The 115,343-nt window shown below is 74.1% G+C and carries 72 protein-coding genes and 2 pseudogenes (2 of these 74 cut by a window edge); 41 read left to right on the top strand and 33 right to left on the bottom strand.

The annotated features are described in order from the left end of the window. The 4 genes in view from V6U82_RS02715 to V6U82_RS02700 are tightly spaced (at most 6 nt apart) and all read left to right on the top strand, a layout consistent with a single transcriptional unit that may run on beyond the window. Window positions 1–778: the final stretch of an ABC transporter substrate-binding protein gene (locus V6U82_RS02715; RefSeq protein WP_334458976.1), read on the top strand. 866 nt of this gene lie to the left of the window's left edge; the window shows 778 of its 1,644 coding nt (coding positions 867–1,644); the start codon falls outside the window, past its left edge; the stop codon is at window positions 776–778. A gap of 6 nt (window positions 779–784) precedes the next feature. Next, window positions 785–2,308: a GH39 family glycosyl hydrolase gene (locus tag V6U82_RS02710; protein WP_334458975.1), complete on the top strand. Its 1,524-nt coding sequence runs from the start codon at window positions 785–787 to the stop codon at window positions 2,306–2,308. After that, window positions 2,305–2,994 carry a hypothetical protein gene (locus V6U82_RS02705; RefSeq protein ID WP_334458974.1) on the top strand — a complete coding sequence of 230 codons (690 nt, stop codon included), beginning with the start codon at window positions 2,305–2,307 and terminating at the stop codon, window positions 2,992–2,994. The genes V6U82_RS02710 and V6U82_RS02705 overlap by 4 nt, the downstream gene beginning before the upstream one ends. Continuing rightward, a complete protein-coding gene (locus tag V6U82_RS02700) occupies window positions 2,991–5,102 on the top strand; it encodes an alpha-glucuronidase (RefSeq protein WP_334458973.1) in 2,112 nt (703 codons plus the stop codon). The genes V6U82_RS02705 and V6U82_RS02700 overlap by 4 nt, the downstream gene beginning before the upstream one ends. Window positions 5,103–5,112: 10 nt before the next feature. Here V6U82_RS02700 and manD read toward each other — a convergent pair whose 3' ends face one another. From manD to V6U82_RS02680, 4 genes and pseudogenes are all read right to left on the bottom strand, one after another. Beyond that, window positions 5,113–6,321 (bottom strand): D-mannonate dehydratase ManD, encoded by a 1,209-nt coding sequence (manD, locus tag V6U82_RS02695; protein WP_334458972.1) that lies wholly within the window; start codon window positions 6,319–6,321, stop codon window positions 5,113–5,115. An 88-nt stretch (window positions 6,322–6,409) separates the two neighbouring features. Next, entirely contained in the window at window positions 6,410–6,580 is a 171-nt protein-coding gene (locus V6U82_RS02690; RefSeq protein ID WP_181726501.1) for a hypothetical protein, read from the bottom strand. Between the two features lie 117 nt (window positions 6,581–6,697). After that, entirely contained in the window at window positions 6,698–7,090 is a 393-nt protein-coding gene (locus V6U82_RS02685) for a hypothetical protein (protein WP_334458970.1), read from the bottom strand. Between the two features lie 126 nt (window positions 7,091–7,216). Next, window positions 7,217–7,726: pseudogene (locus V6U82_RS02680) on the bottom strand (alkaline phosphatase PhoX); the annotation flags it as partial. Between V6U82_RS02680 and V6U82_RS02675 the strand changes: the two are divergent. Then, window positions 7,680–8,033: pseudogene (locus V6U82_RS02675) on the top strand (M23 family metallopeptidase); the annotation flags it as partial. The pseudogenes V6U82_RS02680 and V6U82_RS02675 overlap by 47 nt on opposite strands. A 9-nt stretch (window positions 8,034–8,042) precedes the next feature. Here the strand turns inward: V6U82_RS02675 and V6U82_RS02670 are convergent. The 3 genes from V6U82_RS02670 to V6U82_RS02660 form a co-directional block, all read right to left on the bottom strand. Continuing rightward, window positions 8,043–8,456 (bottom strand): DUF4260 domain-containing protein, encoded by a 414-nt coding sequence (locus V6U82_RS02670; RefSeq protein WP_334458968.1) that lies wholly within the window; start codon window positions 8,454–8,456, stop codon window positions 8,043–8,045. Window positions 8,457–8,600: 144 nt separating this feature from the next. Further along, window positions 8,601–10,085 (bottom strand): class I adenylate-forming enzyme family protein, encoded by a 1,485-nt coding sequence (locus tag V6U82_RS02665; protein WP_334458967.1) that lies wholly within the window; start codon window positions 10,083–10,085, stop codon window positions 8,601–8,603. 22 nt (window positions 10,086–10,107) lie between these two features. Then, complete coding sequence (locus tag V6U82_RS02660; protein WP_334458966.1) at window positions 10,108–11,349, bottom strand: hydroxymethylglutaryl-CoA synthase family protein; 1,242 nt, start codon at window positions 11,347–11,349, stop codon at window positions 10,108–10,110. Window positions 11,350–11,475: 126 nt separating this feature from the next. Here V6U82_RS02660 and V6U82_RS02655 point away from each other — a divergent pair, with 126 nt between their 5' ends. Further along, on the top strand, window positions 11,476–12,015 hold the full coding sequence (locus V6U82_RS02655; RefSeq protein WP_334458965.1) for a DUF1697 domain-containing protein: 540 nt from the start codon (window positions 11,476–11,478) through the stop codon (window positions 12,013–12,015). 11 nt (window positions 12,016–12,026) lie between these two features. Here V6U82_RS02655 and V6U82_RS02650 read toward each other — a convergent pair whose 3' ends face one another. The 5 genes from V6U82_RS02650 to V6U82_RS02630 form a co-directional block, all read right to left on the bottom strand. After that, the gene (locus V6U82_RS02650) at window positions 12,027–13,307 is read right to left on the bottom strand and encodes a cation:proton antiporter (protein WP_334458964.1); all 1,281 of its coding nucleotides are present in this window, start codon (window positions 13,305–13,307) and stop codon (window positions 12,027–12,029) included. Beyond that, on the bottom strand, window positions 13,304–14,122 hold the full coding sequence (locus V6U82_RS02645) for a Crp/Fnr family transcriptional regulator (RefSeq protein WP_258544631.1): 819 nt from the start codon (window positions 14,120–14,122) through the stop codon (window positions 13,304–13,306). The genes V6U82_RS02650 and V6U82_RS02645 overlap by 4 nt, the downstream gene beginning before the upstream one ends. 499 nt (window positions 14,123–14,621) lie before the next feature. Further along, window positions 14,622–16,835, bottom strand: a complete 2,214-nt coding sequence (locus V6U82_RS02640; protein ID WP_334458961.1) for an acyltransferase domain-containing protein — start codon at window positions 16,833–16,835, stop codon at window positions 14,622–14,624. A gap of 5 nt (window positions 16,836–16,840) precedes the next feature. Further along, entirely contained in the window at window positions 16,841–17,599 is a 759-nt protein-coding gene (locus V6U82_RS02635; RefSeq protein WP_334458958.1) for an enoyl-CoA hydratase-related protein, read from the bottom strand. 6 nt (window positions 17,600–17,605) lie between these two features. After that, entirely contained in the window at window positions 17,606–18,487 is an 882-nt protein-coding gene (locus V6U82_RS02630; protein WP_128139033.1) for a DUF6039 family protein, read from the bottom strand. Window positions 18,488–18,685: 198 nt separating this feature from the next. On the opposite strand from V6U82_RS02630, the gene V6U82_RS02625 reads away from it, so the two are divergent. From V6U82_RS02625 to V6U82_RS02595, 7 genes are all read left to right on the top strand, one after another. Continuing rightward, window positions 18,686–24,667, top strand: a complete 5,982-nt coding sequence (locus tag V6U82_RS02625; protein WP_334458955.1) for an SDR family NAD(P)-dependent oxidoreductase — start codon at window positions 18,686–18,688, stop codon at window positions 24,665–24,667. A gap of 25 nt (window positions 24,668–24,692) precedes the next feature. Then, window positions 24,693–45,092, top strand: a complete 20,400-nt coding sequence (locus V6U82_RS02620) for an SDR family NAD(P)-dependent oxidoreductase (RefSeq protein ID WP_334458953.1) — start codon at window positions 24,693–24,695, stop codon at window positions 45,090–45,092. Continuing rightward, window positions 45,089–46,024: an LnmK family bifunctional acyltransferase/decarboxylase gene (locus V6U82_RS02615; protein WP_334458952.1), complete on the top strand. Its 936-nt coding sequence runs from the start codon at window positions 45,089–45,091 to the stop codon at window positions 46,022–46,024. The genes V6U82_RS02620 and V6U82_RS02615 overlap by 4 nt, the downstream gene beginning before the upstream one ends. Then, the gene (locus V6U82_RS02610) at window positions 46,021–46,269 is read left to right on the top strand and encodes an acyl carrier protein (protein ID WP_013476299.1); all 249 of its coding nucleotides are present in this window, start codon (window positions 46,021–46,023) and stop codon (window positions 46,267–46,269) included. The genes V6U82_RS02615 and V6U82_RS02610 overlap by 4 nt, the downstream gene beginning before the upstream one ends. Next, the gene (locus V6U82_RS02605; protein WP_334458951.1) at window positions 46,266–47,501 is read left to right on the top strand and encodes a hydroxymethylglutaryl-CoA synthase family protein; all 1,236 of its coding nucleotides are present in this window, start codon (window positions 46,266–46,268) and stop codon (window positions 47,499–47,501) included. The genes V6U82_RS02610 and V6U82_RS02605 overlap by 4 nt, the downstream gene beginning before the upstream one ends. After that, entirely contained in the window at window positions 47,498–48,691 is a 1,194-nt protein-coding gene (locus V6U82_RS02600) for an alpha/beta fold hydrolase (protein ID WP_334458948.1), read from the top strand. The genes V6U82_RS02605 and V6U82_RS02600 overlap by 4 nt, the downstream gene beginning before the upstream one ends. A gap of 179 nt (window positions 48,692–48,870) precedes the next feature. Further along, window positions 48,871–50,127 carry a hypothetical protein gene (locus tag V6U82_RS02595; RefSeq protein WP_128137461.1) on the top strand — a complete coding sequence of 419 codons (1,257 nt, stop codon included), beginning with the start codon at window positions 48,871–48,873 and terminating at the stop codon, window positions 50,125–50,127. 63 nt (window positions 50,128–50,190) lie between these two features. Here V6U82_RS02595 and V6U82_RS02590 read toward each other — a convergent pair whose 3' ends face one another. The 3 genes from V6U82_RS02590 to V6U82_RS02580 all read right to left on the bottom strand — a co-directional run bounded on the left by V6U82_RS02590 (window position 50,191) and on the right by V6U82_RS02580 (window position 53,293). Next, entirely contained in the window at window positions 50,191–50,991 is an 801-nt protein-coding gene (locus tag V6U82_RS02590; RefSeq protein ID WP_128137460.1) for an ABC transporter permease, read from the bottom strand. Further along, window positions 50,988–51,971: an ATP-binding cassette domain-containing protein gene (locus V6U82_RS02585; protein ID WP_334458947.1), complete on the bottom strand. Its 984-nt coding sequence runs from the start codon at window positions 51,969–51,971 to the stop codon at window positions 50,988–50,990. Before V6U82_RS02585 ends, V6U82_RS02590 begins: the two co-directional genes overlap by 4 nt. Window positions 51,972–52,054: 83 nt before the next feature. After that, window positions 52,055–53,293: a cytochrome P450 family protein gene (locus V6U82_RS02580; RefSeq protein WP_334458945.1), complete on the bottom strand. Its 1,239-nt coding sequence runs from the start codon at window positions 53,291–53,293 to the stop codon at window positions 52,055–52,057. A gap of 195 nt (window positions 53,294–53,488) precedes the next feature. On the opposite strand from V6U82_RS02580, the gene bioA reads away from it, so the two are divergent. Further along, a complete protein-coding gene (gene bioA / locus V6U82_RS02575; RefSeq protein WP_120569405.1) occupies window positions 53,489–54,850 on the top strand; it encodes an adenosylmethionine--8-amino-7-oxononanoate transaminase in 1,362 nt (453 codons plus the stop codon). Between the two features lie 63 nt (window positions 54,851–54,913). On the opposite strand, the gene V6U82_RS02570 is transcribed toward bioA, so the two are convergent. Continuing rightward, entirely contained in the window at window positions 54,914–55,651 is a 738-nt protein-coding gene (locus V6U82_RS02570) for a thioesterase II family protein (RefSeq protein WP_334458944.1), read from the bottom strand. Beyond that, on the bottom strand, window positions 55,648–62,175 hold the full coding sequence (locus V6U82_RS02565; RefSeq protein WP_334458943.1) for an amino acid adenylation domain-containing protein: 6,528 nt from the start codon (window positions 62,173–62,175) through the stop codon (window positions 55,648–55,650). Before V6U82_RS02565 ends, V6U82_RS02570 begins: the two co-directional genes overlap by 4 nt. A 113-nt stretch (window positions 62,176–62,288) precedes the next feature. Between V6U82_RS02565 and fabD the strand changes: the two genes are divergently transcribed. The 11 genes from fabD to V6U82_RS02510 all read left to right on the top strand — a co-directional run bounded on the left by fabD (window position 62,289) and on the right by V6U82_RS02510 (window position 75,958). After that, the gene (gene fabD / locus V6U82_RS02560) at window positions 62,289–64,538 is read left to right on the top strand and encodes an ACP S-malonyltransferase (protein ID WP_334458941.1); all 2,250 of its coding nucleotides are present in this window, start codon (window positions 62,289–62,291) and stop codon (window positions 64,536–64,538) included. Window positions 64,539–64,583: 45 nt separating this feature from the next. After that, window positions 64,584–65,525, top strand: coding sequence for a DUF6039 family protein (locus V6U82_RS02555; RefSeq protein ID WP_120569409.1), 942 nt, complete (start codon window positions 64,584–64,586; stop codon window positions 65,523–65,525). Window positions 65,526–65,528: 3 nt separating this feature from the next. Continuing rightward, a complete protein-coding gene (locus V6U82_RS02550; RefSeq protein ID WP_334458938.1) occupies window positions 65,529–67,382 on the top strand; it encodes an amino acid adenylation domain-containing protein in 1,854 nt (617 codons plus the stop codon). 1 nt (window position 67,383) lies between these two features. Beyond that, entirely contained in the window at window positions 67,384–68,349 is a 966-nt protein-coding gene (locus V6U82_RS02545) for a chlorinating enzyme (protein WP_128138445.1), read from the top strand. Further along, entirely contained in the window at window positions 68,346–68,576 is a 231-nt protein-coding gene (locus tag V6U82_RS02540; protein ID WP_334458937.1) for a phosphopantetheine-binding protein, read from the top strand. Before V6U82_RS02545 ends, V6U82_RS02540 begins: the two co-directional genes overlap by 4 nt. Beyond that, a complete protein-coding gene (locus V6U82_RS02535; RefSeq protein WP_334458936.1) occupies window positions 68,573–69,811 on the top strand; it encodes a beta-ketoacyl synthase N-terminal-like domain-containing protein in 1,239 nt (412 codons plus the stop codon). Before V6U82_RS02540 ends, V6U82_RS02535 begins: the two co-directional genes overlap by 4 nt. Before the next feature lie 6 nt (window positions 69,812–69,817). Then, on the top strand, window positions 69,818–71,002 hold the full coding sequence (locus V6U82_RS02530; RefSeq protein WP_334458935.1) for an NAD(P)/FAD-dependent oxidoreductase: 1,185 nt from the start codon (window positions 69,818–69,820) through the stop codon (window positions 71,000–71,002). Between the two features lie 105 nt (window positions 71,003–71,107). Beyond that, on the top strand, window positions 71,108–72,664 hold the full coding sequence (locus V6U82_RS02525; RefSeq protein ID WP_128138615.1) for an ABC transporter substrate-binding protein: 1,557 nt from the start codon (window positions 71,108–71,110) through the stop codon (window positions 72,662–72,664). Next, window positions 72,661–73,617: an ABC transporter permease gene (locus V6U82_RS02520; protein ID WP_334458933.1), complete on the top strand. Its 957-nt coding sequence runs from the start codon at window positions 72,661–72,663 to the stop codon at window positions 73,615–73,617. The genes V6U82_RS02525 and V6U82_RS02520 overlap by 4 nt, the downstream gene beginning before the upstream one ends. After that, on the top strand, window positions 73,614–74,405 hold the full coding sequence (locus tag V6U82_RS02515; RefSeq protein WP_128139157.1) for an ABC transporter permease: 792 nt from the start codon (window positions 73,614–73,616) through the stop codon (window positions 74,403–74,405). The genes V6U82_RS02520 and V6U82_RS02515 overlap by 4 nt, the downstream gene beginning before the upstream one ends. Next, window positions 74,402–75,958 carry an ABC transporter ATP-binding protein gene (locus tag V6U82_RS02510; protein ID WP_334458931.1) on the top strand — a complete coding sequence of 519 codons (1,557 nt, stop codon included), beginning with the start codon at window positions 74,402–74,404 and terminating at the stop codon, window positions 75,956–75,958. The genes V6U82_RS02515 and V6U82_RS02510 overlap by 4 nt, the downstream gene beginning before the upstream one ends. A 63-nt stretch (window positions 75,959–76,021) precedes the next feature. On the opposite strand, the gene V6U82_RS02505 is transcribed toward V6U82_RS02510, so the two are convergent. Then, a complete protein-coding gene (locus V6U82_RS02505) occupies window positions 76,022–76,432 on the bottom strand; it encodes a DUF3224 domain-containing protein (RefSeq protein ID WP_013287019.1) in 411 nt (136 codons plus the stop codon). Window positions 76,433–76,460: 28 nt separating this feature from the next. Next, window positions 76,461–76,826: a VOC family protein gene (locus V6U82_RS02500; protein WP_114920719.1), complete on the bottom strand. Its 366-nt coding sequence runs from the start codon at window positions 76,824–76,826 to the stop codon at window positions 76,461–76,463. 265 nt (window positions 76,827–77,091) lie between these two features. Here V6U82_RS02500 and V6U82_RS02495 point away from each other — a divergent pair, with 265 nt between their 5' ends. The 5 genes from V6U82_RS02495 (at window position 77,092) to V6U82_RS02475 (ending at window position 86,804) form a co-directional block, all read left to right on the top strand. Beyond that, window positions 77,092–77,853, top strand: coding sequence for a class I SAM-dependent DNA methyltransferase (locus tag V6U82_RS02495; protein ID WP_233585713.1), 762 nt, complete (start codon window positions 77,092–77,094; stop codon window positions 77,851–77,853). Window positions 77,854–77,865: 12 nt separating this feature from the next. After that, on the top strand, window positions 77,866–79,800 hold the full coding sequence (locus V6U82_RS02490) for a KedN5 family methylcobalamin-dependent radical SAM C-methyltransferase (protein ID WP_334458923.1): 1,935 nt from the start codon (window positions 77,866–77,868) through the stop codon (window positions 79,798–79,800). Between the two features lie 65 nt (window positions 79,801–79,865). After that, window positions 79,866–82,970 carry a BTAD domain-containing putative transcriptional regulator gene (locus V6U82_RS02485; RefSeq protein WP_334458922.1) on the top strand — a complete coding sequence of 1,035 codons (3,105 nt, stop codon included), beginning with the start codon at window positions 79,866–79,868 and terminating at the stop codon, window positions 82,968–82,970. A 117-nt stretch (window positions 82,971–83,087) separates the two neighbouring features. Beyond that, window positions 83,088–84,734, top strand: a complete 1,647-nt coding sequence (mhpA, locus tag V6U82_RS02480) for a bifunctional 3-(3-hydroxy-phenyl)propionate/3-hydroxycinnamic acid hydroxylase MhpA (RefSeq protein WP_334458919.1) — start codon at window positions 83,088–83,090, stop codon at window positions 84,732–84,734. Between the two features lie 36 nt (window positions 84,735–84,770). Next, a complete protein-coding gene (locus V6U82_RS02475; protein WP_334458917.1) occupies window positions 84,771–86,804 on the top strand; it encodes a hypothetical protein in 2,034 nt (677 codons plus the stop codon). On the opposite strand, the gene V6U82_RS02470 is transcribed toward V6U82_RS02475, so the two are convergent. Next, window positions 86,758–87,072 carry a hypothetical protein gene (locus V6U82_RS02470; protein WP_334458916.1) on the bottom strand — a complete coding sequence of 105 codons (315 nt, stop codon included), beginning with the start codon at window positions 87,070–87,072 and terminating at the stop codon, window positions 86,758–86,760. The two genes, V6U82_RS02475 and V6U82_RS02470, sit on opposite strands and share 47 nt — an antisense overlap. 430 nt (window positions 87,073–87,502) lie before the next feature. Here V6U82_RS02470 and V6U82_RS02465 point away from each other — a divergent pair, with 430 nt between their 5' ends. Next, window positions 87,503–87,982: a hypothetical protein gene (locus V6U82_RS02465; RefSeq protein WP_334458915.1), complete on the top strand. Its 480-nt coding sequence runs from the start codon at window positions 87,503–87,505 to the stop codon at window positions 87,980–87,982. 8 nt (window positions 87,983–87,990) lie between these two features. Here V6U82_RS02465 and V6U82_RS02460 read toward each other — a convergent pair whose 3' ends face one another. Further along, entirely contained in the window at window positions 87,991–88,599 is a 609-nt protein-coding gene (locus tag V6U82_RS02460; RefSeq protein ID WP_334458914.1) for a TetR/AcrR family transcriptional regulator, read from the bottom strand. A gap of 243 nt (window positions 88,600–88,842) precedes the next feature. Here V6U82_RS02460 and V6U82_RS02455 point away from each other — a divergent pair, with 243 nt between their 5' ends. After that, on the top strand, window positions 88,843–89,583 hold the full coding sequence (locus tag V6U82_RS02455; RefSeq protein ID WP_258545235.1) for an alpha/beta fold hydrolase: 741 nt from the start codon (window positions 88,843–88,845) through the stop codon (window positions 89,581–89,583). A 376-nt stretch (window positions 89,584–89,959) separates the two neighbouring features. Here the strand turns inward: V6U82_RS02455 and V6U82_RS02450 are convergent, their stop codons facing one another. Beyond that, window positions 89,960–91,174, bottom strand: coding sequence for a cellulose binding domain-containing protein (locus tag V6U82_RS02450; RefSeq protein WP_334458912.1), 1,215 nt, complete (start codon window positions 91,172–91,174; stop codon window positions 89,960–89,962). A gap of 291 nt (window positions 91,175–91,465) precedes the next feature. Here V6U82_RS02450 and V6U82_RS02445 point away from each other — a divergent pair, with 291 nt between their 5' ends. Next, on the top strand, window positions 91,466–91,810 hold the full coding sequence (locus tag V6U82_RS02445) for a hypothetical protein (RefSeq protein WP_334458911.1): 345 nt from the start codon (window positions 91,466–91,468) through the stop codon (window positions 91,808–91,810). Window positions 91,811–91,859: 49 nt separating this feature from the next. Here V6U82_RS02445 and V6U82_RS02440 read toward each other — a convergent pair whose 3' ends face one another. Beyond that, entirely contained in the window at window positions 91,860–93,890 is a 2,031-nt protein-coding gene (locus V6U82_RS02440; RefSeq protein WP_334458910.1) for an acyl-CoA dehydrogenase family protein, read from the bottom strand. 167 nt (window positions 93,891–94,057) lie between these two features. Between V6U82_RS02440 and V6U82_RS02435 the strand changes: the two genes are divergently transcribed. The 3 genes from V6U82_RS02435 to V6U82_RS02425 are packed head-to-tail and all read left to right on the top strand — an operon-like array spanning window position 94,058 to window position 99,124. Next, window positions 94,058–95,779 carry an ABC transporter ATP-binding protein gene (locus V6U82_RS02435; RefSeq protein WP_334458909.1) on the top strand — a complete coding sequence of 574 codons (1,722 nt, stop codon included), beginning with the start codon at window positions 94,058–94,060 and terminating at the stop codon, window positions 95,777–95,779. Next, window positions 95,776–97,566: an ABC transporter ATP-binding protein gene (locus tag V6U82_RS02430; protein ID WP_334458908.1), complete on the top strand. Its 1,791-nt coding sequence runs from the start codon at window positions 95,776–95,778 to the stop codon at window positions 97,564–97,566. The genes V6U82_RS02435 and V6U82_RS02430 overlap by 4 nt, the downstream gene beginning before the upstream one ends. 34 nt (window positions 97,567–97,600) lie before the next feature. Continuing rightward, window positions 97,601–99,124: a class I SAM-dependent methyltransferase gene (locus V6U82_RS02425; RefSeq protein WP_334458907.1), complete on the top strand. Its 1,524-nt coding sequence runs from the start codon at window positions 97,601–97,603 to the stop codon at window positions 99,122–99,124. A gap of 62 nt (window positions 99,125–99,186) precedes the next feature. On the opposite strand, the gene V6U82_RS02420 is transcribed toward V6U82_RS02425, so the two are convergent. The 6 genes from V6U82_RS02420 to V6U82_RS02395 are packed head-to-tail and all read right to left on the bottom strand — an operon-like array spanning window position 99,187 to window position 104,311. Continuing rightward, complete coding sequence (locus V6U82_RS02420) at window positions 99,187–99,882, bottom strand: LysE family translocator (RefSeq protein ID WP_334458906.1); 696 nt, start codon at window positions 99,880–99,882, stop codon at window positions 99,187–99,189. After that, on the bottom strand, window positions 99,875–100,264 hold the full coding sequence (locus V6U82_RS02415; protein WP_334458905.1) for a hypothetical protein: 390 nt from the start codon (window positions 100,262–100,264) through the stop codon (window positions 99,875–99,877). Before V6U82_RS02415 ends, V6U82_RS02420 begins: the two co-directional genes overlap by 8 nt. Beyond that, on the bottom strand, window positions 100,255–101,514 hold the full coding sequence (locus V6U82_RS02410; protein WP_334458904.1) for a lysine N(6)-hydroxylase/L-ornithine N(5)-oxygenase family protein: 1,260 nt from the start codon (window positions 101,512–101,514) through the stop codon (window positions 100,255–100,257). Before V6U82_RS02410 ends, V6U82_RS02415 begins: the two co-directional genes overlap by 10 nt. Next, a complete protein-coding gene (locus tag V6U82_RS02405; RefSeq protein WP_334458903.1) occupies window positions 101,514–102,557 on the bottom strand; it encodes an NAD(P)/FAD-dependent oxidoreductase in 1,044 nt (347 codons plus the stop codon). Before V6U82_RS02405 ends, V6U82_RS02410 begins: the two co-directional genes overlap by 1 nt. Beyond that, window positions 102,550–103,908 carry a class I tRNA ligase family protein gene (locus tag V6U82_RS02400; protein ID WP_334458902.1) on the bottom strand — a complete coding sequence of 453 codons (1,359 nt, stop codon included), beginning with the start codon at window positions 103,906–103,908 and terminating at the stop codon, window positions 102,550–102,552. The genes V6U82_RS02405 and V6U82_RS02400 overlap by 8 nt, the downstream gene beginning before the upstream one ends. Further along, window positions 103,901–104,311: a cupin domain-containing protein gene (locus V6U82_RS02395; RefSeq protein ID WP_334458899.1), complete on the bottom strand. Its 411-nt coding sequence runs from the start codon at window positions 104,309–104,311 to the stop codon at window positions 103,901–103,903. Before V6U82_RS02395 ends, V6U82_RS02400 begins: the two co-directional genes overlap by 8 nt. A 315-nt stretch (window positions 104,312–104,626) precedes the next feature. Between V6U82_RS02395 and V6U82_RS02390 the strand changes: the two genes are divergently transcribed. Continuing rightward, window positions 104,627–105,535 (top strand): NB-ARC domain-containing protein, encoded by a 909-nt coding sequence (locus V6U82_RS02390; RefSeq protein ID WP_334458898.1) that lies wholly within the window; start codon window positions 104,627–104,629, stop codon window positions 105,533–105,535. Window positions 105,536–105,559: 24 nt separating this feature from the next. On the opposite strand, the gene V6U82_RS02385 is transcribed toward V6U82_RS02390, so the two are convergent. From V6U82_RS02385 to V6U82_RS02375, 3 genes are all read right to left on the bottom strand, one after another. Then, window positions 105,560–106,234, bottom strand: coding sequence for a pyridoxamine 5'-phosphate oxidase family protein (locus V6U82_RS02385; protein WP_334458897.1), 675 nt, complete (start codon window positions 106,232–106,234; stop codon window positions 105,560–105,562). Between the two features lie 65 nt (window positions 106,235–106,299). Continuing rightward, window positions 106,300–107,082, bottom strand: a complete 783-nt coding sequence (locus V6U82_RS02380; RefSeq protein WP_128136510.1) for a DUF2470 domain-containing protein — start codon at window positions 107,080–107,082, stop codon at window positions 106,300–106,302. A gap of 152 nt (window positions 107,083–107,234) precedes the next feature. Next, a complete protein-coding gene (locus V6U82_RS02375; protein WP_128136511.1) occupies window positions 107,235–107,531 on the bottom strand; it encodes a DUF1540 domain-containing protein in 297 nt (98 codons plus the stop codon). A 593-nt stretch (window positions 107,532–108,124) separates the two neighbouring features. Between V6U82_RS02375 and V6U82_RS02370 the strand changes: the two genes are divergently transcribed. Beyond that, a complete protein-coding gene (locus tag V6U82_RS02370) occupies window positions 108,125–108,703 on the top strand; it encodes a VanZ family protein (RefSeq protein WP_334458893.1) in 579 nt (192 codons plus the stop codon). 94 nt (window positions 108,704–108,797) lie between these two features. Here V6U82_RS02370 and V6U82_RS02365 read toward each other — a convergent pair whose 3' ends face one another. Beyond that, entirely contained in the window at window positions 108,798–111,512 is a 2,715-nt protein-coding gene (locus tag V6U82_RS02365; RefSeq protein ID WP_334458891.1) for a sugar-binding protein, read from the bottom strand. Window positions 111,513–112,036: 524 nt separating this feature from the next. On the opposite strand from V6U82_RS02365, the gene V6U82_RS02360 reads away from it, so the two are divergent. From V6U82_RS02360 to V6U82_RS02350, 3 genes are all read left to right on the top strand, one after another. Beyond that, entirely contained in the window at window positions 112,037–113,185 is a 1,149-nt protein-coding gene (locus tag V6U82_RS02360; protein ID WP_334458889.1) for an ROK family transcriptional regulator, read from the top strand. A gap of 196 nt (window positions 113,186–113,381) precedes the next feature. Continuing rightward, the gene (locus V6U82_RS02355; RefSeq protein ID WP_128136513.1) at window positions 113,382–114,434 is read left to right on the top strand and encodes an extracellular solute-binding protein; all 1,053 of its coding nucleotides are present in this window, start codon (window positions 113,382–113,384) and stop codon (window positions 114,432–114,434) included. A gap of 61 nt (window positions 114,435–114,495) precedes the next feature. Then, window positions 114,496–115,343, top strand: the 5' portion of a protein-coding gene (locus V6U82_RS02350) for an ABC transporter ATP-binding protein (protein WP_334458888.1). Its footprint extends 226 nt past the window's final position; only the first 848 of its 1,074 coding nucleotides appear in the window; its start codon is at window positions 114,496–114,498; its stop codon lies beyond the right edge, outside the window.

The following is a 115,343-nucleotide window of genomic DNA, read 5'->3' as shown; positions in this document are numbered from 1 at the left end:
GCTCGACCCGGAGACGTTCACCCAGACCGACGACCAGGCCCGGCAGAAGCTCGCCAGCGGCAAGTCCTTCGTGATCAGCACGAACGCGCAGACGCTGGTGAACGACTACCGCCCGGACATCGCGAAGATCAACCCGAACGCCCGGCTCGGCAAGATCCTCTTCCCGGTCGGGCCGACCGGCCCGGTCAACGCGGCGAGCCGGCTGGAGAACGGCGTGATGATCTCCAGCAAGGCCCGCGACGGCAAGAACTTCGTGGCCATGATGCAGTTCGTCGACTGGCTCTGGTACTCCGACGCCGGCCAGGAGTTCGCCAAGTGGGGCGTCGAGGGCACCACGTACACCAAGGACGCCTCGGGCAAGCGCACCCTCGCCCCGGACGTCAACGTCATCGGGCTCAACCCCAAGGGCAGCAAGCACCTGCAGAAGGACTTCGGCTTCTACAACGGCGTCTTCGCGTACGGCGGCAAGCTCGACCTGGTGCAGTCGTTCTTCTCGCCCGAGGAACTGGAGTTCCAGAAGGAGATGAACGCCCGCAAGGCCGCGCCCTGGGTGACTCCGCCACCCGCGCCGCTCAGTGACGAGGAGCGGGAGCAGACGACGCTGTGGGCGACCGCGCTGAAGGACCACGTCACCCAGAACACGCTGAAGTTCGCCCTCGGCCAGCGGCCGCTGAGCGAGTGGGACGCCTACGTCTCGGAGTTGAAGGGCAAGAATGCGCAGGCCTACACCGACCTGGTCAACAAGGCGTACGAGCGGTACCGCAAGAGCCACGGCTGACCGGCGATGCGCGGCACCGTTCCCGAGCGGCCCGTCGGCCGGCTGACCGACGCCTGGCGTACCTGCGTGGGCACCGGCCGGTTCGACCTGGCGCTGCGACGCGACTATCAGGACTCGCTGGCGCTGGTGCAGCGGGACATCGGCTTCCGGCACATCCGCGGGCACGGGCTGCTCAGCGACGGCGTCGGGGTGCACCGCCCCTACGACCACCGGGGCGAGCGCCGGGTGCGGCACGTCTTCACCTACGTCGACCAGGTCGTCGACGCCTACCTCGAAATGGGCATCCGGCCCTTCGTGGAGCTGGGGTTCATGCCCTCGGCGCTCGCCTCCGGCGACCAGACGGTGTTCTGGTGGCGGGGCAACGTGACGCCTCCCCGGTCGTACACCGAATGGGGTGACCTGGTCCGTGCCACGGTGGCCCACCTGGTCGACCGGTACGGCCTGGACGAGGTGCGCGGCTGGCCCGTCGAGGTGTGGAACGAGCCCAACCTGACGGCGTTCTGGGCGCGCGCCGACCAGAACGCCTACCACCGCCTCTACGAGGTGTCGGCGCACGCCGTCAAGGACGTCGACGCGGCGCTCCAGGTCGGCGGCCCGGCCCTCTCACCCGGGGCCGACGAGTGGCTCAAGCCGTTCGCCGAGTTCGTCACCGACCGCGACGTGCCGGTCGACTTCGTCAGCCGGCACGCCTACACCTCCGGCCCCGCCCGGCACGTGCCGTTCGGCACCCGGCAGACCCTGGCCCCGGCCACGGAACTGCTGGAGCAGTTCGCCGCGCCCCGCCGGCACCTGGCCGGCACCGCGCTGGCCGGCCGCCCGGTGCACATCACCGAGTTCAACTCCTCCTACCGGCCGGACAACCCGATCCACGACACGGCCTTCCACGCCGCCTACCTCGCGCCGGTGCTGGCCGGCGGCGGGGACCTGGTCGACTCCTTCTCCTACTGGACCTTCAGCGACGTGTTCGAGGAGGAGGGGGTGCCGACCGCGCCGCTGCACGGCGGCTTCGGCCTGCTCACCCACCGGCAGATCAAGAAACCCACCTACCACCTGTACGCGTTCATGGCCCGGCTCGGCGACGAGGTGCTCGCGCGCGGGCCGGACCATCTCGTCACCCGGCACCCCGACGGCCGGGTCGCGGTGCTGGCCTGGGCCCCGGTGGACGTCACCGGCCGGGAACCGGCACCCGAGCGGCACAGCGTGTCGCTGTCGGTTCCGATCGGCCCGCCGGGTACCGCGTCGGCGTTCCTGCTCCGCTCGTCGGTGAGCGAGGACGCCGGCAACGCCTTCGCGGCCTGGCGGGAGATGGGCAGCCCGCACTCGCCCCGCCCTCGGCAGCTCGACGCGTTGCGGGAGGCCGCCGAGCCGGCCCGTACCCACCGGGCCCTGCCGGTCGCGGGCGGGCGGGCCGACCTCGACCTCGACCTCGCCCGGCACGAGGTGACCCTCGCCGAGCTGACCCCGGTGGTGGACGAGACCCCGCCGTGGTGGGACGACAGGCTGCTCGACCCGCCCGGGGACCGACGGTGACCGGCGCGACCGGCGGGCTGCGGGAGTTCGGCGACGGGCCCTTGTCGCGGGCCGCCGCGACGGTCCACACCCTGCTCGTGGTCGAACTGCTGCTCCTGGCGAGCATGCTGCCCGGCCTGGCCGTGCTCGTGCTGCTCGAACGCGACAGCAGCAACCTTCCACTCGTCGCCGCCGCCGCGCTGCCGGTCGGTCCGGCGGTCTCGGCCGCCCTGTACACGCTGCGGCACCAACGCCCCGACCTGACCGATCTCCGTCCGGCGGCCGTGTTCCGCCGGGCCTACCGGGCCAACCTGCCGGGCGTGCTGCGCGTCTGGGCGCCGACGCTGCTGTGGCTCGCAGTCATCGCGGTCAACCTGGCGAACCTGCCCGCCGCCGCGGTCCCCGGCTGGTGGGCGGTGCCGCTGGTGGCGGTCGGTGCGGGGGTGGTCCTGGTCGGCCTCAACGCGCTGGTGATCGTCTCGCTGTTCACCTTCCGCACCCGCGACGTGCTCCGGCTCGCCGTCTACTTCGTGGCGCGCAGGCCCGGCGTCACAGTCGGCAACGTCGTGCTGCTGGCCGCCGCCGCCGGTGTCACAGCGGTGTTCTCCGAGGCGGTGCTCGCCCTGGCGGCCGCGCTCATGGTGCTGGCGCTGCTGCGGATCGGCGATCCGATGATCGACGACATCCGGGCGGAGTTCACCGCATGAGCGTTCCGGTCACCGGCCGGGCGTCCGCCGACGCCGGCGAGTCGACCTGGCACGCCGCCTGGCTGCCGCCCGCCGCGTTCCGCGACCTCGGCTCCCGCGGGGTGCTGGTGCACGGCGACGGCCTCCTGGTCGACACCGTCCTCGACGAGGTGAGCCGGGCCTGCGCCCGGTACGGCGGACGGGTCTGGCACGGTCCACCGTGGCAGGTGGACGCCGACCTGGTGCTGGCCCTGCGCGAGGCCGGTCCGGTGCCGAACGCGGCGGCGGAGGCGGCCCGGCTCGGTGCGACACCGGCGGTGAACGGCACTGGTGACGGCGCCCTCGGCGACGAGGGGTACCTGCTGGCGCGGGTGAACGGCGTGACGGTGGTCCTGGCCGACGCGCCGGCCGGCCTGCTGTACGGGATGTTCCACGTGGTCCGGCTCGGCGCGGCGGCCTTCGACGACGACCTTCCGGCGCGCCGGCACCGGCCGGTGCTGGACCGGCGCATGCTCGACCATTGGGACAACGTGGCCGTACACCCGGTGTCGGGCCAGGTCGAGCGCGGCTACGCCGGCGGCTCCCTGTTCTGGCGCGACGGCGCCGCCCGGCGCGAGCCCGCCCGGCTCCGGGACTACGGGCGCCTGCTCGCCGCCTGCGGCGTCAACGCGATCTCGGTGAACAACGTCAACGTGCACGACACCGAGGCGCGGCTGCTGACCGACCGGCTCGGCGACGTCGCGGAGATCGCCGAGGTGCTCCGCCCGTACGGCATCCGGGTGCATCTGTCGGTGACCTTCGCCGCGCCGGTGGTCCTCGGCGGCCTGCCCACCGCCGACCCCCTGGACGAGCGGGTACGGGCCTGGTGGGCCGCCGCCACCCGGCGGGTCTACCAGCGGATCCCCGACTTCGGCGGCTACCTGGTGAAGGCCGACTCCGAGGGCCGGCCCGGCCCGTTCGCGTACGGGCGCGACCACGCCGACGGCGCGAACCTGCTCGCCGAGGCGCTCGCCCCCCACGGCGGCGTGGTGCACTGGCGGGCGTTCGTCTACGACCACCGCCAGGACTGGCGGGACCGGTCGACCGACCGGGCCCGGGCCGCGTACGACCACTTCGCGCCGCTGGACGGGCGATTCGCCGGCAACGTGATCCTCCAGGTGAAGTTCGGCCCGATGGACTTCCAGCCACGCGAACCGGTGTCCCCGGTGCTGGCCGCGATGCCGGCCACCCGGCTGGCGGTGGAGGTGCAGGCGACGCAGGAGTACACCGGCCAGCAGCGGCACGTCTGCTACCTCGGACCATGGTGGAGCGAGGTGCTGCGGTTCCGGCCCCGGGGCGAGGCCGGCGGCACGATCGCCGACGTGGCGGCCGGCCGGGCGGGCACCGGCGGCGGCCTGGTCGCCGTGGCCAACGTGGGCGACGACCCGTTCTGGACCGGGCACCCCCTGGCCCAGGCGAACCTGTACGCCTTCGGTCGGCTCGCCTGGGATCCGCTGCTGGATCCCGCCGCGATCCTCGACGAGTGGATCGACCTGACCTGGCTGCCGGTCACCACAGGCGATCCGGAACCGGTGCGGCGAACGATGCACGCGATCATGGACGACTCCTGGCGCACCTACGAGCGCTACACCGCCCCGCTCGGCGTCGGCTTCATGGTGCGGCCCGGCCACCACTACGGCCCGGACGTGGACGGCTACGAGTACACCCCGTGGGGGACCTACCACTTCGCCGACCGCGACGGCGTCGGGGTGGACCGGACCCGGGCGACCGGGACCGGCTTCACCGGCCAGTACCCGCCGCCGTGGTCGGAGGTGTACGAGTCAGTCGAGCGCTGCCCCGACGAACTGCTGTTGTTCTTCCACCACGTCCCCTACCGGCACGTGCTGCACGGCGGCCGTACCGTGATCCAGCACATCTACGACACGCACTTCGCCGGGGTCGAGGAGGTGGCGGCGATGCGGGAGCGGTGGCGGCTCGTCGCCGGGGCGGTCGACCCGGCCGTCCACGACCGGGTCGCCGAGCGCCTCGACGAACAGCTCCGCAGCGCCGTCGAGTGGCGGGACCAGATCAACACCTACTTCTTCCGCAAGTCCGGGGTGCCGGACGCGCACGGTCGCCGCATCCACTGAACCGGCGCGCTCACCAGGGGTGCACGGTACCGTCCGCCAGCCGGTTCACCGGCAGGTAGGCCGGTGCGTACGGGTAGCGGGCCGCGGCCTGCTCGTCGATGTCCACCCCGAGCCCCGGGGTCTCGGCCGGATGCAGGTAGCCGCCGTCGAAGTGGTAGCCGTGCGGGAACACCTCGTCCGTCTGTTCGGTGTGCCGCATGTACTCCTGGAGGCCGAAGTTGGGGATGGCGATGTCCAGGTGCAGCGCGGCGGCCATGCAGACCGGGGAGAGGTCGGTGGCGCCGTGCGAGCCGCTGCGGACGTGGTGCAGCGCGGCGAGGTCGAAGATGCGTCGCAGATGGGTGATCCCGCCGGCGTGGACCACAGTGGTGCGAATGTAGTCGATGAGCTGTTCCCGGATGAGCTGGGCGGCGTCCCAGATGCTGCTGAAGACCTCGCCGACCGCGATCGGCGTGGTGGTGTGCGAGCGGATGAGCCGGAAACCCTCCTGGAGGTCCGCCGGGACGGGATCCTCCATCCAGGTCAACGCGTACGGCTCCAGGCTCCTGCCGAGCCGCGCCGCCTCGATCGGGGTGAGCCGGTGGTGCACGTCGTGCAGCAGGCGGAGGGTGGGGCCGAACTCCTCACGGACCCGGGCGAACACACCCGGCACGTGGGCCAGATATGCCTCCGTCGACCAGGTCGTCTCGGTCGGCAGCGCGGCGTCGGCGGGCTCGTAGAACATCTTGTCGGCGCTGACGCCGTACGTCCGGGGCAGGCCGGGCACGCCGCACTGCACCCGCACCGCGCGGTAGCCGAGGTCGACGAAGCGGGCGACCTCGGTGAGCACCTCGTCGACGGTCTCGCCGTTGGCGTGTCCGTACACGGTCACGCCCTCGCGGGACCGGCCACCGAGCAACTGGTAGACGGGCAACCCGGCGACCTTGCCCTTGATGTCCCACAGCGCGGTGTCCACGGCGGCGACGGCGCTCATCGTGACCGGACCGCGCCGCCAGTACGACCCCTGGTAGAGGTACTGCCAGGTGTCCTCGATCCGGGCCGGATCACGCCCGATCAGCAGCGGCACGACGTGGTCGCGCAGGTAGGACGCGACGGCCAGTTCCCGGCCGTTGAGGGTGGCGTCGCCGACGCCGGTGACTCCCTCGTCGGTGACGACCTTCAGCGTCACGAAGTTGCGGCCGGGGCAGGTCACGATGACCCGGGCATCGACGATTCTCATCCGGTCTCCCCTGCGGTCGGCGCGCCCGTCACCACAGAATTATCCATCATCGTCGATAAAGGAGGGGGCCGGTGCGGGGCTGGACCGGTCAGGCCGGTTCGGGCACGCCCCCGGGATCCCCGTCGTCGGGCATCGGCTCGACCGGCGCCTCGGGCAGTTCGCCGGGCGTGTCCGGGAGGAGTTCGCCGGGGTCGTCCGGCACGTCCTCACGCGGGTCGATCGGCGGGTACACCTCGGGATCGAGGTCGGGGTTGGTCATCGGCCCAGTATCCGATGCCACCGCCGGGACCGCTCGCCGGTGCGACAGCCGGTGCCAGCGGCGGGCGGACACGTCACCGGGAACGCCGGCCTCTGCCGGCCTCCGATCCGCCCGCCGTCACGGGCTCTCACCGTCGCCGGCCGAGGTCGCGGACGACCGGTCGGCCGGCTTGCGCAACCACAGCCACACCCCCGCCAGCAGGCACGCCGCGCCCCCGATCGCGACCGCGACCTCGGCCGGTTCGGAGAGGTCGTCGAGGAACGGGAAGGTGTGCGAGGCCGCCATCGCCAGAAACCCGATCAGCAACAGGAGGCCGGCGGCGATCCGCTGGAGAACCATGCGCGTCATTGGATCACGCCGTCGACCGCAGCCCGGAGGCGCCGTCGCGCCGGCCTGCCGGCGGACGCGGGTGTGGTGGACGTCCTGCGTATGCGTGCTGGTGAAACGCAACGCCGGATCGCGCTCGGCTTCGCGGCGTACGGCGTGTTCGCGCTGACCGGGGCGCGCCACCGCAGGGTCCGACCGGCCGGCGGGGGCCCGGTCGTCCCGGCGGAGCGCGTCGGCGAGGGACGCGCGGTGAAGACCGGGCGTCCCTCGCCGGGCGGCCACGTGCCGGTCAGCGGCGCCGGGAGCCGGTCATCGGCGGAACGGCCCGGTGACGCAGTAGGTGATGCCGCCGGAGGACGAGCCGGTCGTGCCGCGCTGCGACGAGAAGTACAGCCGGTCCCCCGCCGGGGTGAACGCCGGCCCGGTGATCTCCGAGCCGCTGTGCCCGGTGATCCGCAGGAAGACGGAGATCTTGTCGTCCGGCGTGATCATGCAGATCTCCATGTTGCCGCCGTCCTCCGCGACGTACAGGTCACCGGCCGTGGACCCGGTGATGTTGTCGACGCCGGTCAGCGGAGCGGTGCCGGGGCTGACCAGGTTGTCGTCGTAGGCGAGTTCGTACGTGCCGGCGGCCAGGTTGACCTGCCACACGCGGTTGTCGCCCTTCGTGGTGAACCAGACGGTGTCGTCCGCGTAGTGACACCCCTCGCCGCCGTTGAACGTCTTCGCGCCGGACACCTGCTGCCGGGTCGGCGTGGGCGAGCCGTCCGGGTCGGGGATCAACGGCTCGCTGGGCGGTCGTACGCCGGAGGATCCGGACGGGCCGCGGGGACGCGGCGGCGGCTACTGGGTCAAGATCGACCACGGCGGGAAGTGGGAGACGCAGTACCTGCACCTGCTCGAACCGCCGTCGGTGAAGGCCGGACAGCGGGTGGCCCGGGGTGACCAGCTCGGGCGCGTGGGCAGCACCGGGAACTCCGGCGCCCCGCACCTGCACTACGAGCAGCGCCGGGGCTGGGAGAAGGTGGAGGCCCACTTCGACGGCGTGCCGTCCGGGATCACGTCCGACGACCGCGAGTACTCGGTGCGGCTGACGAGCGCGAACTGCCGGCCGTCCCGCCCCTGACCGGGGCTGTCAGCGTTCGCCGGCGGACGGCCCGGCGCGGTGGGCCTTCCCGATCCGGCCGAGGTGGGTGTGCTCGAACCCCTCGGTCGTCTTGAGGCCGTAACCCAGGGCGCGGTCGACGGCGATGTGGAACGCCCACGCGACCGCGAGCACTCCCAGCCAGTCGATCCGGTCGCCGGACACGGCCGCCGCCACGGCCACCGCGCCGAGCACCGCCGGCAGCGTGTACGAGTGCGCCACGTTGTAGCAGACGGCGCCGACGCGCGGCCCGCGCAGGTAGCCGAGCATGGACAGGTCGAAGACGAGGAAGAGGGCGAGCAGCGACCACCACGGGTAACCGGCCGCGACGGTCACGACGACCGCGAGGGCCGCGACGGCGACGGCCTCCGCGCGCTGCGCCGCGACCGGGTTCAGCTGCGGCATCTCCCACCTCGATGTCTGTCCGTGGCCACCGCCCAAGGCCCGGCCACCCCGGCGGCCGAGGTGGCCGGAGGCAGCCGGCTCGCGCCGATACCCGCCCAGACAGGGTACGCGGCGGAGGCCGTGCGACGGCGACAACCGCGACGGTCAGCCGCCGAAGCGTTGCCGCAACTGGAACTTCAGCACCTTGCCGGTGCCGCCGCGGGGCAGCGCGTCGAGACGGTGGATACGCGCGGGAACCTGGTGCGGCTCCAGCCGCTCGGCGAGGAACGCGACGAGCGTCGCGTCGTCCAGGGCCGGGTCGGCGGCCACGACGGCGACGACGATCTCGCCGTGCTCCGGGTCGGGCAGCGCGACGGCTGTGGCCTCCCGTACCGCGGGGTGGTCGTAGAGCGCGGCCTCGACCTCCAGCGACGACACGAGCTTCCCGTCCGTGGTGATCACGTCGGTCATCCGGTCGAACAGGAACAGCTCGCCGTCGGCGGTGGCGCGTCCGAGGTCGCGGGTGCGGGTCCATCCGCCGGCGTGGACGCGGGCGTTGAGGGCCTGGTCGAGGTACAGCCGCTTGGGCGCCTCGCAGCGCAGCCACACCTCGCCGAGTTCGCCCGGCGGCAGCGGCTCACCCTGCGGGTCGACGACGCGCATCTCGGTGCCGCGTCCGGGGCGTCCCAGCCACATCGGCCGGTCCGGGTCGACGTTGCCCAGGATGATCGCCGGCACCGCCTCGGACTGCGCGTAGGCGTTGGCGATGGTGGCGTTCGGCATGGCGGCGAGCAGGTCACGGGCGATGCGCGGCGGCATGATCGCCGACGCGTTGCCGATGGTCTTGACCGAGCCGAGGTCGTAGCGGTCCTGCGGGCGGACGGCGGCGAGCCGGATCGCGGTCCACGGGGTCAGGATGAGCGTCGCGCAGCCGTGCGTGGCGAGCAGGCGGGCGATCTCCTCCGGGTCGTCCGGGGAGCACACGATCAGCGGCGACGGCGTCGTGGTGGCCAGCACCGCGACGGTCGTCGCGCTCGACGTGGTGCCCAGCGGCATCGGCGCGAGCAGCGGCGCGGGGTCGACCAGCTGCCCGAGGGCGGCGGACCCGCGCCCGTACGTCAGGTTGCCGTGCGGGTTGGTGAACGGCTTCGCCGGCCCGGTGGTGCCGGAGGTGTAGAGGATGTCGGAGATGTCCTCGGGGGTGACGCCGGTGTCGACGGCGCCGGTGTCGCCCTGGTCGAGGTCCGCGACGACCACCGACCAGCGTCCGGCGTCGTCCCGCCACGGGGGCAGCGCAGCGCCGCGGATCACACCGGCCACCCCGCACTGGTCGAACCGGCGGCGCAGCTCCACCGCCGGCATCGTGTCGTTGACGTGTACGGCGGTGGCGCCGGCCTTGAGCACGCCGAGGTAGGCGACCGCGTAGTCGATCCAGTCGTCGCCGCCGAACAGCAGCGCCACCCGGGCGCCCCGGCCGGTGCCGCCGAGCCGGTCGAGCACCGCGCGGGCGACGGCGTTCGAGCGCCGGTCCCAGTCGCCGTAGGTGATCGCCGTCTTGCCGCGGACGTTTATCGCCTCCTGCTCGGGCATCAGGCCGGTGCGGTGCCGGAGCAGGTCGGGCACGACGACCGCGGACGTGGGCACACTCATGGGTCCTCCTCGGATGGCGCGGTCAACTCCACCGGTACACGCGGTGGAAGTCTTCGATCCGGTCGAGCAGCAGCAGGCCCCGACCGGCCACGTGGCTGTCCAGCACCGACCGGTAGGGGCCGGTGTCCAGGACGGCGTCGCGGACGCCGAAGGCACGGTCGGCGGTGTGCCGGCTCCACTCGTCGAACTCGGCGACGGTGAGCCGGCGGCGCTCCTGCACGGCGCGGGCGAGCGGGCGGGCCGCGAGCCGGCCGGCGGCGCGCTCCGTGACGACCCCGCTGAAGAACTCGGACCCGCAGCCGGAGCCGTAGGAGAACAGGCCGATCCGGCGGGCCACTGTGAAGTCGGCGTGGTCGATCAGCGAGCACAGCGCGAGGTAGAGCGAACCGGAGTAGAGGTTGCCGATCTCGCTGGTGTACGACAGCGACGGGGCCACCCGCGCCGCGAAGTCCCGGTCGATGTCGGCCGGCGCCATGCCCTTGGTCTTGCGCAGCAGCGTGCGGTGGGCGCCCTTGACCATCCCGGCGAAGGGGATGTGGAAGACGAGGTGGTCGAACGTGGTGACGATGTCGGCGCCCTCGACGCGGTCCCGGTAGGCGGCGAAGCAGCGTTGCAGGCAGGTGAGATAGGCGAGCAGGGACAGGTCGGAGTTCACCACGTCGACGTCCGGCCGTGGTCGTAGCGTGTCCATCACCTCCTGGGTGTGGTACCCGCTGGCGCCCAGGTCGAGCCGCAGCACGTCGGGCGTACGGCTGACCAGCATCGCGACCGCGCCGGCGCCCTCCGACGGCTCGAAGTAGCTGCCGGCCGCCGCGACGCCGGCGATGTCGGTGGCGACCACGAGCGCCCGTGCGTCCGGCACCGGGCTCGCGGCGATGATCGCCGCCGCGCTCTGCAGGGCCGCGGTGCCGCCGTAGCAGGCGTGCTTGACCTCGAAGGACCGGCAGCGCGGCGGCAGGCCGAGAAGGTCGTGGACGTAGGTGCTGATCGGCTTGCCGAAGTCCAGCCCTGACTCGGTGGCCACCACCACCAGTTCGATCGCCTCCCGCTGCTCCGGCGACAGCGCGTCGACCAGCGGCCGGGCGGCGTTCACCGCGTGGGTCACCTGGTCCTCGCAGGGCAGGCTCACCGACCGGCGGCGCATCATCAGGTTCGGCAGCCGCGACGGGTCCAGGCCGCGCGCCTCGAACAGGCTCGGCACGTCGACGTACGCGCGCCCGGGATAGACGTGGAGATCCTCGATGCCGACCGCCGTGGTGATCATCCTCGGGCCTCTCCTCTTCGTGGATCCCTCACCGTCGCGGTCCCTGACGTTGTACGACCCCGGGCCGGGCGTGTCTGCTCAGAGTTGAGCGGCCGCGACCGGCCCGGCCGGTTACCATCCCGGGTCATGACGAGATACGTCGCTCTGTTGCGTGCGGTGAACATCGGTGGCGGTAGCTCGATGGTGATGACGGAGCTGAAAGAGGTCTTCGTCTCCTGCGGCTTCGACGGCGTGGCGACGTACATCCAGAGCGGCAACGTCGTGTTCGGCTGCCCCGAGACCGACGAGGCCGCGATCCTGGCCGAGATCGACAGGGGCATCAAGCAGCGGTGGGGCCGCAACGTGCCGGTGCTGCTGCGCAGCCTGGCCGAACTCGACGCGATGATCGCCGCCAACCCGTATCTCGACGTGCAGACCGATCACACGAAGCTGCTCGTCACGATGCTCAGCAGCGACCCCGGCGCGGACAAGCAGGCGGCGCTCGCCGCCCCGCCCGGCGAGACCGGCACGCTGACGCTGCTCGGCCGGGACGTGTTCGTGCACGTCCCCGACGGGTACGGGCGCAGCAAGCTCAGCAACGCCTTCGTGGAGAAGAAGACCGGCGTGGCCGGGACGACCCGCAACTGGCGCTCGGTGCTGAAGCTGCGCGACATGGCGGCGGGCTGATCGCGTACCCGTCATCGGGGGCTCACCACCGACGGGCCGGACACGGCGCCCGAGGCGCTGTCGCCGGCGTCGGCGGCCCGCCCGAACCGCTCCGCCAACGACAGCAGCGGGCCGGTGAGAATCGTCGTGACCAGCGCCATGACGAGCAGGGCGAGGAACAGCGGCGGGCTGAGGATGCCGGCCTGGAACGCGACCTGGAGCACGATGAGCTCGGTCAGCCCGCGCGTGTTGAGCAGGATGCCGATCCGCGTGGCCTCGGCGGGAGCGCAGCCGCCGAGCCGGCCGCCGAGATAGCCGCCGCCGATCTTTCCGACCAGGCCGAGGACGAGTACGACGACCACCAGCGACCACGGCGTGCTGCCGACCGCGCCGGTCAGCGCGGTGAGCCCGGCGCTCACGAAGAAGATCGGCAGCAGCGACCGCCCGAGCCGGGACACGGCGGCGGTCGGCGCGTCCCAGGGCTCGCCGGGCGGCACCGCCAGGCCGACCAGGATCGCGCCGAACACCGCGGTCAGCCCGAGGAGGTGGACGCCGAAGCCGACCACGAGAGCCACGACGCCGAGAGCCACGGCACTGGCGGCCGGCCATCGGCCGCACCACCGCGCCGCGCGGCCGCGGCGCAGCACCCATCGGATCCCGCCGGCCAGCAGCAACGCTCCGGCGAGGACCGCCGTCGCGCGGCCGAAGGTCGCCGGATCCCCGGCGCCCAGCCCGACGGCCAGGGACAGCAGCAGCCAGCCGACGACGTCGACCACCACGGCGGCGGCCAGCGCGAGGGCACCGGCCGCCGTCTCCGTCAGGCCCCGCTCGGTCAGCAGCCGCGCCAGCACCGGTACGGCGGTGATGGACAGCGTCACCGCGACGCCGAGCACGAAGGCCGGCATCGGCGCGTCGCCGCGTACGGCCGGGCCGGCGACGAACTGGACCCACAGCGCGACGAGCACACCGCAGGCCAGCGCGGGGACGAGCGCCCCGGCGGTCACCCAGGCCAGCCTGCGGTCGTCGCGCGCCGGCCCGACCCGCAGCTCACGCGCCAGGCCGACCAGGAAGAGCACCAGGGCGCCCTCGGCGACCAGGCGCAGGAGTGCGCGTACGTCCTCCGGCAGCACCGCCGCCAGCCCGTCGTGACCGGCGAACAGGACGACGGCCGGCCCGACGAGGAGACCGGCGACGATCTCACCGATCACCGGCGGTTGCCGCAACAGCCGCGCCGCGGCTCGTCCGGTCCCGCCGACGAGCAGCAGGGCCACGAGCAGCCCGGCTCCGTGCAGGAGGACCAGGGCGGCGCTCACGCCGACAGCTCCCGTTCGCCGCGCAGCAGGCGCGCGCCGTTCACCGGCCGGATCGGGTCGGCGCCCCACCGGGCGGGCTCGTACTGTCCGCACTCCACGTACCGGGTCAGCGCCGGCTCGTTGATCAGGAGATATCCGCCGGGCAGCTGATCCACCAGCTTCGCCGCGCGGAAGTGCTTGAGGAACAGCCCGACGCGGGACCGGGTGGTGCCGACCATGCTGGCCAGCTCCTCCTGGGTGATCTTCGCGTCGATCTGCATGCCGAGGTTGAGCCGCCGGCCCACCTTGCGGGCCAGTCGCAGCAGGGTCGCGGCCAGCCGGTGTTCGCTGTCCATCGTGACCAGTTGGGTGATGGCCTGCTGCTGGTCGAGCAGCTTGGCCATGAGGAACCGGGTGAAGTGCCAGTTGAGCTGCTCGTCGCTGCTCAGCAGGTCGAACAGCTTCGCCGAGTTGACTCTCCTGATCACACTGTCGCGCATGGCCCGGGCGGTGTCGTGGCGTGGTCCGCCGAGCAGGCCGAGCTCGCCGAACATGTCGCCCCGCGTGTGGATCGACAGCAGGCACTGCTTGCCGTCGGCGGAGGACGCGATGGTCTTGAACTGGCCGACCTCCACGAGGTACATCCGCAGATCGTGGTCGCCGGAGTTGTACGCTGCCCCGCCTCGCGGGACATGTGTGCGGACGGCGAAAGTCGGGTCGTCCCGGATCAGCCGATTCAGCTCGTTACGCAAACTGGTGGTGGCGCCGGCGATTCGCAAGGAGGCCTCCTGGCGCCCGATGTCGGAGCTCGGGCGTGTTGTCAGGTTCCTGAACATTCGCTGGTGAAATGCGTGACGCTATCAATCGTTGACAGTGCAGCCGCCACGCCGGCAAGTAATCTGTCAGCGCGGTGTCGGCATACTGTCGGAATTGCAATACGGCCCGTGCCGGCCGTTCGTCCCGTTGGCCGCCCTCGGCGCACCGCGTGCCCGGCAGCGAGGCGGCTCCGCCACATCTTCGCAGGTGACGGGCGTTATGCCGGGTGGAGGCATGGTGCGGCCCGCGATGTCCATCGATCTGTGGTGTCTGATTCCTTCCACGTTCGGGACGCGTTCATCCAGTGAAGCAAATGCATGCAAGGGGCCTTCCGAAGGGTGTGGGCGAGGGTTGCACATACTGCTCGATTGAGCGGTATTAATGCCCGCCGCCATCGTAACTAATTGGGTGACAGGTGTCTACGCAGAGCAATGACCAGGCATTTTGCGACCTCGGTTCGGCTCGTAGGGGGTGATTGTCAGCGGAATGGGAACCGGCTGGCCTTTTTAAGGATTTAGGTCAATTTGCCTCGCTGAGCAGGCGCTCGGTGACCAGCTCGGCGTGCCGGGACCGCCAGTCGGCCAGCGGCTCCGCCGCGACGAGCCGGTTGAACGCCCCGACGTCGGTGGAGGCCGGCACCCGGTAGTTCAGCCGCTGGCCCGGTGTGCCACGCAGGGCCGCGGTGGTGGCCTCCCGGCAGTAGGCGGCGCAGACCGACGCGAGCACGTGCCGGTCGTCCCGCCCCGCGACGCCGAGATCGGCGCGCACCTCGTCCAGCGGCCGGCCGAAGTGCGTCCGCTCCAACTCGGCGAGCCGCCGCGGACCGACGTCGGCCAGCCGGTCGTAGCGCAGGAACATCCGGTACAGCTCCTCGGCGCGAGCGGCGAACAGCGTCCCCCGGTGCGCCACCGGAGACCGCGCGCCGAGCTCGAACAGGTCCGGATCGGGCGCCTCGCGGACGTCGGTGACGTCGAGCGCGGCGAGCAGATCCTTCGCCGCGTCCGAGGTCGCGGCCTCGGCCGTGCACTGGTTCACGGTCGTCGTGACGACGAAGTCGGCCCCGAGCGCGAAGGCGGCGGCGACGGCCGCCGGGGTGCCCACCCCGGCCACCCCGATCCGCACCGCCGGCGCCTCCCGGTCGCGCACGGCCACCAGGGCCGGCACCAGCGCGTGCGCGTCCCGTTCGACGGCCACGTCGGTGGCGACCGCCTCCCGTGCCGCCGCGCCCGCTGATGCGCTGTCCAGGTGCCCGGCGGCGGCGAGCGCCCGTACCGTCGCCGGATCGGCGGGGCGCAGGAACCGGACCGCCGTGGCCAGATCGGGGGCACGGGCCAGGACCTGCCGGGGACCGTCGCCGTGCCGGAACCGCACGAGCTGCGGCGACACCACGGCGAGCGGGCCGGTGACCTCCACATGACGTACGTCGTGGGCGAGGTACAGGTCGCACAGCGCCCGCTCGTCGCCACCGGACGGCCAGGACATGCCGTACCGGCGGACGTCGCGCAGCTCGGCGAGCGCCGCCCGGATCTCCGGCGGGGCCAGACCCTGGGCGCCGAAGAAGCCGAGTAGCCCGGCCTCCGACAGCCGTCGCAGGAACGCCGGTGACGTGACGCCGAACGGCGACGACCCGGCCAGGCAGGCGTACCGGATGCCGTAGTCGGCCCGCAGCCCGGACGAGCCCGCCGGACGCGGACGCGACGCGGCGGCCGGCGGCGGCCCGGAGTCGTGACCGCGGCCCACCGGCGCGGCCGGTGGCGGTCCGGGGGCGGGACCGCGCGCGGCCGGCGGAGGCGGAACGGCAGGCGCCACCGGTGCGGCCACCGGAGGCGCGACCGACGTGGGCGGCGGGACGGGCGCGGCCCGGGTGAGCGGCCCGCCCTGGGCGGGTGCCGGCAGGCTCCCGGCGGCCCGGCGCCACATCTTGGTCAGCACCTCACCGGGACCGACCTCGACCGGCTCGGCCACCCCCGACCGGGCCAGCAGGCACATCGTGTCCCACCACCGGACCGGCTCGACGAAGTGCCGCAGCAGCGTGCCCGGTATCTCGCCCGGGACGTGGGGCGCCCCGGTCACGTTGCTCACCACCGGGATCGACGGCGGCGCCGGCGCGACCTCGCGCAGGGCCACCGCGAACGCCTCCGCGGCGCCGGCCATGAACCGGGAGTGCGCCGGCACGCTGACCGCCAGCGGCACACACCGGCCGGTGCCGTGCCGCCGCACCGCGTCGACGACCGCGCGGACGCCCGCCGCGCTGCCCGCCAGCACGAACTGGTCGGGCAGGTTGTGGTTGGCGAGGTCGACGTCCGGGATCTCGGCCAGCAGCTCCGTCACCCGCGACAGCGGCAGGCCGAGCACCGCCACCATGCCGCCCCCGGTCACGCTCTCCATCAACTGTCCACGACGGACGACCAGGCCCAGCGCGCTGTCGAAGTCCAGGCAGCCGGCGAGGTGCAGGGCGGCGTACTCGCCGAGGCTGTGCCCGGCGACCACCTCGGGCGGCGGCCGGCCGTCCGCCAGCGCGGCCCGGGCGGCCAGCACGCTGACCAGGAACACGGCGGGCTGCACGTACCGGGTACGGCCGAGGTACTCGCCCCGGGCGTCCCGGCACAGCTGCGCCGGTGGCACACCGATGATCCGCTCGGCGGTGGCGCACTCGGCGGGGAACCGGTCCAGGAGACCCTCGCCCATGCCGGGGTGCTGCGAGCCCTGCCCCGGGAAGACCCACGCGCGCACGGCGATCACCGTTCCCAGGGGTAGCGGCCGTGCGCGACGAACTCCGTGATCCGCTGCCGGACCGCGGGCGCGGACATCAGCCGGCCGAACTCGGTCACCGCGTGCTCGCGCAGCCGGTCGTCGACGCCGGAGAACGCCCGGAAGTACCGCTTGGCGTCGCCGACGACCACCGGGTCGAGGCGGTTGAGGCGGAACAGCAGCTGCCGCAGCACCGTCTCGGGACGCTCGGCCACCTCGTCGACGAGATGGATCCGGTACGCCTCGGCCGCGGAGATCGTCTGCGTGCTCAACGTCGCGGCGTACGCCTTCTGGAACCCGACCCGCCGCACCAGGAACGGCAGCACGCAGCAGGGCAGCAACCCCCACAGCGCCTCCGGCAGCGCGAACGTGCTGCGGGCGGTGGCGTGCACGAAGTCGCTCGCGGCGGCCAGCCCGACACCACCACCGGCGACCTGCCCGTCCACCTGGGCGATCACCACCCGCGGCACGGTGGTGAAGCGTTCCAGCAGGGCGAAGAACGCCGCGCCGCCGTCGGAGGCGCCATCGTCGCCGGCGGCGCTCCGGAAGTCCATGCCGGTGCTGAACACGCCGTCGCGCCCGGCGAGGACCACCGCCCGGCAGGCGGCGTCGCCCTCGGCCTCGTCGAGCGCCGCGTGCAGCTCGCGCAGTGTCTCGTCGTCGATGCCGTTGCGCCGCTCCGGCCGGGCCAGCGTGACGCGCAACAGCCCGGGCTCGCGCCGGAGCTCGATCGTGCGGTACGCCATCGGTGCTCAGGCCGTGCCGCTCGGCACCTGCGGCAGCAGCAGCGTGTCGCGGATGCTGCCCTCGATGAACAGCCGGTCCCAGGTGCCGCCGCCCTTGGACTCGTGCAGCCGGCGCCGGCCGAACACCTCGGTGGCCATCTCCTTGCCCCGCTCCAGCTCGGCCAGCTCGTGGTAGTCGTCGACGCTGCGCAGGTGGATCAGCTGGAACAGGTGGTCCTGCTGGCCCCACGTCTGCTCGTACAGCGTCGCGGTGACCCGGCCGGCGAGCCGCTCGTTGACGAAGTGCTGCCAGTGGGCCGCGTACATCCGGCCCTCCTCGCGGAACTCGTACTTGACGTCCGAGGTCCGCATGACGATCGCGCCCGCGGTCGCGGAGTTGATCTGCTGCTCCGGCGGCTGGTTGAGCTGGGACGAGGCGGGCGGCACGAAGGTCGCCGGCTCCGCGTCGTCGTCGCCGTCGTGGTCCATCCCGTGCTGCGGTACGAGCACGTCCTCGTGCAGGCTGCGGTGGACGAAGATGCGGTCCCAGTTGCCGCCGCCCTTGTGCGGCAGCCGGTCCTCGTCGGAGATCCGGCGGAACTCCAGGTCGTGGTCGACCATGTTGAGCAGGATCCGGTAGTCCTGCGGGGACTTCAGGTGGATGAACCAGTGCATCCGGTCCCGGCCGCCGAACACCTCCTCGAAGGCGAACGAGGTCGCCACGCCCTCCTGCGAGGTGTTGATGTACTGCAGCAGGTCCACGCTGAACTGGCGCCCCTCGGCGGCGAACCCGTAGGCCATCTGGCCGACCCGGTGCAGGATGAAGCCGGAGTTGAGCGTGTGCAGCACCCGCTCCAGCGGCAGCGACGATTGGTTCAGCGCGCGGTACGGCTCGACCGTCGTGGTCATCGGTTCGCTCCTCAGGTGAGATCGCCGGTTCCGGCCCGTTTCTACGGGGACGGCCGACGGCGTGTCTGCTCACGGTTGAGCGGGCGCCGCAAGCAACCGGCCTGCTCAACGTTGAGCAGGCGAAGCCGGTACGACTGCCTAGCGTGATGTCTCGGCCGGGATCCACGGCCGTCGACCCTTCCCAGGCGGGCAGGTGCCGTGACGCAACAGACCGATCCAGCCCACGCCGTTGTCCTCTCCGCCGCCGATCCGGAGCGGCTACGCCGGTCCGCGTACCGGCTGCGCGAGCACGTCTCCACCACGGAGCCGGCGCTCGACCTCGCCGACGTGGCGTACACCACGCAGGTCGGCCGGATGCCGTTGCCGCACCGGCTCGCCGTGCGGTGCGCGAGCGTCGCGGACCTGGTCGGCGGACTCGACGCCTATCTACGGGGCGAGGCCCGCGACGGGGTGCTGCACGGCGTCGCCGGGGCGCCGTTCGCGCCGGCCGCCGCGGCGACCGACGCCGACGCCGCCGCGGACTGGGTCGGCGGCGGCCTGGTCGACTGGCGGCGGTACTGGCCGGCACCACGCCCGCGGGTGCCGCTGCCCGGCTACCCCTTCGGCGCGGCGCCGCCGGCCCCGCCCGCCGCACGGCCGCACGACCCGGCCGGGTCGCTGCGGGCCTACCTGGTCGAGGTGTACGCCGAGGTGTCCGGCCTGCCCGCCGAGTCCGTCGACCCGCTCCTGCCGCTGACCGAGCTGGGCCTGTCGTCGTTCCTCGTCACGCGGCTGACCGCCCGGCTGGAGAGCGACCTGGGCGAACGGTCGCGGACGCTGTTCTTCGAGCACGCCACCCTCGCCGAGGTCGCCGCGGCGCTGGCGGCGGCCGGCCGCACGGCACCCGCCGGCGCGGTTCCCGCCGAGCCTGCCGAACCCGCCGCGGCACTCGCCGCGCCCGCGGCACCTGCCGCGCGGCCCGCCCCGGCCGTCGTGCCGGCCCCGGCCGTCGCCGTGGAGCGGGAGCCGGGGGAGGAGCGCGAGACGGAGATCGCCGTGATCGGCGTCGCGGGACGCTACCCGTGCTCGCCCGACCTCGACGCGTTCTGGGACAACCTCGCCGGCGGCCGCGACTGCGTCACCCCGCACCCGCCGGACCGGGCGCGACCGGGATGGCCGACCCACCTCATGGACGGCGGGTACCTCGACGACGTCGACCGGTTCGACCCGCTGCTGTTCGGCATCACCCCCCGCGACGCCGCCCTGATGGACCCGCAGGAACGGCTGTTCCTCGAAGTGACCTGGGCCGCGCTGGAGAGCGCCGGGTACACCCGCGCCCGGCTCCGGGAGCGGCACCACTCCTCGGTCGCCGTGTACGCGGGCGCGATGTGGAACGAGTACCCGCTGTTCGGGGCGGAGCGGACCCTGCGCGGCGTCCCGCAGGACTCCGGCGCGACGCTCGGCGGCATCGCCAACCGGGTGTCGTACTGCTTCGACCTGCACGGCCCGAGCCTCACCGTGGACACGATGTGCTCCTCCGCGCTGGTCGCGCTCGACCTCGCCGTGCAGAGCCTCCGGCGCGGCGAGGCCGAACTGGCGGTGGCCGGCGCCGTCAGCCTGTCGCTGCACCCGAACAAGTTCATCCAGCAGCACCGGATGAAGCTCACCGCGAGCGACAGGCGCAGCCGGACCTTCGGCGCCGGCGGCGACGGGTTCGTACCGGCCGAGGGAGTCGGCGCGCTGATCCTCAAGCCGTTGCGGCGGGCGCTCGACGACGGCGACCCGGTGCACGCCGTGATCCGCGGCACCGCCGTCGTGCACGCCGGACGGACGAACGGCTACATCGTGCCCAGCCCGGTCGCCCAGGCCGACGTGGTACGGCGGGCGCTGCGCGACGCCCGTACCGGACCCGCCGAGATCGGCTACGTGGAGGCGCACGGCGCCGGCACGGCACTCGGCGACCCGGTCGAGATCGACGGCCTGACCCGGGCGTACCGGGACGCGGCCGGGACCGACCTGCCGCCCGGCGGCATCCCGATCGGCTCGGTGAAGTCGACGATCGGGCACACCGAGGCCGCCGCCGGGCTCGCCGGTCTCACCAAGGTCATTCTGCAACTGCGGCACGGCGTGCTCGCGCCGTCGCTGCACGCCGAGGAACTCAACCCGAACATCCCCTGGGACGCCGTGCCGTTCCGGGTGCAGCGGCAGCGGGCCGAGTGGACCGGCCCCCGGGTCGCGGGCGTCAGCTCGTTCGGCGCCGGGGGCACCATCGCCCACGCGATCGTCGCCGCGCCACCCGCCCGTACCCGGCCGGTCGCGCCGCCCGGCCCGCAGCTCGTCGTCCTGTCCGCCTACGACGAGGACCGCCTCGACGAGGTGGTGCGGCGGCTCGTCGCGTACCTGCGCCGGGACCGCGGACCGAGCACGGCGGACCTCGTCGCGGCGGTCCGGCGGATCGCCGCCGGGGAGCACCCCGGCTCGGCCGCCGACCACGCCGCCGCGCTGCTGGCCCACGACGGGCCGGCCCTCGCCGACATCGCCTACACGCTCCAGGTCGGCCGGGAGCCGCTGCGGCAACGGCTGGCGGTCGTGGTCGAGGACGTCGCGACGTTGTGCGAACGCCTCACCGCCTACCGCACCGACCCCGCCGTGCTGCGCGGCCGCGCCCCCGCGGCGCCGGACCCGGACGCCGCGCCGCCGGCCGGCGCGAGCCTGACCGACCTCGCCCGGCACTGGGTGACCGGCGGAGCCGTCGACTGGGCCGCGCTGCACGGGCCGGGCCGGACCGTCGTGGACCTGCCGGCGTACCCGTTCGCCCGCATGCGGTGCTGGGTGCCCGAGGACGTACCGGCCGGCGCCGGGCCGTCCGGCACGCAGACGCCGATCGCCGAGCCGTCGCCGGCCGCCGGGGCGTCGCCGGCGCCGATCGCCGAGCCGGCGGCGGCCGCCGAGGTGCCGCTCTACGCCAAGGGGTGGGAGCCGGACCCCGATCCCGGACCGGCCACGCCGCCGGTGGCCGGGGTGATGCTGTGCGTCGGCGGCAGTCCCGATCTCGTCGCCCGCCTCGGCGGCCTGGCCGTGCACGACGTGGCGGACCTCGCCGCCGTGCTGTCCCGTGTGCCCGGCGTCGGCGGGCTGGTCGGCCTGCCCGGCGGACCCGGCTGGGAGACCCGGGTACGGATGGTGCAGCGGCTGCTGGCCGAACGTCCCACCACGCCCTTGCGGATCCTGGAGACGAACGTCGACGACGTCCGCACGGCCGGCTTCGTCAAGGTTCTCGGCGCCGAGTACGCCCGCGTCACCTCCACCGTGCTGCACACCGACCGTCCCGGCGACGACACCGACCTCGCCGCCCGGATCCTGGCCGAATGGGTACGGGCCGACGCCTACGGCGAGGTCCGGTACGCCGACGGCCGGCGGTACCGGCCGCGCCTGGACCTCGTACCGGCACCTCGTGCGCCGCTGCGGTGCGACCCGGCCGGGGCGTACCTGGTGACCGGCGGCACCCGGGGCGTCGGCGCGCTCGTCGCCCGGCACCTGGCCGCGCACGGGGCCCGGTCGATCGCCCTGATCGGCGTCCACGCGGACACCGGGGTCGCGGACGACCTGCGCGCCCGCGGCGTGCGCGTGCTCCAGCACGCCGGCGGGTTCCCCGGCGTCGAGGAGTTCCTGCCGCAGGTTCGCGCCGAACTCGGCCCGCTGCGCGGCGTCGTGCACTGCGCCGGTGTGGAGAGCCGGGGCAACCCGGCGTTCCTGCACAAGGACCTGGCGGACGTACGCGCGGTGATGGCGCCCAAGCTGGACGGCTTCGAGACCCTGGCGCCGCTGTGCGCCGCCGACCCGCTCGACTTCTTCCTGGTGTTCTCCTCGGTGTGCGCCACGGTGACCGGGCTGGCCGCCGGGGTCTCCGACTACGCCGCCGCGAACATCGCCGTCGACGAGCTGGTCCGCGCGCGGATCGCCGCCGGCCGCACCGAGTTCCGCTCGGTGGACTGGCCGCAGTGGGCACAGACCGGGTCCACGAGCGGACGCCCCAACCCGTGCGCTCCGGCCGGGCTCGCCCCGCTGGACGACGCCGCCGGGCTACGCGTCGTCGACCGCGTGCTCGCCCTGCCGGCCGGCGCGGTGGTGCTGCCGTGCCCGCCGCTCGGCGACGCCCCCGACCCGGACGCCCTGCTGCGGGTGCGCCCGCGCCGTCCGGCGCCGACGCCACCCACCGCCGTGACAGCCGCTCCGGCCGCCGGTACCCCCGCCCCGGCCTCGACCCCGGCCCCGGCCTGGTCCTCGGCCCCGGTCCCGTCTTCGGCGTCAGCCCTGGCCTCGGCGCCCGCCCTGGCTACGGGCACGGCCACGGCCCCGGTGGCGGCGGGCGGGCCGGCGGCCCCGCCGGGATGGCTCGTGGGCATCTTCTCGGCGGCGCTGGGCATTCCCGAGCGCGACCTCGACCCGACCGTCGAGTTCGGCGACCTGGGTGTGGACTCGGTGCTGCTCGGCGAGCTGCTGGTCCGCATCGAGGAGCGGCTCGGCACCCACCTCGACCCGGCGACGCTGCTGCTGCACCCCACGCTGGAGCGGCTCACCGCCCACCTCGGCGTGCAGGCCGCGACTCCCGAGCCCGAGCCGGAGACGGCGCCCGAGGCGGTGACCTCACCCGAAGCGGTGACTGCGCCCGTACCCGTGACTGCGCCCGTACCCGTGACCGCGCCCGTACCCGTGACTGCGCCCGTACCCGTCGATGAGCCGGCGGCGGCGCGGGCGGCGGGCGGCCGGACGCGGCCGGACCCGGACGGGCGGGTGGCCGTGATCGGCATGGCCTGCCGGTTCCCGGGGGCGAGCGACGTCGCGACGCTGTGGGACAACCTGCTGCACGGGCGCTGCGCGGTCACCGAGGTGCCGGCCGAGCGCTGGGACCACCGCCGCTGGTACTCGCCGGAGCCCGGCCTCGGGCGGTCGATCAGCAAGTGGGGCGGCTTCGTCGAGGGCATCGAGTGGTTCGACCCCGGCTACTTCGACATGGGCGACGACGAGGCCCGCTGCCTGGACCCGGCGATCCGGATGTTCCTGGAGGGCACCGCCGAGTGCCTGGCCGAGGCCGGGTACGCCCCGGACGAACTGCGCGGCCGGCGCGTCGCCGTCGTGGCCGGAGCGCGGCTGTCCGACTACGGCCGGCGCGTCCCGATCCGCACCGACGTCCTGCGCTCCGACCAGAACTTCATCGCCGCCCGCGTCGCACACCACTTCGACCTGCGCGGCCCGAACCTGGTCGTCGACAGCGCCTGCTCGTCGTCGCTCGTCGCGGTGCAGGTCGCCTGCCGCAGCCTGCTCGCGGGGGAGTCGGAGCTGGCGGTCGTCGGCGGCGTCGAGGTGCTGCTGGACCCGGAGACGTACCTCGACCTGAGCGCCGCCCGGGCGCTGTCCCCGACCGGCCGGTGCTGGACGTTCGACGAACGCGCCGACGGCTTCGTACCCGGCGAGGGCTGCGGCGTGGTGCTGCTCAAACCGCTGGCGGCCGCGCTCGCCGACGGCGACCGCGTCCACGCCGTGATCGACGGCGTGGCGGTGAACAACGACGGGCACACCATGGGCGTCACCACCCCCAACCCCGCTGCCCAGGCCGACGTGGTCCGCCAGGCGCTGGCCGCCGCCGGCCGGCGCCCCGCCGACATCGCGATGCTGGAGGCGCACGGCACCGGCACGCTCATCGGCGACCCGATCGAGCTGCGTGCCCTCAACGACGTCTTCGGCGACCGGCCCGGCGGCCGGATCGAGATCGGCAGCGTGAAGTCGAACCTGGGCCACCTGCTCAGCGCCGCCGGCATGGCCGGACTGTTCAAGGTGGCGCTCGCCCTGGAACACGGCACGATCCCGCCGACGCTGTTCTGCGACACCCCGAACCCGCGGTTCGACTTCGACCGCTCGCCGCTGCACCCCACCACGGAACCGGTCGGCTGGCCCGCCGGATCCGAACGCGTCGCCGGCGTCAGCTCGTTCGGTCTCGGCGGCACCAACGCCCACCTCGTGCTCAGTGGCGCGCCGCCGGGGCCGGTCCGCCGGGCGCCGCTGCCCCGGCCGGTGTTCCGGCGCCGGCGGCTGTGGCTCGACGGCGACGCGCCGGCCGAGGCGCCACCCCCGGCCCGGCCGGACGCGGGCGAGCCGCTCACGGCGTCCCTGCTGCGACTGCAACTCGTCACCACCGACTGACCAGCGAACCGGAGGCAGGTTCCCGATGGCCGACGTCCAGAGCCGGTTCCGGCTCACCCATGACGACTTCGTCATGCGGAACCACCGGCTGCACGAGGTGTCGGTGCTTCCCGGCGTCGTCTTCTTCGACCTCGTCTACCGCACCGCCGTCGCGGCCGGCTGGGACCATCGCCGCCTCTGCGTCCGGGACACCGTGCTCGCCGAGGCGATCGTCACCACCGACGGCTTCGACCGCGAGGTCGTGCTCACCATCGGGGAGCAGCGGGACGCCGGACGCCCGTTCACCGTACGCAGCCGCTGGCTGCGCGGTGACGAACCGGTGTCCGGCTGGCACGACAACGCGCACGGGCTGGTCTGCTTCGCCGACGAGCCGGTCCCGCCGCCGCTCGACCTGGCCGCGCTGCGGGCCGGCGCGGACCGGCACGACGACGTGGGGGTGCTCTACCAGCGGGCGGTACGGGAGCACATCCGCCACGGCACGGCGATGCGCTGCCGCGGCACCCTGCACATCGGCGGCGGCGCGCTCCTGGCCGACCTGACCCGCGAGCAGCATCCGACGGACGCGGACGCCGGGTTCCACCTGCACCCGGCCTCGCTGGACGCCTCGACGCTGGCCGGCTTCGGGCAGGTCGAGATGCCGACCGACGACCCGTTCGTGCCGATGTTCGTCCGGGAGTTCCGGGCGCCCGAGCCGCTGCCGCCGGCGTGTCACGTCCACGTACCGCGCCCGGAACGGCTCGCGCCGTCCGGCGACGTGATCACCACCGACTACACGATCCGCGACGCGGACGGCCGGTTCCTGGCCGGTTTCACCGGCCTCACCTGCAAGCGCATCCGCGAATCCGGCCTGGTACGCCGGCTGCTCGCCGACGTGTCGGCCGACGCCGCACCGGTCCGGCCCGGCACGCCGGCGGCAGCGCCCGGGCAACCGGCGGTGCCCTCGCCCGGCGCCGCGAACGGCTTCACCGACACGCTGCGCGCCGCCGTCGCGGACATGCTCGGCCGGCCGCCCGCCGAGGTGGCGACCGGGGCCGGGTTCTACGACCTCGGCTTCGACTCGGTCGCGCTGCTCCGGCTCACCGAGCGGGTCGAGCACCTCGTGGGCCGCAAGCTCTACCCGACGCTGCTGTTCGAGCACACCACCATCGACGCGCTCGCCGCGCACCTGTCCACCGGGCAGGCCCCGGCCGTGCCCGCCTCGTCCGACGCGCCGGTGGCCGACGCGGTCCCGGCTCCGGCCGCCCCCGAACCGGCGGTGCTGTCCTTCGTCGACACCTGGGTGCCCGCGGACCCGGTGCCGGCGACCGCCCGTACCCCGGAGGCGCTGGTCGTGGGCGGCACGCTCCCGGCCGGGCTCGCCGCCGCCCACGTGGACTCCGTCGACCGACTCCGCGACACCCCTGACCTGCCGCCCGCCGTCGTCCTGCTGACCGACGACCCGGCCGCCGACCTGTGGCGCGCCGCCACCGCCCTCGTCGACGCCGGACCGCGCGACCTGCTCGTCGTGCACGCCGGCGAACCCACAGCCGAGCAGGCGGCGACCGCCGCGCTGGCCCGTACCGTGACCGCCGAGGTCCCCGGCCTGCGCTGCCGGTTCGTCCAGGTCGAGCACGCCCGCGACCTCGCCACCGCGGTACGCGCCGAGCTGCGCGCGGCCGACGCCGAGCCGGAGGTCCGCCATGCCGGCGGCCGGCGCCTGGTGCGGCGCTGGCGCGAGGTGGACCTGGCCGCCGGGGTTACGGCCGGGGAGCCGTTCCGCGACGGCGGCGTCTACCTCGTCACCGGGGGATCCGGCGGTCTCGCCGCCGTCCTCGCCACGCACCTCGCGCGCCGGCACCGCGCCCGGATCGCCCTGCTGTCGCGCACCGCGCCCGCGGCGGCGCTCGTCGACCGGTGCCGCGCCGCGGGCGCCGAGGTGCACGTCGCGATCGCCGACCTCACCGACGCCGCCGCCGTGGACGCGGCGGTGACCGGCGTACGGGAGCGGTTCGGCCGGATCGACGGGGTCCTGCACTGCGCCGGCGTCACCCGGGACGGGCTGTTCTTCCGCGGCGATCCGGGCGACCTCGCCGCCGTCGCCGCCCCCAAACTCGACGGCCTGCGCCACGTCGACGCCGCCACCGCCGGTGACGCGCTCGACTTCCTGGTCGCCTTCTCCTCCGCCTCGGCCGACGTGGCCAACCCCGGCCAGGCCGCCTACGCGTACGCCAACGCCGGCCTGCGGCACGTCGAACGCCGGGGCCGCGGACGGACCGTCGTCATCGGCTGGCCGTACTGGGCCGAGGGCGGCATGCGCGCGCCCGCCGACGCCCTGCGCCGCTCGACCGAGCGCACCGGCCAGGAGCCGATGCCCACCGGGACCGCGCTCGGCGTCCTGCGCGACGTGCTCCGCGGTCCGTACGACGCGGTCCTGGTCCTGCACGGGCAGGCGGACCGGCTGCGGCAACTCGTGCCGGCTGCCGGTGCGGCCGGGGCCACCGGAACCGCCGCCGTCCCGCGCCCGGCCGGTGGCGCCACCACCGTCTCGCGCCCGGCTGTCCTGTCCGACCGCGGACCGGCCGTCGGTGAGTCGGCCGCGGGCGGGCCGGGTGACGACCCGGTCGCGGTGGTCGGCGTGGCAGGCCGTTACCCCGGCGCGGACGACCTGGACGCGTTCTGGCGCAACCTGGCCGACGGGGTCGACGCGATCACCGAGGTGCCCGCCGGCCGCTGGGACCACGCGGTGCTGTTCGACCCGGAGAAGGGCACGCCGGGACGGACGTACGGCCGGTGGGGTGGCTTCCTCGACGGCGTCGACCGCTTCGCGCCGGCCTTCTTCGGGGTGTCCCGGCGCGACGCCGAACGGATGGACCCCCAGGAACGGCTGTTCCTCACCACCTGCTGGCACGCGCTGGAGAACGCCGGACATCCGCCCGAGACCCTGCGCGGCGAGGTCGTCGGCGTGTACGCGGGCGTCATGTGGAACCACTACCAGCTCGTCGGCGGGGCCACCGACGGCGTCGCCCCGACCGCGATGCACTGCGCGATCGCCAACCGCGTCTCGCACACCTTCGACCTGACCGGGCCGAGCCTGGCCGTCGACACCGCCTGTTCGTCGTCGCTGACGGCCGTGCACCTCGCGGTCGAGAGCATCCGGCGGGGCGAGTGCACGCTCGCGCTGGCCGGCGGGGTGAACGTGACAGTGCATCCGCAGAAGTACCTCCAGCTCGCGCAGGGTCAGTGGCTGTCCACCGACGGCCGGTGCCGGGCGTTCGGCGCCGACGGCACCGGCTACGTGCCCGGCGAGGGGGTCGGCGCGGTGCTGCTCAAGCCGTTGTCGCGCGCGCTCGCCGACGGCGACCACGTGTACGGCGTCATCCGCGCGACGTCGCTGAACCACACCGGACGTACCGCCGGGGCGACGGTGCCGAGCCCCGGATCGCAGGCCGCGCTCGTCCGCGCCGCCCTGGAGTCGGCCGGCTGGACCCCCGCCACAGTGGGCTACGTCGAGGCACACGGCACCGGCACCGCGCTCGGCGACCCGATCGAGGTCGAGGGCCTCCGGCAGGCGTTCGACGGTGCGGACCTGCCGGCCGGGGCGTGCGCGATCGGTTCGGTCAAGTCGAACATCGGGCACCTGGAGGGCGCGGCCGGCATAGCCGGGCTGACGAAGGTGCTGCTGCAACTGCGGCACCGCGCGCTCGTGCCGTCGCTGCACGCCGAGGAACTCAACCCGCACATCGACTTCGCCGCCGTACCCCTGCGGGTCCAGCGCACGCTGGAGCCGTGGACCCCGCCTCCCGGCGTCCCGCGGCGGGCCGGCGTCAGCGCGTTCGGCGCCGGGGGCACCAACGCGCACGTGCTGGTCGAGGAGTTCGCCCCCGCCGCCGCGCCCGCGCCGGACGGACCGGCGCTCGTGGTGCTCTCCGCGCCGACCGCCGGGACACTGCGGGCGTACGCGGGCGCGATGGCGGCCGGCCTGCCGGCCTCGACCGGCCCGACCGCGGCGGTGGCCGACCTCCTCGGCGTACCCGAGGATGCGCTGGAACCGTCGGCGACCCTCGGGGACCTCGGGCTGGACCCGGCGCGGCTGGCGGACCTGGTCGGGGTGGACGCGATCGGCCGGCTGAGCGTGGCCACGCGCCTCGACGAACTCGCCACGGACCGCGGCGTCCGCGACATCGCCTACACGACGCAGGTGGGACGGGCGCCGCAGGCGGTCCGCGTCGCCGTCGTGACGTCCGGCACCGACGCGCTGCGCACCGCGCTCGAACGGTTCGCCCGGGGTGAGGACACCACGGACGTGGTGGCCACCGGCGCGCCCGCCACCGGCGATCCGGTGGCGGCGTTCCGGGCCGGTGACCTGCACGAGGTGGCCCGGCACTGGGTCGGCGGCGGCGCTGTCGACTGGTCCGCCTGCTACCCGGACGGCCATCCCCGCCGCGTCCCGCTGCCGGCCTGCCCGCTGCCGGAGGAACCGTGCTGGCTCGGCGGCTGGGACGCCGCCCGCGCCGGAACGGCCGTCGCCGGCCTGACCGGCACGCAGGTCGACCGCGCCGACGCGGTCGCGTCGGCGGCGGGCCCGCCACCGGCGGCCCACGGCGACGTGGTCGTCCCGGACGGGCCGGAACTGGACTTCCGCGTCCTGGACCAGGGCGTCGCGCTGGTGTCGATGCGCGCGCCGATGTTCACCGACGGGCTGCTCGCGGCGCTGGGGGACACGTTCGCGGAGATCGAGCGGCGCGACGACGTACGCGCCGTGGTGATCACCGGCCACGGCTCGGTCTTCAGCATGGGCGGCACGCCCGAGGCCCTGCGGGCGCTGGCCGAGGGCGAGGGCACCTTCACCGACGCCGCGCTCGTCTACGAGGGGATCCTGCGCTGCACCCGGCCGGTCGTCACCGCCGCCGCCGGGCACGCCTCCGGCGGGGGACTGGCGTTCGCCTGCTACGGCGACGTGGTCGTCCTCGGCGACACGTCGGTGTACAGCGCGAACTTCACCCGCTACGGCTTCACCCCCGGCATGGGCGCCACCTACATCCTGGAGCAACGCCTCGGCCCGGCCCTGGCCGCCGAGATGATGCTGACGGGACGGTCGATGACCGGCGCCGAGCTGAGCCGGCGCGGGGCCGGCGTGACCGTGCTGCCGCCGCACGAGGTCGTTCCGGCCGCGCTGGACCTGGCCCGGTCCATGGCGGACAAGCCACCGGCGGTGATCCGGTCACTCAAGAACGAACTCGCCGGCCGGATCCTCGACCGACTGCCCGACGTCATCGCCAGCGAGGTCCGCATGCACGGCAACGTCCTCGGCGCGGAGTCCGCCGCCCTGGTGCGGGAACACTTCTCCAAGGTCGACGAGTTCCGTAGCGGTGCGACGCCTGCCGCGCAGCCGGAGCCCGGCCCGGACGACGGGGCGGTGAGCGACGCGGTGACGGAGATCGTGGGCGGCCTGCTGTACCTGCGCCCGGACGAGGTGCTGCCCTCGCGTACCTTCGCGGACCTGGGGCTGGACTCCATCGGTGCCGTCGAGCTGGTGCGGGACCTCAACCGCCGGTTCGGCACCGACCTGGACTCGGCCGCCGTGTACGACCACCCCACAGTGCCCGACCTCGCCGAGGCGGTGCGGCGCAACCTGGCCGAGTCCGCCTCGCTGCGCGCCCAGGCCACCGCACCCCCGGCGCCGTCCGTCGTGGACGAACCGGTCCCGGCCGCCGCGCCAGCATCCGTCGCAGCCGCGCCCGCCGCACCCCCTGTCACCGAGGCCGCCGCCACGTCGGCCGCCCCCGAGGAGGCTGTCACCTCGCCGGCCGCCGCGGGCCCGCCACCACTGGTCCTGACCGCACCCACCGCGGCGTCCGGGACCGCTCCGGCGCCCAGGGCCGTCCCCGCCACGGCGCCGGAGCCGCCGCCGCTGACGTTCGCGGTCCGGCCGCCCACGGTGCCGCCTTCGCATCCGGAGCCGGCACCGGCCGCCACACCGGCACCCACCGCGCCGACCGCGCCGACCGCGACACCGGCACCGGGCACGGACACGGCACCGGCCTCGGACGCGCCCGCCGCGATCGCGGTGATCGGCATGGCCGGGCGGTTCCCGGACGCCCCGGACCTCGACACGTTCTGGGACAACCTCGCCGCCGGGCGGTCCGCCATCCGGGAGGTTCCGCCCGAGCGCTGGGACCTGACGGACCTCTACGACCCGGACCCCGCCGTACCGGGCCGTACCCGCAGCCGGTGGGCGGCGCTGCTGGACGACGTGGACGCCTTCGACGCCGGGCTGTTCCGCGTCTCGCCGCTCGAGGCCGAGGCGATGGACCCGCAGCAGCGGATCTTCCTGGAACAGGCGTGGGCCGCGCTGGAGGACGCCGGGTACGCCGGGCGGCCGATGCGGTGCGGCGTCTTCGTCGGCTGCGGCGCGGGTGACTATCCCCGGCTGCTGGAGCGGCACGGTGGCGGCGACACCAGCGAGGCGTTCCTCGGTGGGGCCAGCTCGATCCTGCCCGCCCGGATCGCGTACCTGCTGGATCTGACCGGGCCCACGATGGCGATCGACACCGCGTGCTCGTCGTCGTTGACGGCGGTGCACCTGGCCTGCGAGAGCCTGCGCTCGGGCGACTGCGACACGGCGCTGGCCGGCGGCGTCGCCGTCATGTGCACGCCGCAGATGCAGGTCTGGACCAGCCAGACGGGGATGCTGTCGCCGACCGGCCGGTGCCTGCCGTTCGACGCCGCCGCCGACGGCATCGTGCTCGGCGAGGGTGTCGGCGTGGTCGTCCTCAAGCGGCTGGACCGGGCGCTCGCCGACGGCGACCACGTCCACGGCGTCATCCTCGCCGGCGGCGTGAACGGCGACGGCCGTACCAACGGCATCACCGCGCCGAGCGCGGTCTCCCAGGCCCGTCTGCTGCGTGAGGTCCACGCCCGGGCCGGCGTCGAGGTCGGGTACGTGGAGACGCACGGCACCGGCACCGCGCTCGGTGACCCGATCGAGGTGAAGGCGCTGGCCCAGGTCGTCGGCCCGCACTGCCGGATCGGCTCGGTCAAGGCGAACATCGGCCACACCACGATGGCCGCCGGTGTGGCGGGCCTGATCAAGGTGCTGCTCAGCCTGCGGCACCGGCAGTTGCCACCGACCCCGCACGCCACCGAGCCGATCCCCGGGCTGCCGGTGGTGCGGGAACTCACCGGCTGGCACGACGACCGGCTGGTGGCCGGCGTCAGCTCGTTCGGCTTCAGCGGCACCAACTGCCACCTCGTGGTCGCCGAGGCGCCGGCCCCGACGGCGGGCACCGGCACCGGGCCGGTAGTGGTGCCGGTCTCGGCCCGGACCGCGTCCGCGCTGCGGGAGCTGACGGACCGGCTGGCCGAGCGTCTGCGTACCGAACCGGCCGACGTCCACGACGTCGCCGCCACCCTCGCGCGGGGCCGGGCGCACCTGGCGGTCCGGGCCGCGTTCGTCGCCGCCGACACCGCCGACCTGGTCCGGCAGCTGGCCGGCGGGCCACCCGCGCCCGACGCGCCGTCCGGCCTGGTCGCGCTCGCCGAGCGCTGGGTGGCCGGCGCGGACGTGGACTGGACGACGATGCCGACCGGCCGTCGCGTCCCGCTGCCCACGTACCCCTTCGCCCGCGACCGCTTCTGGACCGGCCGCGACCGGCGGGAGACGGCCCTCACGCCGGCCGACCCGCTCGTGGCCGACCACACGCTGCACGGCGTCCCGGTCCTGCCCGGCGCGGCGTTCCTGCGCCAGGCCACCGCCGGTGGGTCGGCCCGCGCCGCCGACGTGACCTGGCTGCGGCCCGTCGTGGTCACCGGGCCGGTGACGGTGGTCGTGACCCGGGACGACCGGATGACCCTCACCGTCGGCGGGACGCCGCACGCCGTCGCCACCCGGCGGGCCGCCGACCCGGCCCCGCCGGGCCGGGTGGACCTGCCGTCCGTCGAGGCCCGCTGTCCCGGCCGCCGTCCGGTCGACGACCTGTACGCGGGGTTCGCCCGGGCCGGTCTGCGCTACGGGCCGTCCTTCCGGGTGCTGACGGAGCTGCGGCTGGGCGCCGGTGAGGCGCTCGGCACGCTCACCGCCGGCCCCGACGGCGACGTCCCGCTGCTCGACGGGGCGTTGCAGGCGGTCGCCGGGCTGGTCGATCCCGCGGACCGGATGCTCGTCCCGTTCGCCGTCGAGTCGGCCTTCGTCGCGGACCGGCTCCCGGCGACCGCCCGCGTCCACGTGGTGCGCCGCGACGACGGACGGTTCGACGTGGTGGTCACCGACCTGACCGGCGACGTCCGGGCCCGGCTCGACGGTGTGGCGCTGCGTCCCTACGACCCGTCCGGCACTCCGTCCGCCGCCGAGAGCCGGCCGGTCGTGCCGGCGCCACCGGCCGCCGGGGATCCGGGCCTGCTGTACGTGCCGGCCTGGCAGCCGGCCGGCGCACCTCCCGGAGAACCGCCGGCCGGGCGCGTCCTCGCCGTGCACGCCCCCGGCGACGCCGAGCTGGCCGCCGCGCTCGGCGCCGACGACAGGATGCGGCTCGGCGACCTGCCCACCGGCCGGTACGACAGGGTGTACGTGCTCGCCCGCACGGCCGATCCGGCCGCCCCGCCGCAGGACGACACCGCGACGCTCGACGCGTTCCGCCTGCTGCGCCGCCTGCTCGACCTGGGCGCGGACCGGGGACCGCTGACACTCACCTTCGTCGTGTCCGGGGTGGCCGGCCTGCCCGGCGAGCCGGTCCACCCGCACGCCGCCGGCCTGGCCGGCCTGGCCAGCGCGATCGCCGCCGAGTACCCGCAGTGGCGGGTCACCTGTGTCGACGCCGGTCCCGGCGACGCCACCCCGGCCGAGGCGATCCGCCGCGAACACGGCAGCGACCGGTTCGTCGCGCTGCGCGGTGACCGCCGCCTGGTCCGCCGCCTGGAGCCGGTGGCCGGACCGGCGGGCGTGGCGCCGCTGCGCGACGGCGGTGTCTACCTCGTCGTCGGCGGCACCGGCGGCATCGGGTTCGAGGTCAGCCGCCACCTGGCCCGGACCCGGCGTGCCCGGCTCGTGTGGCTCGGCCGGTCCCCGGAGGACGAGCGCGTCCGGTCCCTGGTGACGCAGATCGAGACGCTCGGCGGGCAGGCCGTCTACCTGCGCGCCGACGTCACCGACGCGGTCGCGGTCCGCCGCGCGGTGGCCGAGGCACGGCAGCGGTTCGGGCCGGTCGACGGCGCGTTCCACGCCGCGCTCGTGCTGCGCGACCGTGCCCTGTCCGCGATGGACGAGGCGGCGTTCACCGAGGTGCTGCGGCCGAAGGTCGCCGGTGTCGGCGTGCTCGCCGACGCGCTGGCCGGTGAGCCGCTGGACTTCCTCGCGCTGTTCTCCTCGGCGCTGTCGTTCGCCCCGGCCCCGGGGCAGGCCAACTACGCCGCCGCGAGCACGTTCGAGGACGCGTACGGGCTGGCGCTGCACCGCCGCGGACGACCGGTACGCGTGGTCAACTGGGGCTGGTGGGGCAGCGTCGGCGTGGTCGCCGACCCCGGATACGCGGCCCGGTTCGCGGCGCTGGGCATCGGCTCCATCGAGCCGGCCGAGGGCGTCGCCGCGCTGGAGCGGATCCTCGCCGGCCCGCACCCGCAGGTGGCAGTCCTCAAGGGCACGAGGGACGGGCTCGCCGCACTCGGCGTCCACCCGTCCACGCCCGCCGAGGAGGCCGTCGTGGCGCCGCCCGCCACGGGAGACACGGACCCGTCGCTGGACCGGTCCAGCGCGGCCTTCCGTACCCTCGACGGGCTGGCCCGCGACCTGCTGCGCGACCGCCTCCGGGACCGTTCCGTGCCGGCCGCCGGGCCGCTGGCGGCCGCCGTCGCCGCCGCCGTGTCCGCGCCCCCGGCCGGACTGTCCACCGCCGGTGTGCTCGCCCGGCACCCCGACCTCGCCCCGCACGTGGCGTTGCTCGCCCGGTGCGTCGACGCCCTGCCCGGCGTCCTGGACGGCCGGACCGCACCGACCGAGGTGCTCTTCCCCGGCGGCAGCACCGACCTGGTCGCCGCCGTCTACCGGGGGCAGCGGGCCGCGGACTACTACCACCGGCTGGTGGCGGCCGAGGCCGCCGCCGTACTCGGCCGGACGGACGGGCCGGGCCGCGTGCTGGAGATCGGGGCCGGCACCGGCGCCGGCTCGGCCTTCGTCCTCGACGCCTGCCCGGGCGTACGGTACGACTTCACCGACCTGTCGACCGCGTTCCTCCGCGAGGCCGAGGACCGCTTCGGCGGACGCCACCCGGGCCTGCGGTTCGGTGTCCTCGACATCGAACGGGAACCGGCCGGGCAGGGCTTCGCGGCCGGCTCGTACGACGTCGTGCTCGCCACGAACGTGCTGCACGCCACCGAGGACGTGGTCCGCAGCCTGCGCCATGCGCGGTCCCTGCTGCGCCCCGGCGGCGTGCTGCTGCTCAACGAGGTCACCCGCGCCTCCGACTTCCTCACCGCGACGTTCGGCCTCCTGCCGGGCTGGTGGCGGTTCACCGACGCCCACCGGCGGCTGCCGCACTCCCCGCTGCTGTCACCGGCCGGGTGGCGTGCGGCGCTCGCCGAGGCGGGCCTGACCGGCCGGATCCTCGGCATGCCCGGTGTCCCCGGCGACGAGCAGGAGCAGTGCGTGCTCGTGGCGACGGCGGGCGCGCCGCCGGTGGACCGGGTGCCGGCCCGCGCCGCCCGGGAGTACGTCCGCGCGGTCTTCGCGGAGGTCCTCAAGTACCGCCCCGACCAGCTCGACGACGACGTCACATTCGACAACTTCGGGGTCGACTCGCTGGTCGGCCAGCACCTCGTACGCCGGTTCTCGGCCGACCTCGGCGACCTGCCGGCCACCCTGCTGTTCGAGCACCTGACGATCGAGCAGCTCGCCGACCACCTGGCCCGGGAACGGCCCGGCCCGCTCGCCGCCACGCTCGGCACCGCAGCGGTGGACGCCGTGCCGCCGCCCGTGCAACCGGCGGAACCGGAGCAACCGGCGCCCTCGACCGCCCCGGCCGTCTCCGTCGCCCCGGCCTCCGCCGCCCGGGGCGACGCGGACGCGGACGCTGTCGCGGTCGTCGGCCTGGCCGGCCGCTACCCGGGCGCGCCGGACCTGGAGCGGTTCTGGCAGAACCTGGTCACCGGCACCACCTCGATCACCGAGGTGCCGCCGGAGCGGTGGGACTGGCGCGAACACTTCGACCCGCGGCGCGGCCGACCGGGGCACACGTACAGCCGGTGGGCCGGGTTCCTCACCGACGTCGACCGGTTCGACCCCGGATTCTTCGGCATCCTGCCGAAGGACGCGGCCGCGATGGACCCGCAGGAGCGGCTGTTCCTGGAGACCGTCTGGCTGATGCTGGAGGACGCGGGCGCCCTCGGGGGAGTGCTGCCGCGCGACACCGGCGTCTTCGTCGGCACCATGTACGGCTCGTACAGCCGCATCGCCGCCGCGCAGGGCTGGCCGGAGGGCCGCTACACCGACGGGCACTCGGCGTACTGGTCGATCGCCAACCGGGTGTCGTACACGCTCGACCTGACCGGGCCGAGCTTCGCCGTCGACTCGGCCTGCTCCTCCTCGCTGACCGCGGTCCACCTGGCCTGCGAGAGCCTGCGCCGCGGGGAGTGCTCGGCGGCCGTCGCCGGTGGCGTCAACCTGGTCCTGCACCCGGCGCACCTGATCGCGCTGTCGTCGATGACCATGTTGTCGGGCGACGGCGCCTGCAAGGTGTTCGACGAGCGCGCCGACGGATTCGTGCCGGGCGAGGGCGTCGGCGCGGTGCTGCTCAAACCCCTGTCCGCGGCCCTGCGCGACGGCGACCGGATCTGGGGCGTCATCGAGGGCGGCTTCGTCAACGCGGGCGGCCGGACCGCCGGCTACACGGTGCCCAACCCCACGGCCCAGGCCGACCTGGTGGTCCGGGCGCTCGCCGCGGCCGGGGCGACACCCGGCGACGTCGGCTATCTGGAGGCGCACGGCACCGGCACGGCCCTCGGCGACCCGATCGAGATCGCCGGCCTCGGCCGGGCGCTCGGCGCCGCGCTGCCGGACGACCGGCGCATCCCGGTCGGCTCGGTCAAGGCCAACATCGGTCACCTCGAAGGCGCCGCCGGCATCGCCGGCCTGACGAAGGTGCTGCTGCAACTCGCGCACGACACGATCGCACCCTGCGCGAACCTGTCCACAGTCAACTCCCGCATCGACCTGTCCGGGTCGTTCCTGCTGCCGACGAGCGCGCAGCCGTGGACCGCGCCGCGCCGCGCCGGGGTCAGCTCGTTCGGGGCGGGCGGCGCGAACGCGCACCTCGTGGTCCGCGGGCATCCCGCGCCGCCGCCCCCGCCGGTCCAGCCGGGGCCGCACGTCGTCGTGCTGTCGGCGCGGACCCCGGAGCAGCTGCGGACGCTCACGGCCGCCGTGGCCGACCTGGTCGAGCGGACGCGCCCGCGCCTCGACCAGCTCGCGTACAGCACCCAGGCCGGACGGGCGGAGTTCGACCACCGGCTCGCCGTCGTCGTGTCCGACATCGACGAGCTGGTCCGCCGGCTGCGGTCCGGTGAGGTCACCACGGGCACCGCCGGCACCGATCCGCTGTTCGACGGCGACGGCGGCGCCGAGATCGCCGCCGACCTGCTGCGCCGCGGCCGGCTCGACCAGTCGGCGAAGCTGTGGGTACGCGGCGTCGCGGTCGACTGGGCGGCCCGCTGGCCGGTACGGCCGGGACGGGTGTCGCTTCCGCCGTACCCGTTCGACAGGCAGCGGCTGTGGCTGCCCGAGCCGGCCGGTACCGCACGGCCACCGGCGGCGTCGTCCGTACCGGAGGGTGACCGGACCGCGGACGACCTGACCGCCGACAACCTGACCGTCGACGGCCGGGCCGCCGTGTCGCCGGGCCCGGCGGTCCCCGAGGCGGTGGCGCGGGCCAACGCCGTGCCCGAGGCGGCGATGCCGGTGAACGCCGTGCCCGAGGGGGCGGTGCCGGTGAACGCCGTGCCCGGGAAGACCGTGCCGGGGAGCGTCGTGCCGGAGGCGGCAGCGCGGGAGACCGGCGTGCCCGCGATCGGCGTGTCCGAGAGCGACCCGTGCGTGTACCTGCGGCCGCAGTGGCGGGCCGAGCCGCCCCCGGCGGGCGGGCGACCACCGGCCCGCATCCGGGTCGTCGGCGAGGGCCCGACCTTCGGCGGCCGCCACGACCAGGCCGACCCGGACGTGGTCGTGGTGCACCTGCCCGCGCGTGCCGGCGGGCTCGCCGACGAGGTGCGCGAGAGCCTGCACACGGTCCTGCGGACCGCCGTCGAGCTGCTCACCCCGGATCCGGCCGCGCCGCTGCGGATCGTCGTGGGCTGCCCGGACGAGCGGCCCGCGTACACCGCCGTGACGGCGGCGCTGCGCACGCTCGCCCTGGAGCACAGCGGCTTCTCCGGGGCGGTGGTCCGGGGTGGCGTGACCGCCGAGGCGGACCTGTGGCACGTCTCCGGGCCGCCGGAGCAGCGGGTGGACGACGTCCGCTGGAGCGGCGGCGTCCGTGAGGTACGCCGGATGGTGCCGTTCCGGCCCGGTCCGGCCGTCCGGCGCACCGACGGCGTGTACGTCGTGGTCGGCGGCACCGGCGCGGTCGGCCGGCACCTCGCCGAGCACCTCGCCGCGACCCGCGCGCCGTCGGCTGTGGTGCTGGTCGGCCGGACCGCGCCGGCCGACGAGACCTTCGCCTTCGTCCGCGCGGACGTTACCGTCGAGTCCGACGTGCGCGGTGCGGTGGCCGAGATCCGCCGGCGCTACGGGCGCATCGACGGCGTCGTTCACGCCGCCGGTGTGCACGACGACGCCCGCGCCCTGACGAAGCCGTCCGCCGCCGTCGACGCGGTGCTGGCCCCGAAGGTGCTCGGCCTGCGGCACCTGGTGGACGCGCTCGGCACGGAACCGACGGAGTTCCTCGCGCTGTGCTCGTCGATCGCCGGGCGCACCGGCAATCTCGGGCAGGTCGACTACGCCTACGCCAACGCGTTCCTGGACGAGTTCGCCGCCGGCCGGCCCGGCACGGTGTCCGTCTGCTGGCCGCTGTGGGCCGACGGTGGCATGGCCGTCGACGACGCGACCCGCCGGTTGTTCGCGCGGCGCTGGGGGAGTGCCCCGCTGCCGACGGTCGAGGCGGTACGGGCGTTCGACCGCGTCGTGTCAGGCACCGAACCGGTGGTGGCGGTGCAGCGTCCCGCCGACGTCGCGCCGGAGGCACCGGAGAGCGGCCCGGACCCGGAGCTGGACCTGGACGCGGAGCTGCGCGCGCTCGCCGCCGGTTTCCTGCTCGTCGAACCGGACGAGGTCGACCCGGACATCCAGCTGCTCGACCTGGGCTTCGACTCCATCTCGCTGACCGGGCTGGTGAACGAGACGAACGAGCGCTTCGGCGTCGACCTGCTGCCCACGGTCCTCTACGAGCACCCCACGCTCGCGGCCTTCGGCGCGTACCTGCGCACCGTACTCCCGGCCCGGCCGGCTTCGGCCACAGTGGACGCCGGGCTCGCGGCGGACCGGCCCGCGGCGGACGTCGCCGAGCCCTCGGCGGACCTGCCGGCCGACGCGGTCGCCGTGGTGGGAATGGCCGGGGTGCTGCCCGGCTCGCCGGACCTCGACGCGTTCTGGCGGCACCTCGCCGCCGGTGACGACCTCGTCCGCGCGGTCCCGGCCGACCGCACCGACCTGCTCGGTGACCCCGCCACCGCGGGGGTCCGCGCCGGTTTCCTCGACGACGTACGCTCGTTCGACGCCGACCTGTTCGGCATCGCGCCACGCGAGGCCGCGCTGATGGACCCGCAGCAGCGGTTGTTCCTCCAGACCGCCTGGCACGCCGTCGCCGACGCGGGCTACCGGCCGGCCGACCTCGCCGGCACCGACACCGGGATCTTCGTCGGCGTGTCCGCCTGCGACTACGACGACCTGCTCCGCGCGCACGACGTACCGGTGGAGGCCCACACCGCGAGCGGCCTCGCCGACTGCATCCTGGCCAACCGGGTCTCCTACCTGCTGGACCTGCGCGGCCCCAGCGAGGCCGTCGACACCGCCTGCTCCAGTTCGCTCGTCGCGGTGCACCGCGCGGTGCGGGCGCTGCTGGCCGGGGAGTGCTCGACCGCGCTCGCCGGTGGGGTGAATGTGCTGCTGAGCCCCGGCCTGTTCGTGGCGTTCCAGTCATCGGGCATGCTCAGCGCCGACGGCCGGTGCAAGACGTTCGACGCGTCCGCCGACGGGTACGGCCGCGGCGAGGGCTGCGGCGTCGTGCTGCTCAAGCCGCTGCGCGCGGCGGTCGCCGACGGGGACCAGGTGATCGCCGTCATCCGGGGCAGCGCGGTCAACCATGCCGGCCGCGGGCCGTCGCTGACGGCGCCGAACCCGCAGGCGCAGGCGCAGGTGGTCAGCCGGGCGTACCGGGCCGGCGGCGTCGACCCGGCCGACGTCAGCTACATCGAGGCACACGGCACCGGCACCCGGCTCGGCGACCCGATCGAGATCGAAGGGCTGAAGAAGGCGTTCGAGGGCGTGGACGCCAGGATCGCGGTCGGGACGGTGAAGACGAACATCGGCCACCTGGAGGCCGCGGCCGGCATCGCCGGGCTGCTCAAGGTGCTGCTGAGCCTGCGGCACGAACGGCTGCCGCGCACGCTGCACCAGCACCGGCGCAACCCGTACCTGAGGCTGGACGGCACCCCCTTCACCGTGCTGGACCGCGACGTGCCCTGGACCGGCGACCGGGTCGCCGGGGTCAGCTCGTTCGGGTTCGGCGGCACCAACGCCCACGTGGTCGTGCAGTCGCCGCCACCGCTGCCGGCGTCCCCGGCGCCGGGCCCCTGGCGCCTGGTGCTGTCCGCGTCCGGTCCCGCGGCCCTGACCGAGTACCGGCGCCGGGTCGCGGACCACCTCGCGGAGGGCGCCGACCTGGCCCGTGCCACGTACACGCTCCAGGTGGGACGCGACGCCCTGGCCCACCGGTTCGCCGCTGTGGTCGCCGACGCCGCCGAGGCGGTGGCCGTGCTGCGCGGCGAGGCCCCGCCCCGCCTCGACGCGGGGACCGAGACCTGGCTGGCGGGCGGTGACGTCGACTGGGCGGCGACCTGGGAGCACCGGCCGGTCCGGATCTCCGTGCCCGCCCCGCCGCTGGCGGCCCGGCCGTTCTGGTTCGACGAGGGCCCGGCCCGCGCCGCCGCTCCGGCCCGGCCCGCCCCGGCGGAGCTGCCCGCCCCGCGTGTTCCGACCGCGCGGCCCGCCCCGGTCCGGCGCACCGCCGCCGACCGGATCGTGCTGCGTGATCCGGCGGCGTCGCGCCGCAACGGCGCGGGCCCGCGCACGACCGCCGGCGCGGGAGCGGGGATCGGCGGACACACGCCGAACGGCGCGGCCCCGGTCGGCGTCCTCGCCCGTCCGGTCACCCACCCGGCCGGAGCCGGTTCCGCCGCTACGGCGCCACCCGCCGCCGCTGTGCCACCGGCCGCACCCGCGCCGACGAGCCCCGCCGAACCGCACGACCGCGTCGACCGGCCCGACCCCGCCGATCCGCCGGGCCTCGTCGAACCGCACAACCCCGCCGAACAGCCGCTCCCCGCCGGACGGCCGGTCGCCGCCGTCGCCCACGAGCCCGCCGGTACGGTTCCGGCCGCGCCCGCCGAGGTGGCCGAGGCGGTACGGGACTGCGTGGCGCGGGTGCTCGGCGCCGACCGTACGGAGATCACGGCCGACCGGGCGTTCGCCGACCTCGGCCTCGACTCGATCTTCCGGATGGAACTGGCCCGGCTGGTGGTGGCGACGTTCGACGTGGAGATCACCGCCGCCGACCTGTACGAGCACGACACGGTCGAGGCCGTGGCGGCGCTCGTGGCCGCCGGCACGCGGGCACCACGCCCGGCCACACCCGGCGACGGTGTCGAGGAGATCGTGGCCGGGGTGCTGGAGCGTCCCGTCGAGCCCGGGCGGACGTTCGCCGACAGCGGCCTCACCTCGTTCGACATGCTGCGGGTCGTCGGCGCCCTGGAACAGCGCTACGGCGCGCTGCCCAAGACGCTGCTGTTCGACCACCCGACGATGGCCGACCTCACCGCGTTCCTGGCCGGGCGGTCCGCCGGGACCGGCGTCCGGACCGAGCCGGGCGACGGTCCACAGGCCACCGGCCGGACGATCGAGAGCGGCGCCGAGGTCGACGGCGAGCCCGTCGTCGTCCGCAAGCGGACCCTGCCCGGCCGCCCGGCGCTGCGTGACCTCCTGGCCGGGCTGGACCGCCGCCACGCCAAGGAGGGCGGGCTGGCCGGCCGGGACATCGCCCCGTACGCGTTCGTCGACTCGGCGCGGGCCGGCTACGTCAACTTCTCGGTCCGCGGCGACGACGTGTTCGCCTGGAGCTTCGTCGGGCACCACGACCACTTCCACAACCTCGTCGCGGAGTGGATCGCGTGGGCGCGGCGCCACGGCCTGCGGCCCAACTTCCTGTCCCTGGCCCACCTGACCGAGGTCGCCGGGGAACCGGTCACCGCTACCCCGTTCGGGGCGGTGCAGCGCCTGACGGACCTGGCCTCGTTCACCGTACGGGGCGGCCGGATGCAGCGGCTGCGCAGCCTCCTGCACCGGTTCGAGCGCGCCGGTGACTGCCGGATCGAGGAGTACCGGGCCGGCGCGTCGCCGGAGACCGACCGGCAGATCGTCGGCCTGATCGACTCCTGGGGCCGCCGCAAGCAGATGGTGAACCCGTACGTCGGCGTGGTCCGGGAGGAGATCGGCGGCGGCACGCTCGACCCCCGGCACCGGGTCTTCCTCACCCGGGTGGACGGCGTCCTCGTCAACGCGGTCATCGTGACCCGGATCCCGTCCGAGCGGGGATACCTGCTCGACCTGGAGTTCTACGCCGACGAGATGCCCGCCGGCGGCCTGGAGTGGGCGATCGTGCGGATCATCGAGCTGACCGCCGCCGAGGGATGCACGTCGTTCAGTTTCGGGGCGAGCTTCGGCGTCGCCATCACGGAGTCGCCGAACGCCGACCCGGCGGTCGCGGACGCGTTGGCGGAGCTGCACTCGGTGGGCGTGTTCGGGCCCGGCAACTTCCAGTTCAAGAACAAGTTCCGGCCCGAGAACACGCCGATCTACCTGTGCCAGCCGGCGACCGGGGACCGTACGTCGGTCACCGACATCATCCTGATGATCGCCAATCCGGACCTCGTGGACGGCGCCCCCGCCGATCCCGCGCGGCCGCCGGACACCGCCGCGCCGCCGTCGCGCGCCACCGTGCCGCCGCCGGACACCGCCGCGCCGCCTCCGGACACCGCCGCGCCGCCTCCGGAGAAAGCCGTGCCGTCGGACGCCGCCGCGCCGCCGGAGGACGCGGGACCGCCGCCGGACCCGGCGCTGCGGCCGGGACGTGCCGACCTGCTGGCCGCGCACGGGTACAACGCGCTGGCCCTGCCGACCGAGCTGGTCCCCTTCGACCTGCTCACCGACTCCTGGGCGGAGCGGGCGGACGGTTTCGTCGCCGCCCGGACGCGGCTGCTCGCCGAGCGGTCCGACCCGCCCGAGCTCACCGCGCACGACTGGCTGCCCATGCCCGAGGTGGTGCCGACCCGGTCCGGGCGGACGGCCGAGGAACTGCTCTGCCGCTGCCACCCCGGCCCGCGCGGGGTCGTGCTGCACGCCGCGGCGTTCCCGACCTGGCTGTCCACGCTCGCCGACCTCGGCTACGAACCGGTGGCCGTCGGGACGGGCCGGCTCGACCCGGAGACGATCGAGGCGTTCGCGGCGGAGCTGACCCGGCGGCCCGAAGGGTCGGTGTCGTTCGTGGTGGTGGAGGCGGCGAACAACGCCTCCGGGGGCGTACCCGTCGAACCCGCCGCCCTCCGGGAGCTGCGCCGCGTCACCGCCGCGCACGGGGTGCCGCTCGTCCTGGACGCCAGCCGCGTCGTCGACAACGCCGTCCAGCTCGCCGGCCCCGGCGGGGATCCCTGGACCGTGGTGCGGGACATGCTCGCCGTCGCCGACACGGCGACGCTCAGCCTGTCCAAGGACTTCGGCGTCACCGCCGGCGGGCTGGTCGCCACCCGCGACCCGGAACTGGCGGCGCGGCTGCGCGAGCACGTGGCGCGGCGCGGCGCCGAGGTGGACCGGGCCACCCGGATGACGCTGCGGGCCGCGCTCGCGGACCGCGACGGCGTCACGGAACTGGTCCGGCGGCGCGTGGCCGCCGTCGCGGTGCTCCGCGACGGCCTGCGGGCGGCCGGCCTGCCGGCCGTGGACGTCGACGGCGCCCACTGTGTCCTGCTCGACCTCGCCCGGATGCCCGGCCTGGCCGGTCAGGAGCACCCGACGATGTCCGGGCTGGCCTGGCTCTACGCCGGCGCCGGCGTCCGGGGCGGCCCGCACCTGGCCGTCGGCGGTCCGCTCGCCGGCACCGTCCGGCTCGCCGTGCCGGTCGGCTTCGGGCCCGGCGACGCCGAGGCGGTGGTGGCCGCCGTCGCCGCGCTCACCGCCGCACCGGGCGAGGTTCCCGAACTGGTCACCGGCGGGATCCGTACGGCCGGGGAGGCGGCCCGGGCGGTCTACCAGCCCGCCGACCGGGTGCCCGAGGACGTCCGGCAGGCGCTGCGCGACCGGGCCCCGGCCGACGACAACGGCACCGTGCTGCGGGAACACCAGCCCGCCGTGCGCCGGCGGGTGGTGCCGGTGGCCGGCGCCCAGGTGGAGGTCTTCACCGCCGGCGACGGCCCGCCGCTGCTGCTCGCCCACCCGTTCAACATCGGCGCGGGCGTCTTCGCGCGGCAGTTCGAGGCGCTGGCCGGGCGGTACCGGGTGATCAGCGTCCACCACCCCGGCGTCGGGGCGAGCACCGCCTCGGCCGACCTCACCCTCGACGGGATCGCCGCCCTCCAACTGCGGGTGCTGCGGGAGATCGGGGTCGACGGGCCGGTCCACGTCGCCGGCGCGTCGTTCGGCGGGCTGGTCGCGCTCACGTTCGCCCTCAACCACCCGGAGGACACCGCGTCGCTGATCCTGCTCGGCAGCTCCTACAAGATCGGCAACCGGGTCGGTGAGATCAACCGGCTGGCCGTCGTGGCGGCCCAGGACCTCGACCGCACGATCGAGGGGTCCGGCGCCGACCGGCTGCGGCACGAGCGGGCCGCCGTGGAGGCGTTGCTGCTGCGCTGCGAGAGCATGGACCCCCAGACGGGGCTGCGCTACCTCGACGTGTTCGCGGCCCGGCCGGACCTCCGCGACCGGCTCGGCGAGCTGGACCTGCCGGCGCTCGTCGTGCAGGGCCGGCACGACACGGTCATCCCGTCGGAGACGGCGCGGCTGCTGCACCGGGGCATCCGGGGCGCCCGCTACGAGGAGATCGCCGACGCCGGCCACTTCCCCTATCTGACCAGCCCGCGGGAGTGCAACCGGATCCTGACCGACTTCCTGCGCGGCGCCGGAGGGGAGGGGTCGTGACCGTCCTGACTCCCGAGCTGGAACTGCTCGGTCCCGACGCGACGACGCGGACGACTGTGGTGCGGCCCGGCATGTGCGGGCCGGGGTCGCTGTTCGTCGGCCAGGTGGGCGACTGGACCTGGGACACCGTCAGCGCGCTCTGCGACACCAACGTCTACACCGCCCGCGACGCCGACGGGATGCCGACCTACCTGGCGTTCCACTACATCCACCTGCGCGGCGGCGCCGACCTGCACGTGCGCGGGATGACCTTCGGCGACGTGCTGCGGGTGGACTCGCGGTCCTTCGCCTCCGGCAGCGAGTCGGTGCTGACGCTGCACGAGATCCGGCGCGGCGACCGGCCCGGCCGGGTCGTCGACCCGGACGAGTTCTACGCCCACCCCGACCCGGCGTGCCTGTACGCGCAGAACTTCAACCGCTGGGTGGTGCGGGGCCCGTCCGGCGGCAACGGCGACCTGCGCAGCGCGTCCCCGCCCGGGTTCCGCCACGCGCACCTGCCCGTGCTGCCCGCGCGGCACTCGCCCCGGCGCGCGTACGCCCAACTGCGCGCCCTGGGCGCCGAGCCCGACCCGTCGGACCCGCTGGACCGGCTGGCGCTGGACTACCCGGTCGACCCGAGCCGCGACCTCAACGGCGTGGGGCTGCTCTACTTCGCGTCCTACTTCTCCATCGTGGACTGGGCGTCGCTGCGGCTGTGGCGGCACCGCGGCGGCACCGACGCCGGTTTCCTCCGGCGGATCGTGCTGGACCAGCGGATGAGCTACCTCGGCAACGCCGACGTGGGCGCCGTGCTGCGGGTGCGGGTGTCCCGGTGGCCGGGCGGCGACGTGACCGGCGCCGACGAGACGGTCCGGGTGGTGCTCGCCGACCGCGACACCGGACGGCCGCTCGCGGTGGCCCTTGCGCAGACCCGGACGGAGGCGACGACGTGAGCGCGAATGACGAAGCGGTCCGGCGGGTGGTCCACGAGGTGATCACCGAGATCCTGCCGGCGGTGCCCGGCGACCGGATCCCGGGCGGCGCGCACCTGCGCGACCTGGGCGCCGACTCGATCGACCGGGTCGAGATCATCCTGGCCCTCCGGGAGCGGCTCGGCGTCGACGAGCCGCTCGGCAGTTTCAGTGACCTGCCCGACATCGACCACCTGGTCGCGTACCTCTGCGAGGTGACGGCATGAACGTGGGCATCGAGGCCCTGAACGTGTACTGCGGGGTGGCCTCCGTCGCGGTGCCGGTCCTGTTCGAGGGGCGCGGCCTGGACGTGACCCGCCTGGGCAACCTGATGATGACCGCGAAGTCGGTCGCGCTGCCGTTCGAGGATCCGGTCACGCACGCGGTGAACGCCGCCAAGCCGATCCTCGACGCGATGGACGAGGCCGACCGCGACCGGATCGAACTGCTGGTGACCTCCAGCGAGTCCGGCCTGGACCTGAGCAAGTCGATCGCCTCGTACGTGCACCGGCACCTCGGGCTGAGCCGCCGCTGCCGGATGCTGGAGGTGAAACAGGCCTGCTACGCCGCGACCGGGGCGCTCCAGCTCGCCTGCGGCTACCTCGCCGCCGGCCTGTCGCCGGGCGCCAAGGCGCTGGTGATCGCGACGGACGTGTCACTGGTGAACGAGAACGCCTCGTACACCGAGCCGGCCATGGGCACCGGCGCCGCCGCGGTGCTGCTCGGCGACGACCCGCGGGTGCTCGACGTGGACCTCGGGGCGTTCGGGACGCACAGCTACGAGACGTTCGACTCGGCCCGGCCGGGCCCGACGTTCGACGTCGCCGACGCCGACCGCTCGCTGTTCGCCTACCTGGACTGCCTGACCAACGCCTACGCCCACTACGCGGAGAAGGTCGCGGACGTCGACTTCGCCACCACCTTCGGCGGGCTGGCCATGCACACGCCGTTCGCCGGCATCGTCCGCGCCGCGCACCGCAAACTCGCCCGCGAGCACCGGCTGCCGGACGCCGACGCGGACTTCGCCCGCCGCGTCGCGCCCGGCCTGGAGTACCCGCGACTGGTCGGCAACCTCTGCTCCGGCTCGGTCTACCTGGCCCTGGCCAGCCTGATCGACCACCTGCGGCCCGACGATCCGGTACGGGTCGGGATGTACTCGTACGGCTCCGGCTGCGCCGCCGAGTTCTACAGCGGCCTGGTCGACGCGCGTTCCACCGCCGAGGTCGGCCGGATGCGCATCGGCGAGCACCTCGCCGGCCGGTGCGAGCTGACGTTCGACGAGTACAAGCGGATCCTCGCCGACAACGCCGACTGCCTCGTGCCGGTGGCGGACAAGCGGATCGACCCGGGGCGGTACGCCGAGGTGCTGGACCGGGTGGCCGGCGCGCGCACGCTGCTCGCCTGCACCGGCGTCCGCGCCTACCACCGCACCTACGAGTGGATCGGAGCGGGCGCGTGAGGCCGGGGCTGGGCACGGCCGCCGCGCTGCTGGCGGCGGGCCCGTTGCTGCGGGTGCTGCCGCCACCGGTACGGGTGCGGTGCGCCGACCCGGCCGCCGCCGCCGCGCTGGCCCGGCTGTGCGAGCGACTGGACGTGCCGGCGCCGGTGCCGGTGACCGACGCCGCGGATCTCGGCCCGTTCGAGCGGGTGCTGAGCGACCTGCTGGACCTCGACGCGAACCCGGCACCGCCGGCGGCGGAGGAGGCAAGCGTGGTCGCCGAGGCGCGCGAGCGGGACTTCACCTGCCGCTTCCGGCGCACCGACGTGCGTACCGGCGACGGGGCGGTGCTTCCGACCTACTCCGGCGGCGACCCGGACCGGCCGGCGGTGCTGCTGGTGTCCGCGTGCGGGATGCCCGCCCGGCTCGCCGAGGGCTGGGCCGACCGGCTGTCCCGCGACTTCCACGTGCTCGTCCCCGAGACCCGGGGCCTGTTCGCGGACGTGGACGGGTTCACCGGCGACACCGGTGTGGTGGCCCAGGCCGACGACCTCCTCGCGGTGCTGGACCGGTTCGGGCTGCGCCGCGCGCACCTGATCGGCCTGTGCGGCGGCGCGGTGCTCGCGGTCCTGGCGGCCGCGCGGGCGCCGGAGCGGGTGTCGTCGCTGAGCCTGTGGCACGGCGACTTCGACCTCGGCGACGAGAGCCCGAAGACCGACCACCAGCAGAACCTGCAGGCCCTGATGGCGATGGCCGCCCGCGGCCCGCAGCAGGCCGCGGCGGTGCACGCGGTGCTCACCAACACCATGCTCGGCGTCGCCCCGCCACGGCTGGCGCACCTGGTCACGTACCCGTACGCGACGCCCGAGCTGCTGCGCCGCTACTGCCGGCTCAACGGCGCCATCATGGGCACGGACCTGCGCCCGTACCTCGCCGGGCTGGCCACGCGCACGCTCGTCGTCACCAGCGAGGACGACCACACCGCGCATCCCGCCGGGTCGCGGGCCGTGGCCGCCCGGATCGCCGGGTCCGTCCTGCACGTCGCCCCGCACGGCGACCACCTGTCGCTGTTCCACGCCGAGGACCGCCTCGTCGACCTCGCCGCGCGATTCGTCGCCGGCGACGACGCCCTCGGCACACGATCTCCCGCCGAAGCCGGCCGGCGGGTGCCCCCCGTCCCGACGAGAGGTGGAGAGGAGGTGTTCCCATGACCAAGGAGACCGCGCCCAAGAAGTCGCTCCCGGTGCGCAAGCTGGAGTCCATCAAGGCCAGCACCGTCGCCCCGTGCGCGCCCGCGCTGAACTGAACCCGGTGACACGGGGGCGGGGGTCCGGCTGCCGGACCCCCGCCCCTGCGCCCAGTCCCGCACCGTCAGAGGAGAGGTCCCACAGTGACCGAGTTCGCCCTCGACGCACCGGTCCTGGTCCGGCCGTACACCGCCCGCAGAGACGGTGACTTCGCCGTGATCGGTGACGACAGTCGTCAGGTCTACCTGTCCATCCCGGCCGAGGGCCTCGACCTGCTGGAGTGGCTGCGCGACGGCGCCACAGTCGGTGAGGCCGTCCGCCGCTTCGAGGCGGCGCACGCGGCGTCACCGGACGCCGACGCGTTCCTCCAGGCGCTGGCCGACGAGGGATTCCTCGCCCCGGCCGGTGCGCACGACCCGCCGCCGGACGCCGAACCCGCTCGGCCGCCACGCGCCGGGCATCTGGAGTGGTTGTCCCCGCAGGCCGCCCGGCGCCTGCTGAGCCGGCCCGTGCTCGCCGTCTGCGGGGTGGTCGTTGGAGTCGCGGTCGCGATGGCCGTCGACCGGCCGGGGCTGGTGCCCGGGCCGTCCAGCCTCATGTTCCACTCCCACTTCTGGGCCTACCTGCTGGTCGTCCTCGGCATCGCGGTGATCGGCGTGTGGCTGCACGAGCTGGCCCACGTCGTGGGGGCGCGCGCCGCCGGCACGTCGGCCCGCATGACTGTCGGCAACCAGATGTACGCCATCGTCGCGCAGACCGACCTGTCCGGCATGTGGATGGCGTCCAAGCGTGAGCGTTTCGTCGCGGTGCTGGTCGGGCCGCTCGTCGACGTGATCGGCGCGGCGCTGCTGTTCATCACGCTGTGGCTGAACGACGTCGGCGTCCTCGGGCTGCCGGAGCCGGTGCGGCTGGTGGTGGCCGGCGTGCTGTTCACGTCGTTCATCCGGCTGCTCTGGCAGACGTTCCTGTTCCTGCGTACCGACTTCTACTACCTGATCACGACGGCGCTGGACACCCGGAGCCTGATGGCCGACACCGGCGCCTACCTGCGCAACCTCGTCCGGCGGGTGCTGCGCCGCCGGCTCATCGACCAGTCCGGGGTCGGGCGCGGCGAGATGCGCACCATCCGGATCTACGCGGTCGTCTGGGTCCTGGGCCGCGTCGTGGCCCTGGCCGTCCTGTTCACCGCGACCATCCCGCTGCTGTGGTTCTACCTGGTCCGGGTCGTCGGCTTCTTCCGCGGTGACGAGATGACCGGCCAATTCACCTGGGCCGACGTGCTCGCGCTGGCGATGCTGTCGTTCCTGCTCGACGGCGGCGGCACCCTGATGTGGCTGCGGTCGCTGCGACGTTCCAGCCGGCTGCGCCGCCGCGCGCCGGACCGCGTCCTGGTGGAGTAAGGCCCCCCACGGACGACGACTCCGCCCGTGCCATCGGGCGGAGTCGTCGTCGTGCCGAGCGCCTCAGCGCCCGGCGGACCTGCGGAACTGGGCGATCGCCAGCGGGATCGACAGGGCCAGCAGAGCGCCGATCCACAGCCCGGATGCGGCGACCGGGTGTTGCAGCGGCCAGACGTCCGGTGCGGTGGACGGGTCGACGTTGCCGAACTGGACCCGGACCGCCTGGACGATCGCCGAGACCGGGTTCCACTCGGCGACCGGTTGCAGGACACCCGGCATCGAGTCGATCGGCACGTAGGCGTTGGAGAGGAAGCCCAGCGGGATGGCGATGGTGAAGCCGGTGCTGCTGACCGCCTCCGGCGCCCGGGACGCCAGCCCCACCACGGCCATCAGCCACGACAGCGCGTACGCGAACGCCAGCAGGATTCCGAACCCCAGCGCCGCCTCGGGCACCGACGTACGGCTGCGCCACCCGACGACCAGGCCGAGCAGCGCGGTGACGGTGATGACCACGCCGCTGTTCACCAGGTCGCTCGTGGTGCGGCCGACGAGTACCGCGGACCGCGAGATGGGCATCGACATCAGCCGGTCGACGATGCCGTTGCGCAGGTCGGCGGCGATCGCGGTGCCGGTGTTGACGGCGCCGAAGAGGACCGCCTGCACGAAGATGCCGCCGAGCAGGTACTCCCGGTACGGCACCCCCTGCGCGTCGATCGCGCCGCCGACGATGAAGCCGAACAACAGCGTCATCATCGCCGGCGCGATGGCCGCGTTCAGCAGCATCTCGGGTACGCGCAGGATCATCCGCAGGTTGCGCTTCGCGACGACGACGCCCTCACCGAAGGCCAGTACGACGGCGTTCACTGCTTCTCCTCCACGGTCTCCTTGACGGGCTCGTCGCCGGTCCGCCGGCCGGGGCCGGTGAGGGCGAGGAAGACGTCGTCCAGCGTCGCCGTGCGCAGCGCGGCGTCCCGGACCGGTATGCCGGCCTGGCGCAGCAGCCGCGCGCCGGCCAGGAGCGTGTCCACTCCGTCGCCGGCCGGTACGGAGATCCGGCCCGCGGTCTCGTCCACGCTGGCCGGTCCGGTGCCGAGCGAGGTGAGCACCGCCTGTGCGGCGGCCAGGTCGGCGTCCGGCCCGAGGGTGATCTCCAGGCTGGTGCCGGAGACCCGCCGCTTCAGCTCGTCCGGCGTGCCGCCGGCGACCACCCGGCCGTGGTCGATCACGACGATCTGGTCGGCCAGCCGGTCGGCCTCCTCGAGGTACTGCGTGGTCAGCAGCAGCGTCATGCCGCCGGAGACCAGCTCGCCGATGGTGTCCCACAGCGCCGTCCGGCTCCGGGTGTCCAGGCCGGTGGTCGGCTCGTCCAGGAACAGCACCCGTGGCGTACGGATCAGCGCGGCGGCCAGGTCGAGGCGTCGCCGCATGCCGCCGGAGTACTCCTTCGCCCGGCGGCCCGCGGCGTCCACCAGGTCGAAGCGTTGCAGCAGCTCGTCGGCCCGCTGCCGGCTCTGCCGGGAGCCCAGGTGCAGCAGCCGGCCCAGCATCTCCAGGTTCTCGAACCCGGAGAGGTTCTCGTCGACGGCGGCGTGCTGCCCGGACAAGCTGATCACCCGGCGTACCTCGGCGGCCTGGGTGACCACGTCGAACCCGGCCACCTCGGCCCGGCCGCCGGTCGGGGCGAGCAGTGTGGTGAGCAGCCGGACGGCGGTGCTCTTGCCCGCGCCGTTCGGCCCGAGGATCCCGGTGATGGTGCCCTCCGGCACCACCAGGTCCAGGCCGTCCAGCGCGGTCACCTTGTCGAACTGTCTGCGTAGCCCGTCAGCGACGATGGCGTTCGCCACGTCGTCTCCTCCCTCTGCGGTTCGGTCGGATGCTCACCGGCCGGCCGGCCGAACCGCAGTGGGAGCCGGTCGCGCCGGCCCGGTCAGAACTCGACCGTGAGCGCGGTCAGCCCGCGCAGCGTGAGCCCGGGCCGCCAGGGCGTCTCGTCGAGGCTCTCCGCCGGGCGCAGGTCGGGCATCCGGGCGAGCAGCGTGGTGATGGCGACCTGCCCCTCGACGCGGGCCAGCGGCGCGCCCAGGCACATGTGGGCGCCCCGGCCGAAGGCGAGGTGCCGGTTGGGGGTCCGTTCGATGTCGAGCCGGTCCGGCTCCGGGTAGCGGCCCGGATCGCGGTCGGCGGCCGCGAGGACCCCGATCACCATCTCGCCGCGGCTGATCGGCACGCCGCCGATCTCGGTGTCCTCGGCGGCGAACCGCGGGAAGCTGATCTCGATCGGGCCGTGGTAGCGCAGCATCTCCTCGACGGCGCCGGGCGCCAGCTCAGGCTTGTCGCGCAGCAGCCGCAGCTGGTCGGGGTTGCGGAACAGCGCCAGGACCATGTTGCCGATCAGGTGCTGGGTGGTGCCGAGGCCGCCGACCACGAGCAGCGCCACCATCTTCAGCAGCTCGTCGTCGCTCATCCGCTCGCCGTCGGCCTCGGCCAGGGCCATCCCGGAGATCAGGTCGTCGCCGGGCTCGGCGCGCTTGCGCTGGATGAGCGCGTCCAGGTAACGCACGAACTCCTCGATCTCCGCCATCACCTGGGCCGGGCTCATGCCCTGCGGCGCGGACTGCGCGGAGGTCGGGTCCAGCGACAGCAGCAGCTCCGACCAGAGCCGGAACCGGTCCCGGTCGGCGCGGGGGATGCCCAGCATGTCGGACATGACGGTGAGCGGCAGCGGCACCGCGAAGTCCTCGACCAGGTCGAAGGTCCGTCCCTCGCGTTCGAGCAGCCCGTCGACGAGCTGGTCGGTGATCTGCTGGACGCCGGGGCGCAGCCGCTCGACGTACTGCGGCGTGAACGCCTGCTGCACCAGCCGGCGCTGCCGGGTGTGCTCGGGCGGGTCGACGCTGCCCATGCTGCCGCCGAGCAGCCGTACCACCGCCTCGGGCAGCGCCGGCGCCTCCATGCCCTCGGGCATCACGGTCGGGCTGGTCTTGAACCGGTGGTAGTCGGTGAGGAAGCTGGTGCACTCGTCGTAGCCGGTGACCAGCCAGACGTCCTGGCCGGTGGGCATCCGGACCCGGGAGACCGGGTCGGCGTCGCGGAGGGCGGCGTAGGTGTCGTAGGCCGTCTCCCGTGCGGCGGGCGACATCAGGTCCGGTTGTTCGGAGGTCGTCACGTCGGCGTCCCCTCTCCAGCGTTCGGCCGCACCGGTCGGCGCCGGCTCCGGATGAGCATTTCCGGGCCATGGCGACACCTCTGCTCAGAGTTGAGCACCGGCCACCCTGCGCACTACTGCGCAGACGTCACCGGCCCTCTTCCGGTGGACTGCGTGCTGTTGTCCTGGTTCCCTTCGATGACGGAGCGCCGACGCATGGACCTCGAAACCACGGAGACCGAACGCCTGCGCACGCTGGACCAGCAGCGCGTGTGGCACCCGTACACCCCCACCGACGCCTACCTCAACGCCAAGCCCCTGGTGATCACCCACGGCGAGGGTGTCTACCTGGTGGACAGCGACGGCAACCGCTATCTCGACGCGGGTTCCTCGCTGGGCGTCAACATCCACGGCCACCAACGTCGGGAACTGAACGAGGCGCTGGCCGCGCAGGCGGCGAAGATCGCGCACACCACGCTGTACGGCATGACCCACCCCGGCGCCGCGGAACTCGCCGACCGGCTGGTCCGGCTCGCCCCGGAGGGCATCGACAAGGTGCTGTTCCTGGAGTCCGGCTCCAGCGCCGTGGAGACGGCGATGAAGATGGCGTACTCCTACTGGGTCTTCAAGGGATCGCCGCAGCGCAACAAGTTCGTGTCCATGGGCGGGGCCTTCCACGGCGACACCATCGGCGCGCTGTCGGTGGGCCAGATGACGATCCTGAAGAACTTCTACCAGCCGCTGCTGCGCGAGACCAGCTCGTTCGCCCAGCCGTACGCGTACCGGTGCGGGTTGTGCAACAACAACTGCAACCTGGCCTGCGCGGACACGCTGGAGGAGGTGCTGGAGCGCGAAGGCGACGAGGTAGCCGCCGTGCTCGTGGAGCCGCGCGTGCAGAACGTCAGCGGCATGATCGTGGCGCGCGACGGCCACCTGGCCCGGGTCGCCGAGATCGCCCGCCGCTACGGCGTCCTGCTCATCGCCGACGAGCTGGGTGTGGGCTTCGGCCGTACCGGCCCGATGTTCGCCTGCCAGGCCGACGGCGTCTCGCCCGACATCCTCTGCGTCGGCAAGGGCCTGACCGGCGGGTACATGCCGTTGACGGCGACGATGGCGTCGGCGGAGGTGTTCGACGCGTTCCGCGGCGACGGCAAGATGCTGCTGTCCGGGCACACGTTCTCCGGCAACCCGCTCGCCGTCGCCGTGGCGCTGGCGAGCCTGGACCTGTTCGAGAAGGACGACCTGATCCGGCACGGCCAGGCGCAGGCCGTGGTCCTGGCCGAGGAGCTGGACAAGTTCCGCAGCGTCCCGCACGTCGGCGACGTCCGCCAGTGCGGCCTGCTGGCCGCCGTCGAGCTGGTGGCCGACGTGGAGACCCGCGAGCCGTTCCCGATGGAGCTGGGCGTCGCGACCCGCATCACCGAGCGGTGCCGGGAGCTCGGCATGATCATCCACTCGGCGCCGAGCGACACCATCGTCATCGTGCCGCCGCTGGTGATGACCGAAGAGGAGCTGCGCACGATGTCGCGGATCCTGCTTCAGGCGACGCAGGAGGTCGTGGCCTCGCTGTCCGCCTGAGCGCGGGAGAACGGGAACGGGACGGGCGCGGGCCCGTCCCGTTCCGTCGTCTCCGGCCCCGGCTCAGGACCGCACGGCGAGATCGGCCAGGAGCGCCTCGGCCAGCTCGGCGGGCGGGCCGGCCAGATAGAAGTGACCGCCGCTGAACACCCGCAGGCTGAAGCCGGCCGACGTGACCTCGGCCCAGGAGCGCATCTCCACCACGTCGACCTCCGGGTCGGCGTCGCCGGTGAACGCCGACACGGGACAGCGCAGCGGCGGGCCGGGCAACTGCCGGTACGTCTCGTTGACCGCGAAGTCGGCGCGCAGCCCCGGCAGGAACAACGCCATCAGGTCGTGCCGTCGCAGCACCTCGTCCGGCGTGCCGCCCAGCGCCGCGACCGCCGGCAGGAACTCGTCCGCGCCGAGCGTGTGCCGGTTCGGCCGGCGGGCGGGCAGGTGCGGCGCGCGCCGGCCGGAGACGAACAGCCGGGACGGGCCGCCCGGCCCGGCCGACAGCCGCCGGGCGGTCTCGTACGCGACCACCGCGCCCATGCTGTGGCCGAACAACGCGTACGGGCGGTCCGCGTGCGCGCCGATCGCGGCGGCCAGCGGCGGCACGACGTGCTCGATGCTGGTGTACGGCGGCTCCGACAGCCGGGACTCCCGGCCGGGCAGCACGACCGGGCAGACGCCCAGGTACGGCTCCAGCGCGGCACGCCACGGCCGGAAGAACGAGCCGCCGCCCCCGGCGTGCGGGACGCAGTACAGCAGCATCGGGGCGTCCGGGTCGGCCGGGCCCTTGATCCACCGGTTGCTCATCGTTCCTCCTCGTCGGACCGCAGCACCACGTGCCCCACCGTGCCGGTCGCGCCGACCGCTGTGACGAGCGCGCGCAGCGGGACGCCGGTCCACGGCTCGGACCGGCGGACGAACCGCACCGGCAGCGCGCCGAGGTCGACGAGCGGGTGCGGCGTCTCCGCCACCAGGGTCGGTACGAGCCGGCGGTGCCGCAGCTGGAGGAGCACCTTGGTCAGCTGCGCGAGCCCGGACGCGGCCTCCGCGTGGCCCAGGTTCGGCTTGACGGTGCCGATCGGCACGCGTACCCCCTCGGGACCGGGCGCGGCGGCGGCCAGGAACCGGCCCACGGCCTCGATCTCGGCGGCGTCGGACAGGGCGGCCCCGGAGGCCGCGCACTCGACGTAGCCGATGTCGGCGGGGGTGAGCCCGGCCCGGCTCACCGCCTCGGCGAGAGAGCCGGCCAGGGTGGCCGCGTCGGGCGTGCCGAACCGGCTCGTCGCGCCGCTGTGCCCCACCCAGGTGCTCTCCACCACGGCGTCGACGCGGTCGCGGTCCCGGCGCGCGTCGCCGAGCCGCCGCAGCAGCAGCGCGCCGGCGCCCTCGCCGGGCGACCAGCCGCCGGCGGCGGCGTCCAGCGCCCGGTACGGCGTCTCGGCGACCAGGCCCAGCCCGCGCAGCACCGCCACGTGGTACGGATGCGCCAGCAGGTTCACCGCGCCCACCACCGCGGTGTCGCAGTCGCCCCGGTCGAGGCTCTCGGCCGCCTGGCGCAGGGCGGTCAGCGCGGAGGAACAGGAGGTGTCCACCGCGACGCTCGGGCCGCGGAAGTCGAAGGTGTGGGAGATCCGGTTGGCGATCTCCGAGCCGGTGCCGGAGATCCGGGCCGGGCCGCCGTCGCGCCACCGGTCCGTGCCGGCCAGGCGGTGGTCGTGCCACATCACCCCGACGAAGACACCGACCCGGCCGAGGGACGCCGGGGTGTGGCCGGCGTCCTCCAGGCACGCCCACACCACTTCGAGCAGGACGCGTACCTGCGGGTCGAGGACGGCGGCCTCGGCCGGTGCGATCCCGAAGACCATGCTGTCGAACGTCTCCAGGCCGGACAGGTAGCCGCCGGCCGGTCCGGCGCCCCGCCCGGGCGGGGGCGGCGTGATCGCGCAGTGGCCGGCGTCGAGGTTGCGCCAGAGCGTCCCGACGTCGTCCGCGCCGGGGTAGCGGCCGGCCACCCCGACGACGGCGATCTCGTGCGGCCCGGCGGCGGGTGGCGGACCGGCGGTGGGAGCGGCGGGCGCCTCGGCCTCGTCGTCGCGCGTCACCGGCCCGCACAGGAACGCCTGCTGGAACACGTGGTCGTCGTCGAGCCGCAACGCGGCGCGCACCGGCGCCTCGGCGACCGCGCCGACCGGGCACAGCCCGAGGCCGTGGTCGGCCTGGGCGCCCATCAGCACCTGGCCGAGGTAGCCGGCCTCCAGGGCGAGGTACCGCTCGGCGTCGTCGCCGTAGAGCGGGCGGATCGCCCGCGTCTGCCCGACGAGGAGGATCTGGAACGCCGCCCGGTCGTACACCGGCCGGTTGTAGACGAAGTGGGCGGTGCGGTCCAGGGCGGCGCCGTCGCCGATGCGGCGCAGCGTGTGCTCGTCGGGGTGGTGGTAGTAGACGCCGGCCGGCAGCCCGGTGACCCGGTCGCCGGGCACGTGGACGTAGACCTGCACGGCGTAGGTGTCGCCGGCCGACGGGTACAGCCGCCGCGTCCGGTCGCCGTCGGGCAGCGGCCGCAGCAGGCCCAGCAGGTCCGCCACGGTGGACAGCGGCACGGGCCGGTCGAGGAGGTCGCGGCGCGAGGCGCGCCGCCGGTACCGCCGCCGCGCGGGGCGCTCCCCGGACAGCGGCACCGCCTCGCCGTCGTCGCGCAGGTCCAGCCGGGCCGCGGCGAAGGCGGACCGTTCGGCGGGGGAGAGCACGTCGACCGTCCGCGGCGGCGGCGCGGCGGACGGGGGCGGGTCCGCGGGTACGGGTGCGGGCGGGCCGGGCGACAGGTGCGCGGCGATGCCGTCGATCGTCGGGTTCTCCAGCAGCGCCGCCACCGGCACCCGGGTGCCGAGACGCTCGTGCAGCCGGGCCGAGACCTGGACCATGGTGAACGACGTGGCGCCCTGGTCCCACAGGTCGGCCGCCGGGTCGACGGTCTCGCCGAGCAGGTCGGCGAACAGTTCCGTGAGCACCTGACGGACACCCGGCGCGTGCGGCGCGTCCGCCGGTTCCGGCGGACCGGCCGGCGTGTGTGCAGAGTCCGGCGTGGGTGGCGTGGCCGGCGGCAGCGGCCACGGCAGGCCGGCGCGGTCCAGCTTGCCGTTGTCGGTGGCGGGGAACTGCTCCAGCACGGCCAGGTGGCTCGGCACCATGTAGTCGGGCAGCGTCTCGGCGGCGAAGGCCCGCAGATCGCGTACGGCCGGGGCGGCGCCACCGGAGGACAGCAGGTAGGCCACCAGCTTGCGCTCGCCGCCCTCCTCGCGGGCGACCACCACCGCGTCCTTGACGCCCGGATGGCCGCGCAGCCGGTGCTCGATCTCGCCGAGTTCCACCCGGAACCCGCGGATCTTCACCTGGTGGTCGGCCCGGCCCAGGAAGGTCAGGTTGCCGTCCGGCAGGAACGCCGCCCGGTCGCCGGTGCGGTACATCCGGTCGCCGGGCGGCCCGTACGGGCACGGCACGAACCGGTCCTCGGTGAGGTCCGGCCGGTTGTGGTAGCCGACGCCGAGCACCTCCCCGGCGATGTAGAGGTCGCCCTCGACGCCGGGCCGGCACGGGCGCCGGTCGTCGTCCAGGACGTAGTAGCGGGCGTTGTCGATCGGCCGGCCGTACGGGATGATGCGCCACCCGGGGTCGACCGTCCCGACCCGGTAGAAGTTCGACCACACGGTGGCCTCGGTCGCCCCGCCGAGGTTGACGATCTCGGCGGCGGTGAAGCAGGCCCGCAGCTCGTCGGGCAGGGACAGCGGCGTGTGGTCCCCGCTGAGGAACACCAGCCGCAGGTCGGTGGTGCCGGGCCCGCCGCGGTGCGCGGCGGTCAGCGGTACGACGTGCGCCAGGGTGGTCGGCGCGGAGTTCCAGAACGTGACCGGTTCCCGCAGCAGGACGTCCAGCAGCAGCGCCGGGTCCTTCTGCTGCTCCTCGTCGGCCACGTAGATCGAGGCGCCGTAGCCGAGCAGCCCGAGGATGTCGAACACGGACAGGTCGAAGCCGAGCGACGTGACACACAGCCCGGTGTCCTCCGGCCCGAAGCGGAACGTCCGGCGCGCCCAGTGCAGGAGGTTGTGCACGGCCCGGTGGGTGACCGCGACGCCCTTGGGCCGGCCGGTGCTGCCGGAGGTGAAGATGACGTACGCGAGGTCGTCCTCGCCGGTGCACGGCTCCGGGTCCGGCACGGCGGCCGAACCGACCCGGTCGGCGTGGACCACGGCGATCCCGTCCGGCCGGCCCGCCGCGGGCAGGTCCAGGTCACCGGTCGTGACGAGCGCGATCGCGCCCGCGTCGGCGAGCATCAGCGCGGCCCGCGCCGGCGGCAGCGACGGCTCCACCGGCAGGTAGGCGCCGCCGGCCTTGAGCACGCCGTAGACGGCGGCGACCATGAGCGGCCCCCGGGCGACGCTGATCCCGACCACCGATCCGGCGCCGACGCCCGCGGCGCGCAGCCGGACCGCGATCCGGTTCGCCACCGCGTTCAGCTCACCGAACGACGTGGTCCCGCCGCGCCCGCGTACGGCGACCGCCTCGGGCCGGGCCCGGGCCTGGGCCTCGAACAGCAGGTGCACCGGCCCGGCGTGCGGGAACTCGACGGCGGTGTCGTTCCACCCGTACAGGACGTCGCCGAGGTCCGCCAGTTCGGCCAGCGCCGACCGGTAGGCGTCGAAGATCCGGTCCAGGTCGTCGTCGCCGATCGCGTCCTCGGTGGCGTCCCAGAACAGCCGCAGCGTGTCGTCGCCCTCGTCGATCGCGATGCAGTCCAGCGCCACGTCGGGGGTGCACGTCAGCCACGGGCCGGCTGTCACACCGTCCGGCAGCGGCACGTCGCCGAGTTCGAGCAGCCCGGTGCACACGACCGGGTAGCCGGCGCCGCCGTCGCGCATCCGCCGCAGCACCAGCCGCCGCAGCTCGGCCAGGCCCGACGCGCCGTCCGCCGCCGCGTCGGCGGTGATCTGCCGGTCGTAGCGCTCGGCGAGGTCGAGCAGGCCCTCGCCCGGCTCGCCGGCGGCCAGCCAGCTCAGCGCGGTCAGCTCGGCGGGCCGGAACGGCTCGGACCGCGGCGTCCACCGCACCAGCGGCACCGCGAAGCGGTCGTGGTGGCGGGTGCCGAGCGCGGTGGTGAGGGCGGCCATGAGCAGCGCGTCGAGCGCGAGGCCGCGTTCCCGGGCCAGCCGCCGGATCCGCGTCCAGCCCGGCACCCGGGCGGTACGCCGCCGCCGCGGCCCGGTGTGCGCCTCGATCGGCGGGCCGGGCGGAAGGTCGGCCAGGCGGTCCTGCCAGTACCGGCGGGCGTGCGGGTCCGGCGGTGCCTGCGGCGCGCGGGGCGGCCCGGCCACCGGCGTGCCCGGGCCGGCGTAGCGGCGCATCAGCTCGCGCAGCAGCAGGTGGATGCTGCGGCCGTCGGCCACCAGCAGGTCCAGCGCCACGTGCACGGTCGCCGCGCCGGACTCGTCCACCTGCACGCGCAGCTCACCCTGGGGGAGACGGCCGAGCGGGAAGGCCCGGCCCACCATGTCCCGCTGCACCGCGTCGGACGACGGCCCGCCGGGTCCGGTCACCGGGATGTGCCACCGGTCCGGCACGTCCTCGCGGGTGACCAGCCGGCCGTCCGGGGTGACGACGGTCCGCAGCGGCTCGTGCGTGGCGAGCAGGCCCAGCCAGGCCGCCTCCAGCCGGGGCAGGTCGAGCCGGTCGACGGCGAAGGCGTGCACCACCTGGCAGCCGCTCCACGGCCCGGTGCCGCCCGTGGTCCGGGCCACGAAGTACGCCTGCTGGAGGTCGTTGAGGGGACGGCCGGCGTCGTCGGGCACGGGCCGCAGCCAGCGCAGCGTGTTGACGAACCAGGCGAAGGTCGCGGCGACGACGCCCGGGGCAAAGGCGTCCTCCGCCACGTCCCACCGCACGCGCAGCTCCCCGTCGCGCTCGCCGATCTGGGCGTCGAGCGTGACGCCAGTGGTCTGGCTGACCGCGTACCGGCCGTCGGCGCCGGTCCCGCCCACGTCGAGCAGGCTGGTGAACACCACCGGGAGCTGCGCCGGGACCGGCAGCCGGCGGGACCGCAGCTCGCGCAGCGCGGCCACGCCGGGCACGTCGGCGTGTTCGAGGTCGCGGCGCAGCCGGTCGTGGACCGCCCGGGCGGCCTCGGCGAACGGCCGCCCGGCCGTCGGCTCGGCGACGAACACGGTGGTCGAGGTGAACGGCCCGGGCACACCTGCCGCGCCGGCGGGCAGCCAGAGCCGGCTGTTGGTGGTGAGCACGAGCGAGAACGCCGCGTCGGCGCCGGCCCGCCGCAGTGCCTCGGTGAAGGCGGTGAGCACCACAGCGGTCGGGGACACGCCGAGGTCGCCCGCGTACGCGGTCACCGCCGCCCACTCGCGCCGCGTCAGCGCCGCCGTGTACGGCACCCGGACCGGGCCGGGCTCGGCGCCGGAGGTGGGCAGCGCGGGTGCGGGCGGCAGGTCGCGCAGCGCGCCGGCCCAGTACTCCAGGCCGGCGCGGTACCCGTCGCCGTCGCGGTGGGCGGCGAGGGCCACGCCGAGGTCCCGCAGCGTGACGCCGGGGGCGGGCAGCTCGCGCCCGGGGTCGTCGTAGAGCGCCCGGAGCTGCTCGACGAGAAGCTCCAGCCCGGCGCCGTCGACGATCGCCGCGTCGACGCTGAGGTGCAGCACGCCGCCGCCGTCCGGGGCACGGGTCACCTCGACCGTCCACAGCGGCTCGTCGGCCGGGCCGTAGGAGTGGTGGGAGAGGCGCCGGCGTACCTCCTCGGCGTCGGTGCCGACCGGCATGGTCCAGTCCGGCGGCCGCTCGGCCACCCGCTGACGCCCGTCCGCTGTCAGCACCAGCCGCAGCGCCTCGTGGTGCCCGACCAGCCGCCCCCACGCCGCGCGCAGGCGGTCCACGTCCAGGTCGGCGACGTCGTACTCGCGGTAGAGGTGGCAGCCGGGCCCGCCGGTCGCCTTGGCCAGCAGGTAGCCCTCCTGGAGCGGGGTGAGCGGGAACGGCTCGTGCCGCCGCCCGGGCTCCGGGCGTACCTCGGGTCGCAGCCCCGCGCCGGCGGGCGCGGCCCGGGCGGCCAGCTCGGCCAGCTCCCGGGCGGTGGCGCAGCGGCGCAGCGCGTCGGTCGGCAGCTCCGTGCCGAACGCGGCACCGACCTCCAGCAGCACCCGCGCGGCGGCGAGGGAACCGAGTCCCAGGTCGCCCAGGTCCGTGTCGGCGTCCGCGGTGACTCCGGCCGGCAGCACGCCCGACAGGACGTCCAGGACGATCTCCACGCGGTCCGGGATGGCGGTCTGCTCGTTCATGCGCTCCCCGCTCCGAAGGCCGGCCCTGTCGCCGCAACCTAAGCGGCGCCGGACCGGGCGTGCTGCTCAACTCTGGGCAGCCAGTGCGTCCGCCGGGCCGGACAGTCCAAGTCGTGTCCTCCAGACCGAAGTCCGCCTGGGTGTTCCCGGGGCAGGGCGCGCAGCGCCGGGGCATGGGCGGTGACCTGTTCGACCGCTTCCCGGCCGAGTGCGCCGCAGCCGACCGGATCATCGGCGTACCGGTGGCCCGGCTGTGCCGCGACGACGCCCTGCTGGGCGACACCCGGTACGCGCAGCCGGCGCTGTTCGTGGTCGGCGCGCTCGCCTACCTGGCGGCACGCGACGAGGAGCCGCCGCCGGACTACCTCGCCGGGCACAGCCTCGGCGAGTACGCGGCCCTGTTCGCGGCCGGCTGCCTGGACTTCGAGGAGGCGCTGCGCCTGGTGTGCCGCCGCGGCGAGATCATGTCGCGCGCCGCCGGCGGCGGCATGCTCGCCGTCCTCGGCGAACGGCTGGACCGGCTGCCCGGGGTGCTCGCCGACGCCGGTGTCGACGACGTGGACGTGGCCAACGACAACGCCGACGGCCAGGTGACGCTCTCCGGCCCGCGCGAGTCGCTGTCGGCCGCGGCGCGGGCGGTCACCGCCGCCGGTCTGGGCCGCTGCGTCCCGCTTCCGGTGGCCGCCGCGTTCCACTCGCGGTACATGCGCGCCGCCGCGGCCGAGTTCGCCGACGTGCTGTCGCAGGTCCGGTTCGCGCCGCCGCGGGTGCCGGTGATCTCCAACGTGACCGCCCGGCCGCACGACCCGCTGCTGCTGCCCGACCTGCTCGCCGTGCAGCTGCGCCGCCCGGTGCGGTGGCGCGAAACCATGGCGTACCTGGTCGGCCGCGGCGTGCGCACGGTGCGCGAGCTGGGTCCGGGCCGGGTGCTGACGGACCTGTTCCGCCCGGTGCTTGCGGCGGCGCCGGCCGTGCCCGACGGCGGCGACCCGGGACCGGCGGCGCTCGGCTGTCAGCGGTTCCGCGCCGACTACGGCGTCACGTGGGCCTACCTCGCCGGCTCGATGTACCGCGGGATCAGCTCGGTGGCGATGGTCGCCCGCCTGGGCAAGGCGGGCCTGCTCGGCTTCTTCGGCGCGGGCGGCTTCGACCGTGACGAGGTCGAGGCGGTCCTGCGCTCGCTCACCGTGGATCCCGGTCCGGGCCGCTTCGGCATGAACCTGCTGGCGATGCCGGACAACCCGGCGCTGGAGTCGGCGCTGGCGGAGCTGTACGTCCGGCACGACGTCCGCTACGTCGAGGCGGCCGGGTACACCGGCGTCACCGCGGCGCTGGTACGGTTCCGGTTCGCCGGAGCGCACCTGAGCGCCGACGGCACCCCGGTCGCCGTCCGGCACGTCGTGGCGAAGGTGTCCCGGCCCGAGGTCGCGGCCGCGTTCCTGGCCCCGCCGCCGGCAGCGATGCTCGCCGCCCTCGTGGCCGAGGGGGCGCTGTCCGCCGGGGAGGCCGCCGCGGCGGCGCGGCTGCCGGTCAGCGGCGACCTGTGCGCCGAGGCCGACTCCGCCGGGCACACCGACGCGCGGTCCGCGCTGACCCTCGTGCCGGACCTCGTCCTGCTGCGTGACGCGGAGATGCTCCGGCACCGCTACCCCGAACGCATCCGGGTCGGCGCGGCGGGCGGCCTGGGCACCCCGGAGGCGGTCGCCGCGGCGTTCGTGCTCGGCGCCGACTTCGTGGTCACCGGGTCGATCAACCAGGCCACCCCGGAGGCCGGGACGTCACCCGAGGTCAAGGACCTGCTGGCCCGCGCCGGGATCCAGGACACGGCGTACGCGCCGGCCGGTGACACGTTCGAGTTCGGTTCCCGCGTGCAGGTGCTGCGCCGCGGCACGATGTTCGCGGCGCGGGCCACCCAGCTGCTCCAGCTCTACCACCGCTACGACACCTGGGACGAGGTGCCCGCCGCGATCCGCGACGCCGTGGAACGAACCACCTTCCGCCGGCCGTTCGCGCAGGTGTGGCGGGAGACCGAGCGGCACTACCGGGCCACCGGCCGCGCCGCGGAGGTGGAGCGGGCCGACCCGCGACGGCGGATGGCCCTGGCGTTCAAGTGGTACTTCGCCCACGCCACGGACGTGGCGCTGCGCGGCGACACCACCGAACGGGCGAACTTCCAGGTCCACACCGGACCGGCGATGGGCGCCTTCAACAGGTACGTGCGCGGCACCGAACTGGCCGACTGGCGGCTGCGGCACGTCGACGTCGTCGCCGAACTGCTGATGCGCGGCGCGGCCGACGTCCTGCGCCGGCACTGTCCGCCGGTGGCCAGTAGTGAGCAGAGCGGCTGCTCCGATGCTGACTAGCGTGTCCGGGCGCCCACCGAACCAGCCGAAGCGAAGGAGTCTCCGATGACCACCACATCGAGTCCGCCGTTCGTGTTGCCGACCGCCCAGGCCCAGACCTCGATCGACCGGGCCGCGATCCTGCACTCGGGCAACGCCGGCGTGATCGTCGAACGGGTCGGTCAGTTGCGTGCCGAGTTCCGCTCCGAGGCCCGGCAGTTCGCCCGGGAGCTGTCGGAGTACCTCAACACCAACTACGCCGGCATCATCACGGTGTTCGTCTACGAGGAGACCTTCGGCACGAAGGACCGCCTCCACTGGCTGATGCACCTGAAGTCGCTGCACGCCTACGAGACGCTGATCGAGATGGGCAGCCGCGACGCCGGGTGGCGGGACATCATCATGCGCCAGCGAATCGACCCGGCGCGCGGCGGCGGCACGTGGGACCGGATGTTCCTCGACGGCGACCTGCACGAGACGGTGCTCATCCCGTCGGCCTTCGGCATGTACGGCACGTCGGACGAGACGCCGGACTCGGTGCGGACCACCGACGGCGCGGCCACGTTCACCGTGCCCACCGCGCAGCTCCAGACCGACGTGCCGGTCGAGGACCAGCTCAACTCCGCCACCTGCGGCATCCTCATGCACCGCACCGGCGAGCTGCGCTACGAGTTCCGGGCCGAGGGGCGCGCGTTCGCCCGGGCGCTGTGCGAGAGCTGGAACCGGGCGCTGGCCGGCCACGCCACCATCTACCTGTACGAGGAGGCGTTCGGCCGGTCCGACCGCATCCACCACTTCATCCACCTGAAGTCGCTCAGCTCGTACTACACGCTGATGGGCGTCCGCGCGATGAGCGACCCGGCCACCCGCGAGGTGTTCACCCGCCAGTGGATCCCGGAGGAGAAGGGCGGCGGGGGCTGGGAGCGGATGTTCGTCCAGTCCAGCCTGTCCGACCTGTCGCTCACGCCCCAGCACTGGGGCATGTACGCCACCAAGACGGAGCGGTGACCGATGCCCGTGAGTGACTGCCTGCACACGATCTTCTCCCGGCGGGCGGCGGAACAGCCGCACCGGATCGCGGTGAGCTGCGGCGACCACCGGTTGTCCTACAGCGAGCTGGACCGGCTCTCCGGTGAGCTGGCCGAGCGGTTGCGCGGGTACGGGGTTCGCCCCGGTGTCCACGTCGGCGTGTGCGTCGACCGCTCGGTGGACCTGGTCGTGTCCGTCCTGGCGGTGCTGAAGGCGGGTGGCGCGTACGTGCCGGTGGACGCCGAGCATCCGGCCGCGCGGGTCGCCGCGGTGCTGGCCGGCAGCCGGGTTCCGGTGACGGTGGCGGTGACCCGGACCGCCGACTCGCTCGCGGAGTGGTCGGGCCCGGTGCTGTGGGCCGACGACAGCGAGGACGACGACGACACCGACGACGAGGACACCGACGGCGACGGCACGGGCGTCGAGGCCACGGCCGGCGACGGCGCGGCGGAGCGGGCCGGCGGCACGGGCGCCGTGCGGGAGCCCGCCGCCGAGGCCGGGCCGGACGACCCCGCGTACGTCATCCACACGTCGGGTTCCACCGGGGCGCCGAAGGGCGTGGAGGTGACCCACCGCAGCGTCGTGGCCCTGCTGGAGCACGGCGCCGGACGGTTCGGCTTCGGCAGCGACGACACGTGGACGCTGTTCCACTCGATCGGCTTCGACTTCTCCGTCTGGGAGCTGTGGGGCGCGCTGCTGTCCGGCGGCCGGCTCGTCGTCGTACCGGGGCGCGTGGCCCGGACCCCGGCGCTGATGCTGGACCTGGTGCGGCGCGAACAGGTCACCGTGCTCAACCAGACCCCGTCGGCGTTCCGCCAGTTCGCCGCCGCCTACCTGGCCGACGAGGGCCCGGACGAGCTGCGCCTGGTGGTGTTCGGCGGCGAGCGGCTCGACGTCGGGGCGCTGGCGCCGTGGATCGCCCGGCGCGGCGACGAGCGGCCCGAGCTGGTCAACATGTACGGCATCACCGAGGTGACGGTGCACGCCACCGCCCGCCGGATCGTCGCGGCGGACCTCGACCGGCCGTCGGTGAGCCCGATCGGCCGGCCCCTGCCCGGCGTCCGGATCGAGCTGCGCGACGAGACCGGCGCGGTGGTGCCCGACGGCACGCCGGGGGAGCTGTACGTGGCGGGCGCCGGGCTGGCTCGGGGCTACCTGCACCAGCCGGAGCTGACCGCCGAACGGTTCGTCACCTCCGGCGGTGAACGCTGGTACCGCTCCGGGGACCGGGCCGTGCGGACCGACGGCGACCTGGTCTACCTCGGCCGGGTCGACAGGCAGTTGAAGGTCCGCGGCTACCGGATCGAGCCGGGCGAGGTGGAGGCGGCGGTCCTGGCCCACCCCGGCGTCGGCACCGCACTGGTGACCGCCCAGGACTTCGGCGAGGGCGACGTACGCCTGGTCGCCTACGTCGCGCCCCCGCCCGGCGCGGACCCGGACACGCTCACCGAGACGGACCTCGCCGCGACCGTGGCGGACCTGCCCGGCTACCTGCGGCCGTCCCGCTTCCACGTGGTCGCCGACATCCCGCTCACCGTGCAGGGCAAGGCCGACGTGGCGGTCCTGGACCGCCTGGCCGAACCGGCCGGCGACGACGCCGTGTCCGGGGTGAAGGCCATCGCCGACGAGGTGCTGCGCCGCGACGTGCCGGTCGACGGCGACCTGTTCGACCTCGGCGCCACGTCGCTGGCCCTCACCCGGATCGTGGCCATGGTGAACGACCGGTTCGGCATCGCGCTGACCGGCGCCGAGATGGAGGAGCCCACGGTCGGGTGCCTCGCCGAGGTGGTGGACGCGTCCCGACGCCACCATTCCCTGCAACAGGTAGGAGGCTGACATGGAGGACGACTACACGCTCACCGACGAGGAGCTGGCCGACTTCCACCGCAACGGGTACTTCGGCCCGTTCCCGGTGTACGAGGTCGAGGAGATGCAGCGGCGGTGGCGGCGGGAACGGCTGCGCCTGCTGGACCGCTCGCACGCGGTCTACCAGGACGAGGCCGCGCTCTCCGGCAACACCAACATCTCCAACTACGACCGGCACCTGGACAACGAGTTCCTGGCCGACCACATCTGCCACCCGCGGATCGTCGACCGCGTCGTCAGCGTGCTCGGCCCGGACGTGCAGTGCTGGCGGTCGGAGTTCTTCCCCAAGTACCCCGGCGACGAGGGCACCGACTGGCACCAGGCCGACACGTTCGCCAACGCCTCCGGCAAGCCGCAGATCCTCTGGCCCGGCGACGCGAAGGACTTCGGCGGCACGATCACCGTCTGGACGGCCTTCACCGAGGCCAACGAGGAGACCGGGTGCCTGCAGTTCATCCCGGGCACCCACCGGACGATGTTCTACGACGAGACCAAGAAGATGCACTACGACCCGTCCTCCATCAACAGCACCGACAAGGACGGCGTACGCCGCGGCTTCTTCGGCTACGACTACCGCGAGCTGCAGATCGACCCGGACTGGAAGCCCGACGAGTCCAAGGCGGTGTCGATGGTGATGCGGCCCGGCGAGGCGATCATGTTCTGGTCCACGCTGATGCACGCGTCGCTGCCGCACGCCGGGCGGACCGAGGAGATGCGGCTCGGCTTCGCCGGCCGGTACGTGCCGGTGTCGGTGGACGTCTACCCGGACACCGACGTCATCGAGGAGTACGGCGGTGCCGTGTCGCTGGACCGCTGGGGCTCGGTGCTCGTCGCGGGACACAACGGCAATCCGCACAACCGGATGGCGACCGAGACCACGCGGGGTCACCGGTTCACCCGGCGGGACCGCTCCGGGACGCGGGTGTCACCGGCATGACCGTCTTCGAGGTCGTGAAGGCGAGCCTCGTCGAGGTCGTCCCGGACGTCGACCCGGCGAGTGTCACCGCCGGGCGCACGCTGAGCGACTTCGGCTGCACGAGCATCGACCGGGCCGAGGTCGTGACGCTGGCCATGGAGCGGCTCGGCATCGTGGTGCCGATCTCCGAGTTCCGCGACGTCAACGACCTCGACCGGATCGTCGAGCTGCTGCGGACACACATGTGAGCACGGTCGCGGTGACCGGCACCGGGATCGTCTGCGCGATCGGGGCGGACGTCCCGTCGTTCACCACGGCGCTGCGGGCGGGCCGCAGCGGTGTCGTCGGCACCGCTGACGGCCTGGCCGCGCCGATCACCGGGTGGTCGTTCGACGACGCGGTGGCCGGCGCGCCCGAGCCGCTGCGCCGCCGGGCGGTCCGGGCCGCGGCCCGCGCGCCGCAGCCGGTACGGGCCGCCGTCGCGGCGGCGCTCCAGGCGTGGACCGGGGCCGGCCTGCCCGGCGCCCGGATCCCCGGCGACCGGGTCGGCGTCGTGGTGGCCGGGCACAACCTGACCGCGCGCTACACGCACGAGCTGTACCGGACCTGGCAGGAACGTCCGGCGTACCTGCCGGCGCGGTTCGCCCTGCACGTCCAGGACACCGACCACGTCGGCACGCTCAGCGAGGTGCTGTCCGCGACCGGCGAGGGGTTCACCGTCGGCGGGGCCTCGGCCAGCGGCAACGTCGGCATCGTGCACGCCGCCCGGATGGTCGCCGCCGGCGCGGTGGACTGCTGCGTCCTGGTCGGCGCGGTCACCGAGCTGACACCGATGCACCACCGGGGCTTCGCCGTGCTCGGCGCGCTCGCCGAGCCGGGCGGCGACCCGGCCGCCGCCTGCCGGCCGTTCGACCGGGACCGGCGCGGTTTCGTGCACGGCGAGGCCGCCGCGGCGCTGGTGCTGGAACACCCGGCCGCCGCGGCCCGGCGCGGTGCGGAGGTCCTGGCGACGGTGCCCGGGTACGCGCTCGGCCTGGACGCCAACCGGCTCGCCGATCCCGACGCGGCCGGGCAGGCCCGCGTGATCCGGGCCGCGCTGGCCGCGGCGGGGCTGGCCCCGCACGACGTGGACTACGTCAACGCCCACGCCACCGGCTCCCGGCTGGGCGACGAGACGGAACTCGCGTCGCTGCGCGACGTGCTCGGCGTAGCCGCCGGCCGGCCGTGGGTGAACGCCACCAAGGCGCTGACCGGTCACTGCCTCGGCTCGGCCGGGGTGGTCGAGGCCGTCGCCACAGTCGCGCAGCTCACCGGCGGTTTCGTGCACCCCAACCCGAACCTGGCCCGACCGATCGACGCCCGGATCCGGTTCGCCGGCCCCGGCCCCGAGCCCGCCCGGCTGCGGTACGCGCTGTCCACCGGCTTCGGCTTCGGGGGCATCAACACGGCCGTGGTCCTCGCCCGTACCGCCGATGGAGGTTGAACGATCATGTACGACGTCGTCGTCGTCGGGGCCCGCTGCGCGGGCGCGCCGACCGCCATGCTCCTGGCCCGCCAGGGCCACCGGGTGCTGCTGCTGGACCGCAGCGCCTTCCCGGCCGACAAGCTCTCCACGCTCTACATCCAGCAGCCGGGCGTCGCGCGGCTGGCCCGCTGGGGTCTGCTGGACGCGCTGCGGGCCACCGGCTGCCCGCCGCTGGACCACGTCGTCTACGAGCTGGGTGACGTGCGAGTCGAGGGCTGCTGCAGCGGCATCGACGGCATCCGCGCGGCGTACGCGCCCCGCCGCTCGATCCTGGATCCCCTGCTGGCCGGCGCCGCGGTCGACGCCGGCGCCGAGTTCCGCGACGACTGCCGGGTCACCGGCCTGCTGTGGGAGGACGACCGGGTCGTCGGGGTGCGCACCGACCGCGGCGACGAGCGGGCCGCGCTGGTCGTCGGCGCCGACGGGATGCGCTCCACCGTCGCCGGGCTCGTGGACGCGCCCACGACGACCGCCCACCCGCCGCTGACCTGCGCGTACTACGCGTTCTGGGACGGGCCGAAGACGCACTTCGAGATGTACGAGGGCGAGACCGGCTGGGTGTCGGCGGTGCCGACGAACGACGGCGCGGTGCTCGTCGCCGCCTACTACCCGCAGCAGCGCTTCGACGAGGTCCGGCACGACGCGCGCGCGGCCTACCTCGACAACGTCCGGACCAACGCGCCGCGGCTGTACGAGCAGATGGAGCGCGGCCGGCAGATCGGCGCCGTGCACGGCACCGGCGACCAGCAGAACTTCTTCCGCCGCGCGCACGGCCCCGGCTGGGCGCTCGCCGGCGACGCCGGCCACCACAAGGACTCGCTGACCGCGCGCGGCATCTCCGACGCGTTCATGCAGGCCGACCTGCTCGCCGAGTCGGTGGGCGAGCACCTGGGGGACCGGACGCGACTCGACGCCGCGCTGGCCGAGTACGACCGGGAACGCGAGCAGCGGCTGATGGAGAACTACCAGGCGACCCTGCTGGTGGCCCAGGCCGAGGCGCGGGACAAGCGCCGCGCGCTGCTGCGCGCCGTCGGCAGCAGCCCCGAGCTGACCACCCGCTACTTCGACGCGGTGGCCGGCATCGTGTCGCTGCGGGAGCTGTACACCCCGGAACTGATGGCGCTGATGTCCGCCCCGACGGCCACCTGACACCGCGCCCTATTGAGCAGACACCCGTGCCGATGATCGGCGACCGTCAGATCCGCAGACGTCTTGCGATCCGATTTCACCGGCACGACTTTTTGTGGAGGAACCATGTCGCCCACCCCGTACGACTCGCCGTTCAATCGCCGCGCGCTGCTCCGGATGGGTCTCGTCGCGGGCGCCGCGGTGGCCGGCGTGCCGCTGCTGTCGGCCTGCGGCGAGGACGAGGAGCCGTCGCCGGCGGCGGCCGGCGGGGGGTCGCTGGCGGTGCTGAAGGTGGGCGCGCCGAACGCGGTCACCGACGCCGAAGCCGGCAACCCGCTGCTGACCAGTATCGGCGCGACGCTCATCGTCATGCGGCACGTGTACGACTCGCTGATGGTGCTCGACAACGGCGAGTACAAGTACCAGCTCGCCGAGTCGGTGCAGCCCAACGCCGACGGCAGCGTGTGGACGATCAACCTGCGTTCCGGGGTGACGTTCCACGACGGCAAGCCGGTCACCGCCGCCGACGTGGTGCACAGCATCCGTACGCTCGGCGCCAAGCCCAGCAACCGGGCCTCCGTCTACGCCAACGTCGACCTCGCCAAGGTGACGGCCGTCGACGACCGCACGGTCACCGTGCCGCTGCTGACCCCGCGCGGCGACTTCAAGGAAGCCGTCCTCGTCGTCTTCTCGCCGGTCTTCCCGGCCGGCATGACCGAGTTCAGCAAGCCGATCGGGTCGGGCCCGTACCGGCTGGCCGAGCGCAACGGCACCACCACCCGGCTGGTCGCCAACGAGCAGTACTGGGGTGGCAAGCCGAGCGTCGCCGAACTCCAGGTGGTCGGCATCCTCGACGCCGGCGCCCGGCTGTCGGCGCTGAAGGCGGGGCAGGTCGACTACGCCGTCAGCATCAGCTCCACCGGCGCGAAGACCGAGGCGGCGAACAGCGAGCTGACAGTCGTCCGCGGCGGTCCGGCGAACGCCAACGCGCTGTCGTTCGCGATGAACCAGAAGCTCGCGCCGTTCGACGACGCCCGGGTCCGCCAGGCGGTCCGGCTCGCCGCGGACCGGCAGGCGCTGGTCGACAACGCGCTGCTCGGGCTCGGCTCGACCGCCGACGACGTGGTCGGCAAGAGCCTGCCCGGCTACGCCGACCTGCCGGCGCGCGCCCGCGACCTGGAGCAGGCGAAGCGGCTGTTCACCGAGGCCGGGATCACGAAGCTGACGCTGCGGACCGGCGAGCTCGTCCCCGGCATGCTCAACGCCAGCCGGCTGCTGGCCCAGCAGCTCAAGGAGGCGGGCGTCGAGCTGACCCTCCAGGAGATCTCGCCCGACGCCTACTACGCCGACCTCACCACGCTGGCCACGCACCCGTTCCAGGCGTTCTACTACGTCAACCGGCCGGCCGCCGTGCACCTGTCGGCGGTCACCCACGGCAAGGCGCCGTTCAACGTCACCGGCACGTCGGCCGCCTACCAGGAGCGGCTGGCGAAGGCCCAGGCGACAGTCGACGACAACGCCCGCGCGGAGGCGTTCAAGGCGTTGCAGGAGGAGTTCTACAAGGAGGGCGGCGACCTGCTGTGGGGCTTCCAGGAGCAGCTCGACGCCGCCCGTAAGGGGATCAGCGGGGTCCGCACGATGCAGTCGGTCCAGCTGTTCGACCGGGCGACCGGGCCGGCGTGACCGCGCTCGGGTTCCTGGCCCGACGGCTGCTGGCGACGGTGGCCACGCTGTTCGCCGTGGCGGTGGTGCTCTTCGCCGGCTCGGAGGTGCTCCCGGGTGACGCCGCGTCGGCGTCACTCGGGCCCGACGCCACCATCGAGGAGGTCGCGCAGCGCCGGGCCGAACTCGGCGTCGACCGGCCCTGGCCGGTGCGGTTCGTCGAGTGGGGGACCGCGGTGCTGCGCCTCGACCTGGGCACCAGCACCTCGATGCACCGGCCGGTGGTGGACGTCGTGGCCGAGCCGCTGGCCGCCACCGGCCTCCTGGTCGGCCTCACCGCGGCGGTGACGGTGCCGCTGGCGATGGGACTGGGGCTGCTCACCGGGCTGCGGCCGGGCGGCCGGGTGGACCGGGCGGTGTCCGCGGTCGCGGTGGTGGCGGTGTCGATCCCGCAGTTCGTCACCGCCGGCCTGCTCGTGCTGGTCTTCGCCGACCTGTGGCCGCTGCTGCCGGCGATCTCGCTGCCGCCGCTGGGCGGCGGACCGCTGGACCGGCCGGAGATCCTGGTGCTGCCGGTGGCCGCGCTGACGCTGTTCGGCGCGGCGTGGGCGAGCCGGATCGTGCGGGCCACTGTCATCGACGCGGACGCGATGCCCCACGTCGAGGCGGCCCGGCTGGCCGGGCTGCCCGAGCGGGTGGTCGTGGCGCGGCACCTGCTGCCCGCGGCGGCGCCGCCGTGCGCCCAGACGTTCGCATGGCTGCTGTCCGGGCTGTTCGGCGGCACCACAGTGGTCGAGGTGGTCTTCAACTACCCGGGCCTGTCGCAGACGCTGGTGGCGGCGGTCCGCAACCACGACACCGCCGTCCTGGAGGGGGTCGGGCTGCTCCTCGCCGCGATCATCCTCGTCTCGTTCATCGTGGCCGACCTGCTCGTCCTCGCGGTCGACCCCCGGCTGCGGGTGGCCGCCCGATGAGGGCCGCGCGGTGGCTGCTCGCCGGGACGGCCACGGCCGTGGTGCTGCTCGTGCTCGGCGTCGCGCTGTTCGGCCCGCTGTTCGCCGGCGAGCCGGAGCGGATCGTCGGGCTGCCCTACAGCGCGCCGACGGCGGGCAGCCCGCTGGGCACCGACAGCGCCGGGCGGGACGTGCTGGACCGGGTGCTGGCCGGGGGCCGGCCGCTGGTGGCCGTGCCGGTCGTGGCGACGATCCTGGCAACCGTGCTCGGCCTGGTGCTGGGCCTGCTCGGTGGCTACTTCGCCGGGATCACCGACGCCGTGGTGTCCCGGCTGGACTACCTGCTGCTGGGCCTGCCGCCGGTGCTGATCCTGCTGGTGCTGCTGCACGGCTGGGGGTACAGCGCCACCACGATGATCATCGTGGTGGTGCTGACCGGCACGCCGTTCGTCTCCCGGGTGACCCGGGCCGAGACGCTCCGCGCGGTCGAGGACGGCTACGTGGTGGCCGCCTACGCCGGCGGCGACTCGCACCTGTCGGTGATCGTCCGGGAGATCCTGCCGAACATCGTCCGGCCGGTGCTCGCCGACTTCGGCACCCGCCTCGCCATCGCGGTCACGCTGACGGCGGCGGCGGCGTTCCTCGGCTTCGGCTCCAGCGGCCCGAACTGGGGGGCCATGATCAGCCAGAACGTCGAGGGCATCCAGCTCACCCCGTGGGGCGTGGCGGTGCCGGCGGTCCTGCTCGGTGTGCTCACCGTCGCCGCGAACCTCGGCATCGACCGGATCGTCGGGCGGGTGCTGCGGTGATCGAGATCAGTGGGCTGCGGGTCGAGGACACCGCGGGGCGGGCCGTCCTGGAGAACCTGTCGTTGCGCGTCGCCGAGGGCGAGCGGGTCGGCGTCGTCGGCGAGTCCGGGGCGGGCAAGACGACGCTGGCGATGGCCCTCGTCGGCGCGGTACGGCGCGGACTACGGGTGGCCGGAGGCACGGTCGTGGTCGACGGGCACGACGTGCTGACGGCCTCCGGCGCCGAGGTGCGGCGGGTCCGGCGGCGGGTGCTGGCGTACCTCCCGCAGGATCCGCCGTCGGCGCTGAGCCCGACGTTGCGGGTGCGGGCGCAGATCCGCGAGCTGGCCGCGGACCGGTCCGACGCGGCCGTGAGCCGTGGGCTGGTCGAGGTGGGCCTGCCCGGCGACCGGGCCTTCCTGCGCCGGTACCCGCACCAGCTCTCGGGCGGTCAGCAGCAACGCCTGGCGCTGGCCCGGCTGCTGGCCGGCGACCCGCGCGGCCTGGTGCTGGACGAGCCGACCACGGGTCTGGACGGGCTGGTGCGCAAACAGGTGCTCGACCAGTTGGACCGGCTCTCCGCCGATCGCGGGCTGGCGGTCGTGCTGGTCACCCACGACCTCGCGGCGGCGGCTCGGATGACCGATCGCCTGATCGTGCTGCGGGGCGGCGTCGTGGTGGAGCAGGGACCGACCGCGCAGGTGCTCACCCGGCCGGCCGCCGCGTACACCCGGGACCTGCTCGCCGCGGTGCCGGACCTGCCGGCGGAGATGCGCCGTCGCGCCGCCACGCCGCAGCGGGGCGCGGAGGTCCTGACCGTGTCCGGGCTGTCGGTGCCGCGGGGTGGCCGGGTCGTCCTGGACGACGTGTCCCTGCGGTTGCGTGCCGGCGAGGCGTTGGCCCTGCTGGGCACGTCGGGCTGCGGCAAGACGACGCTCGCCCGGGCCGTCGTCGGCACGCTGCGCCCCAGCTCGGGCCGGGTGACGCTGTCCGGCGAGGTCCTGGAGCCGACGCTCGGGCGCCGGCCGGTGCACCAGCGACGCCGCTTGCAGCTCATCCCGCAGGACTCCGGCGGGTCGCTGAACCCGCGGCGGCCGGTGGGCGCGGCGATCGGCCGGGTGGTCCGCCTGGCCGGTGGGATGACGGCCGAGGCGGCCGCGGCGGAGACCCGACGGCTGATGGGGCTCGTCGGCCTGCCGGGGGAGCTGGCGTCGCGGCTGCCGCGGGAGCTGTCCGGCGGGCAGCGGCAACGCGTCGCGATCGCCCGCGCGCTCGCCGCCGGGGCCGACGTGCTCGTCTGCGACGAGATCACGTCGAGCCTCGACGCCCAGGTGGCGGCCTCGGTCCTGGCGCTGCTCGACTCGCTGCGGCGGACCCTGGGCCTGGCGGTGCTCATCGTGACGCACGACCTCGGTGTGATCGCCCGCAACGCGGACCGGGTCGCCGTGCTCAGCGGCGGGCGGATCGTCGAGGAGGGCACTGTCGAGCAGGTGTTCGGCGACCCGCGCCACGAGGCGAGCCGGATGCTGCTGGACGCCGCGCGGCCCGTCACCGCGGCGGCGGACGTGCCGTGACCGGCCGAGGCGGAGGGCCGCTACCGACTTCCGGCAGCGGCCCTCCGCCTCGGTCTCGGGGCGTCAGACGAGTTCGTCGAGGAGCTCGTAGTTCAGCGTGAAGGTGTGGCTGCCGTCCTCCAGCTTGCGCATGGTGGCGGTGCCCTGGATGCCGGCGAGCCCCTCGGTGCCGGTCCCCGGCACGATGTGCCACTCGGCGCCGCCCTCCTCGTCGCTCATCAATCCGACGGCCTGGTGCTGGAGCATGAAACTGCCCTTGGAACCGCCGATCGACACTTCGATCACCTCGTGACCGACGTATCCGGCGCCGCCCTTGCCATAGGCGAACAGGAACTGCGCGCGGCTGGTGCCCTCGAGTTCACCGGAATACGTCTTGGTGACCGAGGCCCGCGAGAATTTCATGCCGTCGGGGGTCTCCTGCCACTCGTCTTCGTCCCAGGAGTCGAGCGTAAATGAAGCGGTCGCGGTGCTCACCTTGTCTCATTCCTTCCGTGGTTCTTTTTCAGTCCCAAACCGAGGCGCAGAACGGGTGACCGGCCGGGTCGAGGAAGACCCGCCACTTCGCGTCGCCGGGCTGGTCGGCGGGTTTCGTCGCACCCAGGCGCAGCAACTCGGTCTCGGCCGTCTCGATGTCGTCGACGGCCAGGTCGAGGTGCAGTTGCTGGGGAACCGTCTGCCCGGGCCACTCCGGACGCCGGTAGTTCTCCACCCGCTGCAACGCCACGGCGACGCCGTCACCGTTGCGGAGGAACGCGCCCGACTCCGACTCGTGCACCGGCTCGAGGCCGGCTGCTTCCCGGTAGAAGGCCACCAGCGGGGCGATTTCGGAACAATCCAGTGTTACCGCCGCCAAGCGACCGACAGCCATTCACGTCTCCTGAAGATTTGTCGTCCGATCGAAAGCGTGGCCCGAGCCTAGCAATACGCCGTCGTCCACGCCACGGTTACCGGGTGTGTCGCGACCTGCCTGCTCATTAGACGGTTGCAAATGGACAGCACACACCGAAGGTTCCGCAGCATACCGGGGCAACCGTCGGCGGCGCCACCGTCACGCCAATCGAGTTGCTCTCACTTCGTGCTCAGAACAGCGCAGCGTCAGGCGCACCCGTCCGCCACGATTCGCCGGTACCCCAATGACCGGCGTGGAGGAGAACACGGTGGAAGGCTTCGAGATCTTCACCTACGGGGACGCCGTCGCCGACGTCTTCGACGGGACAGGTTGGGCCGGTGACCCGGGCGACACCGAGGAGACGATCGAGTGGCTCGCCGAGAACTCCGGCGGCGGGCCCGTCCTCGAACTCGGCGTCGGCACCGGCCGGGTCGCCGTCCCGCTGGCCCGCAGGGGCATCGAGGTGCACGGCATCGACGCGTCGGAGGGGATGCTGACGCAGTTGCGCGACAAACCCGGCGGCGAGCTGGTGCACGTGCACGTCCAGGACTTCACCGACTTCACGCTGCCGTACAAGTTCTCCCTGGCGTACGCGGTCTTCGACACCCTGCCGTTCATCACCGACCAGGAGGAGCAGATCCGCTGCTTCCAGAAGGTCGCCGACGTCCTGGAGCCGGGCGGGCGGTTCGTGATCCAGACGTCCATCCCCGACCCGGCGCGGTACGACCGCAACCAGCGCACCCAGACCGTACGGGTGGAGAAGGACCACGTCGTGATGACGTTCACCCGGCGCGAGCGGATCTCCCAGTGCTCGTCGATCCAGTTCGCGGTCCTGCGGCCCGACGGCATCCGGTTCTTCCCGATGCGCATCCGCACCGTCATGCCGTCCGAGATGGACCTGATGGCCCGCCTCGGCGGGCTCACCATGGAGTCGCGCTGGGGCCACTGGGACGGACGACCACTGCGCGACTCCGACGAGCGGCACATCACCGTCTACCGCAAGTAGGGCGGCGGATCGGTGGAGCACAGCCAGACGAACGCCGGCGACGCTGACCGGCACCTTCGGGTGGTCCTGGTGCAGCAGGGCGTCTGGGACATGCCGCTGGAGTCGCTGCCGCTCGCCTCGGCGTACCTCAAGGCGATGGTGTCCGGCGACGCCGAGCTGGACGCCCGGGTGTCGGTGGAGATCTGCAACTTCCGGGGGCGGGTGACGCACGGGGAGATGGCCGCCCGGCTGTTCGCCGGCCCCCTGCCCGACGTGATCGGGTTCTCCGTCTTCGGCTGGAACCAGCGCGCCTTCGGCGCGCTGGCCGCCACCTACAAGCAGCTCAACCCGCAGGGGTGGGTGCTCTTCGGCGGCACCCACGTCAGCGCGCAGGCCGACCGCGTGTTCCGGCTCTACCCGGAGATCGACGTCGTGGTCAACGGCGAGGGTGAGCTGACCTTCCTCGACCTGCTCCGCGCCCGGCTGGCCGGCGTGCCCGCGGACGACCTCGGCGAGGTGCTGGGCATCTCCTGGCACCGCGCCGACGGCAGCGTGGTCACCAACCCGGACCGGCCCCGGATCGAGGACCTCGACGTCATCCCGTCGCCGTTCCTCACCGGAGCCGTCGAATTGCTCGACGCCGACGGCCGGTTCCGCTACGACGTCGCGCTGTTCGAGACCAACCGCGGCTGCCCGTACAAGTGCTCGTTCTGCTACTGGGGCGGCGCGGTCGGCCAGCGGGTACGCGCGTTCTCCCGGGAACGGCTGCGCGCCGAGCTGGAACTGTTCGCCCGGTGCGGCGTGCACACGGTGGTCGCCTGCGACGCCAACTTCGGCATGCTGCCGATCGACCTGGAACTCGTCGACGACCTCATCGACATCAAACGGCGTCACGGCTTCCCGCTGGCCTTCGAGAGCTCGTGGGCCAAGAACAAGTCGAAGGTGTTCTACGAGATCGTGCGGCGGATGAAGGAGGCCGGGCTGCGCAGCTCCTTCACCCTGGCCCTCCAGTCGCTCAACCCGGACGCCCTGACGCTGATGCGCCGGCGGAACATGAAGGTCAACGACTGGCGTGACCTGGTGCGGTGGCTCAACCGGGAAGGGCTGGACTGCTACGCCGAGCTGATCTGGGGTGCGCCGGGCGACACCGTCGAGTCGTTCCTGGCCGGGTACGACGAACTCGCCCAGCACGTGTCCCGCATCGCCGTCTACCCGATCATGCTGTTGCCGAACACCGAGTACGCGGAGAACAAGGAGCTGTACGGCATCGTCGCGCTGCGCGGCGACAACGACGACTTCGAGTACGTGCTCGCCCACCGCACCATGACGTTCGAGGACAACGCCGTGATGCAGCGGTTCCTGTTCTGGGCCCGGGTGATGGCCGAGAACGCCGTCCTGCGTCACTGCTGGCTGCCGCTGCGGCGGCTGGCCGGGTGGGAGCAGTCCCGGGTCCTCAACAGCCTCGCCGACTGGGCGGACACCACCTCGGCGCGGGAGGCGATCCCGTTGCGGGAGGCCGCGATGCGGGGGCACGGCGGCGGCGCGCCGGCGTACGCGGCCGCCATCGGCTACCTCTTCACCGAGGCGGACGGGCGGCGGGCGCTGGAGCTGTGGTGGCAGGAGGTGGTCTCGCGGCAGCTCGCGGACGACGTCCGCCCGTTCCTCGACGAGGTGTACCGCTACGACCTGCTGACCCAGCCGGTCTGCGATCCCGACGAGCTCCCCGTCGTCGAGATCGGCGGTGTCGAGTACTTCCACCGCCCGGACGTGACCCTGGCGTACGACGTGCCGGGCGTCCTCGCGCGGATGCGCGCCGACGAGCCGGTCTCACTGGAGCCGGACCCGGTCCGGGTCGACATCTACTACCGCACCGGCGCCATGACCGCTGTGATGTCGACGAACCACGAGGAGATCCTGCACTTCATGGGGGAGGTGCGGAGGGCAGGCAGCCCGCTGACCGTGCCCTGACCGATCGTCGGTGTCCGGAGTGGACCGGGCGCTGCCATACTCGGCACGATGGGGTCGTCGTCGACGTGACTGTGCAGTTCCGTGTGCTGGGCCCGCCGGAGGTCGTCCGGAACGGGCGGGTCGTGCCCCTCGGCGGGCCGAAGCAGCAGGCGCTGCTGGCCCTGTTCCTGCTGCGGCCGAACCGGTTCGTCGCCGCCGACTGGCTGGTCGACGCGCTCTGGGACGCGCGACCGCCGGCCAGCGCGCCGACCACGCTGCGCACGTACGTCGCCGGGCTGCGCCGGGCCGTGGAGCCGCAACGGTCCCACCGCGAGCCGGCGCGCGTCCTGCGCAGCCACCCGCGGGGGTACGAGCTGCGGGTCGACTCCGACGCGGTGGACGCGATCCGGTTCGCCGGCCTGGTGGACCGGGCGGCGGACGCGCTCGCGGCCGGGCAGGCGGCGGCCGCCGAGCGGACGTACACCGAGGCGCTGGCGTTGTGGCGCGGCGAGCCGCTGGCGGGCGTGGCCGAGCTGGCCGCGGTGCGCCCGGAGGCGGCCCGGCTGGCCGAGCTGCGGTTGAGCGCTGAGGAGGGGCGGTTGACCGCCGCCGTCGCCGCCGGACGGCACGCGACGCTGCTGCCGGAGCTGCGCCGGTTCGTGTCGGCGAACCCGCTGCGTGAGGGCGCCCGGGCGCAGTTGATGCTGGCGCTGTACCGCTCGGGGCGGCAGACCGAGGCGCTCGCCGTCTTCGACGAGGGGCGCCGGATCCTGGCCGGCGAGTACGGGCTCGACCCCGGTGAGCAGATCCGCGCGGTGCACCGGCTGATCCTGGAGCAGGCCGTACCGCCGGACCGGAGCAGCCCGGCGGAGGTCGCCGGCCCGGCGGCGGCCGGACGCCCGGCCCCGCCGGAGCGTGACGGCGGACCGCTCGTGGGCCGGGACGCGGAGCTGGAGCGGCTGCGGGAGACGCTGGACGCGGCGACCGGGCACGGCGGGCGGGTGCTGACGCTGGTGGGGGAGGCCGGTATCGGCAAGACCAGCCTCGCCGCGGCGCTCGGCGCGCGGGCCGCCGCGACCGGCGTCCCGGTGGTCTGGGGCCGGTGCCCGGACGTCGGGCAGGCGCCGCCGTTCTGGCTGTGGAGCCAGGTGGTACGCGCGCTGGTGGCGATGCCGCAGACCGGCGCCACCGGCTCGGCGGGCCGGCTGGGCGGGTTCGCCGCCGGCGCGCCGACCGGGCCGGCGGACGGTCGCGGTCTGGACCCCACGGCGCGGTTCCAGGTGTACGAGGCGGTGGCCGAACTGGTGCACGCGGCGGCCCGGGAACGTGGCCTGCTCGTGGTCCTGGACGACCTGCACGCCGCCGACCCGGACTCGCTGCTGTTGCTGCGGTTCCTCGCCGCCGCCCTGCCCGCGTCCCGGGCGCTGGTGGTCGCCACGCTCCGGCCGTACGACGACGACCCGGCTCTGGTGGCGACCGTCGCCGAGCTGGCGCGCGGGAGCGGCTTCGGTCAGGTCCGGCTCGCCGGGCTGGACGCCTCGGCGGTCGCCGACCTGGTCCGGGACCGCACCGGCGAGGCGCCACCGGAGCCGGTGGTGACCCGGCTGGTCACCCGGACCGGGGGGAACCCGTTCTTCCTCACCGAGCTGCTGCGGTCCCGGACCGGCCCGGCCGCCGGCGCGGAGCTGCCGCCGAGCATCCGGGACACCGTGCGGCTGCGGCTCGCCGGACTGCCCGGCCCCACCCGGCGGTGCCTCGACCTGCTCAGCGTGGCCGGGCACGACCTGGACCTGGCGGTGCTGGCGGCGGCACTGGACAGCACCGCCGAGGCGGTCGCCGAGGACCTCGCCCCGGCGTATCCGGCCGCGCTGGTGGTCGAGACCGGGCCGGGCGCGCTCGCGTTCCGCCATCCGCTGATGGCCGAGGTCACCTACGCCGAGCTGGTCCCGCCGCGCCGGGCCGCGCTGCACGCCCGGCTGGCCGCCGCGTACGAGCGGACTGCGGGCACCGCACCGGCGGAGCTGGCCCACCACTACGGCGAGGCCGTCGGGCTCGGCCACGGCGAGGACCATCTGCGGTGGTCGCTGCGCGCCGCCGACGACGCCACCCGCCGGGTCGCCTACGAGGACGCGCTCGGCCACCTGGAACGCGCCGCGCTCCGGCTGGCCCCGGCCGCGCGGGTCACGCCCGGCGCGGCGGTCACCGAGCTGACCGTCCAGTTGCACCGCGCGGCCCTGCTCCAGATGACGGTGGGCGTCGGCAGCGACGCGGTCGACCGGGTCTGCGCCCGCGCCCGCGAACTGCTGACGCTGGTGGGGCCGGACGCCGACATCCGCCACGCGCTCTGGGCGCTCGGCGAACTGGCCGCCAACCGGGCCGAGTTCGCCATCTGCGCCGACCTCGCCGGGCGGCTCGTCCGGGCACCGGACGACGGCAGCGGGCTGATCGCCGTCGCCGGTGAGTACCTGCTCGGCGCGGTCGGCTACTTCACCGGCCGCCAGGCCGAGGGCGAGCGGCGGCTCACCGCGGGCATCGAGCGGCTGCGTACCGTCGACCGGGCGCTGCTGCGCCGCGAGGTCGGACGGCGCCCCGTGCTGGCCTGCCACAACTTCCGGGCGCTCGTGCGCTCGATGCGCGGCGACCCGGCCGGGGCGTGGGCGGACATCGCCGCCGCCGAGGCCCTCGCCGAGGAACTCGACGACCCGTACGGCCGGGCCAACGCGGCGCTCTACGCCGCCTGGCTGGCGATGCAGGAACACGACGTCGCCGCGGCCGACGCGGCGGGGCGACGGTGCCGGGACATCGGCCGGGCCACCGGCCTGCCGCACATGACGGCGACCGGCGCGTACTTCCTGGAGTGGGCGGCCGCGCGCGGCGGCGACCACGGCCGGCTCGACGCGATGCGCGCCGCCGCAGAGGAGTTCTACCGTCCCGGGCTGCGGTCCACCCGGACCATCACGCTCTGCGCGATGGCCGAGGCGTACCTGACCGGCGGCCGTCCGGACACCGCGGCGACGCTGGCCGAGGAGGCGCTGGCACTGGCGGACCGGGTGGGCGAGCGCGTCTTCGTCGCGGAGCTGCACCGGATCCGCGGCGCGGCCCGGCGCGACCGCGCGGAGTGGGACCTCGGCGCGCGGATCGCCGCCGGCCAGGGCGCGGCTCTGCTGCTGCCCCGGTTCGCCGCCTTCTGACCGGTGTGGAGGCCCGCCTCCACGCCGCCTCCACACCCCTTCCACAGCGGGCTGGTGCCCTGACCGGTGCCGGGCGGCGGAGAACCGTCCGGGACCACGTTCCGAAGGGGCACCATGATGGACTCAGTTCAGCCGCCGGCTCACCAGGAGGTCCAGGAGGTCGAGGTCGCCGTCATCGGCTGCGGGCCGGTGGGCGCGCTCACCGCCAACCTGCTCGGCGCCCGCGGCGTCACCACGCTCGTCGTCGAACGCAGCGCGGCCCCGCACGGTCAGCCGCGGGCCTTCTCCTGCGACGACGAGGCGCTGCGCATCTACCAGCAGGCTGGCCTCCTCGACGAGGTACGCGACGAGATGATCGCGCCGCCGCTGGTCGAGTACGTCAACCGCGCGGGCCGGGTCTTCGCCCGGATGAAGCTGTCCGAGACGGACTTCGGGTACGGGCACGCGCCGCTGCGTTTCTTCGACCAGCCACGACTGGAACACACGCTGCGCACCGGGCTGGACCGCTTCCCGCACGTCCAGCTCGCGCTCGGCACCGAGCTGGTCGGCCTCACCCAGGACGAGGACGGCGTGACCGTGCTGCTGTCCGACGTGGCCGGCGGGCAGCGGCGGGCGGTCCGCGCCCGGTACGTGCTCGGCTGCGACGGCGCCCGCAGCGCCACCCGCGCCGCCGTCCGGATCCCGCTGTCCGGGGCGAGCTACGCCGAACCGTGGCTCGCGGTCTCCGGCGACGTGCCGCCCGACGCGGTACGGGTGCCCGACACCACGTTCGTCTGCGACTGGCGGCGCCCGGCGTTCGTCTCTCCGGGCGCGGCCGGCAGCTACCGGATGGAGTTCATGCTGCGCCCGGGCGAGACCGAGGACGAGATGCGGCGGCCGGAGAGCATCGCCGCGCTCGTCTCCCCGTACGTCGACCCGGACCGGTTCACCGTCACCCGGGCGGTGGTCTACACCTTCCACCACCTCGTCGCGCGGCGGTGGCGGGAGGGGCGCGTGTTCCTGCTCGGCGACGCGGCGCACCAGATGCCCCCGTTCATGGGCCAGGGCCTGTGCAGCGGCCTGCGCGACGCGGCGAACCTGTCGTGGAAGCTGGCGCTGGTGCTGTCCGGCGCCGCCGACCCCGCCGTGCTCGACACGTACGAGACCGAGCGGCGCCCGCACACGGTGGAGATGGCGCGTACGAGCGTCCGGCTGGGACATGTCTTCCTGGCCCGCAACCGGATCACCGCCGGGCTGCGCGACACCGCGCTGCGGGCGGTCCAGACGATTCCCCGGGTACGGCGGTTCGTCGAGCGCTTCGAGTTCAAGCCGGTCCCGGCGTACCGGCGGGGCCTGATGGCCGGCGGGCGGCGCGACGGCGTGGTCGGGACGATGTTCCCCCAGCCGCGCGTCCTCGTCCCGGGTGTGCCCGGCGAGCGCCTGCTCGACGAGGCGCTCGGCGACGGCTTCGCGGTGCTGGGCCGCGCCGGCGTGGCCGACCCGCCCGGACCGCTGTGGCAGGGGCCGCCGGTGCGGTTCGTCGCGGTCCACCCGCCCGGCACGCCGATCGCCGGCCTGCCGGACCCGCTCGCCGCGGCGGGGGACGACCGGCCGGGCCGCGTCGACGTGGTCGACGCCGACGGGGTGCTCGGCGGGTGGCTGCGGCGGCACGGCGCCGACCTCGTGGTGCTGCGGCCGGACCGGTTCGTGTTCGCGCTGGTGAGGAACGGCGGCCCGGCGGCGTCGATTGTGGCGCCCCTTGCCGGGATCCGTTCACGAGCGTAGGAAGAACACCACCGTCCGATGTCGAAGGAGACACGCGTGCCCACCCCCAGACGGCTCCGTCTCGCCGTGTCCGCGTTGGTGACCGCATCGGCCGTGCTGCTCGGCTCCGGCGCCGCCGCGGCGCCGTCCGCGACTTCCGCGCCGGCCGGGCAGCGGTCCTGCGACCCGATCGACCCGGCGGCCTGCCTGCTGCCGTTCCCGAACGACTACTTCACCGTCCCGGACCGCAGCACCCCGACCGGCAAGCGGGTCCGGTTCGCGGCCTCCGCGATGCCCGCCAACGTGCTCGGCGTGCCGATCGACCCGGCCGAGTGGAACCGGCAGGACGGGTTCAGCCCCGGCTCGCCGATCCTGGCGCGCGTACCCGGCCTCGACGCCGCACGGACGCGGATCGCGCCGGTCACCGACGTCGGCCGCTCCCTGACGCCGGACGCGCCGATCGTGCTCCTCGACGCCCGCACCGGCCGGCGTACGCCGTACTGGGCCGAACTGGACGCGCACGCCGCCGGCAGCCCGGACCGGCAGGTGCTGATCATCCGGCCGGCGGTGGCGCTGACCGAGGGCGCCCGGTACGTCGTCGCCCTGCGCGGCATGCGCGACGGCGACGGAGCGCTGATCCCGGCGCCGAAGGCGTTCCGACGGTATGTGACCGGCGCCGGCCTGGACCATCGGGACTCCCGCGCGCCGCAGATGAAGCGGATCCTCGCCGACCTGAGCCGGGCCGGCGTCGAGCGGCGCAGCCTCTACCTGGCCTGGGACTTCACGGTCGCCAGCAGGCAGGGCCTAACCGGGCGGATGCTGGCGGTCCGGGACGGCGCGTTCGCCGCGCTCGGCCGCCGTGCGCCCTCGTTCACCGTCACCCAGGTCACCGACTACACGCCCGAGCAGGACCCGCTGATCGCCCGGCAGGTGACCGGCACCGTCGCCGTACCGTCCTACCTGACCGGTGACGGCGGGCCGGGCTCGCGGCTGCACTACGGGCCGCCCGGCGGCGACGGCACCCCGCCGACGCCGAGCGCCCTGCCCACACCGTCCGGCACGACCGTGGCGGCCGACTTCGTCTGCAACATCCCGCGCAGTGCGTCCGCCGCGCGACCGGCCCACCTCTCGCTCTACGGTCACGGCCTGCTCGGCCGGCCCACCGAGATCAACGCCGGCAACGTCAAGACCATGTCGCAGACGTACGACTTCACCTTCTGCGCGACGAGCTGGATCGGCATGGCCGCGGCCGACGTCCCGTACGTGGCGGGTGCCTTCACCGACCTCAGTGCCTTCCCGGCGGTGGCCGACCGGCTCCAGCAGAGCTTCCTGAACTTCCTCTTCCTGGGGCGGACGATGATCCACCGCGACGGCTTCGCCGCTCACCCGGCGTTCCGTGACGCCGCCGGGCGGCCGCTGATCGACGTGAAGGGCGGACTGCACTACGACGGCAACAGCCAGGGCGGCATCAACGGCGGCGCACTGACCGCCATCGCCCAGGACTGGACCCGCTCGGTGCTCGGCGTGCCCGCGATGAACTACTCCACGCTGCTGCAACGCAGCGTCGACTTCGCCCCGTTCCAGACCGTCCTCGACGGCTACTACCCGGACAAGATCGACCAGCAGATCGTCTTCGGTCTGCTCCAGATGCTGTGGGACCGGTCGGAGGCCAACGGGTACGCCCGGCACATGACCGACCGGCCGCTGCCGCGTACCCCGGCGCACCGGGTGCTGATGCACGTGGCCTTCGCCGACCAGCAGGTCTCGACCGTCGCGGCGGAGGTCCAGGCGCGCACCATCGGCGCCCGCCTGCACACCCCGGCGCTCGCCCCCGGCTGGTCGCCGGACGTTGCGCCGTTCTGGGGCATCGCGCCGATCCGCAGGTACCCGTACGCCGGCTCGGCCATGGTGGTCTGGAACAGCGGTGCGGCCTACGCGCCGCCGCCGACGAACCTCGCACCGGCCGGACCGGAGTACGGCGAGGACTCGCACGAGTTCCCGCGCGCCCAGCCCGGCGCCCAGCGGCAGAAGGCGGTGTTCCTGCTCACCGGCAAGGTGATCGACGTCTGCGCGGGCGGCCCCTGCCCGTGACGGCCCGGCCGGGCGTGCCGCTCGGCACGCCCGGTCGATCCGGCGGGGGAGTGTCGCCCCCGAGGTGACCGAGCACCCGGCGGAGTCGGGCGGCGTACGCGTCGAGGAACTCGGGCGAGTCGGCCGCCAGGCCGGTCAGCCGCCGGACCACCTGTGGCAGCACGGTGGGCGCCATCGCCGCCGCGAAGAACGTCAGCACCACGTACGCCGGGTCCAGGTCGGCGGACAGTTCACCGCTGCGCAGGCGGCGGCGGACGTCGTCGACCATCGCCGTGAAGTACGCCCGGGTCTCGCCCTCGGTGGCTCCGAGGTCCCACCGGGCCGGTCGACACGCTGCGCGACCGCGGGCGGCCGCCGGGGGTTCCGGCCCCGCCGGTGGTTCGGGGGGAGGGCCGGAGCGCGACGCCGAGGCGTGAGCCGCCCGCGCTCGTCCCGCGAGAGACGCCACGGAGATCGCCCCCAGAGGGAGAACGATCGGTCTTGACGCGGGGCCGCCACGAGGTCATGCTTATGTGAGACAGAACGTTCGTTCTCTCTCGCGGCCCGGCGGCCGCCGGACGTTCGCGCGCGCTCAGGAACCACCGAGAGGATGTCCATGACCACCTCCGTCACCACCCCCCCCCCGCGTCCCGGCCGCGGCGGCCGGACTGCGGCGGCTGTACTTCGTCCGCTTCGTCTTCGCCGCCGTCTGGGTCGCGGTGACGCTCCCGCTCGCCGGGCACCTCGACCCGGTGACCGTGACGCTGCTCGTGATCTACCCGCTGTTCGACGTGGCCGCCGCCGTGGCCGACATCCGCGCCTCGCGGGCCGCCGGATCGCCGGCCCCGCTCTACCTGAACGTCGCGGTGAGCCTGCTGGCCGCCGTCGGCCTGGCCGTCGCCGGTACGTCCGGCGTCCCGGCCGTGCTGCGGGTGTGGGGCGCCTGGGCGGTCGTGGCCGGACTCGTCCAGTTGATCGTGGCCGTGCCGCGCCGCCGGCTGGGCGGTCAGTGGCCGATGATCCTCAGCGGCGGCATCTCCGTCCTCGCCGGGGCGTCGTTCGTCGCGGCCGCGTCGGCCGACGATCCGGCGCTGACCGGCGCGATCGGCTACGCCGTGCCCGGCGCCGTGTTCTTCCTCGTCTCGGCCGTCCGCCTCGGCCGCGCGGCGCGGGCGGACGCCTCGCCCGAGGTGGTCTGAGCGCCGGATCAGCCGGCGGATCCGGCCGGCCCGTGCCCGGTGTTGACGCACAGGAGCCCTTCGACCCCGCGCAGGAACGTCTCCGACACCAGCGCGGGGTCGAAGAGGCAGCCGGCCGCCATGGCGCCGTCGCGGAGCATGACGAAGTGGCGGGCGGCGGCGTCCGCCGTCGGCTCGTGGACCTGCGCCATCTGGGCGGTGAGCGTGTCGAGGAACCATTGGCGGTGGGCGATGATCTCCCGGTGCACCGGATGCTCGTCGTCCGGATATTCCGCCGCCGCGTTCAGGAATGCGCAGCCCCGGAATCCGGGGGACCGGATGCCCCTGGCGACGGACTCGGCGACGGCCAGCAGGCGATCGACGGGAGACGGGTTGTCCGCGATCGCCGCTTCCACGGCGGCGCGGTCCATTTCGTGCACCCGCCGCAGATAGGCGAGAATGAGATCGTCCTTACCGGGAAAGTGCCGGTAAAAGGTGGCGCGGGTGACTCTCGCCTCCGCGATGATCCGGTCGACCCCGACGGAATGGATACCTTCGGCGTAGAAGACTCTGGTCGCCGTGTCGAGAAGCCGGATTCGTGCCTCCGAGGGCCGGGTGCCAGAGCTCTCACGCGCCATGACCCCATGTTAACGAACAGAACGTTCGGTCCGGGACGTGGCCACCGGCCCTCGCCGGCCGGGTTGGTTCTCAGCATTCTCTCAGCCGGGCGTTCGTGGGAATCGGTTGCGGGGTTCGGGCTCCTCGGATAGCGGCGGAAGGGCCGGTGTGACCATTCACCGACGTGTCCGCATTCCGCTGACAGCGATTCCGCGCGTGTCCGATATTGGAGTCTCCGCCGGGCCTGTCGAAAGGAATGTCAGATGAGCGCCGCACCCATGCCGGAGACCGGAATGCCGACTGTCGTGCTCGTTCACGGGGCATTCGTGGACGGGTCGAGCTGGAACGGGGTGATCGCCGATCTCCAGCGCCGCGGCTATCCGGCCATCGCCGTCGCGAACCCGCTGCGCAGCGTGCAGGGGGACGCCGCCTACCTGCGCGCCCTCGTGGACAGCCTGTCCGGACCGGTCGTGCTGGCAGCCCACTCCTACGGCGGAGCGATCATCACCGAGGCCGCGGACGGCGCCGCCAACGTCCGGGCCCTGGTGTACGTCGCCAGCTTCAGCCCGGATGTCGGCGAATCGGTCGCCGACCTGAACGCGAGGTTCCCCGGCAGCCGGCTCGCCGACAACGTCCAGGCGGTGCCGATCCCCGTGCAGGACGGCGGCGCGGACATGGACCAGTACGTCAAGCAGGAGACCTACCCGGACTTCTTCGCCCCCGACGTCCCCCGGGAGACCGCCGCGGTGATGGCGGCCACGCAGCGGCCGGCCGCGGCGAACACGCTGACCGACAGCGTGACGCGGGCCGCCTGGAGGAGCATCCCGTCCTGGACGCTCGTGACCACCCAGGATCTGGCGATCCCGCCGGATCTGCAGCACTTCCTGGCACAGCGGGCCGGGTCGACGACGGTCGAGGTCGACGCGTCCCACGCGGTGACCGTCTCGCAGCCGGCCGCCGTCGCGGACCTCATCGACACCGCGGCGCAGGCCACGTCGAGGTGACGTTCCGCAGCCGGATCGGACTGATGTCCTAGGACGGTCAAGAGGGTGTGCCGGCCGCGTCGGCCGGCACACCGTGCAGAGGCGTCGCGCGGGGAGGTCTGCGTCTCACGGCGGACGCGGGGCGCGGTGACGCCGCGTCCGTACCGTCCGGCGGGCCGCGGTCGTCGCGTCCGTACCGCTCGCGCTGACGCCGCCGGCCCCGGCGCCGGCGTGGCCGCACAGCCGGGGCCGGGACCAGCTCGTGGCCGTCGTCGACTCCGGTGTCACCGGCGGCCTTCCCGGACCGTCCACGACGGACCGGGGCCGCCGGGGGTGGCGGCGAGACGGTACTCACCTCGGCGGGGCCGGCATCCGCTGCCGGCCCCGCCGAGGTGGCTCAGCTTCCGGCGCAGGTGACGGTGGCGCCGCCGCCGGTACCGGTGCCCTGGAATCCGAAGGTGGTGGCCTGCCCCGCGGCCAGCCGTCCGTTGTAGCTCTGGTTGGCCACGGTGACGGTGCCGCTGGTGCCGCTGGGCACGCCGTTCCACAGCGAGCTGATCGCGGCGCCGCCCGGCAGCGTGAGCGTCACGCGCCAGCCGGTCAGCGCGGTACCCCCGGCGGTGACCGTCACGTTGGCGACGAAGCCACCGTTCCACTGGTCCTGGACGGCGTAGACGGCGGTGCAGGCGGCCCCACCCGGCGGCGGTGTGGTCGGCGGGGGCGTGGTGGGCGGCGGGGTCGTGGGCGGGGGAGTGGTGGGCGGCGGGCCGTCCAGCGTCAGGTTCTTCTGCTGGACGCTCCACTGGCTGCGGCACAGACCGCAGTCCGGGCCGACGAAGTTGGCGCCGGCGCTGACGTCGCCCTTCAGGCGCCACTTGAGGTAGAGCACCGCGACGCGGCCGAACTCGCCGCCGTCGGGCTGGTCGTAGGTGCCGCCGTGTCCGACGTTCAGGTTGCCCATGAAGGCGGGCAGCCCGGTCGGCAGCTTGCCCCAGTCGTCCATCGCGTTCGGGTACGCGATGTCGCTGGGCCCGCCGATGAAGTACGCGATCGGCTTGGTCAGTCTCCGCAGCTGGTAGTCGTCGGCGTCGTTCAGCAGGCCGCTGCTGAAGATGCCGGTGGTGGTGACGCGCGGGTCGTTCGAGACCGCGTACGCCTCCAGGCCACCGCAGGAGAAGCCGGCCACGGCGATCTTCGTGGTGTCGATCCGGTTGTAGTACTTGCTGCCCGACCGGGAGTTCTCCGCCACTGCCCAGTCGATGGACTGGGTGAGCATCTGGGAGTTCGTGGAGCCGGAGCCGTTCGGTGCGCCGTTGGCGATGGCGAGGAAGCCGTGGGAGGCGATCTCGCGCAGGAAGTTGCCCTGCGACAGGCCGTTCGCCGAGCAGGCGCCGTTGCCCCACACCAGGACGGGAAGGCGCTCGGACGGGAGCGTCTGGGGCCGGAAGATGGTGTGGCCGGGCAGGCTCGACGAGGTCTCGTAGTCGGCGGGGTAGGGCCCCGAGCCGCCGATCGCGGCACCGGCCGGTGCCGCGCCGAGCGCCACGACCACGGCGGCGAGCGGGACGAGGGCGGCCGCCAGCCCGGCGTAGATCTTCGATCGTCTTCTCATGCGCCCTCCAGGGGACGTCGTGACGGCGCTCCCTGGATGGTGGTGGTGGCGGTGAGTCGACACGTCGGTGTGGCGCCGCCGCGATGCGTCCCCGCGGAGGGACCGGCGGGAGCTTTGCAGTTACTATCACCGCCGTAACGAAATGTGTCAATATACGTCGGTCGATGTTTGCCGCCGACTTGATTGACAACTCAACCTTTCTGCGGCACCGTTGGCATCGATGCGCATCGCTCCTGACGGGGCGGGAAACCGCCGCCCCTCCCTGGCCGACCACCGTCCCTGGAGGACAGAATGCGCACGTCCGTCCTGCGAGTCGCCGCCGGTCTCGCCGCCGCGGCCCTGACCGTCCCGCTGATCGCCGCGCCCGCCGCAGCCGATCCGGCGTCGATCCCGAACCCCGACACGGGTCTGGTCTTCTACTCCAGCAATCCGCTCGCCGTGGTCGCCCGGCAGGCCGCGCCGGACGACCTCTGCCGCCCGTTCCCGGCCGACGCCGACTGGCTGCTCGGCTGGAGCGGCGGTTTCCAGAACGTCATCGGCTACCACTCCAGCGACTGCAGCGGGCACGGGTACGGGCTCGGCCTCTTCCGGGGCTGGACGACGCGCGGCACGTTCGGCTCGTACCGGACGCTCTGACGAACCCCGCGACGCCGGTCCGCGGTACGCCCTGTGCTGCGTACCGCGGCTACGGGGCGGCGGCCGGCGAATCGGCGGTGGCGGCCGTCGACTCGGCGCCCGCCGCCTGCGGGTCGGCTGCGTCGTGGGCGGCCATCTCGTCCTGCCGGGCGGGCTCCTCGCGCAGGATCGCGGCGTGCAGCCACGCATCCGGGATGGCGAAACCGTCCACGAGCGTGCGCATGTACGGGCGCAGCTCCTTGAGCAGCCCGTTCACCACCCCGGTGATCGCCTTCGACCGGGCCGGGGTGAGCCGGCCGTGCTCCAGCAGCCAGCCCTTGTTCGCCTCGATGACGCTCAGCGCGTACAGGTCGCAGACCCGCGACAGCAGCTCCTTGACCCCCGGGTCGGCGGTGGCGTCGATGCCGGCGACGAACGCCTCCAGCGTGACGCGGTCGACGTGCGCGGCGGCGACGGCGAGGACGTGGTCCTGCACGTCGTTGAAGATGTCGAACGGGCGGTCCTTCTTGCTGGACGCGCCACCACGCAGGCGGCGGACCGCGCTGTCGAGCAGGTGCTCCTCCCGGTCCTCGAACACCTTGAGCTGCCAGCCCCGGTCAGTGACGGCGACCTCGTCGTCCCGGCCGGGCACGGCACCGACCAGCCGCGCGATGAGTGCCCGGGCGGCGGTGCGCTCCAGCACCATCTCGCGTACCTGCTCGGCGACGAAGGACGCGCGTCCCCAGCCGTCCAGCGAGCCGAACTCGTCCCGGTAGCCGGTCAGCAGCCCCTTGGCGACGAGCTGGAGCAGGACCGTGTTGTCGCCCTCGAACGTGGTGAACACGTCGGTGTCGGCCTTGAGGCTCGGCAGCCGGTTCTCGGACAGGTAACCGGCGCCGCCGCACGCCTCCCGGCACGCCTGGATGGTGCGTGTGGCGTGCCAGGTCTGCGCCGCCTTGAGCCCGGCGGCCCGCGACTCCAGCTCCCGCTGCCGGTGCTCGTCGACCGGCCCGTCGCCGCCCTGGATCTCGTCGAGCGCGGCGACCAGCTCGGTCTGGGCGAAGTGCAGCGCGTACGTGGTGGCCAGCGCGGGCAGCAGCTTGCGCTGGTGGGCCAGGTAGTCGTTGAGCAGCACCTCGCGGTCGCCCTCGGCGTCACTGAACTGGCGGCGGATGTCGCCGTACCGCACCGCGATGGCCAGCGCCGCCTTGGTGGCCGCCGACGCGGCGCCACCCACGCTGACCCGGCCCCGCACCAGCGTGCCGAGCATGGTGAAGAAGCGGCGGGAGTCGTTCTCGATCGGGCTGGAGTACGTCCCGTCCTCGGCCACCTGCGCGTACCGGTCCAGGAGCATGTCCCGCGGCACCCGTACGTGGTCGAAGCTGAGCCGCCCGTTGTCCACGCCGAGCAGTCCGGCCTTGGGGCCGGCGTCGCCGATCGTCACGCCGGGCATCGGGTTGCCGTGCTCGTCGCGGATCGGCACCAGCCACGCGTGCACCCCGTGGCGGCGCCCGCCGGTGATCAGCTGGGCGAAGACCACAGCCATCCGCCCGTCCCGGGCCGCGTTGCCGATGTAGTCCTTGCGCGCCGCCTCGTGCGGCGTGTGCAGGTCGAAGGTCTGCGTCTGCGGGTCGTACTCGCAGGTGGTGCGCAGTTGCTGCACGTCCGAGCCGTGGCCGGTCTCGGTCATCGCGAAGCAGCCGAAGATCCGTCCCTCGACGATGTCGCGCAGGTAGGCGTCGTGGTGCCGCTTCGTGCCGAGGGCGGCGACCGCGCCGCCGAACAGGCCCCACTGCACGCCGGCCTTCACCATGAGTGACAGGTCGACCTGCGCCAGCATCTCGGTGGCGACGATCGAGGCGCCCACGTCGGACCGGCCGCCGTACTCGGCCGGGAAGCCCGCGGCGATGCCCAGCTCGACCGGCAGTTCGCCGAGCAGCCGGGTGATCCGCTCGCGCGCCTGGTCGCCGGTCTCGCCGTAGACCGGCAGGAAGCGCTCGTCGAGGTGTTTGCGGTGAGCCTGACGGACCTCGGCCCACGGTCCGTCGAGCGTATCCTGAAGGCGGGCGATGTCGATGCGGCCGGACGCGTGATCGAGCATGGTCGCTCCTCGGGGCAGCGGACATATGGGTGCACTCTCGGCCTGATCAACATTACCGGCGGTCACCGTGCCCCGCTGGCGGAGACCGTGGTGAGCCGTGCCACCCGACTCGGCCACCGAGGCTGAGGTTAGGCTGTCCTCACTTCGATCACTGGAGGCATCTCCTCGTGTCCCCGCTCCCCGCCGGCAGCGCCGTCACGGCCCGGCACGTGCTGCGTCAGGCGTTGCGCCGCCAGCGACGGCCGGTGCTGATCGGCGTGACGCTGCTCGGCCTGCACCAGGTCGCCGAGGCGCTCGTGCCGGTGGCGATCGGCGTCATCATCGACCGCGCCGTGGTCACCGGCGACCCGTGGGCGCTGGCGTACTCGGTCGCCGGCCTCGCGGCCCTGTTCGCCGTGCTCGCGTTCGCCTACCGCAACGGCGCCCGCCAGGCGTACGCCGCGGTGGAGCGGGAGGCGCACCTGCTGCGGGTGGAGATTGCCGAGCGCGCGCTCGACCCGCGCGGGCACCGCTCCGGCCTGCGCGACGGCGAACTGCTCTCGGTCGCCGCCTCCGACGCCGAACTCTCCGCGCTCGTGGTGCGGGTGGCCGGGTTCGGTGTCGCCGCGGTGACCGCGCTCACCGTCGCGGCGACCGCGCTGCTGGTCATCGACGTCCCCCTCGGACTCGGCGTGCTCGTCGGTGTACCGGTGCTGGTCCTGGTGCTGCAACGGATGGCGCCACTGCTGTCCCGGCGCAGCACCTCCCAGCAGGAGGCCCTCGCGGAGACCACGGCGCTCGCCGTGGACCTCGTCTCCGGCCTGCGCGTGCTGCGCGGCATCGGCGCCCAGCACCACGCCGCCGGCCGGTACGCCGCCGCCAGCCGCAACGCCCTCGCGGTCACGCTGCGCGCCGCCAACACCAAGGGACTGCACCTCGGGCTCACCACCGCCGCCAACGGCCTGTTCCTCGCGGCGGTCGCCGGGGTGGCCGGCTGGCTCGCCCTGCGCGGCCGGCTCACCATCGGCGAGCTGGTCACGGTGGTCGGGCTCGCGCAGTTCGTCGCCGAGCCGGTGCAGACCATGGGCTGGTGCGTGCAGCTGTTCGCGATGGCCCGCGCCTCCGCCGCCCGGGTGGCGCGCGTGCTCGGCGCCGAGCCGCTGACGCGGCCCGGCGACGCACCGGCCCCGGCACACCCGGACGGACCGCGGCTGGCCCTCGACGACGTCGGGCACGCCGGCCTGGACGGGGTGAACCTGCGCGTCGGCCCCGGCGAGGTGGTCGGTGTGCTCGCGTACGACCCGGCGGACGCCGAGGCGCTGGTGGCGCTGCTGTCCGGGCGGGTGCCGCCGGATGCGCGCCGGGGCGCCGTGCGTGTCGACGGCGTGCCCGCCGACGAGCTGCACGTCGACGCGCTGCGCGGCACCGTGCTGGTCGAGCCGCACGACGTGACGCTGTTCGAGGGCACGGTGGCGGCCAATCTCGCCGCCGGTGCCCGTACCGACCAGGCGCGGCTGCACGCCGCAGTCCGGGCGGCCGCCGCCGAGGACGTGGTGGACGCGCACCCCGACGGTCTCGGCCACCGCCTCGTCGAGCGGGGCGTGAACCTCTCCGGTGGACAGCGCCAGCGGCTCGGGCTGGCGCGGGCGCTGCACGCCGACCCGCCCGTGCTGGTGCTGCACGATCCCACCACCGCCGTCGACGCGGCCACCGAGGCGCAGCTCGCCGACGGACTCGCCGAAGCGCGCCGGGTGGCCCCCCGGGGCACGCTGCTGATCACCAGCAGCCCGGCACTGCTGCGGATCACCGACCGGGTGGTGGTGATCGCCGACGGCCGGGTGGCCGCCGAGGGACCGCACGAACGCCTGCTGGCCTCCGACGCCCGCTACCGCGAGGAGACACTGCGGTGACCGCTGACCCGCGTACCCCCGGCCGGACGTTGCTGCCGGTCGCGTCCGCCCGGCAGACCTGGACCACGCTCGGCGCCCAGTTCCGCGACCGGCCCGGCCTCAGCGCCGCCGCCGCGACGGTGCTCGTCGCCGCCGCCACGGGCGGCCTGGTCGCGCCCTGGGTGCTCGGCCGCCTGGTCGACGACGTCATCGCCGGCGCCCCGGTCTCCCGGATCGCCGGCCGGGTGGCGGTGATCGCCGCCGCCGCCGTGCTCACCGGCCTGCTCACGGCGCTCGGCGCCGCGCTCGCGTCACGGCTCGGCGAGACGGTGCTGGCCCGGCTGCGCGAGCGCGTCCTCGACCGGGCGCTGCACCTGCCGTCCGCGACGCTGGAACGGGCCGGCACCGGCGACCTGCTGGCCCGCGTCGGCGACGACGTGGCGGTGGTGACGAACGTGATCGCGGTGAGCGGCCCGGCGTTCGTCGGCGCGCTGCTGTCCGTCGTGCTCACCGTTTTCGGGCTGGTCGCGCTGGACTGGCGGCTCGGCCTCGCCGGGCTGGTGGCCGCGCCCGCGTACGCGCTGGCGCTGCGCTGGTACCTGCGGCGCTCGATGCCGTACTACGCCCGCGAGCGGGTCGCCACCGGTGAGCGGACGCAGGCGATGGCCGGGGCGCTGCGCGGCGCGGCGACGGTGCGCGCGTACCGGACCGAGGACGCGCACGTGGCGGCCATCGCCGAGCGTTCGGGCGTGGCGCGCGACCTGTCGCTGGAGATCTTCAACCTGCACACCCGCTTCGGGCTGCGGATCAACCGGTCGGAGTTCCTCGGCCTGGCCGCGGTGCTCGTGGCCGGGTTCTTCCTGGTCCGCGACGACCTGGTCACCGTCGGCGCGGCGACCACCGCCGCGCTCTACTTCCACCGCCTGTTCAACCCGATCGGCCTGCTGCTGCTGGAGTCCGACTCGGTGTTGCAGGCCGGCGCGAGCCTCGCCCGCCTGGTCGGCGTGGCGAGCCTGCCCGACACCGCACCGCCCACCGCGTCCGGCCCGGCCACCGCGCCGGCCGGCCCGCGCGGCCCGGCGGCGCTGGACGTCACCGTGCGCCGGCACCACTACGACGACGGGCCGCTGGTGCTCGCCGACGTCGAGCTGCGCCTGGCGCCGGGGGAGCGGGTCGCGCTCGTCGGCGCCAGCGGCGCCGGCAAGAGCACGCTCGCCGGCATCGCCGCCGGGATCATCGCCCCCACCGACGGATCGGTACGCCTCGGCGGCGTGCCGCTGACCGGGGCGGGCGAGGCCACCGCCCGGCGCGACGTCGCACTGGTCAGCCAGGAGGTGCACGTCTTCGCCGGGCCGCTCGCGGAAGATCTGCGCCTGGCCGCCCCGGACGCGACCGACGCCGAGCTGCTCGACGCGCTGGAGCGGGTCGGCGCCACCGCCTGGCTGCGTGCCCTCCCGGACGGGCTGGCGACGCCGGTGGGCGAGGGCGGCCACCGGCTCACCGCCGCGCAGGCCCAGCAGGTCGCCCTGGCCCGGCTGGTGCTCACCGCGCCCGCCGTCGCCGTGCTGGACGAGGCGACCGCCGAGGCCGGCAGCGCCGGGGCCCGCGACCTGGACCGGGCGGCCCTCGCGGCCACGCGGGGGCGTACCACGCTGATCGTGGCGCACCGGCTCAGCCAGGCGGTCACCGCGGACCGGATCGTCGTGCTCGACCACGGCCGGATCGTGGAGCAGGGCACGCACGACGAGCTGCTGGACGCCGGCGGCCGGTACGGCCATCTGTGGCGCTCCTGGCGCGTCCCGGTATGATCACCGACCGCTTTACCGCCCAGGCGAGGTGCCCATGACCGACCTGCCGACCCGCTTCGTGCTGTTCCCGGGACGGCACCACCTGCTGACCCGGTTCCAGGCCGACTACCTGAGCCGGCTCGCCGGCGACGAGGCCACAGTGGTCTGGGCGGTGACGTCGGCCAACCACGACAACACCCGGCGCAACCCCGTCGCGTACCACAGGCGGGAGGCCGCGATCGAGCGGTTCAGTGTGCTGACCGGGCTGCGCTCGCTGGCCGTGCCGATCTTCGACACCGCGTACACCGACGCGTTCGCGGAGGTCACGCTCAAGAGCATCGCGGTGGCCACCGGGCTCGAACTCACGCCCGCCGACACGGCGGTGGCCTGCTCCACACCGGAGGTCGCGAAGCTGTACGAACGGCTCGGCTTCGCGATCGCGCAGGTCGAGGCCGACCCCGACCTGCGCGAGACGCCCGAACGGCCGTGGGACGTGCTGCTGCGCCTGGCCGCCGGCGACGAGACCTGGCGGACGCTCACCCACCCGGCGACGATCGACGTGTTCGAGCGCTACCGCCTGGTCGAGGCGATCCGGTCGGTGGTGAACGACCCGCTCGTCGGCGACGAGGGCGGCCTCACTGTCACCCGCGACTACCGGACGTACGTGGAGGCGTTCGCCTCGGCCGCGCACCGCAAGTGGGACTCGGTGCGCCGGTACGTGCAGCCCGGACGGATCGTGGACATCGGCTGTGGCGCGGGCGCGGTCCTGGAGCTCGCCGACCGGGAGGCCACGCTGCGGGAGAGCGACCTGATCGGCGTGGAGGTGGCCCGCCACCTCTACCAGGAGTGCCTGCACAAGAAGGCGCAGGGCGTGTTCCGCAACGCCAACGTCTACTTCTTCCACCGCAACGTCCTGGGCGGCGCGGTGTTCAAGGACCGGTCGGTGGACACCACGCTCACCTTCGCGCTCACCCACGAGATCTGGTCGTACGGGCGGCAGCGGGAGTCGCTGCTCCAGTTCGCCCGCCGCATCCACGACCACACGGTTCCCGGCGGCGTCTGGATCAACAGCGACGTGTGCGGACCGGACGAGCCGGACCGGCCGGTGATCCTGCGGCTGACCGGCGACGACGGCGACAACCCCGCCTCGCCCCGCCGTGATCTGGCCGGCCTGTCCTCGGCCGAGGTCAAGCGGTACGTCTCCGGACTGTCGACGCGGGCGCGACTGGACCAGTTCGCCGTGGACTTCGCGTTCGGCTTCGACTACGAGCCGCTCGACGACGGCGCGGTACGCCTCGGCCTGGGCGCGGCGATGGACTACCTGACCCGCAAGGACTACACGGACAACTGGCTGTCGGAGACGAAGGAGCAGTTCTGCGGCCTGAGCTTCGCCGACTGGACGGCGCTGCTCACCGAGGCGGGCTTCGAGATCGGCCCGGCCTCGGCCCCGGTCCGCAACGACTGGGTGATCGACAACCGGATCGCGCCGGTCGCGTCCCTCACCGACCTGGACGGCCGGCCGCTGGACTGGCCGACCACCCACGTGCTCACCGTCGCCCACCGCCCGCGCAACGCCTGAGACCACCGCCGCCCGCCGGACCGGCTGTACGCGGCCGGACCGGCGGGCGCCCGTGGTGCGGCTCAGTGGCTCAGCGCGATCCGTACCGCCAGGACGATCAGGATCAGCCCGGTCAGCCGTTCGATCACCAGCAGCACCGACGGCCGGGTCAGCCAGGGCTGCAACCGGTCGATGAGCAGGATGTAGCAGGCCCACCAGAGCACCGCGAGGCCGATGAACGTGGCGGCCAGCACCGCCGTGCGGGCCGCCGCGCCGTCGCCGGGCTTGACGAACTGCGGCACGAACGAGACGTAGAAGACGACCACCTTGACGTTCAGCAGCTGGCTGGTGACGCCCATGACGAACGAGCGCCGCGCCACGTGCGGCTCGTCGGGGGCCGGGACGTCACGGACCGGCGCGGCGGCGTCCGTGCCGGCACCGGCCCCACCCGCGCCGACCGGGACCGGCTGCGCCACCGGGACGGTCCGGCGGGGCCGGGTGGCCCAGAGGATGGTGCCGCCCAGGTAGAGCAGGTACAGCGCACCGGCGACGCGCAGCACCGTGTAGAGCGCCGGCGAGGAGACCAGCAGGGCGGACAGGCCGGCGGTGGCGAGCGACGCGTGCACCAGGGCGGCGGCGAACAGCCCGGCCAGCACCACGAACCCGGCCCGCCGCCCGTACCGGACGGTCTGGCGGGTGACCAGGGCGAAGTCGACGCCCGGCACGATGATGATGAGCAGGCTCGCGGCGACGAAGCTGACGATCTGGATGTCAGACACGCTGCTCCTCCCTCGCCTCGACGCGGGCCGGGGCGGCCTCCTCGATCACCGAGACGCCGCTGTCGCGGCGCGGCCCGTGGCGGCGCCACTGCTCACGCAACCGGATCCGGCCGTCGGGCAGCCGCTCGGGCCGGGACTCGCACTCGCCGACCACGATGCTGCCGTCGGTGAGCACCTCCAGGTACGCGAAGCGCACCACACCCTGCGCGTCGCAGGTGCCGGCGAGCCGGCCGTGCCGTACCGGTCCGCCGGAGATCTCCGCCCAGACCAGATCGCCGCGCTGGTGGTAGTGCCCCCGCAGCGGGTCGGCGTCACCGGCGTGGTCGACGGAGACGAAGATCCGGTCGTCGTAGTCGAACGACGTCATCGCGCTCACGCCCATCGGGTGCTCAGGTAGTCGTCGCGGAACCGGCAGACGGTGCGGCCGGCGATCGAGTTGAGGATCATCGCGCTGCGGATCGGCAGGATGCTCAGGTTGGAGTCGACGAGCCCCTGGACGTACCGCCCCCGGTTCAGCACGAAGATCTTGTGGTCGTCGGCGTGCTTCCACCGGATCGAGTAGTCCGACTCGATGACCGGCTCGCCGCGCTCGTCCAGGTCGATCAGCGCGGTCAGCTCCGGGTCGAAGGGCAGCGGCGCCTGCCGGCGTCCCGCCGCGACGACCAGGTTCACCGCCCGGTGCCGTTCCTCGCCGCTGCCGGCGGTCAGGCACTCCAGTTCGACCTCCCCGTCGAGCTGCCGGGCGCCGGTCACGGTACGGCTCGGCATGATCGTCACCGGGAACCGGCCGGTGCGCAGCCGCTCCTCGTAGTTGTGCTGGTAGACGCCGCGCAACGTGCCCGGCGAGATGCCGTCGCTGGTCAGGATCTGGCCGGAGACGAGGCGTTCCCGCACGTCCCGGGAGAGGGTGAGGAACGCCTCCTGGTAGGCGGGCCGGTACAGGTCGTTCGCCGACGGCGAGTCCTCCAGCGGGGCGAACCACGACCGCCGCCCGATCCACCTGATGTCGCGGCACCCGCGGGTGAGCAGCGCCGCGACGCACTCCGCGCTGGTCTGGCCGCTGCCGATCACGATCCACGGCAGGTCCGGCTCGTCCGGCACGGTGGCGAGGCGCTGGTGCAGCTCGTCGGCGACGAACAGGTGCCGGGGGTCGAGGGCGTCCAGGAACTCCGGTACGAAGGGGACGGTTCCGCTGCCGAGCACCAGGTGCCGGGAACGGGCGACCTCCGCACCGCCGCTGCGGCTGACCAGCGCGCCGTCGAACTCGACCCGGTCGACGCGGGTGCCGTACGTGATGCGCGGCAGTTGACCCGCCGCCCACACCAGGTACTGCTGGTACTCGATCCGGGGGATGGTGTCGAACCCGGCGCCCAGCAGGGCGTACACCCGGCCGGTGGTGACCAGGTAGTTGAGGAACGACAGCGGGTGGGTCGGGTCGTAGAGCGAGACCAGGTCCTTGACCCAGCCGGTCTGCATGCGGACGCCGCTGTGCAGCATCCCGTCGTGCCAGCCCGGCCGGTCCCGGGCCTCGAACAACGCGATGTCGTGCGGCGCGAGGGTGTCGTACATCGCCGCGAGGCTCAGGTTCGCCGGCCCGGCGCCGATTCCCACTGTGTGATAGGTCTGCGTCATCAGTCTGCCTCTGTCTGGCCGTGGGGGACAGGGATCGCGGTTCGGGTGTTCAGCAGGGCGGTGGCGGCGAGCCGGCTGGCGGCCAGGACGGTCTTGGCGGCGCCGCCGCTGCCGCCGGTGAAGGTGTGCACCGTGCCGGCCACGTGGCGCAGGGCCAGGCCGGCGGGCGCGCTGTAGCAGTCGGCGGCACTGACCGCCGGGCCGGCCGGTCGCGGGTCCAGGCCGGGCAGCCGCTGTGCGGCCACCGCCCGGACCCGTGCCGCCAGCGCGGCGTCCGGCTCGGGGGCCGGCGGGTCGACGTCCCACCTGTCGCTCGGCAGCCCGAGCAGCACGCGCCCAGGGCCGGCCGGCCGGCCGTAGAGGCCGCTGGTCTCGTCCACGAAGCACGGCAGGTCACCGCGGGCGGTGACGTGGTGGGCGTACTGGATGTGTTTGGTGCGCAGCGAGGTCGGCCACCCGGCGGCGCGCAACAGCCGCGGGGTCCAGGCCCCGGCGGCCACGACGACGAGGTCGCCGGTGAGCCGGCGACCGTCGCGCAGCTCGACCGCGCGGTCGTCGAGGCGGGCCACCGGTGTCGTCTCGGTGCCGTCCAGGCCACGCAGGACGGTCCGGCGCAGCCGGTCCGGATCGAGGTAGCCGGCCCGGCGTTCCCAGATCCCCACGGTGCCGTCCGGGAGCCCGGCGAAACCGAACCGGTGGGCGACCTCGTCCCGGGTCAGCACCTCGGCGCCGTCCACGTCGGCCGCCGCGGGGGCGTCGAGCAGGTAGAGCGAGCCGGTCCGCCGCCAACCGGCCGCTGTCGCGAGGGACGGATCGGCCAGCAGCTCGGCGAGGCTCGCGGCGGCGAGGGACCGGGCGGCCGGATCGGGCTCGAAGGCCCGGACCAGCCCGCCGGACGCGGCCGTCGCGTCGGCGGGCCGCCCGTCCGGACCGGTGCCGTGCGGGCCGATCAGGACCGCGTCGGCGCCCGCGTCCCGCAGCCGCCGGGCCAGCAGGACGCCGCTCACGCCCGCGCCGACGACGAGCACGCGCGGCTCACCCATCCGAACCCGCCGGTTCCGTGCCGCCGACGACGCCGAGCAGGCGGGTCGCCCGCTCCGGCGCACCGGGGTACGCGGCCAGCGCCGCCCGGACCGCGGTGGCCGGGTCGAAGTGTTCCGGCCGTAGCGCCTGCTCGCCGCGCGTCAGCTCGGTGTCGGCCAGGACGCCGTCCAGGCCGGCGGTGGTGCCGGCCAGGGTCGCGGCGTACCGGGCGGCGAACGCCTCGTACGCCTCCGGGCGGAAGTCCGACTCGTAGCTGTCCGGCCGGTCCCAGCTCAGGAACGCCCGGACCACCGCCGGGTCCTCGGTGGACAGGAAGTCGTGTGCCCAGATCGCGTGCTCGCGGCTGGTGGAGAACTTGGCGCCGGTGAGCCGGTAGAACTCGTTGACCACCAGCCCGGTCGGCCGGTCGGGCAGCCCGGCGGCCAGGTGCAGGGCCGGGATGAGCAGCGCGTAGTAGAAGGCGTTGTCGATCCCGAGGAAGATCCACTGCTCGTCCACGTCGCGCCACGCGTCCAGGTACCCGGTCAGCGTGTCCGCGTCCGGCCGCAGGTGGCGGGCGGGCAGGACCAGGTTGGCCAATGCCATCTCGGCCCAGACGTCGATGCGCAGGCCGTCGTCCCACTCGATGCCCCAGTCCGACGGGTACGCCAACGGCACCTCGGGCAGCCCGCCGTCGAGATACGACGCGACGAGGCGCCGCAGCCGGGGCGGCAGCACCGCGCGGGACCAGAACTCGGCGAGCCGTTCCCGGTGCTCGTCCAGCCGCAGCACCGGCACCGTGCGGGTGACCGGTTCGGGCGCCGCGTCGCAGCAGGTCGAGCGCGCGTCGACGAGGTTCGCGGCGGTGCAGAAGCCGCCGCACCCCTCGCAGGTGCCGCCGTTCGCGCCGGCGCCGCAGGCCGGGCAGCGCCCGGCGACCCGGACGTGGTGCAGGGTCCGCCCGCAGGCCGCGCACGCGCGCAGCGACACCGGGGCGACCTCCACCACCTTCGCCTCCACCAGTTCGGTGAGCAGGCTCGCGACCGCCCGGCGGTAGCCCTCGTCGGCCAGCGGGTCGGCCATGACGTCGTACCGGACGCGCGCGGCGCGCAACGCGGCGTGGATCGACGAGCCGTACCGGGCGACCGTGTCGGCCGGGTTCTCGCCGTGCGCCTGCGCCCGGGCGAGCACGTAGTTCTGGTGCGCGTCCAGGCCGCACTGGGTCACCACCCGCCGGCCGGCGGCGCGCAGCGCCCGGGCCGCGATGTCCCCGGCGACGTACGGGCCGCTGAGGTGCCCGAGGTGCAGCGGCCCGTTCGGCGTCGGCGGCGGCGTCACCACCAGCACCACGCCGGTGGCGGCGTCAGTCACGGCCGGCTCCGTCGTCCGCACCGGCCTGCCCGCCGTCCGCACCGGCCTGCCCGCCCTGCCCGGCCTCGTCGGGCCGGGGCATCCAGTAGATGCTGAGGATGGTGAGCGGCTGCTCCGGCGAGGGGTTGTGGATGACGTGCCGCTGCTCGGGTTCGAGCAGGATCACGCCGCCGGTCGGCACCTCGACCTTCTCGCCGCCCGCCTCGTAGATGGCCGTGCCGCGGGTCACCACGGCGAACTCGACCTCGGGGTGGACGTCCTCGCTGCTGCTGCCACCGGGCGGGATCACGCACCACATGGCGTCGAACGGCAACGGGCCGAGATCGCGGTACTGCGTCCAGCGGCCGATCCGGATGCCGTACTCGTCGGTGAGTTCGGCGGTGTCGCTGACGTACCTTCGCATGTTCGTCCTCCTGGTCGGCGCGCTGCCCGCCGGGCCCGCGCCGGACGGATCTGAGGTTTGCGGAGAGTGACCGGAAGTGCTGCTTCTGCGACGCTGCACCGATGCCGGGAAGGGCCCGTCTCGTCGACCGTCGATTCGACTCCGGTCGATAGCGTCGGACCCACTGTGGACTTAACCTCGTCTGGCCAACAGGAGCTTCACCGGCAGATCACCGGCAATGTCGCCGCTGACTGCCCGCTCAGCGGCCGCGGCTTCGGTGGTCCACCGGCATGAATCCACCAGAACCGGTACGGAGACGACGCTGTGATCGGCTACATGGATACGTTGGGTCATGAAATCGCTACCGCGCGGCGACTGGCCAACCTCACCCAGGAGGAGTTGGCCGCCCGTACCGGACTGAGCGTGCGGAGCATCCGCAACCTGGAGTCGTCGCGGGTGACCCGGCCGCGGCCCGCGACCGTCCGGCTGCTCCGCGAGGTCCTCGGCCTGCCCGCCCACCCGGCGCCCTCGGCCCGGATCCGCCCCATGCAGCTGCCGCTGGAGATCCCCGGCTTCACCGGCCGTTCGGCACAACTGCGGCAACTCGACCGGCTGCTCGACGGCGGACCACGGCGGATGTCGAGCGTGGTCGTGTGCGTCCTGTCCGGCCGGTCCGGCATCGGCAAGACGGCGCTGGCGCTGCGCTGGGCACACCGGTCGGCCGCCCGGTTCGCCGACGGGGTGCTGCACGTCCAGCTCGGCGGCAGCGACCCGGGCAGAGCGGCGGTGGCCCCGGCGGAGGCGCTCGGCGGCCTCATCGAGGCGCTCGACGTACCCGGCGGCGTCCCGTGCGGTCCGGCGGCGCGCACCGGGCTCTACCGCAGCGCGCTCGCCGGACGCCGGATGCTCATCGTCCTCGACGACGCCCGCGACGCCGACCAGGTACGGCCGCTGCTGCCCGGCGTACCCGGCTGCATGGTGGTCGTGACCAGCCGGGACCGCCTCACCGGCCTGGTGGTCGGCGAGGCCGCGTGCCCGGTCGTGGTCGACGAACTGGCCGCCGGTGAGGCGTGGGACCTGCTGGCGGCGCGGCTCGGCGAGCGCCGCCTCACCGCCGAACGGCCGGCGGTGCGGGAGATCATCGCGCACTGCGCCGGGGTGCCCCGGGCGCTGGCAGTGGTGGCCGCCCGCGCGGCCGTCCAGCCCCGGCTGCCGCTCGCGGAGGTGGCCCGCCAGCTGCGCTAGCCGGATGGGGGGCCGCCCGGCCGGTCAGACCTGGTCGGCGCGGGTGCCGGCGCGCGCGGCCACGTGCGCCGGCACCGGCGTGGCCGGCGGCAGCGCCGGGTCGGTCACCGGCTGTTTCCAGCGCGCGACCAGCGGAAGCTCGCCGGCCCACAGCCCGAGGGCGGCGTCCGGGCCGTCCCCGTCGTCCGGCGGACCGCTGCGCGTCTTGACCGACGCCTCGGCCAGCGGAAGCGCCAGCAGCGCGGTGGCCGCCAGCTCCCGCCGGTTCGGCCGGCGGGCGTGGTCCCACTGCCCGGGGGCCACGTGCTCGGTCAGCAGCCGCAGGCCGTGCAGCTTCTCCTCGGCGTCGGTCACCCACCGGGGCCGGCCGTAGATCATCGCGCTGCGGTAGTTGATCCCGTGCTCGAACACCGAGCGCGCGAGGACCAGGCCGTCGACCACTGTGACCGTGACGCAGACGTCGGCGTCGGTGGTGAGGCTCCGGCTGGCCACCGAGCCGTGCAGGTAGAGGTGCCGGTCGTCGAAGCCGTAGACGGTCGGCACCACCATCGGGCCGCCGTCGACGAGCACTCCGAGATGGCAGACGAAGGCGGCCCGCAGCACGTCGAAGAGGGCGGCGCGGTCGCGGTGCCCCTTCTCCTTCATCCGGCGCAGGGTCGTACGCGGCGTGGCGGACAACCGCCCGTCGGTATCGGTCATGGCTGATCTCCTGTCGGCCCGGCCGTTTCTACCGGGTCGGGCCGCCCGCGGCAAGGACCGCGGGGCTAGGGGAGCAGCGTCCGCAGCGCCTCGGCCAGGCCGGAACCGGCAGTGATCGGGCGGGCGAAGGACAACCGGGTGTCGGTGTGACCGTCCGGCCGCTCCGCGCGCAGCACGATGCCCTCGGCGTCGAGCGCGACCGGGACGATCCGCGTCGCGTCGGCGGCGTCGACGAGCGCGGCGAGCCGGTCGAGGACGTCGCGGTGGCATCGCGTCAGGTGCGCGAGGTGGGCGGCCTCGCCGACGGCGATCGGATCCGGCCGGGCCGCACGGTACGCGCCGAGGTCCACCGCGACAGGGCCGGCGGCCCGGTCGAGGACGACCTCGTCCGGCGCGATCGCCCACAGCGCCACCGGGGGCAGGTCGAGCAGCGACATCACGGTGGCCGGATCGCAGGCGTCGAGGGCGGCCGGGTCGAACCGGCGGGCGGTGCCGAGGATCCGCAGCCGGGACCGCACCCGGGAGCGCACGGCGACCGGGGCGAGGTGGGTCACGTCGAGGCGTACCGCGCCGCGGTGGCCGCGAGCGGCGACCAGCAGGCCACCGGTGCGGCTCATCGCGTCGACCGCGAGGACGACCGTGCCGTCGGGAAGGAGGGCGTGGGCGGAGAGCAGATCGGCGGTGGCGTCGCCGAGCGTGAGCCGCAGCGAGGAGGCGGCGGTCAGCACGCACCGGGCGGCGACGGCGTCGCGGGGCGTGGAGGTGCCCGTACCGCCCGCCGACGGCCCTGCGGCGACCGGGACGACACCGGCCGGCGGAGCCGGACGCCCCGCGGGGTGCAACGCCATGTCTGTCTCCTCGGCCGGGAAGGGGTGAAGTCGGCCCAGGTCAGACGGTAGTAGGTAAGGCTTACCTGTGCAACGGCGGGTCGGGTGCCGCAGACGCGGTACGGGTCACGACGGTGACCGTCGTGACCCGTACGGACGTGCTGTCCGGTTTGTCAGGCGGGCTGGTAGGTGAGGCAGTCGCTGACCGTGGCGCCCGGACCGACCGTGATCGACTCGGCGGTGCAGGCGAGGTTGGTGTTGAACACGCACTCGGCCCGCGCGCACGCGCCCACCGCGCCGGTGACCTCCTTCATCCCGCCGCTGAGCGACGACTCGACGAACGTCGCGCAGGACGCCGCGTCGGCGGACGCCGCCACGGTGATCGCGGGAGCGTGACAGCCGTTGTCGTTGAAGCTGCACGCGGTGGCGGCGCATTCACGTACCGGCGGAGACTGCAACAGGGTCTTCATGGTGCCTCCAAGTCATGCGGGCCGGCGGACACGAACGGCCGGCCTCGTGGTGCTCGAATGCCATCTGGTATTTGCCGTGCGGCCCGGTCCTCAAACCGCCGGCCGCCAGTGAGGATCATGCTCACCTTAACAACGGAATGCGCGGTTGGCGGCCGTTAGGAGCCGTTTCCGCGCGGAATCCCGAACGACGAAGATAAGGCTTGCCTTGCTTAGGTGAGTCTTTCTTTACCAGCCGGTGGAGCGCGTGCGGATGGTGATCGTCGCTCGCCGCACCATGGCTCACCTGCGGATGTGTTCGCTGCCGCCACGCCCCGCCCTGGCGGAGCCGGTGGCCACGGTGGAATGGGTGAACGCGTGACGACAATGGCCTCGAAAGGACGGCACCATTCCGGCCGCGCCGAAATGCCGGCCGGGAAATCAGCGATCGACGGGGATTCGCCGCCGGCCCGGTGCCGGAATGCGAATCCGGTGACAGCGGGCACGGGCGCCGCGTACGCGATGCCGTCCGGGCCGGGGCCGCCGGTCGGCGCGGCCGTGGCACCCTGAGCGGACCGCGGGCCGGTGAGGACCTGGCGGATGGGAGCGGAGGCGGCGTGATCGAGGGGTGGCACGGCTGGTTCGGCACGATCAACGGGGTCGTGCTCCTCACCGTGGCCGCGTTGCCGGCGGCCGCGCTCGTGGTGTGGCTCCTGGCCCGCCGGCGCGGCGGCGCGGGTCCGGCCTGGCGGAGATCGCTGGCCGAGGTGGGCGTCGTCTACGGGACCGTGCCGTGGGTCTGGATGATCATGCTGCCGGGTGACGGTGCCGGAGTGGTCCCCGGCCGGGTGAGCCTGGTGCCGCTGCGGGACCTGCTCACCGTCCTCGCGAGCGGGCCGCTGACGGTGACGGTGCAGATCGTCGGCAACCTGCTGGTGTTCGCGGCGCTCGGGTTCTTCGCCCCGCTGCGGTTCGCGGCGCTGGCGTCGGTGCCGCGGATCCTGGCGCTCGCGGCCTGCTGCGCGGTCCTGGTCGAGGTGGCGCAGTACGTCCTGCGGCTGGACCGGGTGTCCTCGGTCGACGACGTCCTGCTCAACACCGCCGGCGCCGGGCTGGCCGCGCTGGCGTCGCGCCGCTGGTGGCGCGAGCCGGCCGAGGTGCCATCGGCCGCCACCGGCCCGGCGCCGGTTCGCTGAGCGGGCGCGGCGCAGGTGACGCGGACGGCACGACGGGCCGGGCCTGCCGGCCCGGCCCGTCGTGTGCGTCAGGTGGACGCGATCAGTCGTCCGCTCAGCAGATCTTCTTCGCCAGAGCGGTGGTGGCGCCGCCGTGCTCGTACGAGACGAGCAGCGAGGTGCCGGCCGGAAGCTTCCCGCTCAGCGGCAGGACGAGGGTGCCGTCCTTGCGCAGCTGGGCCTTGGCCTCCGCCACGACCCGGGTGCCGTCCCACAGGAAGGCCCGGGCGGTGCCGGCCTTCTTCACCTGCAGCTGCACGGACACCTTGCTCGCGCTGCGGGTGACCTTCTTGATCTTCACGGTGTTGTCCGCCAGCTTGGCGTAACCACCCGGTGCGACCCCGTCCGAGACGGACTGCAGCAGGGTCTGCGGCGAGTCGACGCTCAGCGCCGCCGTGTCGGGCATGATCGGGGCCTTCGGCGCCGACGGCTTCGCCGCCAGGTCCGGCAGCGTCGCGTTGCCCCAGCGCCACGGGTCGGCCCGCACACCGCTCCAGGTCGACCAGCCGACCCGGGTCTGCGCGGTCAGGTCCTGCGTGTCCGAGTCGTTGACCAGGATGTTCAGGCCCATCCGGTTCGGGTCGACGGCGTCCGGCAGCACGCTGAACGGAATCTTGACCTCGATCCGGTAACCCGTGTACGGGTTGCTGGTCACCACGGAGGCGATCTCCACACCCGGCGCGGTCTCCGGGCCGCCCTGGTGGTTGTCCCGCTCCCGGGCGAAGCACGGCGGGTTCCCGTTGGCCGGGTCGTTCGTGGCCGGGAAGAGCGCCATGTTGAACACGGTGGAGGTGTTCGCCGAGTTGCCGCGCGGGTCGATGCCGAACTCGATGTTGTCGTTACGCCGCGGACGCTTGCAGTCCTCCGGCGGCAGGACGGTGCCGAGCACATCATCGGTGATGGTGAAGATGGCGTACAGGGCGTCGTCGGTGTGGGTGAGCTGGGCGGTGCCGGAGATGTCCGACGCCGGGGCGGCGGTGCCCTCCCAGCGCGTCGAGATGTCGATGACCTCGCCGGTGTACTCGTGGTCGTGGCCGTGGCCGTCCACCGTCGGCGCGGTGGCGGCCTTCGGGATCGTGGTGACCGGGACCAGGTTGAACGCACCCGGCTCGCTCGCGCTGCCACCGGTGTAGCTGGTCTCGATCTGCACCCGGTACGCGCCGTTGTCCGGGGCCCGGTTGGCCGTCGGCAGCGACGTGTCGGTGTTGGTGACGGTGAACGTCACCGAGGTGCTGGCGCCCGGCTGGAGCCCGCTGTACGGCACCTGCTGCTCGGCCACCGAGAAGCCGGCGGGGACGTTCAGCTTGACCGCGCCGGACTCGACCCGGGTGCCGTGGTTGGTCAGGTTGACCTTGACGCTGCGGGTGCCACCGCTGGGGATGTTCAGCAGGGACTCGATGAGCGCGTCGAGCTGCTGGGTCTTGTTCCGCACGGTCCACGCGCGGAAGTCGGCGATCTCCTCCAGCGGCTCCAGGGTGCCGCGCACCGGCGCGGTGCCCTGAACCCGGGCGCTGCTGGTGCCGCTGCCGTCCTTCTTGCTGGTCAGCGTGGCGTCGATCTTGAAGCGGGTACCCACCTCGACCTGGGCGGGCGGCGTGACGGTGAAGGTCTTCACGACCTCCTTGCCCGGGGTCAGCGTGCCGACGTCGCCGTTGCCGCTGACCTTCCAGCCGGCCGGCACGTTCAGGGTGACCTTGGCGCCCGGAACGGCCTTCTCGGCGTACAGGACGGTGTCCACCTTGATGGGCTGACCCGCGACGGCCTCCCAGGTGCGCGGACGCACGTGGACCTCGGTGCCGAGCGGCAGGCCGCCGGGGGCGCGCAGGGTGGCGCCCTGCAGCGCGCCGGTGCCGGCACCGACGTTCGGGTCCGGGTACGGCGTGCGGGTGTCGATCAGCGTCAGCCGGTTGCAGCCGATGGCGTCGGGGTTGGTCGTCGGGAAGGAGCTGTTGCCCCAGCCCTGCGACACGTACTCCCGGCGGGCCCAGGTCTGGACCGTGTTCCACCGGTTGCCGTCGTGCCGCGCCGACTCGTACCCCTGCCAGGTGCCGAAGACGACGTTGCTGGCCTCGGCCGGCGTGAACGTGGTCTCGCAGGCGGGGCCGTTGCTGGAGGTGCCGCTGCCACCGGTCTGGAAGATGCGGGAGACCCGCCAGGGCTTGAGCCCCTCCTTCTTGATCTGCTCCGGGAACGCCTTCGGGTCGGCCGCCGCGTAGAAGGCTTCCACGGCCAGCATGGCCGCCTTCTGGTGGTTGCCGTGGTTGCCCTGGGTCGCCGAGGGGTTCATCGTGAGGATGACCTCGGGCTTGGTGGTCCGCAGGACCCGTACGATCCGGGACAGCGTCTCCTGGTGGCCCCAGACCTCCTCGGTCAGGGGGGCGCTGGCGGTGTACCAGAAGTCCAGCGCGTCCAGGTTGTAGATGTGCTCGACGCCGGCCCAGCCGACGGCCTTGCGCTCCTCGGCCTCCCGCAGGATGCCGAGCTCCGGGCCCTCCTCGAGACCGGTGGCGTTGCCACCGCCCTCGCCGCGGGTGGTGGTGATGACGCCGGCCTTCATGCCGTGATACTCGTTCCAGTATCCGAGCATGCCGAGCTGGCCGGCCTCGTCGTCCGGGTGGGCGCCGATGAACATGATGTCCAGGTCGACGGGCTTGTCGGACTTCTTGGCCTGGGGCTTCGGTGCTTGCTGGGGGTTGGCCTGGGCCGGAGTGGCCAGGCCCAACGACAGCAGACCGCACATGGCGATCGCTGCGCTGGTGCGCCATCTCATGGGCATACCTCTTCGTCTCGAAGCGAGAGTGCTGCGGCTGGGGACGGTCGGCCCGGCACGGGCCGGCTGACACGTGGCTCGTGCCGGGCCGTGATGCAGACAGCTGTCCACTGAGGACTGTCAGGTCCTCGGGGGTCGTGGTGCTCGACAACGGGATGGTGGTGCTCGCGCACCGTCACGGGGGTGAGCGGTACGCACGGTGGCGACGTCGGTCCACCGGAAGGCCTTCGGGCCGTAACCTAGGGATCTTGCGGAGGCGTCGTCAATAGCTCCGGACGACTTTCTTCCTTATCCGAATAAACGATCGTGCCTGCTCAGGGCGATCACCGGGAGGGCGGCCGTGGCGCGGGGACAGCCTTTGTCCAGGTTTGGCACCCCAATGTGGACCACAGGGCTCGGTTTTGCGCGTCATGTCGGGCTGGCCCCGGCCCGACCGGCTTGTCGGTCGCAGAATTCTCCCTGGTCGGAAGACCGAGATCATCTCGTTACTTGACGGCAGAATTTTTTCTCACTAGGAAGAAAGTGTGTCTGACAAAGCCCCGACCAGCCCGGTCAGCCGTGAGCGGTCCCGTGAGATCAAGCGTCTCTCGGTGATCTTGGCCGCCCGGCAGGCCCGGCGGCTGTCCCGCGTGGACCTGGCCGAGATGACCGGTCTCTCGGCGGCCACCGTGACCGCGCTCGTGCGGGAACTCGTCGCCGAGGGCTACCTCATCGAACGCGGGCCCGGCGCGCCCACCACCGGCCGGCCCCGCGAGATGCTGGAGTTCAACCCCCGCGCCGAGCTGGTCGCGGCGGTGTCGCTGGAGCCGCCCCGGATCAGCTGCGAGATCGCCGACAGTGAGGGCGCGGTCATCGCGCACCGCGTCGCCCGGCTCGGCGCGAACGTGGTGGAGACCGTCTGCGAGTTCGTCCTCGACCTGGTCGGCGACAACCTCCCGTCGCTTCGCGGCGTCGCGATCGCGGTGCCCGGGGTGTCCAGCAACGGGGCGGTACGCCTCGCGCCGTCGGTCGGACTGGTCGAGGCGTGGCCGATCGGCGAATCGGTGCAACGGCGGCTCGGCGTACCAGTGGTCGTGGACAACGACGTCAACCTGATGGCCGCCGGCGAATGCGTCGCCGGCGCCGGCGCGGACGTCGCCAACCTGCTGCTGATCCACGTCGCCGACGGCATCGGCGCCGGCCTCGTGCTCGACGGCAAGGTCCGCCGCGGCGCCAGCGGAGCCGCGGGCGAGGTCGGCTTCCTGCCGCTGGGTGGCGCGACCGAGCGCCGCTACAGCGGCGTCGGCGAGTTCGAGGCCCGGTGGTCGGTCAACGCCATCGCGGAGCGGGTCGTCGCGCTCAACCCGGGCCGCCGGCCCGAGTCGCCGGTACGGGAGCTGAGCCGGCTCGCCGCGACGTCGGCGCCGGCCCGCAGCTACCTCGACGAGGTCCTCGGCGCCTGGGCCGGGCTCATCCTCTCCTGCGCCTGTGTGGTCGATCCGGGGCTGGTGCTGCTCAGCGGCGCCGCGGCGGAACTCGACGACCCGGCGCTCGACCAGCTCCAGACCCTCGTCTCCGCCCGGACCCCGGCACCCACCGAGGTGCGCCGGGCCACCCTCGGCGACCAGGCCGTGCTGCACGGAGCGATCAGCTACGCGCTCTCGGCAGCGGTGCCCCGCCCCTCGCTTCCCTGACCGAACCCGGCCCCCCGACGACCCCCGACCCCGACCTCGCACCCACCACCCACGTCACCGAACGCCGTCGCGGCGACCCGCGTCCGTACCCACTGACGACAGGTCGCGGCGCGATGCGTCGCGCCCTGGTACGGCGCGACGCGCTGATCTTCCTTCCCCGCTTCCGACAGTTCCCCCGCGAAAAATGGAGGTACCAATGAAACGTCGTTTGGCCCTGGCCGTCGCGTTCAGCGCGCTGCTGGCCGTCAGTGCGTGCGGCAGCAGCGACGACGACAAGGACACCGGCTCCTCCGGCTCCGCGTCGGCCGAGAAGGTCGTCATCTACAGCGCCCGCGACAAGTCGGTCACCGACTACGTCGTCGAGCAGTTCACGACCAAGAACCCCGAGTACAAGGGCAAGGTCGAGGTGCTCAACATGGGCGCCCAGGAGGTGCTCGAGCGGGTCCGCGCCGAGAAGGCCAACCCGCAGGCGTCGGTCTGGTGGGGCGGCACCCAGCAGGGCCTCGCCGCCGGCGCGTCCGAGGGTCTGCTGGAGTCCTGGCAGCCGTCGTTCGCCTCGAAGATCGACGCGCGGTACAAGGACGCCGAGGGCCGCTGGTTCGGCGAGATCCTGCTGCCCGAGGTCATCATGTACAACAACAAGGCGCTGACCCCGGAGACCGCGCCGAAGGACTGGGACGACCTGGTCGACCCGAAGTGGAAAGACAAGATCATCATCCGGGACGTGGCCGCCTCCGGCACCATGCGCTCGATCTACGCCTCGATGATCCAGCGCTACACCGCCGACGGGTCCAACCCGCAGCCCGGCTACGACTGGCTGCGCAAGCTCGACGCCAACACCGTCGAGTACGCCGCCAACCCCAGCGACCTCTACCTGAAGATGTCGCGTGAGCAGGGCGTGGTGAGCGCCTGGAACCTCCAGGACATCCTGCTCCAGGCCAACGAGAAGATGCCGTTCGGCTACGTCATGCCGGCCTCCGGCGCCCCGGTGCTCGTCGACGGCGTGGCCGCGGTCAAGGGCGGCAACAGCGAGGGCGCGAAGAAGTTCCTCGAATTCCTGTTCGACGACTCGCTGCGGGCCAGCCTGGCCAAGGACTACTTCCAGATCCCCGCTGTCGACATCGCCGAGAAGCCCGAGTGGCTGACCAAGCTCGACCTCAAGCCGATGGACGTCGACTGGGACGTGATCGGCAAGAACGAGACCGCCTGGATCACCCACTGGAACGCCCAGATCAAGGGCAAGGGCTAAGACGCTCGGAACCGGGCCGTGCTCCGGCACGGCCCGGCTTCGTCCTGGAAGGACCCACGAAATGATCGATGTCCGACTGACGGCGGTCAGTAAGCGCTTCGCCAAGTCGAGCGACTCCGCGGCGGTCGATGACGTCACCGTCACCATCGGAGCCGGCGAGTTCTTCACGCTGCTCGGACCGAGCGGTTGTGGCAAGACGACGACGCTGCGCATGGTGGCCGGCTTCTACTTCCCGACCTCCGGTCACATCCACTTCGGCGACGACGACGTCACGCACTGGACGCCGAACAAGCGGGACACCGGCATGGTGTTCCAGAACTACGCGCTGTTCCCGCACATGACGGTGGCGCAGAACGTCGCGTACGGGCTCAAGGTCCGCCGGGTCTCCCGTGCCGACCAGGCCCGCCGGGTGGAGGAGGCGCTCGCCCAGGTGCACCTCGCCGGGTACGGCGAGCGGCGCATCGACGCGCTCTCCGGCGGCCAGCAGCAGCGCGTCGCGCTGGCGCGGGCCCTGGTGATCCGCCCCCGCACCATGCTGCTCGACGAGCCGCTGTCGAACCTCGACGCGAAGCTGCGCGAGGAGACCCGCGCCGAGATCCGGCGCATCCAGCGGGAGAGCGGCACCACCTCGATCTACGTCACGCACGACCAGGCCGAGGCGATGGCGATGTCGGACCGGATCGCGGTGATGGAGTCCGGCCGGGTCCAGCAGGTCGGCACCCCGCACGAGGTGTACTACCAGCCCGCGAACGCGTTCGTGGCCCGGTTCATCGGACGCAGCAACGTGCTGAGCCTGCCGGTGACCGGCGCGGCGGAGCAGCGCGTCCAGGTACGCCTGCCCGGCGGCGCCACGATCGAGGTGGGCGCTCCCGCCGGACACGGGCTCGCCGAGGGCGACACCGCACTGGT

It is taken from the genome of Micromonospora sp. CPCC 205554 (assembly GCF_036902745.1).
Classification (GTDB): Bacteria; Actinomycetota; Actinomycetes; order Mycobacteriales; family Micromonosporaceae; genus Micromonospora; species Micromonospora tulbaghiae.
Note: the sequence above shows the minus strand (reverse complement) of the source record. Positions and strands in the feature narration are given on the sequence as shown.

What these genes read in the sequence shown, in the direction of transcription:
- V6U82_RS02710 (WP_334458975.1), top strand. Translation starts at nt 785, where the DNA reads ATGCGCGGCACCGTTCCCGAGCGGCCCGTCGGCCGGCTGACCGACGCC.
- V6U82_RS02700 (WP_334458973.1), top strand. Translation starts at nt 2,991, where the DNA reads ATGAGCGTTCCGGTCACCGGCCGGGCGTCCGCCGACGCCGGCGAGTCG.
- manD (WP_334458972.1), bottom strand. Translation starts at nt 6,321, where the DNA reads ATGAGAATCGTCGATGCCCGGGTCATCGTGACCTGCCCCGGCCGCAAC.
- V6U82_RS02690 (WP_181726501.1), bottom strand. Translation starts at nt 6,580, where the DNA reads ATGACCAACCCCGACCTCGATCCCGAGGTGTACCCGCCGATCGACCCG.
- V6U82_RS02670 (WP_334458968.1), bottom strand. Translation starts at nt 8,456, where the DNA reads ATGCCGCAGCTGAACCCGGTCGCGGCGCAGCGCGCGGAGGCCGTCGCC.
- V6U82_RS02665 (WP_334458967.1), bottom strand. Translation starts at nt 10,085, where the DNA reads ATGAGTGTGCCCACGTCCGCGGTCGTCGTGCCCGACCTGCTCCGGCAC.
- V6U82_RS02660 (WP_334458966.1), bottom strand. Translation starts at nt 11,349, where the DNA reads ATGATCACCACGGCGGTCGGCATCGAGGATCTCCACGTCTATCCCGGG.
- V6U82_RS02655 (WP_334458965.1), top strand. Translation starts at nt 11,476, where the DNA reads ATGACGAGATACGTCGCTCTGTTGCGTGCGGTGAACATCGGTGGCGGT.
- V6U82_RS02645 (WP_258544631.1), bottom strand. Translation starts at nt 14,122, where the DNA reads ATGTTCAGGAACCTGACAACACGCCCGAGCTCCGACATCGGGCGCCAG.
- V6U82_RS02635 (WP_334458958.1), bottom strand. Translation starts at nt 17,599, where the DNA reads ATGGCGTACCGCACGATCGAGCTCCGGCGCGAGCCCGGGCTGTTGCGC.
- V6U82_RS02630 (WP_128139033.1), bottom strand. Translation starts at nt 18,487, where the DNA reads ATGACCACGACGGTCGAGCCGTACCGCGCGCTGAACCAATCGTCGCTG.
- V6U82_RS02620 (WP_334458953.1), top strand. Translation starts at nt 24,693, where the DNA reads ATGGCCGACGTCCAGAGCCGGTTCCGGCTCACCCATGACGACTTCGTC.
- V6U82_RS02605 (WP_334458951.1), top strand. Translation starts at nt 46,266, where the DNA reads ATGAACGTGGGCATCGAGGCCCTGAACGTGTACTGCGGGGTGGCCTCC.
- bioA (WP_120569405.1), top strand. Translation starts at nt 53,489, where the DNA reads ATGGACCTCGAAACCACGGAGACCGAACGCCTGCGCACGCTGGACCAG.
- V6U82_RS02570 (WP_334458944.1), bottom strand. Translation starts at nt 55,651, where the DNA reads ATGAGCAACCGGTGGATCAAGGGCCCGGCCGACCCGGACGCCCCGATG.
- V6U82_RS02565 (WP_334458943.1), bottom strand. Translation starts at nt 62,175, where the DNA reads ATGAACGAGCAGACCGCCATCCCGGACCGCGTGGAGATCGTCCTGGAC.
- V6U82_RS02555 (WP_120569409.1), top strand. Translation starts at nt 64,584, where the DNA reads ATGACCACCACATCGAGTCCGCCGTTCGTGTTGCCGACCGCCCAGGCC.
- V6U82_RS02550 (WP_334458938.1), top strand. Translation starts at nt 65,529, where the DNA reads ATGCCCGTGAGTGACTGCCTGCACACGATCTTCTCCCGGCGGGCGGCG.
- V6U82_RS02545 (WP_128138445.1), top strand. Translation starts at nt 67,384, where the DNA reads ATGGAGGACGACTACACGCTCACCGACGAGGAGCTGGCCGACTTCCAC.
- V6U82_RS02540 (WP_334458937.1), top strand. Translation starts at nt 68,346, where the DNA reads ATGACCGTCTTCGAGGTCGTGAAGGCGAGCCTCGTCGAGGTCGTCCCG.
- V6U82_RS02530 (WP_334458935.1), top strand. Translation starts at nt 69,818, where the DNA reads ATGTACGACGTCGTCGTCGTCGGGGCCCGCTGCGCGGGCGCGCCGACC.
- V6U82_RS02525 (WP_128138615.1), top strand. Translation starts at nt 71,108, where the DNA reads ATGTCGCCCACCCCGTACGACTCGCCGTTCAATCGCCGCGCGCTGCTC.
- V6U82_RS02515 (WP_128139157.1), top strand. Translation starts at nt 73,614, where the DNA reads ATGAGGGCCGCGCGGTGGCTGCTCGCCGGGACGGCCACGGCCGTGGTG.
- V6U82_RS02500 (WP_114920719.1), bottom strand. Translation starts at nt 76,826, where the DNA reads ATGGCTGTCGGTCGCTTGGCGGCGGTAACACTGGATTGTTCCGAAATC.
- V6U82_RS02495 (WP_233585713.1), top strand. Translation starts at nt 77,092, where the DNA reads ATGACCGGCGTGGAGGAGAACACGGTGGAAGGCTTCGAGATCTTCACC.
- mhpA (WP_334458919.1), top strand. Translation starts at nt 83,088, where the DNA reads ATGGACTCAGTTCAGCCGCCGGCTCACCAGGAGGTCCAGGAGGTCGAG.
- V6U82_RS02470 (WP_334458916.1), bottom strand. Translation starts at nt 87,072, where the DNA reads ATGGTCGACGACGTCCGCCGCCGCCTGCGCAGCGGTGAACTGTCCGCC.
- V6U82_RS02460 (WP_334458914.1), bottom strand. Translation starts at nt 88,599, where the DNA reads ATGGCGCGTGAGAGCTCTGGCACCCGGCCCTCGGAGGCACGAATCCGG.
- V6U82_RS02455 (WP_258545235.1), top strand. Translation starts at nt 88,843, where the DNA reads ATGAGCGCCGCACCCATGCCGGAGACCGGAATGCCGACTGTCGTGCTC.
- V6U82_RS02450 (WP_334458912.1), bottom strand. Translation starts at nt 91,174, where the DNA reads ATGAGAAGACGATCGAAGATCTACGCCGGGCTGGCGGCCGCCCTCGTC.
- V6U82_RS02445 (WP_334458911.1), top strand. Translation starts at nt 91,466, where the DNA reads ATGCGCACGTCCGTCCTGCGAGTCGCCGCCGGTCTCGCCGCCGCGGCC.
- V6U82_RS02440 (WP_334458910.1), bottom strand. Translation starts at nt 93,890, where the DNA reads ATGCTCGATCACGCGTCCGGCCGCATCGACATCGCCCGCCTTCAGGAT.
- V6U82_RS02425 (WP_334458907.1), top strand. Translation starts at nt 97,601, where the DNA reads ATGACCGACCTGCCGACCCGCTTCGTGCTGTTCCCGGGACGGCACCAC.
- V6U82_RS02415 (WP_334458905.1), bottom strand. Translation starts at nt 100,264, where the DNA reads ATGGGCGTGAGCGCGATGACGTCGTTCGACTACGACGACCGGATCTTC.
- V6U82_RS02410 (WP_334458904.1), bottom strand. Translation starts at nt 101,514, where the DNA reads ATGACGCAGACCTATCACACAGTGGGAATCGGCGCCGGGCCGGCGAAC.
- V6U82_RS02405 (WP_334458903.1), bottom strand. Translation starts at nt 102,557, where the DNA reads ATGGGTGAGCCGCGCGTGCTCGTCGTCGGCGCGGGCGTGAGCGGCGTC.
- V6U82_RS02395 (WP_334458899.1), bottom strand. Translation starts at nt 104,311, where the DNA reads ATGCGAAGGTACGTCAGCGACACCGCCGAACTCACCGACGAGTACGGC.
- V6U82_RS02390 (WP_334458898.1), top strand. Translation starts at nt 104,627, where the DNA reads ATGGATACGTTGGGTCATGAAATCGCTACCGCGCGGCGACTGGCCAAC.
- V6U82_RS02385 (WP_334458897.1), bottom strand. Translation starts at nt 106,234, where the DNA reads ATGACCGATACCGACGGGCGGTTGTCCGCCACGCCGCGTACGACCCTG.
- V6U82_RS02380 (WP_128136510.1), bottom strand. Translation starts at nt 107,082, where the DNA reads ATGGCGTTGCACCCCGCGGGGCGTCCGGCTCCGCCGGCCGGTGTCGTC.
- V6U82_RS02375 (WP_128136511.1), bottom strand. Translation starts at nt 107,531, where the DNA reads ATGAAGACCCTGTTGCAGTCTCCGCCGGTACGTGAATGCGCCGCCACC.
- V6U82_RS02365 (WP_334458891.1), bottom strand. Translation starts at nt 111,512, where the DNA reads ATGAGATGGCGCACCAGCGCAGCGATCGCCATGTGCGGTCTGCTGTCG.
- V6U82_RS02355 (WP_128136513.1), top strand. Translation starts at nt 113,382, where the DNA reads ATGAAACGTCGTTTGGCCCTGGCCGTCGCGTTCAGCGCGCTGCTGGCC.